The sequence below is a fragment of the Micromonospora sp. SL4-19 genome (genome assembly GCF_047921475.1).
In the GTDB taxonomy this organism is placed as follows: domain Bacteria; phylum Actinomycetota; class Actinomycetes; order Mycobacteriales; family Micromonosporaceae; genus Micromonospora.
The window spans coordinates 1-112,885 of the sequence record NZ_JBLROB010000010.1 but is presented as its reverse complement, the minus strand read 5'-3'; the positions used below and the strand labels follow the sequence as shown (position 1 = coordinate 112,885).

The window sequence follows — 112,885 nt, the reverse complement described above, 5'->3', positions numbered from 1 at the left end:
CCTCCCGGTCGTCTCTGGAGGCTTCGCTGACCGCTCGTCCGCCCGTCCGATCCGGACGGTCACCGGCACACGGGGAGAACAATTCAGTGATACGTCATGGCGCGCTGCGCCGCTCCGCACTGGCGGGGATCGCCCTCGTCTCCGTGACGTCCATCGTCTGCGCCGCCACCGGCGGCACCGCGATGGCCGATCCGTCCGATCCGCCCCGGGTAAAGGTCCGCGGCGCGGACAGCGCTGCTGCCGTGCCCGACCGGTACATCGTGGTCCTGAAGGACCGCAAGGCCAGCCCCAGCAAGGTGCGGGCCAGCGCGACCGCGCTCGCCGGCGCGCACGGCGGCTCGGTCCGCCGGGTGTTCGGCAAGGCACTCAACGGCTACTCCGCCGCGATGAGCAAGCGGCAGGCCGAGCGGCTGGCGGCCGACCCCGACGTGGCCTACGTCGAGCAGGTCCAGCGCTACACGGCCACCGGCACCCAGAGCAGCGCGCCGTGGGGCCTGGACCGGATCGACCAGACCACGGCCAAGCTCAACGGCTCCTACACCTACCCGACCACCGGCGCCGGGGTCACCGCGTACATCGTGGACACCGGCATCGACATCAACCACCAGGACTTCGGCGGGCGGGCCAGCAACGGTTACGACTTCGTCGAGAACGACACGGTGGCACAGGACTGCGACGGCCACGGCACCCACGTCGCCGGCACCGTCGGCGGCACGAAGTACGGCGTCGCGAAGAACGTCAAGCTCGTGGCGGTGCGGGTGCTCGACTGCACCGGCAGCGGCACCAGCGAGCAGGTCATCGCCGGCATCGACTGGGTCACCGCGAACGCGGTCAAGCCCGCCGTGGCCAACCTGAGCCTCGGCTTCAACGGCACCAACCTGGCAGTCGACGACGCGCTCAACCGCTCGATCTCCTCCGGCATCACGTACGCCGTCGCGGCCGGGAACAGCTCGCGGAACGCGTGCGGTGTATCGCCGGCGAACGTGCCGGCGGCCATCACCGTCGGCGCCACGGACCAGGTGGACTTCCGCGCCTGGTTCTCCAACTACGGCAGCTGCCTGGACGTGTTCGCCCCCGGGACCAGCATCGTCTCCGCGGCGGCGAACACCACCAGCGGTTCCGCGGTGATGAGCGGTACCTCGATGGCCTCGCCGCACGTGGCGGGTGCCGCGGCGTTGCTGCTCGAGGCGAACCCGACGTGGAGCCCGCAGCAGGTTCGCAACAGCATCGTCACCACCGGCATCGGCGGCGCGGTGCACGACACCATGGGGTCGATGGACCGGCTCCTGCACGTCGGCGCGGTCCAGCCCGCCCGCAGCTCGTACGGCCTGAAGGCGCGGACCAACGGCAAGTTCGTGACGGCCGAGAGCGGCGGCACCAAGCCGCTGATCGCCCGGGGGACCGCCCTCGGGGCGTGGGAGAAGTACGACGTCGTCGACGCCGGCGGAGGCCTCGTCGGCCTGCGGGCGAAGATCAACGGCAAGTACGTGACCGCGGAGAGCGCGGGCGCCAAGCCGCTGATCGCCCGGGGCACGGCGATCGGCGCCTGGGAGAAGTTCCAGATCATCAACAACAACGACGGCACGGTGAGCCTGAAGGCGAACGCCAACGGCCGGTACGTCACCGCGCCGAGCGCCACCTCCCCGCTGATCGCCAGCAAGACGACGATCGGCACCACGGAGAAGTTCGACTTCGACGCGCCGGCCCCCGTGATCAGCATCAAGTCGCAGGCCAACGGCAAGTTCGTGACCGCGGAGAGTGCGGGCGGCAAGCCGCTGATCGCCCGGGGCACGGCGGTCGGCGCCTGGGAGAAGTTCGAGATCGTCAACGTCGGGAACGGCGTCTACGGCCTGCGGGCACTGGTCAACGGCAAGTTCGTGACCGCGGAGAGCGCGGGCGGCAAGCCGCTGATCGCCCGGGGCACGGCGGTCGGCGCCTGGGAGAAGTTCGACATCCTGGACTACAACCCGGACGGGTCCGTCTACCTGCGGGCGTACGCCAACGACAAGGCGGTCACCGCCGGCAGCACCGGCACCAGCCAGCTGATCGCCAGCCGGACCATCAACTGGAACAGCGCGACCCTGGGTCTGGGCGTCGGCGAGAAGTTCGTCCTCGCCGTCATCTAGGTCCGATCACGACGGCGCCCGCCGGAGTTCCCCGAGCAGGGGACCCGGCGGGCGCCGTCGTTTCGTCCGGTGGTGGTCAGTGCTCCACGGTGCTGCCGTCCACGGCCGCCTTGCCGTTGCCGGCGATGTGCGCGCCACCGAGCCTGGCGAGCAGCCCGGCCAGGTCGATGCCGGTGAGGTCGCTGCCGAGCTGCAGGCCCTGCGCCACGTTGCCGGCCACCGACTTGGTCAGCGACGACGCGCCGTCGGTGGAGATGACGGTCATCTTGTCGATCGCGCCGATCGGCGCGCTGGCCGCCTCGACCACCTGCGGCAGCACCTTGACCAGCAGGTCCAGCACCGCGGCCTCGCCGTACGCGGCGAACGCGTCCGCCTTGCGGGCCATCGCGTCGGCCTCGGCCTGGCCCTTGGCCAGGATGGCCGCGGCCTCGGCCTGACCCTCCCGCTCGATCGCTTCGGCGATCGCCGAGCGCCGGCGCTGCTCCGCCTCACCCTCCTTGGCGCCCTCGATCGCGTTCGCCTCGGCCAGCGCGGCCCGGCGGGCCCGCTCACCCTCACCGATCAGCCGGGCCTGCTCGGCCGCGGCCTGGGCGGCGGCGATGGTGGCCTGCCGCTGCGCGTCCGCGCTGAGCACCGCGGCGTTGCGGGCGGCCTCGGCCTCCTGCTCCACCTTGTAGCGGGCCGCGTCGGCCGGCTTGCGCACCTCGGTGTCGAGCTGGCGCTGCTTCAGCTCGGCGTTCCGCTCGGCCACCTTCTGCTGCTCGGAGAGGATCGCCTGGTCCCGTTCGGCCTGGGCGAGCGGGCCGGCCGCCGCCGACTTCGCCTTGGCCGCGTCGATCTCGGCCTGGATGGCGGCCTGCTTGAGCGACAGGTTCCGGTTCGCCTCGGCGATCGCCTCCTCGGCGAGCAGCCGCTCCTGCTCGGCCTGCTGCCGGGCCCGCGCCTCGGCGATGGCGGCGTCCTTGAGCACCCGGGCGGCCTCCGGCCGGCCCAGGTCCGCCAGGTAGGAGCCCTCGGCCAGGATGTCCTGGAGCTGGAAGGTGTCCAGCACCAGGCCCTGGTTGGTCATCGAGTGCTCGGCCTCCTCGGCGACCGCGCTGGCGAACGCCGCCCGGTCCCGGATGACCTCCTCGACGGTGAGCCGGCCGACGATCGAGCGCAACGCGCCGGCGAGCACCTCCCGGGTGAAGTTGTCGATCTCGTCCTGCTGGTGGAGGAAGCGCTGGGCGGCGGCGCGGATCGCGTCCTCGGTGCCGCCGACCTTGACGATCGCGACGCCGTGCAGGTCGGCGCGGATGCCCTGCTTGCTCACCGCGCCCCGGATGCCGACGTCGATCCGACGGCTGGACAGGTCGAGCGACTGGAGCTTCTGCACCACCGGCAGGACGAACACCGACGCGCCGAGGACGACCTTCTGCCCGGACATGTCGGTGGAGCGGCCACCGTCGGCGGTCTGGGTGGTCCGGCCCTTGCGGCCGGTGACGATGAACGCTTCGTTCGGGCCGGCCACCTTGATTCTGGAGAGCACGAAGAGGATGAGGACGACGGCGAGGAGGACCGCGCCGCCGATGGCGACGAGCAGGGGCATGGGATTTCCGTCTCTGCGAAAGGGGTTCAGTAGGTCTCGACGTGCACGCTGGTCTCGCTGAGCGCTTCGACCACGAAGATCCGGGCGCCGAGCGGGATCGGCTGGTCGGCGCGGGCGTTGAGCTTGACCGGCTGGCCGGCGACCCGTACCCGGACCTCGCCGTAGCCGGTGGTGGGGACCGGGGTCACCACCAGGCCGACCGCGCCGATCAGGTCGTTGCGGGTGGGGGTGGCGTCGGTGCGCATGTCCCGCGCCGCCCGGCTGAGCCGGGTCGCCAGCCACGCGGTGGGCACCGCGGCGAGCGCGCCGCCGGCCACCGCCGCTGCGATCATCCAGGCGGTACGACCGCCCAGCAGCTCGTTGACAATCGCGGCACCGAAGCCGAACGCTCCGATGAAGCCGGCGACCGCCTCCACCGACACCGGACCGTCGGCGTCCGGGTGACCGAAGGTGAGCAGTTCGGCGCCGAGCAGGGCGAGCGCCAGCACGCCGACCCCCACCCCGCCGATGATGAGGAAGATGAGCGTTCCCGTGGCCACGACCTGCACGATATCGATGCCGCGCAAGGCCGCCGGCTGAGCGGGCGCTCAGCGCGGCGCCACCGTCACCGCCAGGTCGACGAGCTGCTTCGGCAACGGCTGACGGACCAGTTCCCGGCCAGACAGATCGGCGAGCACGAAGTCCCCGGAGCCGTACGGCCGCCGGTAGAGCAGCCGGTCGTCGGCGACCCAGGCGACGTCGGCGGCGGGCAGTGGGTTCACCACCCGACCGGTCGCTGTCTCGACCAGCAGCGGTTCGTCCTGCCCCTGGACGACCGCGAGCTTCCCGTCCGGTGACCAGGCATCCGGGCCGGCCGGCGCGCCCGGCATGGTGACGAAGCGGGTGGGGCGGCCGTCGTCGGCCGAGAAGACCTGCACGCCCTTCGCGAGATCCCGCGGCGAACTCTCGGGCGCGTGGCGGGCGGTCAGCGTGAGCCCCACCTCCCGGCCGTTCCGCAACCAGGTGAAGTCGCAGAAGTCGGTGCAGGACCAGCCCAGCGGGCCGATCACGTAGGTCTGTTTCGTGCCGTCCGTGCCCAGCACGATGAAGCCGAAGTGGTCGAGCTGGTGGGTGGTGAAGAGCACTCGCCGGCCGTCCGGGGACCAGCGCGGCTCGGAGAGCGCCCGGCCCACCTCGTACCAGCGGGTCTTTCCGGTGGTCAGGTCGAACAGGCCGACGTCCCTGGGCCGGTCGTCGTCGTGGACCGCGACAAGCGAGCCGGTAGGCGCCGGGAAGATGCCGTCGTAGCGGTCGGTGGTGAAGTAGCGGCTCCGTTTGCGGTCGAGCAGGTAGCCGTAGCCGGACCCGCCGGTGCCCTGCGCCCGGGTAACCACCCAGTCGCCGGGCAGCACCAGCGGCTTCGCTGCCCAGTCCGGCCCCGGTGTGGGCAGCATGGTCGGTGAGGGGGTGGCCGTCGGGGGCGGCGTGGCGGGTTGCGCGGCCGGCTTTGGCCGCAGCAGCACGAACGGCAGGGTCACGGCGACGACCGCCAGCACGGCGGCGCCGGCCGCGGTGACCCGCCGCCGGCGCCGCAGCCGGCGCCCTCGGCCGAGCGCCCGGGCGGCCAGGTCGGGTGCCGGCCCTGCCCCACCGGCGAGGTCGTGCACCGCAGCCCGCAGCGTCTCGTCCAGCGCCCTGGTCATCGGGTCACCTCCGCGCGGCTCGTCAGCTCGTCCAGCCCCGGCACCAGTTGCCGCAGCCTGGCCAGCGCCTTGGCGGTCTGGCTGGCCACCGTGCCGGCCCGGCAGCCGAGGAGTGCCGCGGTCTGCTCGACGCTCAGGTCCTCCAGGTAGCGCAGGGTCAGCACGGCCCGCTGCCGGGGCGGCAGCGCCCGCAGCGCATCCCGCAGCAGCAGCCGCAGATCGGTGTCGTGGCTGCTGTCGCCGACCGCAACCCGTTCCGGCAGCTCCGCGACCGGCACCTCGGTCCGCCGCGAGCGGCGCCGCCAGCCGGAGACCTGGTCGTGGTAGAGGATCCGTTTCACGTACGGCTCGGCGTCGCCCCGGATCCGCGGCCAGCGCGCGTACGCCTTGGCCAGCGCGTTCTGCAGCAGGTCCTCCGCCGCGTGCTGGTTGCCGGCGAGCGCGTACGCGACCCGCAGCAGGGCGGCACCCCGTTCGTTGACGAACGCGGTGAACTCCCCGTCGACGCCCTCAGCCACCGCCCACCTCCGTACCTCAGACGCACGGGGCCGGTGAGACTTTGCCTCATCGGGGGCGAAGAATGGGGGCATGCGCTGGACCGTGCTCGACTCACCGATCGGGGAGTTCTCCGTCGCCACCGACGGTGAGGCCGTCCGCGGGGCGCACTTCGGCCGGGTGGAGTCGGCGACCGACCAGCCCGGCGACGAGGTCGCCGCCCGGGCGCTGGCGGAGCTGCGCGCGTACTTCGCCGGTGAGCTGACCGAGTTCACCGTTCCGGTGGTGACGACCCGGGGATCAGAGTTCGAGCGTGCGGTGTGGCGGGAGATGACCCGCATCCCGTACGGGGAGACGAAGACCTACGGCGAGGTGGCGAAGGCGGTCGGGGATCCGGGGGCGGCCCGGGCGGTCGGGGTGGCCTGCAACCGCAACCCGGTCCCGGTGATCGTGCCGTGTCACCGGATCGTCGGCGCGGGCGGCAAGCTGGTCGGCTTCGGCGGTGGGCTGCCGCGCAAGGTGACACTGCTGGAGCTGGAAGCCCGCGTGGCGCTGCAGCGCGACTGGTCCTGACGTACGCCCGGGGCAAGGCCCGGAACGCGCGGAGGGCCAGGTCCGTGCGGACCCGGCCCTCGGTGGTGCTGTGGTCAGCGCGTCAGCGCTCGATCTCGCCCTTGATGAACGCCTCGACGGCGGCGTGCGCCTCGTGGTCGGCGTACTGCACCGGCGGCGACTTCATGAAGTAGGAGGAGGCGGAGAGGATCGGGCCACCGATCTTCCGGTCCAGCGCGATCTTCGCGGCCCGGACGGCGTCGATGATGACACCGGCCGAGTTCGGCGAGTCCCACACCTCGAGCTTGAGCTCGGCGTTGAGCGGGGTGTCACCGAAGGAGCGGCCCTCCAGGCGGATGTAGGCCCACTTGCGGTCGTCGAGCCACGGCACGTGGTCCGACGGGCCGATGTGCACGTCGCTCTTGGCCATCTCGTGCGGGATCTGGGAGGTGACCGACTGGGTCTTCGAGATCTTCTTCGAGACCAGGCGGTTGCGCTCCAGCATGTTCATGAAGTCCATGTTGCCGCCGAAGTTGAGCTGGTACGTGCGCAGCAGCTCGACCCCGCGGTCCTCGAAGAGCTTGGCGAGGGCGCGGTGCACGATGGTGGCGCCCACCTGGCTCTTGATGTCGTCACCGACGATCGGCAGGCCCGCGTCCTCGAACTTCTTCGCCCAGACCGGGTCGGAGGCGATGAAGACCGGCAGGGCGTTCACGAACGCGCAACCCGCGTCGATCGCGGCCTGGGCGTAGAACTTGTCGGCCTCCTCGGAGCCCACCGGCAGGTAGGAGACGACCACGTCGACCTGGGCGTCGCGCAGCGTCTGGGCCACGTCGACCGGCTCGACGTCCGACTCCTCGATGATCTCGCGGTAGTACTGGCCGAGACCGTCGAAGGTCGGGCCGCGCTGCACGGTCACGCCGGTCGGCGGCACGTCGCACAGCTTGATGGTGTTGTTCTCGCTGGCGACGATCGCCTCGGCGAGGTCCATGCCCACCTTCTTGGCGTCCACGTCGAACGCCGCGACGAACTTCACGTCCGAGACGTGGTAGTCGCCGAAGGTGACGTGCATGAGACCCGGGACGCGGTCGGTCGGGTCGGCGTTCCGGTAGTACTCCACGCCCTGTACCAGGGACGAGGCGCAGTTACCCACACCGACGATGGCGACGCGGACGGAGCCCATAGCGTCTGCCTCCTTCTTCTTCATCACGGCCGCTCTTTCCTGGACTCTCCAGGCGGAGGCGGGCTGTCGTTATCTCGTCGGCCGCCGGCCGTCCCGGGTTCCGGGACTGTCGGGGCTCGGCCGGAGCGCTCGTTGGCGATGAGCTCCTCCAGCCAGCGGACCTCGCGCTCACAGGCGTCGAGCCCGTGGCGTTGCAGTTCCAGGGTGTACGCGTCGAGTCGCTCGGCTGCCCGGCCGAGCACGTCGCGAAGGCCTTCGCGACGCTCCTCGATCTTTCGACGACGACCTTCCAGGATCCGGAGCCGGGTGGCCTGGTCGGTCCGGGCGAAGAACGCGAAGTGCACGCCGAAGCCCGTGTCGTCGTACGTCTCGGGCCCAGCCTGCGCTATCAGCTGAGCGAAGCGTTCCTTGCCCTCCGCGGTAATGGTGTAGACCACCCGACCACGCCGGCTGGTCAGCGCCGGAACCTCCTCGGCGGTCGTGGGTGCCTCGGCGGCTTCGGTGATCCATCCCGCCGCCTGCAACCGGCGCAGGGTCGGATAGAGCGAGCCGTAGCTGATGGCCGCCCGGATGGCGCCGAGTTTGGCGGTCAACTCCTTGCGCAGCTCGTAGCCGTGCATCGGCGCCTCCTGCAGGAGGCCGAGGATGGCGAGCTCGAGCACGGGCCACCCCTTCTTACCCCCGGCGCGGAACGGTAACCACCGCGATGTATCGGACCGATACATCGCACGTTAGCGGAGACGCATGATCAGGGCAAACCCTTCGCGTCTACGCGGTCCTGCTGTCACGGATCGTGACGGTGGTCGCCTCGTCCGGCCGGACCGCGTACCCTTTGCCGCATGCGTACGCAGCGCCAGGTCGTCGACTACTCGCTTCAGAAGCGAGCGGTGCTGCGCGAGCTTCTCGCCGCCCGGGTCGGCACGTACGACGTCTGCGACGCCTCGCCGTACCTGAAGAACGCGGCCCGCTTCCACGGCGAACCCACCGAGGAGCGCTGCCCGATCTGCCGCAGCGAGAACCTCATCCACGTCCACTACATCTACGGAGACGAACTCAAGCAGTCCGCCGGTCAGGCGCGCACCCGGGCCGAGTTGTCGGTCCTGGCGATGACGCTGCGTGAGTTCCAGGTCTACGTGGTGGAGGTGTGCCCCGGCTGTGACTGGAACCATCTCGTCGAGCAGTTCCTGCTCGGCCGGGACGGGCTGGCCGGTGGCGCGGAGGACGGGTTGGAGCGGGAGGCGGTGAGCGGTTCGTCCGCGCCGGCCGGCTCCACCTCTCGTCGAAGGCGAGAGGCGCAACGGTGAAGTTGGCTGTCCCGGTCGATCCCGACCCGACCCCCGGGTGGGGCGACCGACAGCAATTAGGTCTGATTGATCCGACTAGGTCGGATTTGACGGCTGCGCCCCGGCACGCCCGGGGAGTAACGTCTCGTGTTCCAGCTCACGGCAACCCGGTGGCGGCGCCCCCGCGCCCCACCGCGACCGGCAGGGTGTGAGGAATGAACTACGGCGATCCCAGTTCTTCGCATGGGCGGGCCCAGATCCCGGGCCCGAACGGCGACCCCGGTTCCGGAGGGAGCCCGCGCGTGGACCGTTGGTCATCCGGGCGGGATGACGCCGCCTCGGCTCGGGCCTCCGCGACTCCCCGGGGCTCCGCGTCCGGTGGACGTGCCTCGGTCGGCGGTGCGGCCCCGGCGCCGCGCGGTGCGTCGGGCTCGGCCTCGGTGGGCCGGGCCGGCGCGGGGCGGGCCTCGGTGCCGGTGTCCCCGGCACCCGGCGCTCCGGCCGGGCGTGCCTCGGTCGGCGCGGCCGGCGTGGGTACGGCCGGGCGGGCGAGCGTCGGCTCGGCGGCCGTGGGTGGCCGGGCCACCGTGGCCCGGGCCGGCGTCCCCGGCATGGCAGGCGGCGGTCCGGGCGGACCGGGTGGCCCGAGCGGCCCCGGGCGCGGTGGTAGCCGCGGTCGCGGGGACGACCCGGCCGCGCGGGCCCGGGCGAAGAAGCGGCGGCGGATCAACATGCTGATCGCCGGCTTCGCCGTCTTCATCATGCTCGCCGGCATCGGCGTCGTCGGCTTCACCTACTACTCCCAGAAGGTGTACCTGCCCGAGGACACCACCCCGCCGCTGTCCACCACCATCTACGCACGGGACGGCAAGACCCCGATCGCCAAGGTCGGTGAGGAGAACCGGCAGTTCGTCGCCATCGGCCAGATCCCGGAGTTCGTGCAGCACGCGGTGGCCGCCGCCGAGGACCGGAACTTCTACCGGCACTCCGGTGTGGACTACAAGGGCATCGCGCGGGCCGCGTGGAACAACTTCACCGGTGGCGACAAGCAGGGCGCCTCGACCATCACCCAGCAGTACGCCCGCAACGCGTTCGACAACCTCGACCAGGACACGTACGGCCGCAAGGTGAAGGAGGCGATCCTCGCCTCCAAGCTGAACGACCGGTACGACAAGCCGACGATCATGCAGCACTACCTGAACGTGATCTACTTCGGCCGCGGCGCGTACGGCATCCAGGCGGCGGCGCAGACGTACTTCAAGAAGGACGTGTCGAAGCTGGACGTGGCGGAGGCCGCAGTGCTCGCCGCGCTGATCAAGCAACCCGAGCCGAGCGCCAGCCACAAGGGCTACGACCCCGCGATCAACCAGCCGGCCGCGCTGGACCGATGGAACTACGTCATCCAGGGCATGATCACCGAGAAGTGGCTCGACGCGCCCAACATGCCCGCGCACCCCACCACGTACCCGACCAAGACGCTCCAGAAGCCCTCCAAGGGCAACGCGGCCGGCTTCGGCATCGACACGCCGTACGGCAACGTGGTCAACTACGTCTCGCAGGAGCTGCGGGAGATGAAGCTCTGCACCGACGACGAGGCGGCGGCCACCCCGGACAGGCCGCTCTGCTCGAAGGCGCTGAGCCGGGGCGGCTACCGGATCACCACCACCATCGACAAAAGGCTGCAGGAGGCGGCGCTCGACGCGGCCCAGGCGTCGCGCAAGGGCTCCGAGCTCTACGGGCAGCCGAAGAACCTGATGGCGGCCGTGGTGTCGATCGACCCGACCAACGGTGAGGTGCGCGCCTACTACGGCGGCGACAACGGCACCGGCACCGACTACGCCGGCAAGAACGTGGACAACGGCGTCGTCAGCGGCGGCCACTCACCGGGTTCGAGCTTCAAGATCTACACCCTCGCGGCGGCCCTCAAGGCCGACATCTCCATCAAGACGCGGTGGAAGGGCTCGGCGTTCACCCCGAAGGGGGTGGAGTTCAAGGTCAGTAACGCCGGCGCCGACAAGGTCTCCTGCGGCGACTCCTGCACGCTCGAGCAGTCGACGCTGAAGTCGCTGAACGTGCCGTTCTACTACATCACCGAGGAGATCGGCCCGGACAAGGTCCTCGACATGGCCAAGAGAGCCGGCGTCACGACGATGTGGCGGACCGACACCAACCCGGCCAAGGCGTACGACCTCACCAAGGCGGACCCGAAGGAGCTGGCTCCGGATCCCTTCTTCCACGTCATCGGTTACGGCCAGTACCCGATCACGGTGCTCGACCACGCCAACGGCGTCGCCACCTTCGCCAACGAGGGCGTCTACCACAAGGCGCACTTTGTGAAGAAGGTCGAGAAGCAGGACATCTCCACCGGAAAGTGGAAGATCGTCGGTGGGCAGTCCACCAAGGGTGCGCAGCGCATCGACAAGAGCATCGTGGCGGACGTGACCTCGGTGCTGGAGCAGTACCCGGGCCAGGTGAACCGCCGGCTCGACAACGGGCGAAAGGTGGCCGAGAAGACCGGCACCTGGGAGCTCGGTGACAAGAGCACGCAGAACGGCGACGCTTGGATGATCGGGTACACGCCGCAGCTCGCCACCGCGGTGTGGGTCGGCAACAAGGGTGCCCGCAAGGCGATCAAAACCAGCAATGGCCAGATGATCAGTGGCGCCAGGATGCCCGGTGCCATCTTCCAGCGCTTCATGAACGACGCGCTCAAGGGCATGGAGCAGAAGGACTTCCCGCCCGCCGCGCACGTCGGCAAGGACGACAAGGGCAACGGCACGCCGCCGCCGGAGGAAGGGCCTCAGGGCTGCGACCCGTTCGGTCTCTTCTGCCCGCCGGGCGGCGACAACGGCGGTGGCAACAACGGCGGTGGCAACAACGGTGGTGGCAACCCCGGGCCGGGTGGCCCCGGGCCCGGCGGCGGCCGTTGGCCGGGAGGCGGTGGTGGCGGAGGCGGGCTGCTACCGAGCACGCCACCACGGCAGACGTACTGACGGGCATGGCCCACGACGGCGGCCGGACCACTGGTCCGGCCGCCGTCGCCGTGTTCGGGTACCGGATTTCTGTGGTCGAGGCGGGACGCGGACCCCCGACGTACGGCAGGATGCCTGTCCATGAGTACCCAGTCGACGGCAGGCATCGACGCGAGCGGGACCCTGGACCACCCGTCCCGCTCGGACGGCTTCGTCCGCGGCGCCTCGGAGCTGATCGGCGGCCCGCTGGGCGACCACGCCGTCGCACTGGACCGGCCGGCGGGTCGGGAAGGCCGGTTCTGGACCGCCGCCCGGATCGTGCTGGCCCTGGTCTGCCTGACGCTCGCCCTGCACTGGGTGCAGAAGTCGCCCTGCCAGGACGGAGCCTGGCAGAACAACGTCCAGTACACCCGGATGTGCTACACCGACGTGCTGGCGCTCTACTACGCCGAGGGGCTCAACGAGGGCAAGGTGCCCTACGCCGACCACCCGGTGGAGTACCCGGTGCTGACCGGCTACTTCATGGGCGCGCTCGGCCTGCCGGTGCACGCCGTCGGTGTGGAGAACCCGAGCATCAACCAGGGCCAGTGGTTCTACAACCTGAACGCGCTGGTCCTCAGCGCGCTCGCCGTCGCCACCGTGGCGGTCATCCTCAACCTGCGCCGCCGACGACCGTGGGACGCGGCGCTGTTCGCGCTCGCGCCGGCCCTGCTGCTCACCGCCACCGTCAACTGGGACCTGCTCGCCGTCGGGCTGGCCGCGTTCGGGCTGCTGGCCTGGGCACGCACCGGGTCGGGCCGGGCTTTGCGAATTCGCCTGCCTGAACCATGGCTGCCGCAGCGCTGGCGCGAACGCGCCGGTCGCTTTTCCTTCGGCCGAGTGAGCACCGGGATGTTGCTGGCTGCCCTGGCCGGGGTGCTGCTGGGCCTCGGCGGCGCGGCGAAGCTGTGGCCGCTGTTCATCCTCGGGCCGATCCTGGTGCTCGCCGTCCGCGCCGGCCGGGTCTGGCCCGCCCTCCTGTCCACCATCACGGCCGCCGTGACGGTGGTGTTGGTGAACCTGCCGGTGGCGATTCCCTACCGGGAGAACTGGGGGCGGTTCTTCGAGCTGAACACCACCCGGCCGATCGACTGGGGCACCCTCTGGTACATCGGCCGCTACCTCGACGGCAAGATCAGCCCGTCCGGTCCGGGTGACCTCGGGCCGTTCGAGTGGCTGAACGCCCACATCCCCACCCTCAACTGGGTGTCGTATCTGCTCTTCGGGATGGCGTGCGTCGGCGTGGCCGCGCTGGCGCTGCTCGCTCCGCGCCGGCCCCGGCTCGCGCAGCTCGCCTTCCTGGTGGTCGCCGCCTTCCTGATCTTCAGCAAGGTCTGGTCCCAGCAGTTCGTGCTCTGGCTGCTCCCGCTCGCCGTGCTCGCCCGGCCACGCTGGGGCGCCTTCCTGGCCTGGCAGATCGCCGAGGTCTGCTACTTCGCCGCCTTCTATGGCGAACTGCTCGGCGCGGCCACCAGCAAGCCCGTCTTCCCCGAGGGCGTATTCGTGCTGGCGGCCAGCCTGCGGCTGGTCACCGTCGCGGTGCTCTGCGGCTTCGTGATCCGGGACATCGTGCGCCCCGAGCGCGACGCGGTCCGCACCACGTACGCGGACGATCCGGACGGCGGCGTCCTCGACGGGGCCGATGACGCCCCCTGGCACGTCCGCTGGCGCCACCGCTCCACCGCCACCGAGCGCCCCGCCGAACCGGTCACCGCCTGACCCGAAACTCCCGCGATCCCCTCACAGACGGAAGACGACCGCGTCGTCGATTTCCTCACGCGTGATGCCCAGCCCGTCGGCTGGCCGGTCGAGGATCCCCTCCCAGGGGGTGCCGGGGAGTTGGCCGCGCAGCACGACCACGGTCTTCACGCCGAGCTGGCGCAGGTATTCGACGCTGGGCTGGTCGGGGAAGCCGACGCTGACGTCGCGTACCCGGGTCTGGCTCTCCGGGGTGAAGCCGCTGCCACCGTTGACCATCTCCTGGAACCGGCTGGTCGACCAGAGCATCACCGGCTGGTCCAGGTTCTGGCTGCTGGGCAGGACCAGCATCGGGCCGTCGACCGTCCGCATCACCGCCGGCTGCTGGGGCACCACCGGGTGCGGGGTGGTGTTCAACCCCTCCACGGCGACCAGGAGCAACGGCAGCAGGGTGGCCAGCCGCAGCCACGGCCCGGGCCACGGCGGTACCCGTTCGGCGGCGAGTTCGCGTACCCGGGCGCAGAACGCGGTGACCGCGCCCGCGGCGAGCAGGCCGAGCAGCAGGGTCGTCCAGAGCATCATCCGGCCCGGGGTGCGCAGCCCGTTCCAGCCCGGCAGGTACTCGAAGAGCGGCACGTAGGTGAACCGGCCGCCCAAGAACCGGGTGCCCATGGCCAGGGCCATCGTCACCAGCACCCCGGCGAGCAGGAAGATCCGGTGGCGGACCCGCCAGACCGAGAAGAAGAGCCCACCGGCCGCGAGGGCGTAGAGCACGAAGCCCGGCAGCAGCGTCATCTCCGGGTGCCAGGGCAGCACGGCCCGCGCCCCCTCGTGCAGCGGACCCCAGATCCGCGACTCCGCCGGGGCGGTGAGGAACCCGCTGGCCGGCGGCGAGAAGAGTTCGATCTCGCCGAGCGTCCGCGCCGCGTTCGGGTGCAGCTCCGCCACCTTGAAGTACGGCACCGCGAGCAGCGCGCCCACCGCGGCGAAGAGCACGCCGCCGAGCACGTCGGCGAGGAGCAGCCGGCCGCCGAACGGACGCTTCCCCGAGCGCACCACCCAGCGCCGGGTGAACCAGATGACGGCCGAGACCAGCACGATGCCGGCCAGCAGGTACGCGAACGGCAGCCCGATCCCGAAGCCGAGGCTGAGCTGCCACGCCGCCACCGCCCAGCCGGCGAACGCCCAACCGGCGTGGCGACGCCGGGGGCGGTAGCCGTGCCGGAGGGACCAGCCGTGGCCCCGGGCGAGCATCGCCAGCGCCAGCGGGATGCCGCCGTTGGACAGGATGTGCAGGTGCCCGGCCTGGGCCAGCACCCACGGGGCGTACGCGTAGCCGGCCCCGGCCACCGCGGCCCCGATCCGCCCCGCGCCCAGCTGCCGCGCCAGCGCGTACGCCCCGAGCGTGGCGAGCGCGTGCGCCAGCACGAAGATGATGTTGTAGCGCAGCAGGGCGGCCTCGGGGCCGTGGCCGAGCATGCCGGCCGGTGCGTAACCGAGCAGGGTGTCGGAGAAGGCGAAGCTCCACGCGTCGGGGAAGAAGGTGTTCGACTGCCACAGCTGCGCCGGGTTGGTCAGCAGGATGTGCCCGGACCAGGCCATCTGCCAGGACTGGAGGCTCGGGTCCCAGTAGTCCTGCGGCAGCGTGTAGAGCGGGTAGCGCAGCGTGGGCCAGGTCATCAGGACGGCCAGCACCAGCGAGGCGACGGTGGCCAGGGTCCACTCGTGGACCAGGAACCGGCCCACCGCGCGGGCCGCCCGGCGCGGCCGGGTGAGCACGCGATCCGGGGCGGGGCCGAAGGCGGACCACGGGTCGGCCGACGCCGTACCCTCGGCGGCCTTGTCCTTCGCCGTGGCCTCGCCGGCGGCGGTGGCCCTGCCCTCGTCGGTCTTGTCGTGCGCACCGGCACCGGGGTTGTCCCCGCCGGCCTTCGCGGCGAGCGTGTCCGTGTCGGCCGCACCGGTGCCGCTCGGGCCGGTCCTGGTGGCGGTCGGGTCCGGGCCGGCCCCACCGGTGTCACCGGCGGTGGCCCGGTCGGCGCCGGCGGCCCCGGCCGGGTCGGTCGTCCCGGCCCGGGCGCTGCCGGCGCGGTCCGAAGCCGGCCGCCCGGTGGCCCGTTCCCCCGCCGCGTCGGCGGCTGCCTTCCGGTCAGTGCCGCCGGCGGACGGCTGCGAGCCGCGGTCGACCGAGGGCCCGGCGGGACGCGGGCCGCCGGTGGCGTCGGACTGCTCGGTGGTCATGCCGCCGACGCCCCGATACCCAGCTGCGAGCGCAGGAGGGCGATGTCCGCCGCCTGGCCCTCGACGCCCCCCGGAGTCTCCACGATGACCGGTGCGCCGGCGGCCCGGATCACCGCCACCACCAGCTCCGGGTCGATGGTCCCGCCGTCGAGGTTGTCGTGTCGGTCCTGCCCCGAGTTGAAGGCGCCCTTGGAGTTGTTCGCGTGGATCAGGTCGATCCGGCCGGTGATCGCCTTGATCCGGTCAACCAGACCCAGCAGCTCCTCGCCCCCGGCGTGCGCGTGGCAGGTGTCGAGGCAGAAACCCACCTCGTAGTCGCCGAGCGCGTCCCAGAGCCGGGCCAGCGCGTCGAGGCGACGGGCGCAGGCGTTGTCACCGCCGGCGGTGTTCTCGATCAGGACGGGGAGTGGGAAGCCGCCGGAGTCTGCCGCGTAGGCGAAGGTCTTCCGCCAGTTGTCGAAGCCGATTGCGACGTCGTCCCCGGCGTTGACGTGGCCGCCGTGCACGATCAGCCCCTTGGCCCCGACGGCCGCCGCCGCGGCCGCATGGCCGAGGAGCAGTTTGCGGCTGGGGATGCGGATCCGGTTGTTCAGCGTGGCCACGTTGATGACGTACGGGGCGTGCACGTAGAGGTCGACGTCCGCGTCGCGCAGCCGCTCGGCGTCCTCCCGAGGCTTCGGGGCCTTCCACCCCTGTGGATCGGCGAGGAAGAACTGCACGGCCTCGGCGTCCCGGGCGGCCGCCTCGGCCAGCGGGTCGGTCGGATCGACGTGGGCTCCGATTCGCATGCAGGGCAGCCTACGTCGCGCCTCCGACGAGCGGGGAGACCGCGAGCGCGTCGATCCCGGCGTCCGTGCCGCCGCCACCGGTACGGGCGGCGGCGCGGGTGGCGTCACCAGCGGGCCGGGCCGGTCGTTGTCCGAGGTGGGATCGATGGTCGACGCTTCGCCCGGACGCGGTCCACAGGCATCCGGAGCGAAGGGGAGACCCCCGGGAACGGGACGCCCCGCCGTGCGGCCCGGCACGGCGGGGCGGGATCCGACTCGTCAACTGGCGGCCAGACGGTAGGACAGTCCGGCAAATTCCTCCATTTCCCCATACAGGTGACGAGAGCGGTTGTATGGTCGGACCAGGTAACAACACGATAAAGCTCCGCGGGGCGTCCTCGATCCAACCTCATCGGTGTGGTCGTTCCTCCCCAGGTCCCACCCAAGGAATGCGGACGGGACGCCCCGCGGCCTTGTGGACAGGGGTCCACCCACCGGTGCGCGACGCCGGGGGTGGACCCCTGTCGCCGCACCGGCGACCGCGTACGACCGGCCCGAACATGATCGTCCGGACCGGGTATCCTGGTCCGGTTGTCCGCGTCCGGCCGGGTCCCCCCGGGTCCGGGCCGGGCCACGACGCACGACCTCCTGCCACGGAAGGACCGTGGCCGCTTAGCCCACAGGAGGTGAGCACGTCTTGCGTCATTACGAGATCATGGTGATCCTCGACCCCAGCCTCGAGGAGCGCACCGTCGCCCCGTCGCTCGACACGTACCTGAACGTGATCCGGACCGCGGGTGGCTCGGTGGAGAAGACCGACGTGTGGGGCCGCCGGCGCCTCGCGTACGAGATCAACAAGAAGGCCGAGGGCATCTACGCCGTCGTCGACCTCCAGGCGACGCCGGAGGCGGTGGCCGAGCTGGACCGTCAGCTCCGACTCAACGAGTCGGTGCTGCGCACCAAGGTCATCCGTCCGGAGATGCGCTGAGCATCCGACCCGGCACGTCCGGATCAAGCCTCATCGACGGTGTCGGAGGGCTCTGAGAGCCTGTAGGGCACAAAGATGAGTGCGCGAGGAGATGGTCATGGCAGGAGACACCACCATCACGGTCATCGGCAACCTGACCGATGACCCCGAGTTGCGGTTCACCCCCTCCGGGGCTGCGGTCGCCAAGTTCCGGGTCGCCTCGACGCCCCGCTTCATGGACAAGGCGTCCGGCGAGTGGAAGGACGGCGAGCCGCTGTTCCTCTCGTGCACGGTCTGGCGGCAGGCCGCCGAGAACGTCGCCGAGTCGCTGCAGCGCGGCGCCCGGGTGATCGTGTCCGGCCGGCTGCGTCAGCGGTCGTACGAGACCCGCGAGGGTGAGAAGCGCACCGTCATCGAGCTGGAGGTCGACGAGATCGGCCCGTCGCTGCGCTACGCCACGGCGAAGGTGCAGAAGATGTCCCGGTCCGGTGGCGGTGGCGGCTTCGGCGGTGGTGGTGGCCAGGGCGGCGGAGGCAACTTCGACGACCCCTGGGCCTCGGCTGCCCCGGCTCCCTCGCGCGGTGGTTCGGGCGGCGGAAACTTCGACGAGGAGCCCCCGTTCTAATGGCGCCGAGCGCCCGCGATCGCAAACCAGGAGCAAGAGCAATGGCCAAGGCTGCGGCACTTCGCAAGCCGAAGAAGAAGGTGAACCCGCTCGACAAGGACGGGATCACCTACATCGACTACAAGGACACCGCGCTGCTGCGCAAGTTCATCTCCGACCGCGGCAAGATCCGCGCTCGGCGGGTGACCGGCGTGACCTCGCAGCAGCAGCGGCAGATCGCCCGTGCGGTCAAGAACGCCCGCGAGATGGCGCTCCTGCCGTACACGGCCACGACCCGCTGAGAGGAGGCACCGACATGAAGATCATCCTGACTCAGGAGGTGTCCGGCCTCGGTGCCCCGGGCGACATCGTCGAGGTGAAGGACGGCTACGGCCGTAACTACCTGCTGCCGCAGGGCTTCGCGATCGCCTGGACCAAGGGTGCGGAGAAGCAGGTCACGGTCATCAAGCGGGCCCGCGCGGCCCGGGAGATCCGCGACCTCGGCCACGCCAACGAGGTCAAGGCCCAGATCGAGGGCCTGAAGGTCAGCCTGAAGGCCCGCGCCGGCGACGGCGGCCGGCTCTTCGGCTCGGTCACCCCGGCCGAGGTCGTCGACGCCGTCAAGGCGGCCGGCGGTCCGGCTCTGGACCGTCGTCGGCTGGAGCTGCCCGGTCACATCAAGTCGACCGGCGCCTACCCGGTGAGCATCAAGCTGCACCCCGAGGTGACCGCCAAGTTCAACCTGAACGTCATCCCGAGCTGACGTTCGACAGCACGACGGAGGGGCTCGCGCCGGACTTCGGTGCGAGCCCCTTCGCCTGTCCCGGCTCCGACGGCTTCAGCTCGGCCGGCGGCCACAATTCGGCGTCCGCGCCGCTGGGCGGCGCTGGGAACAAAGGCCGGTCTGCCGCCGCACGGCGACCTGAAAGCGCCGGTCAGCCGATCGACTGACCGGTCACCGCGCTGATCATCACCGTGGAGAGGCCGCCCCCGACCACCGCCGCGGCCAGCGCCACCGTGACCGAACGCCACGTCGTCCCGATCCGGCGCAGCACCAGCGCGACGGCGAGACTGCTCACCAGCGCCAGCCCGAACCGCGGCGCGCCCGCGACCAACGAGGCGAAGGCGTGCGTGCGCGGCGAGTCACAGCCTCCGCCGGTGATGTCGGTGACGCACTCCGCCGGGACCCGCCCGTCGAGGAAGAGCAGCCCGACGAAGAGCAGCAGCGCCGGAACCAGGTAGCAGGCGGCGGTGTAGGCCAAGGCCCGGATCCGGCCGCCCGGATCCGGGTCGAGCAGATCGTCCGCAAGCGGGCGCGAGTGCGGCGCCGACGACGAGGTCTCCGTCCGGCGGGGATCCTCACCCCCGAGCTGGGTCCCCGACCAGAACGCCTCCGCCTGCTCCGCCGACGCCCAGCCTTCGCGGACCGGCGCCGGCGGCACCGTCCGGTCCCACTGGTCGACCTCGGTGTACCGCTCCCACTGGCCGGTGTCGGCGCACCGGTCCCACTGGCCCGGGTCGGTCACCCGATCCCACTCACCGGTGTGCTCGGTCCCGTCCCAGCGGCCGGTGTCCTCCGCCTGGCCCCTTCGACCGGTGGTGGAACGACCCCACGCATGCACCCCCGAGGCGTCCCACCGGTCGCCCTCCCCATCCGAGGTGGTGGTGCCCTCCGGGCCCGACCAGGTCGCCTGCGGCCGCCGGGGCTGCGCGCGGCGCGGCCAACCCTCCCGGGCCGGCTCGACCCCGGTGGGCTCGGCCCGCCGGCGCCCGACGTACCCCTGCTTCTGCGGGGTGTCCAGGGTCCACTCGGCGGTGTGCTCCCCGGCCGGGCCGGCACCGACGCCGTGCAGGTCGCGCCGGTCGCTCTCCCCACGCCCTCCGGTGTCCGCCCGCCACCCGCCGCCCGAGTACGGCGGCGGCACCTCGTCATCGTCGTCGGGGGCGGCGTGCCGGCCCCCGCCGTCCGCCCGGCGGACACCCGACTCCAACGCCCACCAGGGGAGGTAGGGGTCGACCGGCTCCTGCTGCCCGCGTTCACGGGCGCGGCGGCGGCTCGGGGTGCGGTAGCGCTCAGGCGGGTGCGCGTCGGCCGGACGGGGCTCGGCGGGGCCGTCCCAGGCGGCGGTCGGCCGGCGCTCGTGCGGGCTGCCCTCCCCGCCTTCCCAGTCCCGGTAACTCACGGCCGGAGCGTGACCCTTCTCAACCGAATTGGCAATCCGCTGTCCAGGTGTAGCCGTTCGCTGAGATCGTACGGGACGATCGGTGCCAGAATCCGACCCGAAATTTGCCGTCCACAGGGTGGGGATTGCGTTGTCGCAGGTCAGAGCCGGTGTGATCAGAAATCCCCACCGCTTGTCCACATGCCTGTGCACAACCTGCACACATCCTGTCCACCGGCGTCCACAGGTTGTCCCGAGGCTCGTCCACCGGCGTTGTTGAGGGCCTGACCTCGGGTTCCGTATCGTGGTCCCCCGACCGTCCGGGCGAGCCCCCGATCGATCGGAGGGCCGCCGGAGATGTCAGACCCCGGCGGTAGAGCTGGATTCGATCCGACGCAGCGAGGGGGGACCGTGTCGGTCACCGACGACACGCGTATGGAGCGGACCGGTGGGCAACCGCCCGCGCCGGCGCAGCGGGACGCGCAGTTCGAGAAGAACCCACCCCAGGACGTGGCCGCCGAGCAGTGCGTCCTCGGCGGCATGCTGCTCTCCAAGGACGCCATCGCCGACGTCGTGGAGATCCTGAAGTCCAACGACTTCTACCGTCCGGTGCACGCCACCATCTTCGACGCGATCCTCGACATCTACGGCCGCGGCGAACCGGCTGACCCGATCACCGTCGCGGCCGCACTCGCCGACTCCGGCGACCTGGCCCGGATCGGCGGAGCGCCCTACCTGCACACGCTGATCGCCAGCGTCCCCACCGCAGCCAACGCCGCCTACTACGCCCGCATCGTCGGCGAGCGGGCGGTGCTGCGCCGGCTGGTCGAGGCCGGCACCAGGATCGTCCAGCTCGGGTACGGCACCGGCCAGGGCGGCAGCCGGGACGTCGACGACATCGTCGACCTCGCCCAGCAGGCCGTCTACGACGTGACCGAGCGCCGGGTCAGTGAGGACTTCGCCGTCCTCGCCGACATGCTCCAGCCGACCCTCGACGAGATCGAGGCGGTTGGTGCCCAGGGCGGGGTGATGACCGGCGTGCCGACCGGCTTCAGCGACCTCGACCGGCTGTTGAACGGCCTGCATCCGGGGCAACTCGTAATCGTTGCAGGCCGGCCCGGTCTGGGCAAGAGCACGGCAAGTATGGACTTTGCCCGAAATGCCGCTATCCGCGCCAACCAGGCGGCGGCGATCTTCTCGCTGGAAATGAGCAAGGTCGAGATCGTCATGCGACTGCTCTCGGCCGAGGCCCGCGTACCGCTGCACGTGCTGCGCAGCGGCCAGCTCTCCGACGACGACTGGACCAAGCTGGCGCGCTGCATGGGCGAGATCAGCGAGGCACCGCTCTTCGTCGACGACACGCCGAGCATGAATCTGATGGAGATCCGGGCGAAGGCGCGGCGGCTGAAGCAGAAGCACGACCTCAAACTGATCGTGGTCGACTACCTCCAGCTCATGACCTCGCCGAAGCGCACCGAGAGCCGGCAGCAGGAGGTCGCCGACCTCTCTCGTGGCCTCAAGCTGCTGGCCAAGGAGGTCGAGTGCCCGGTGATCGCGGTGAGCCAGCTGAACCGTGGCCCGGAGCAGCGCACCGACAAGCGACCCCAACTGTCCGATTTGCGCGAGTCTGGCTCAATTGAGCAGGATGCCGACGTTGTCATCCTTCTTCACCGCGACGACTACTACGACAAGGAGTCGCCGCGAGCCGGGGAAGCGGACCTGATCGTTGCTAAACACAGGAATGGACCCACGGATACAATTACCGTAGCAGCCCAGTTGCATCTATCGCGATTCGTGGACATGGCTATCGTGTGACGTATGACGACGTTGAATGTGCGGCTGTCCGACGTGCAGAAGGAAGAGCTCGTGGAGCGGGCGGTCAGGGGGGAGGGCCTCACTAAGTTGGGTGAGGCGTATGGCATCAGTCGGCAGGCAGTGCGGGGAATTCTTCGTCGTCGAGGAGTGCCGCCCCGAATTGTCGGAAAGCTTACGGAGGCTCAACGGGATGAAGTCGTTCAGCGGTACCTGAACGGCTCTTCCATGGCGGATCTTGCACGGGCTTTTGGCGTGACAGAACCTTCTGTGCGTGGGCTCCTGGTCCGTCGTGGCGTAGCCCTACGCCGAGTCAACCACATGCTCCGGCATGATGCTTTTGACCACCTGACCCCTGATGCCTGCTACTGGGCTGGCTTCCTCTTTGCTGACGGATCGGTGGGATACCGTCCGGGCCACCTGCCACACGTCTCGGTTGGCCTGGCGCAATGTGATCGCGAGCAGTTGGTTGCTCTGCGTAGCTTTCTAGGTTCAACCGGCAGTATCTCTGCCCCGAGTGCGACCCACGGATCATGTCAGTTCTCTGTGCGCTCGGTCCAATTGGCTGATCGGCTTGTGGAGCTTGGCAGGTATCAAGGAAATGTTGATCAACGACTAGCCGTGTCCCGCGACTTCTGGCGTGGTGTGGTTGACGGCGACGGTTCGATTGGGATGTATCGGACCAAGCAGAACCCTCGGCCGTTTGCTCAATTTCGACTGGTCGGATCTCGCCGGATACTCGAGCCCTTCACGGAATTCCTCGTCGCGGCGGGATTGAGCCGCCTCTCCGTGCGGCCGCACAAGACGATTTACAATGTAGGCACGACTCGCAGGTCGGCTGAAAAGATAATTTACCTGCTGTACAACGATGCAGCAGTCGCTTTGCGCCGTAAGGCAGAGATGGCTGCCCGGATACTGAACCACGCGGATGCTGGATAGCCTGCCTTCCTGACAGAAAAACAGACACGACCACGGCGTTTCTGGCAGTCGACCGGCGAGCGGGGTGATCCGCACGGTGGCCGACGCCAGCGGGAGTGCGCTGGCTCACGGTCAGCCGAGCAGCGGGAACCAGCCGGCGGCCTCGCCCAAGTCCCGCCGGTCGCCGGCGGTGAGCGGGATCCGGCCGGTGGCCTTGAGCAGGAACTCCCGGTCGTCCCAGCCATTCGGCCGGACCGCGTGTCCGCTGAGCAGACCAGCCAGCGTGGCCACCGCGACGTCGGTGGCGACGGCGCCGGGCACGGGCGCATCCGGCAGGTCGACCACCAGGTCGAGGTGGTGCACCACGGCCTCGGTGGTGAGGGTGGCCAGCAGATCCGGTACGCCGATGATGCGGCCCTGGGTGGTGACGTAGCCCTGCGGATCGGCGTTGTGTACGGCTGCGCCGGCCGCGCGGACGGCGGCCGGGGCGGTGTCGCACCACAGCCTTACCACCCCGCTGGGCCGCTCGAAGGCGGCGGCCGACCGTCGGACCCACCAGGCGTTCCCGCCGCCCGCACGTCCACCCGGCGGGAAGGACCGCCAGTAGCTGACGCTGTTGACGTCCGGCGGGCCGTCGGCGGGGCTGGCGAGCGTGACCAGGGCCCGCTGGGCGTCGCACAGGACGTGGAAGAGCAGGTCGGCGACGAGCCAGCCCTGGCAGCGGGTCGGCCGTTGCAGGTCGACGTCGTCGAGATCGGCGACCACCCGGGTGATGCCGTCGTAGGCCTGCGCCAGGGCGATGTGCTGCCCACCGGGCTTCATGGGGTGAGCGTCGCACACGGGACGCCGCTCGGCACCTCGGCCGAGGTGCCGAGCGGGCGGGCCGGGGCATTGCCCGGGCCCGGCTGGGTACCGGTCAGTCGAAGAGTTCGCCGAGGAATCCGTGCTTCTTCTTGCGGCGGTAGTGGCCGTGGTAGCCGTAGTGCTGGCCGTGGCCGTACGCGGGCTGCGCATAGCCGTGGCCAGGCGGCGGCGGAGGGGGCGGCGGGACGGCACCGTAACCAGGCTGGTGCGGGGCGGCGGTGGTCGGCGGTGGGGGCGGCGGGGTGTAGCCGCCGGCGGCCGGGGCGGCCGGCTGCGGGGCGTGCTGCTGGTTCCAGTTCGCCTCGGCCTCGAACAGCTTCTCGAGTTCGCCACGGTCGAGGAAGATGCCCCGGCACTCGCCGCACTGGTCGATGATCACTCCGCTGCGCTCGTACTGGCGCATGTCGCCATGACACTTGGGACAGGTGAGCTGCATGGCATCGACGGTACCCGGTGAACTCACGCGGTCGCCTTCAGCGTTTCCGTCACCTCGTCGTCGGAGACCTCGTGGAAATCCTCGTAGTAGGCGCCGACCGCCATGAAGTCGGGCGGCGTCTCCAGAATGACCACCTGGTCGGCCTCGGCGGCCAGCATCTCGTATGCCTGGTCGGAGCCGACCGGCACGGCCACGACGACCCGGGCCGCACCCAGGTGGCGGGCGACCTGCACGGCGGCGCGGGCGGTGGCGCCGGTGGCCAGCCCGTCGTCGGCGATGACCGCGGTCCGCCCGGTGAGGTCGAGCGGCGGCCTGCCCGCTCGGTAGAGGCGCTCGCGGCGCTCCAGTTCGGCCTGCTCCCGCTGCCGTACCTCCGCCTTGTCGGACTCGCCGAGCCGGTTCGCGACCATCTCGTTGAGCACCTGCACCCCACCGGGGCCGAGCGCCCCGTACGCCACCTCAGGTGCGTACGGCACACCGAGCTTGCGGACCACCAGCACGTCGAGGGGCACGCCGAGCGTTTCGGCGATCACCCGGGCGACCTCCACGCCGCCGCGTACCAGCCCGAGCACGATGACGTCCGGCCGCCCGGCGAGGTCGGTGAGCTTGTCGGCGAGCGCGCGGCCCGCCTCGGCCCGGTCGCGATAGGTGGTCATGTTTCTAGGTCTACGCCCTGGTGGCGGGTCGCGTCACGGAGTTGCCGGAAGCCGCCCCGGCGGCGGGTGCTCGCCCTGCCCCGGCCTCCGGGAACGCCAGGGCGGGGGCCCAGACCAGCAGGGCGATCGGGTAGAGCAGGTAGCCGAAGCGGGTCGAGGGCATCAGCAGGATCGCGGCGAGCAGCCCGTACCCGCAGATCAGCGCGGTGGCGGCGGCGGTGCGCGGCGGGCGGCGGAGGAGCCGGACGGCGATTGCGACCCCCGCCGCGACCAGGAGCGCGGCGGCGACGATCCGGCCGGCGGGCAGCGCGGTGGCGATCAGGTGGCCGGGGAACGGGGACTGCGCGGGGCTGGTCACCAGGCCGTGCCCGAGCGGGAAGCGCAGCACGTTCTCCACCAGGGCGTCCCGGTCGACCAGCAGGGCGGGGACCAACGCGAGCACCGGCAGCCCGAGTGCGCCGAGTGCGGTGCGGACGCCGGCCCGGCGGGTGGCGGCCCAGCAGATCAGCACGACCGCCACCGGCCAGGCGAAGAGTTTCAGCGCGCCGGCCGCGCCGACCGCCAGGCCGGCCCGACCGGGCCGGTCGGCGGCGGCGAGGGCCAGCGCGAGCAGGCAGAGCGCGAGTACGGGCAGGTCGTCGCCGCCGGTCGCCAGGGTGAGCGCGCAGACCGGCAGCACGGTGGCCGCCTGTACGCCCCGAAGCAGCGCGGCACCCCGGCGGGTCCCGGTGGGGCTGGGCGCCGACCCCAACGTGGCCACGGCGAGGGCCAGCACCCCGGCGGTGACCAGGGCGAACCAGACTCGCGCGTCGGCCCACCAGGCGTCGGTGGCGGCCCGGGGCAGCCCGAACAGCGCCATCCCAGGCTGGTACGGGGTGTAGCCGAGCAGTTGTTCCGCCGGTGGCAGCGCGGCGATCGCGTCGTGGCCCAGGTAGGGGGTGCCGTGTTCGACCAGTCGGGCACCGGCGTGCTCGACCACCACCACCTCCTCCTGTGCCCGGTCGGTACGACCCGCCGCGCGTTGGACGCTCTGCGCCGCGACCGGCAGCAGCGCCGTGGTGGCCCAGGCGAAGCCGGCCACCGCCCAGCGGGCGCCCAGCCCGGCGAGCGGTGTGTCGGTGCGGCGACGCCGGGCGAGGAACTGGCCGGCCGCGGCGAGCGCCGCCAGCAGGTACCCGGCGGTGGCGAGCGCCCCCCACGCCCGGTGCGGGACCAGGGTGGAGGTGGCGGCGGTGATTCCGGCGAAGACCGCCGCGACGGCGTAGAGGCCCAGGTCGAGGGCGAGGCCGTCGGCGGCGGATTCCACTGCCTGCCAGCGCCGACAGGTGCGGCCGGTGCGGTCGGGGTCGGCGGTCACGCCGGCCAGTCTGGCAGACCCCGGCCCGCCTGGTCAGTACCGGCGGGGCTCGTCGGCGGTGGACGCCGCGGTGGCTGCCCGGCCGCGCCCGCCGGAGCGGCGGCCGGGCAGGCGGATCACCGCACCCGCGTCGTGCAGCGGGGCCGCGAGGGCACCCGGTCGCCCACCGGCGCCCCGCTGGAGGGCGGCGAGCAGCGAGCCCGCCGGCAGTGGCCGGGCGAAGAGGTGGCCCTGCCCGGCGGCGCAGCCCAGCTCCCAGAGCGCCCGCCGCTGCGGTTCGCTCTCCACGCCTTCGGCCACCACGATCAGGTCGAGGCTGCGGCCCAGGTCCAGGGTGGAACGGATCACGGCGGCGGATTCGGCTGCGCTCTCCATCGCGGTGACGAAGCTGCGGTCGATCTTCAGCTCGTGCACGGGGATGCGGGAGAGCAGGGAAAGCGACGAGTAGCCGGTGCCGAAGTCGTCGAGGGCCAGCCGCACCCCGGAGTCGCGCAGCCGGCTGAGCACCCGGTCGACCACGTCGAGCTGGCTGAGCGTCAGGGTCTCGGTCAGCTCCAGCATCAGCCGGTCCGGCGGCAGGTCGTGCGCCCGCAGGCGGGCCAGCACCGCGCCGGGGAATCGTGCGTCGAGGAGGCTGCGGGGCGACACGTTGACCGAGACCGGCAGGTCGAAGCCGGCGTCCCGCCAGGTGCCGGCCGCGATCAGCGCCTGGTCGAGGATCGCCTCGGCAAACGCGGGCAGCAGCCCGGAGCGTTCCACCGCCTCCAGGAAGCGCAGCGGGTCGATCATGCCGTGCGTCGGGTGGTGCCAGCGGGCCAGCGCCTCCGCGCCGATCACCTCGCCGCTGCCCAGGTCGACGATCGGCTGGAAGTTGACGGTGAACTCGTGGTCGGCGACCGCGCGGGGCAACTCGCCGCCGAGGGTGAGCCGGCCCAGGTCGGCGGTGTCGCGGGTCGGGGCGTACGTGGAGATCCGCTGGCCGGCCCGCTTCGCCTGGTACATCGCCACGTCGGCGCGGCGCAGCAGCTCGGGCATCCCGCCGCCGGCCGGCGCGACGGCGATGCCGCCGCTGGCCTCGATGCTGATCCGCATGCCGTCCAGGTCGAGCGGCTCGTGCAGGGCGGCGAGCAGCTTGTCGGCCCGGTGCGCGGCCACCGCCGGGGCGGGCAGGCCGCGCAGCAGGACGGCGAACTCGTCGCCACCGAGCCGGGCCACCAGGTCGTCCGGGCGGGCCGCGCCGCGCAGCCGGTCGGCGACCTGCATCAGTACGCGGTCCCCGGCACCGTGTCCGAGGGTGTCGTTGACCTCCTTGAAGTGGTTGAGGTCGATCAGCACCAGGGCGGTGACGCCTTCCGCGTGCCGGGTGGTCAACTGTTCGGTGCCCTCGTCCAGCAGGTGACGCCGGTTGGAGAGCCCGGTCAGAGCGTCGTGGGTCGCGGCGTACGCGTGCTCCTCGGCGATCCGCGCCAGCTCGGCGTACGCCTGGGCGTTGCGGATCGAGGTGCAGAGCGCGGAGGCGAAGGTACACAGGGTGTACTGCTCCCGCTCCGACAGCCGTACGGCACCGGCGAAACGAAGCCGGAGCACACCGAGGTCGTCCGCGTGGTCGTGGCCCTCCAGCGCGACCGGGATGACCACCCCGTCGACCGCGCTGGGCTCGGGGGCCGTGCCGTCGTACGTGATGCCGCCGGTGCCGCCGCGGACCGTGCGATCGCCCTTGCCCAGCTCGATCTCGACTTCATCGGCGGAGAACAGTTCGGCGGCCTGGGTGATGGCGGTGGTCAGCACCTGGCCGAGGTCGACCACGTTGAGCGCGTCAGTGGTCCGAGCCAGCCGTTGCCAGGCCTGCTGCTCTGTGCGCCGGCGGATCCTGGCGGAGTACGCCAGGTGCAGGCTGAGCACCAGCGGTGGTACGGCGAGCAGGAGCCGCGGGTCGGCCCGGAGGATGAGCAGGATGCAGGCCGCCACCACGAACCGGACCCCGAAGCCGGCTATCCGGAGGTCGAGGTTGTTCCGGAACTGGCGGGAGATGGGTGTTCCGGAGGCGAGTGCGATAACCGGGATCGCGAGCACGTCATCGAGGAGCGCCGCGACCAAGTAGACGATGGCGAGCAGCACCACGATGCTCAACGGCTCCCTGGGCGGCCATCGGTGTCCCATCAGGGCGATGACGGCCGCGGCGCCTCCGGCGACCAGAGTGTGCTTCGCGATGCCGAATGCGGTCTTGATGGCGGGCAGTCGGGTCACCGAACCGCACGCCACACCGAGTCCCGTCGCGAGGATCACCCGGGGCGAGGGGGCGACGGCGAGTCCGACCACGATCGCCGTCTCCACCCAGGCTGTAGCGAGGGTGGTCGACCGGATGCGAACGGGGGTTTTGATGACGGCGGCCAGCGCGACCATCACGACGACGGTCGCCGTCGTCACGACGTCGCCGACCGAGGCCGGAGGCCGGTGCAGGGCCGAGATGAGGGCAACGAGCGCGACCACCGCCGCGCACGCGACCAGCGTGTAGACGACTGCGTGCAGACGCGGTTCGACAGCCTGCGGACGTTCGGTCGCTCGGCTCAACCGGCATCACCTGTCGCTCACCGTCTCAGCCCGATGACGGGCAGCGTACCCCGGGGTGATGGCTTGGGGTATTGCTCAGTTCCACTCGGTGCTGCGCATCATCGCTCCGCCCTCCTCCGAAATCTCCATGGCGCCTAACGGCATCCATGCTCTCTGAGGGGCAGGTTAGGGGGAAGATGGGGGATATCAAAGATTAAATGTCGGTATGCGCAAGATAAGGAACCCTGTTGCGCTATATGACGTTCTGTCCATCAATGCTGTGCGGAGCGGAGTGGTTCGCGTCCTGCGCGTAGGCACCTGCTCGCCGAGAGCAATCCCAACGAGGTGGGACATGCATCCTTGCCTGCCAGCCTGGCCGCTGTCCGGGCGCAATTCAACCGTGCTTCGGGTGCCTCAGTGCGTCGATACGGAGGAACCTCTGCGGGATGATCAGCGGTTCAATGGCGTCGCGTCGGCTCCCCTCCCGCTGCGATCATCGGTAGGATCTCGAGCGATTGGTTGCGGCCAGCTAAACCGGAGTCGGCTCTTGTGGAAATTCGAGTCCTGGGTGGCCTAACGGTATGGGTTCAAGGGCGGAGTCCCCGTCTCGGGACACCGAAGCAGCAACTAGTCTTGGCCATGCTCGCCGTGCACAGCGGGCGCATCGTCACTGTCGAGTCGCTTGTCGACGAGCTGTGGCCAGAAGAGCCCCCGCGTTCGGCCGTGGCGAACGTGCGTACGTACGCCGCCAACCTCCGGCGAACCTTCGATAAGCACCAAGGTCCTACCCTCTCTCGATCATCTGGTGGTTATCAGCTGGACCTGAGCAACGAATCGGCTCATATAGGGCTATTTGAGTATCTCGTCGACGCCGCCGCAAGTGCGTGGGCGGGCGGGGATGTGGAAGCCGCCGACAGACTGCTGGCGCAGAGCGAACACTTGTGGCGAGGCCCACTGGTGGCCGGTGCTGTCTGGACTCGCTGCGGCACCTCGAGGCGGCAGTGTCCATCTCTCGCGAACTCGGCGACCACCTCAACGAACACCGGTACCGGGCAAACCTCACCGTCGTCCACTGGCTGGCGGGCAACCTGTCCCAGTCGGTCGATCTCGGCCGGCAGCTTATGCGGGAGCGCCCGGGTGGCGTGGCCGTGGAATCGACTCTCGCGCTGGCGAACTTCGGTATCGCGCTCGCCAGTATGGGGCGCTACGAGGAGGCGATCCAGGCCCACCGGATGCACCTGTTCATGGCTCGGTGCCGTGGCAGTCAGTACGACATCTCGAACGCCCTCGGCCATATCGCAGCCGTCGAGAACCGGCTCGGTCATTTCTCCAAGGCCGTCCGGCTCATCGCCGCGTCCCTGCGGCTCCGCGACCGGACCGGGCACCGGTCCGGAGAGCCGGAGGCCCGCAACGACCTGGGGATCGCGTATCGACACCTGGGTCGGATCGACACCGCACGTGAGCAGCACGAAATGGCGCTCGAACTGGCGGTCGACTCGGGGGAACGTCACGTGCAGGCAGCTGTGTGGAATGACTTTGGTGTGACGTTGGCGTTCAGCGGCAGTATCGATGAGGCGATGGCCGCACACCGGCATGCCCTTGAGCTCGCGACCCGCATCGGGCATCCGTATCAGCAGGGTCGGGCCCTCGTCGCTCTGGCCGATCACCTCGGCGATGACGAATGGGAGCAGGCCCGCCGGTACCGGCAGCGCGCCTTAGCGATCTTCCGTCGTATGGGTGCACCCGAGCGAACTGATCTCGAACGGCGCCTCGCCGCCGTCGACGCTGTGGACGGGGCCGGGTCGAGGCTGTCCCATAACAGGTGAGGAACTTATCGATTTCTTATCGCGTGGCTCGCTACCGTCCCCCGCGTGTCGGCCGAACAGGGGCGGTCCAGCCATCGGGGCGGGACCGGGTCGCCGAGACGCCCGCCGTCAGCTTCCCCCCAGCGACTGGACTGCGGGTGGCTGAGGGAGGAGCGCCGCACGGGTCGGCACCTGCAGCGCGGCGCTCCTCCCCACCGACGGGTACGACGCGGGCGGCACGTCGTATCCGGGATAGGCTCGCGGCCGTGACCGATTCCGCGCAGCTCACCCACGTCGACGCGGCCGGCGCGGCCCGGATGGTCGACGTCTCCGCCAAGCCCGTCTCCGGCCGGCTCGCGGTCGCCGCCGGCCGGCTCCGCACCACCGCCGAGGTGGTGGAGCTGCTGCGCCGCGACGGTCTGCCCAAGGGTGACGCGCTCGCGGTCGGCCGGCTCGCCGGGATCATGGGGGCCAAGCGGACCCCCGACCTGATCCCGCTCTGCCACCCGATCGCCCTGCACGGCGTCACCGTCGACCTACGGCTCACCACCGACACCGTCGAGATCACCGCGACCGCGCGGACCGCCGACCGGACCGGCGTCGAGATGGAGGCGCTCACCGCGGTGGCCGTTGCCGGGCTCGCCCTGGTCGACATGGTCAAGGCCGTCGACCCGGCAGCCTCGGTGGACGCGGTGCGGGTGCTCCGGAAGGAGGGCGGCAAGACCGGCGAGTGGGTCCGGCCGGAGGACCGGCCGTGATCCGGGGCCGGGTGATCGTCGCCTCCAACCGGGCCGCCGCCGGCGTGTACGCGGACACCAGTGGCCCGCTGCTCGTCGCCGGCCTGCGCGAGCTGGGCTGCGAGGTCGACGAGCCGGTGGTGGTGCCGGACGGCGAGCCGGTCGGCGTGGCGCTGAGGGCCGCCCGCGACGAAGGTGTCGACGTGGTGCTGACCAGCGGCGGCACGGGCATCACCCCGACCGACCGGACGCCCGACGTGACCCGCGCCCTGCTCGACTACGAGATCCCCGGCATCGCCGAGGCGATCCGGGCCCACAGCCGCGACACGGTTCCCGCCGCCGCCCTGTCCCGGGGGCTGGCCGGCGTGGCCGGCCGGACGCTGGTGGTCAACCTGCCCGGTTCGCGGGGCGGGGCGAAGGACGGCCTTGCCGTGCTCGGGCCGATCCTCCGTCACGCCGTCGATCAGCTCCGCGGCGGCGACCACTGATGGCACCCGGCCGCCGCACCGGCGATAGGCTCGCCGGATGAGCACGGAAACCGCAGCCGCCGCGGCACAGGTCGCCGCGCCGCCGGCCGGGTGGGAGGAGGCCCGTTCCCGGGTGTACGCGGTCGGCCTCGCCGCCGCGCTCCCCGCGATCGACCGCCCGCTCGCCGACGCCGACGGCCACACCCTCGCCGAGCCGCTGACCACCCGGACCGACCTGCCGGCGTTCCCCACCTCCAGCGTGGACGGCTGGGCGGTGCGCGGTGACGGCCCGTGGCAGGTTGTCGGACGAGTGCTCGCCGGGCAATCCTCACCCCCGCTGACCACCGACGGCACCACCGCCGAGATCGCCACCGGCGCGATGGTCCCGGAGGGCACCACCGCCGTGCTGCGGATCGAGGAGTCGACCCGGACCGCCGACGGCCGGGTCGACGGCACGCCGCGCCCGATGCCCGAGTGGCGGCAGCCGGGCGAGGAAGCGTACGCCGGGGAGGAGTTGCTGCCTGCCGGTACGCCGGTCGACCCGGCGTTGATCGGCCTGGCCGCCTCCTGCGGTCACGACACGCTGCGGGTCCGACGACAGCCACGCGCCGCGCTGCTGGTCTTCGGCGACGAGCTGCTGACCTCCGGCCCGCCGGGCGCCGGCCGGGTTCGCGACGCGCTCGGCCCGACGGTGCCCGCCTGGTTGCGCCGTTACGGCTGCCAGGTGCGCCCGGCCGACGTCGTGGGCCCGGTGGCCGACACGCTTCCCGCCCACGTGGCGGCCCTGCGTGGCGCGCTCGCCGACGCCGACCTGGTCTGCACCACCGGCGGCACCATGCACGGCCCGGTCGACCACCTGCACCCGGCACTGCAGGCCCTCGGCGCGGAGTACGTGGTCAACACCGTGGCGGTCCGTCCGGGCTTCCCGATGCTGCTGGCCCGGCTGGTGGACGGCGACGGCCGGGTCCGCTTCGTGGCCGGCCTGCCGGGCAACCCGCAGTCGGCCGTCGTCGCTCTGGTCTCGCTCGTCGCGCCCCTGCTTGCCGGCCTGGCGGGTCGGCCGATGCCGGTGCTGCCGCAGGCCACCCTCGCCGAGCCGGTCCCCGGTCGGGGCGACTTCACGCATCTCGCCCTGGTCCGGCTGGACCGGGTCGCCAGCACCGCCCACCCGGTGCGTCACGTCGGCTCGGCGATGCTGCGCGGCCTGGCCGGCGCGGACGGCTTCGCGGTGATCCGGCCCGGCACCAGCGGTGAGGCCGGGGACCGGGTGCCGGTCGTACCGGTTCCGCTGCTTCCCGGAGAGCGGGCTTGGTGAGCGCGAGGAGTGAGCCGGGGTTGCGAACCCCGCGGTCGCGAACGAAGGAGGAACAGTGAGCCAGGCCGAGGCCGTCGTGATCGGCGCGGTGACCGACCGGCTGCTCGACCTGGCCGCGCACGAGGCGGCGGTCGCCGACCGCCGGGCCGGCGCGGTGGTCTCGTTCCAGGGCGTGGTCCGCGACCACGACCACGGTCGCGCGGTCACCCTGCTGGAGTACGAGGGCCACCCCACCGCCGAGGCCGTGCTGCGGGAGGTGGCGGCGGAGATCGCCGCCGACCCGGAGGTGCACGCGGTGGCCGTGTCGCACCGGATCGGCCGGCTGGAGATCGGCGACGTTGCCCTGGTCGCCGCGGTCAGCACCGCCCACCGGGCAGCGGCCTTCGCGGCCTGCGCCCGGCTGGTCGACGAGGTGAAGGCGCGGCTGCCGGTCTGGAAGCGGCAGGTCTTCGCCGACGGTACCGAGGAGTGGGTGAACTGCCCCTGACCGGCCCGCCCCCGGTGCCGGCAGTGCCCTGGCGGGACCGGCGGCGGCCGGGCCGGACGGTCAGCGGCGGGCGGTGAGCTGGGCGGCGCGGATCAGCCGGTCGTGGTAGAACGCAGGCTCGGCGCCCGGCCGCCAGGGCAGCGCCGCGACCAGCACGATCAGGGCGATCGCCAGGGAGTTCTCCATCAGCGCGCCGAACAGCCCGTCCTGGTAGTGGGACACCTCGGGAAGCTGGTGCTCGTACGGCCAGATCGGCGAGACCAGGAAGAGCAGGTAGAACGCGAGCGCGCCGGCCCCATGCCGACCGCCGGTGAGCGTCGGGTACCAGATCGGCGGACGCAGCGCGGGCACCCCGCCGGTGGGGGGCGCCGCGGTGACCCGGGGCGGCAGTCCGCGGCTCGCCTCGTGGCGGCGTACCGCGGCGTCGGCCAGCACGATGATCGCCGGGATCACCCAGACCAGGTGGTGCGACCAGGAGATCGGGCTGATCACGTTGGCGGTCAGTCCGACGAGGGTGAACGCGGTCAGCTCGTCGCCGTCGGCGCGGGCGCTGGCCGCCCGGGACAGCCCCAGTGCCAGCACCAGCACCGAGAAGGCCAGCCAGAGCAGGCCAGGCGTCTGGATGGAGTCGTAGAGCCGGGCCAGCAGGCCGGCGAGCGACTGGTTGGCGGTCATGTCCGCTGCGCCGACCCGCTCGGTCTGCCAGAGCACGCCGGTGAAGTACGCCCGTGACTCCTGCCCGACCAGCGCGAACGTTCCGAGGGTCACGCCGATCGTGGTGCCGACGGCGATCATCGCCGCCCGCCACTGCCGAGTGATCATCAGGTACGCGATGAACAGCGCCGGAGTGAGCTTGACCGCGGTGGCCAGGCCGATGCCGACCCCGGCCCAGCTGCCGCTGTAGACGAACCGGGCCAGTGCCGAGTCGGCGGTGTCGTGGTGGGTGCCCCGCTTCGCCCGCCAGCGCAGGCCGACCAGGTCCGCCATGACCAGCGCGAAGAGCAGCAGATTGACCTGGCCGTACCCGAGGGTCTCCCGGGACGGTTCGATCGCGAGGGCCATCGGCGTGGCGATGGCGACGGTGAACCAGAGCGGCCAGCCCAGCCGGTCGACGATCGGGCGCAGCAGCGCGGCCAGCACGACGGCGAGCGCGGCGATGCTGGCCAGCGCGTTCAGCCAGCCGGCGGCCTCGACCGGCAGCCAGGACATCGGCAGCATGACCAGCCCGGCGAAGGGCGGATAGGTGAAGCCCAGGTTCGTCGAGGGTGCGATGAAGTCGTACAGCTCGTTGCCGTTCGCCCACCACACCACGGCACCGTGGTAGATCTTCATGTCGAAGAAGTTGTACGGCCGACCGAACGCGCCGATGGCGAGCCAGGCGGCGTAGGCGACAGCGGCGACGATGCCGGTCCGTACGACCGTCCACCGATCGAGCCCGCGCGGTCCGTAACGGACTGGAGCGGGTCGGTCCGTCCGTCTCCCGACGGTCGCCGGCATGGTGTGGCCACCCCCGTACCAAGATCGTCCTGCCCGTCCAGGTCCAGCACGGAGCCTAGAACGGTGGTTCACGTTGCTCCCTCCCGCGTTATGCGACCGTGTCCGATCCCACACATGTTCTTGACATTTCCACCGCGTTAACGGGTGTCGGACGGTTCAGGTGATTGATGGGCTTGCGGGGGGTGATGGCCGTATTGATGCAGGTCAGCCGGGGAATCGGCGTCCGGTGGCCGCCGAGCGCACGGCGATCTTCGCCTCCCGGCGGGCGGTCCGGACCGCGCGTTGCACCGAGCGTCGCGAGTGGTCGATCCGGTGGCCCGCGCGCCAGCGCAGCCCGGGCTTTCCTCCGGTGTCCGCGGCGGCGAGGAGCAGGCCACCGACGAGCCCGAGGTTCTTCAGGAAGTGGATCTGGTTGTTGTTCCGCGCCACCGGGTCGTCGGTGTCCCAGAAGGGATGACCGGCGACGGTGGTCGGCACCAGGGTGCTGGCGAGGACGAGCGCGGCGGGCCGGGCGAACCGGCCGGTCGCCAGCATCAAACCGCCGGCGACCTGGGCGGCCGCGTTGGCCCGGATCAGCGCTTCGGTGTCGGTCGGGATCCGGGGATGCAGGTTCTGGATCAGCGGGGCGACCCGGTCGGTGACCGGTTTCGCGGCGGGGACCAGGCGGCCGGGGTTCTTGAAATTGCGGGCACCGCTGACCACGAAGATGCCGCTCAGCATGACGCGGGCGAGGGAACGCACGGGCTTCATGGCTCAGTCATACCCCGTCGCGACGGTCGCCACCCCGGCAACGCCCGAAAGGGATCGGCCGACGTGGACGTCCGGACCGGCTGCTGAGCGTAACGATTTCAGCGACCGTCGCGGATGGACCGGACACGCGCGGTAAGGTCGCGCGGGTGACGACGCTGCGGCTGCGACCCGAGGATCCGGCGGACGAGGGACCGGTCGGCCGGGTGCTGGCCGCCGCCTTCGCCCGCCCCGACGTCGCCGCGCCGCCCGAGGTGGGCCTGGTCGACGAGCTTCGGCACAGCGGCGCCTGGATCCCGGAGTTGGCCATGGTCGCCGAATACGGGGGCGAGGTGGTCGGCTACGCGTTGCTGACCCGGGTCCGGGTGTGCTCCGACGGCGGCTCGTTTCCGGCCCTGGCGCTCGGCCCGGTGGCGGTCGCGCCGCATCGGCAGCGGATCGGGCACGGCACGGCGGTGGTGCAGGCGGCCCTGGACGCCGCCGCCGAGCTGGACGAGCGGCTGGTGGTGGTGCTCGGGGACCCGGCGTTCTACCGTCGCTTCGGGTTCAGCCGGGCGGACCGGATGGGGTTGACCAGCCCGTGGTCCGGGCTGGGGGAGCCGTGGCAGGCGATGGAGCTGCCGCCGTCCACCGGCGAGGAGGCCCCGCCGCCGCCGGGCGAGGTCGTCTTCCCGCCGCCCTGGTCGAAGGTCTGACGGTCGGCTTCCGGTCGCCGTTCCCCGTGCCGGCCGCGATCGTCAGGCCGGCTGGGTACGCAGGTAGCGGCCGAAATGCGGGACGGTGAAGGCGACCGTGCCCCGCTCGCCGGAGTAGATCAGCCCCTTCTTGATCAGCGCGTCCCGGGCCGGCGAGAGGCTGGCCGGCTTCCGGCCCAGCGCGCGGGCGATCTCCGCGGTGGGCACCGCCGCGTCCATGTCGTCGCGGCCGCTCTCCTCCCCCTCGACCAGCGAGAGGGAGGCCATGGCCCGCATGTACTCGCGCTCGGCCGGGGTGGCCCGTTCGAACCGGGAGCCGAAGAAGCCGACGGCCAGTTCGGCCTCCGCCTCTGGTGCGGCGACCCGGACGTCGGCGGCGGTGATCGGCGAGCGGGGAGCGTGGTCCCAGGTGGCCTTCCCGTACGCCTGGACGAAGTAGGGATAGCCGCCGGACTTCTCGTAGAGCAGGTCGAGGGCCTTCTGCTCGTACTCGACCTCCTCGCGCTCGGCCGGCGCGCAGAGCGCCTGGTCGGCGGCGATCCGGTCGAGCCGGTCGATGCGCTGGTAGCGGAAGAGCCGCTCGGAGTACGACTTCGCCGCGCTCAGCACCGCGGGCAGGTGCGGCAGCCCCGCCCCGACGACGATCAGTGGCGCGCCGAGCTGGGACAGCTCGTGGCAGGCGGCGCAGAGCCCGGAGACGTCGTCCGCGCCGAGGTCCTGCATCTCGTCGATGAAGATCGCGATGCCGGTGCCCACGTCGGTGGCGACCGCCGCGGCGTCGGTGAGCAGCTCGACCAGGTCGATCTCGATGTCCCCGGAGTCGGCCCGGCCGCTGCTGGCCGGCACGTCGATGCCGGGCTGCCAGCGATCACGCAGCTTCGGCGCCGCCCCGCCGCGCCCGGCGGGTGCGGTGCGTTGGGCGAACGCCTTGAGCACGCCGAGGAATCCGTCGATCCGATCCGGGGCGCGGTGCCGGGGCGCCAGCTCGCGGACCGCCATGTGCAGCGCGGCGGCGATCGGCCGGCGCAGCGACTGGTCGGGCCGGGCCTCGATCTTGCCGGTGCCCCAGAGGTGGCTGATCGCCTCCGAGCGGAGGGTGTTGAGCAGGACGGTCTTGCCGACCCCGCGCAGGCCGGTGAGCATCAGGCTGCGTTCGGGACGGCCCCGGGCGATGCGCTCCAACACCACGTCGAAGACGTCCAGCTCCCGTCCCCGCCCGGCGAGCTCGGGCGGACGCTGGCCGGCGCCGGGGGCGTACGGGTTGCGGACCGGATCCACGAATCGCACAGTATCGGGCCGTCTAGCTGCGAGGCTAGACATCCGTAGATGAGGCTACCGGCGTGTCGGAGCCGTCGAGGCAAAACTAGGGCTGTCTAGCATGGATGCTAGACAGCCCTAGTTTTGGTTACGGTCGGCTGGCGCGGCTGGTCAGCGCCGCTTGAGGCAGAGCACGAAGTCGAGGGTGTCCAGCTCGCTGTCGAAGAAGTACCAGTCGGTGTAGCCCTCGACCTTGGCGCACTTCGCCTCGGCGTCCTTCTTGCCGCTGGTCTCGCCGTCGATCCGGCGAAGCACCTGGTACGTCTTCGCTCCGCACTCGGTGATCACCAGCTTCGGCTGAGCGGCCGCGCCCTCGTTGCGCAGGCACTGGCCCGCCTTCACGAAGCGCGCATCGGTCGTGGCCGCCGGCGCCGGCGTCGTGGCCGCCGGCTCGTCCGGCTCAGTTGCCTGCGCCGTCGGGTCGGTGGCCGGCGAGGCGGGTGCACCGGTCCCGCTCGCCGGGCCCGGCTTGTCCCGGCCGAGAAACCAGAACGCCCCGGCTCCGCCGAGCGCGAGCAGCGCGAGCACGGCCAGCACCGCGACCAGCGGGCCCTTGCCGCGCCTCGGCGGCGTCGGTTCGGCGTACGGCGCCTGCCCGCCGTATCCGGAGTCCGCCGCCGGGTATCCCTGGTATGGCCCGGTCGGCTGCCCGGCGTCCCAGGGGGCTGCCGGCTCGTACCGCTGGGCTGGTGGTTCGTACCGTTGGGTGGGTGGCCCGTACCGCTCGGTCGGCGGCTCGTACCGCTCGGTCGGCGGCCCGTACCGGTGGGCCGGTGGCTCGTCCCAGCCGCCCGGCTGTGGGGAGTACCCCGGGTCGTAGCGAGGGTCCGCCTGCGGACCGTACCCGTCCTCCGGCCGCCGACCACCCCACGGCTCCGGCGAGCCGCCGCCCGGTGGTCCGAAGTTCGCCATGAACGCCCTCCTGGGTACGTCGTTGCTGAGAGGCCGGCCACCAACGCGGGACACCGACGCCGTGGCCACCGTAGCGTGATCGACCGATGAGCTCACGCCCCCTGAGTGCGACATCGCCCGTCGCCCACGCCCCCACCGCCGCCCGTCCCGCCCTGGTCTGGACCGCCCTGGTCATCGTCTACGTGCTCTGGGGCTCGACCTACCTGGGCATCCGGGTCGCGGTCGAGTCGCTGCCGCCGCTCACCTCCGCGGCGGCGCGGTTCGCCGCGGCGGCCGGTGTGCTCGCCCTGGTGCTGCGGTTCCGTCGGGGACCGGGGGCCCTCCGCGTCGACCGGCGGCAACTCGGGTCCGCCGCCCTGGTCGGCGTGCTGCTGCTCGCCGGCGGCAACGGGCTCGTGGTGCTCGCCGAGTCCGGCCCGGCCGGGGTGGCCGTACCCTCCGGCATCGCGGCGCTGCTGGTGGCCACCGTCCCGCTCCTCGTCGTGGTGCTGCGTACGCTCGGCGGCGACCGCCCCCGGCTGTGGACCTTCGCCGGGGTGACGCTCGGCTTCGTCGGCCTCGTCCTGCTCGTCCTCCCCACCGGCGGGCCGGGAACCGTGCCGGTGGCCGGCGCGCTCACCGTGGTCGTCGGGGCCACCTGCTGGTCGGTCGGCTCCTTCCTCTCCGGGCGGATCCGGATGCCGGCCGATCCGTTCGTGGCCACCGTCTACGAGATGGCCGCGGGCGCGCTGGTGCTCGCCGTGATCGCCACGGTCCGGGGCGAGCTGCACGGCTTCTCCCCCGCCGAGGTGACCGGTCGCTCGTGGGCGGCGCTGGCGTACCTGATGGTGGCTGGTTCGCTGATCGCCTTCACCGCGTACGTCTGGCTGCTGCACCACGCTCCGATCTCCCTGGTCGCCACCTACGCGTACGTGAACCCGGTGGTTGCGGTGGCGCTCGGCGCGTTGCTCCTCGGCGAGCCGGTCACCACCCAGGTGCTGCTCGGCGGGGCGGTGATCGTCGCCGGGGTGGCGGTGGTGGTGAGCACCGAGCGTCCCCGCAAACCAGCGAGCGGCCCGGCCGACGGGGCGACCCTGGAGGCGGCCCGCCGGTAACATCTCGGCCCGTGTCTGCCGGGTTGGTGTCGGTTGCCGCGCTGCTCGGCGCGCTGGCCGGCTGGGCCGCCATCCCGTTCGCCGGCCGCTTCACGGATGCGGAGCGAGGCGAGGCTCCGGCCGGGGTGCTGGCGGCGGCCGGCTCCGACCCGGGCGACAAAGGCCGACGGGTCGGCCGGCTCGCGGTGGCCGCCGTCGGCGCGGTGGTGTTCGGCGGGCTCGCGCTGGTCCGGGAGGCGGACCCGGCGCTGCCGGTGTTTCTGCTGGTCGCGGCGGTAGGGCTGGTGCTTGCGCTGGTGGACCTGGCCTGCCTGCGGCTGCCCGATCCGCTGGTGGCTCTCGCCGTCGGGTGCGGCGGGCTCGGTCTGGTTGCCGTCGCGCTGATCACCGGCACCCCCGATCGGCTGTTCCCCGCGCTGGCCGGCGCGGCCGCCTCCTTCGCCGGGTACGTCCTCCTCGCGCTGCTGCCCGGGTCCCGGCTCGGCTTCGGCGACGTGAAGCTCGCCGTCGCGCTCGGCCTCCCGCTCGGCTGGCTGGGCTGGCCGACCCTGGCGCTCGGCCTGCTCCTGCCGCATCTGCTCAACGGTGTTGTGGTGCTCGCCCTGCTGGCCACCCGCAAGGTACGCCGGGACACCGCCCTGCCGTTCGGCCCCGCGATCCTCGCCGGTGCCTGGCTGGCGGTCCTGTTCGCCTGAGCCGCGTGGCCGGCGCGCAGGCCACCACTGTCAGATCAGGCGGAGCTGGCGGTCCTTGGGCCGGCGGGGCGCGGTCTCACCGAAGCGCTCGAAGAGCCCCGGGTCGATCACGTCGAGGAACGGCGACGGGCGGCACTCGCGTTCCGTGCCGTGGCGGGTGCGACGGGCGGCGTGGCTGACGTACAGCCGGTCCTGGGCCCGCGTGAGGCCGACGAAGAAGAGCCGCCGCTCCTCGGCGACCGCGTCGTTGTCCGGCTCCGATCCTGGCCAGCGCAGCGGCAGCAGCCCGTCCTCCGCGCCGACCAGGAAGACCACCGGGAACTCCAGCCCCTTGGCCGCGTGCAGGGTGAGCAGGGTGACCGCCTCGGCCCGGGGATCCAGGGCGTCCACCTCCGCGCCGGTCGCGAGCTGGGAGAGGAAGAGCCCGAGGTCGTCGCCGCAGCGCCGGGCCAACGGGGTGAGCAGGTCCACCGCCGCACGCACGTCCTCGGGGCGGACCGCGCCGGAGCCGTCCAGGGTGGGGGTGGCGAAACGCTCGGCGAGCACCTGGCCGGCGAGGCGTACCCGGGAGGGCAGCCCACCGCCGAGGTCGTCGGCGTGCCTCAGCTCGCGGGCGATGGCCGTCACCCCGGGCCGGTCGCGGAGTCGGTCGTGCGAGCGCTTCTGCACCGGGATGTTGGCCCGGGCCAGGGCGTCCAGGATGGTCGAAGCCTGCGAGTCGGTGCGGTAGAGCACCGCGATGTCGGAGAACGACGACGAGGTCGACCGGCCGTCGATCCGGCCGGAGTCGAGCGAGCGGTGGGAGAGGCCGCCGACCAGCTCGTCGATGGTGCGTACCACGAAGTCGGCCTCGTCGGCGGCGGAGGTCGCGGCGTAGCGACCGACCAGCGGGGCCTCCGGGTCGAGCCGGGCCGGGTCGAGCCGGCGGCCGCGGACCAGCGACGACGGCGCGATGGCCTGCACCGCGGCGGCGAGGATCGGTGCCGCGGAGCGGTAGTTGCGGTTCAGCCGGACCAGCCGGGCGTCGGCGAAGTCCTGGGAGAAGCGGAGGAAGTAGCCGACGTCGGCGCCCCGGAACGAGTAGATCGCCTGATCCGGGTCGCCGATCGCGCAGAGGTTGCCGTCGGCCGGGCTGAGCAGCCGCAGCAGCTCGTACTGGACGGCGTCGACGTCCTGGTACTCGTCAACGAAGATCCACTTCCAGCGCTCCCGGTACTCGCGGACCAGCTTCGGGTCCGCCGACAGCAGCGCCACCGGCAGGGTGAGCAGCTCGTCCAGGTCGACCAGGTCCCGCTTGCGCAGCAACGACGTGTACCGGTCGTCGTCGTCACCGGCCTCGGCGCGGGCGGCCCCCCGGTCGGCGTCGTCGGCGATGCGGAAGTCCGCCGGCAGCCCGGCGGCCCCCGCGTTCTCCCGCAGGATGGTCAGCCCCAGCGAGTGGAAGGTGCCGACGGTGACGTCCTCGGCCACCGGGCCGAGCAGCCCGTCCAGGCGGTGCCGCAGCTCCTCGGCCGCCCGGCGGGTGAAGGTGATCGCCAGGCACTGCTCCGGGAAGACGTTCAGCTCCGCGCAGAGGTATGCGATCCGGTGGGTCAGCGTGCGGGTCTTGCCGGTGCCCGGCCCGGCCACGATGAGCAGCGGGCCCCCCGGCGCGGAGGCGGCCACCCGCTGCATCGCGTCGAGCCGGTCCAGCAGGCCGGTGCCGACCTCCTCCATGCCGGCGAGCATCGGCTCGAACGGCTCGTGCGGGGAGGGCACCGGCGCGATCGGTGGCGGAGGCGGCGGGGCTTGTCTGCGCTTCGACTCCGCCCTGGCCGCCGGCGGTCGCGCGGCCTTCGACTTCGGCGCCGGCTCCGCGGGCTTGCGCCGCGCCGGCACGGGTACGTCGAAGAGCGTCTCCTGCGCGGTGGCCGCGCCGACGCCCAGCTCGGCCGGGTCGAAGAGGGTGATGACGCCGTACTCGCCGTCGTAGCCCGGCACCCGGCGCACCTCGCCCCGGCGCAGCCGGCCGATGCCCTCGGCGAGCAGCTCGCCGCCGACCCGGCCGATCTCGTCGAGCGGAGTGCTGGTGAGGATGTCCAGCTCCGGGCCGAGCGCGGCGACCAGCTCGTTGAGCTTCCCCTCGACCCGCTTCGAGCGGGCGCCCACCTTGTTGAGCTCGCCGAGAATCTCCGCCAGCGGCACCAGGTGGGTCACCTCGCGGGCGTGCGCCGGCCGGTGCCCCTCCGGTCGGTCGGCCAGCTCCTCGATCCGGCTCAAGACGCCCACCGTCAGCGGCTTGCCACACTCCGGGCAGCGCCCGCCGGCCGCCCGGGTCTGGTCCGGCGACCAGTTGACGCCGCAGAGCCGGTGCCCGTCGGCGTGGTACTTGCCCTCTTCCGGGAAGAACTCGAGGGTGCCGGCCAGCCCGTCGCCCGTCCGCAGCGCCTCCCGGATCGCGAAGTAGTCGCGGGCCGAGGTGAAGACCGTGGCCTCGCGGGCCAGCGCCGGCGGGGAGTGCGCGTCGGAGTTGGACACCAGTTGGTAGCGGTCCAGGCTGCCGACCCGCCAGTTCATCTCGGGGTCGGAGGACAGCCCGGTCTCCACGGCGAAGACGTGTTCGGCCAGGTCGGCATAGCAGTCGGCGATCGCGTCGAAGCCGGACTTCGAGCCCAGCGCGGAGAACCACGGGGTCCAGATGTGCGCCGGCACCAGGTAGCCGTCCGGGCTGGCCTCCAGGGTGATCTCCAGCAGGTCCCGGGAGTCCAACCCCAGGATCGGCCGGCCGTCCGAGCCGAGGTTGCCGATCCGCCCCAGCGCGGCGTTGAACCGGGCCACCGCGTCCAGGTCGGGCAGGTAGATCAGGTGGTGCACCTTCCGGGTCCGATCGTCCCGCTTGTAGATCGTCGAGATCTCCACGCTGAGCATGAACCGGACCGGGTCCGCCTCCGCCTCGCTGGCCAGCCGGGGCGGCAGCCGGCGGGCGATGTCCAGCTCCGCCTCCGGGCTGAGCCGGAACAGGCCGGGCTCGGCCGGGTGCAGCGTCTCGCGGAGGTGGTCGTACCAGGCGGGATGGGTGAAGTCGCCGGTGCCGAGTACGCCGATGCCCTTGCGACGGGCCCACCAGCCCAGGTTCGGCAGGGTCAGGTCGCGGCTGCACGCGCGCGAGTACTTCGAGTGGATGTGCAGATCCGCGACGAACGGCGAAAGGCCACCGGGGGGTGCGGCGCTGAACGGAGGCACGCCGCATCCTGTCACGCCCGGTCCCCCGTACGCCCGCCGCCACGCGTACTCGTGACCTGAGCAATCCGGTGCTGGACTGGGCGGCCCGGGCGCGCTATGGGGCGCGCAGCTCGACCAGGGTCACCTGCGGCGGCACGCCGACCCGGACCGGCGGGCCCCAGAAGCCGGCGCCGTTGGTCACGTAGACCTGGGTGCCGTCCACCTTGCCGAGGCCGGAGACCACCGGCTGCTGGAGCTTCACCAGCAAATTGAACGGCACCATCTGGCCGCCGTGGGTGTGCCCGGAGAGTTGCAGGTCCACGCCGAACTTCGCCGCCTCGTGCGCGGCCACCGGCTGGTGGGCCAGCAGCACCACCGGGCGGCTCGGGTCCCGGTCGCCGAGGGCGGCGGCGTAGTCGGCGGGGGCGGCCAGCCCGGTGCCGGCGGCGCTCACGTCGTTCACCCCGGCCAGGTCGAGGACGCCACCCCGGGCGCGGATCTCCTGGCGTTCGTTCTGGAGCACCCGCAGGCCGAGCCGGTCCACCTCGCGGACCCACTCCTCGACTCCGGAGTAGTACTCGTGGTTTCCGGTGACGAAGAAGCTGCCGTACCGGGCTCGCAGGTCGCGCAGGGGTTCCGCCGCCTCGCCCAGCTCGGCCACCGAGCCGTCGACCAGGTCGCCGACCACCGCCACCAGGTCGGCGTCGAGCCGGTTGATCATCGCCACGATCCGCTCGGTGTGCGAGCGTCCGCGCAGCGGCCCGAGGTGGATGTCGGAGACGGTGGCGATCCGCAGGCCGTCCATGCTGCGGGGGAGCTTGGCCAACGCGATCTGCACCCGGTCCAGCTGGGGCGGGCCCATCGCGGTGCGGACGCCGTATCCGGTGACGCCGGCGGCGGTGAGCCCCGCGAAGATCGCGGCACCTCGGGCGAGCAGCAGCCGTCGGGACGGGTCGTGGTCCGGCTGCCCGGCCGCCGGAGCGACCGGCGGGGCGACCGGCGGGGCGACCGGCGGGTCGGCGGGGTGCTCGGCCGGCGGCTCGTCGGTGCCGGCAGGGTCGCCGGCACCGACGAGGGCCGGCTCCGGCGCGGCAATGGTGGGCTCGGCGATCGTCGCCCGGCGACGCAGCACCAGCTTCGCCACCGCCATCGGCACTTCCAGCACCAGCAGCAGCACCAGCAGGTAGAACATCACGGCCACCCAGACGAAGCCGGGCCAGGCCAGGAAGTCGATGCCGGCGCGGCTGGTGCCCAACGTGGCCGGCACCAGTAGCGCCAACAGCAGTACGACGATGCCGCCGACCCTGCGCCGGCGCCCCGGGAGGGTGGTGTCCAGGACCAGGCGTTTCCACAGGTAGAGGTGGATCAGGACGAGGGTGAGCAGGACGAAGCCGATGAATATCACCAACGCAGGGCCTCCCTCAGCCGCCCGCGAAGGGTGGCAGCACGTCGACGGTCACCTCGGCCGGCAGCGGTGCCTGACGATCGTGGCAGGCCACGCCGTCGACCAGGAAGCTTGCCACCTTCAGCACGGCGACCAGCCGATCGCCGTGCCGCGCGGCCAGCTCGTCCACGAGTTCGTCCAGGGACCGGCCCGCGGGCGCGGTCTCCTCCGACCGGCCGGCGGCGGCGCGCGCGGCGGCGAAGTAGCGGACGGTGAGCTGCACCCCTCAGCCTCCGATCGCCGACATCGGGCGAGCGGGCTGGAGGAACGCCGGGTCGTCGATGCCGTGCCCGGCCCGCTTGCCCCACATCGCGGCACGCCAGCGTCGCGCCAGCTCGGCATCGTCCGCCCCGGCGCGCAGCGCGCCGCGCAGGTCGGACTCCTCGGTGGCGAAGAGGCAGGCGCGGACCTGGCCGTCGGCCGTGAGTCGGGTCCGGTCGCAGTCGCCGCAGAACGGCCGGGTCACGCTGCCGATCACTCCGACCCGTGCCGGCCCGCCACCCACCAGCCAGGTCTCGGCCGGCGCCGCGCCCCGCTCGGCCGGGTCGGCGCTCAGCTCGAACTCGGCGCGCAGGGCGGTGAGGATCTCCTCGGCGGTGACCATCGTCGCGCGGTCCCAGCCGTGCTGGGCGTCCAGCGGCATCTGCTCGATGAAGCGCAGCTCGTAGCCGTGGGCCAGGGCGAACCGGAGCAGCGCGGGTGCCTCGTCCTCGTTGACCCCGCGCATCAGCACCGCGTTGACCTTCACCGGGGTCAGCCCGGCGGCCGCCGCGCCGGCCAGCCCGGCGAGGACGTCATCGAGCCGGTCCCGCCGGGTCAGCTCGGCGAACCGGGCCCGGTCCAGGGTGTCCAGCGAGACGTTCACCCGGTCCAGGCCGGCGGCGCGCAGGGCGGGCGCGAGGCGGTCCAGGCCGATGCCGTTGGTGGTCAGCGAGATCCGGGGCCGGGGCTCCAGCGCCGCCACCGCCGACACGATGCCGACCAGCCCGGGTCGGATCAGCGGCTCCCCGCCGGTGAAGCGGACCTCGGTGACGCCGAGGCGGTGCACCGCGACCCGGACCAGGCGGACGATCTCGTCGTCGGTGAGCAGCTGTGGCCCGGCCAGCCAGGGCAACCCCTCGGCCGGCATGCAGTACGTGCAACGCAGGTTGCACTTGTCGGTCAGCGAGACCCGCAGGTCCCGGGCGACCCGGCCGTACCGGTCGACGAGGACCCCGTCGTTCGTGGTCGGGGCGGCGGTCACCCGTCGACCGTAGCGCGTCCGGCGTTTCGCAGTGCGGAGCGGGTTGCGGAGTCCACCGCGTCACGGTAGGCCGCGCCGAACAGAGCGGTGTGCACCAGCAACAGGTGGAGCTGGTGCAGCGGCACCCGCGCCCGCCAGCCGTCGGCCAGCGGCCACGCCTCCTGGTAGGCCGCCAGGACCCGGTCCAGGTGCGGTGCGCCGCCGAAGAGCGCCAGCTGGGCCAGATCCGTCTCCCGGTGGCCGCCGTGCGCGGCCGGGTCGACCAGCCACACCCGGTCGTCGGCCCCCCAGAGCAGGTTGCCGGGCCAGAGGTCGCCGTGGATCCGCGCCGGCGGCTCGTCGCCGCCGAACTCGCCGATCCGGTCGATCAGCTCCTCGACCAGGCGGGCCTCCGCACCGCTCAGCGCGCCGTTGTCGACCGACCCTTTCAGGTAGGGCAGCAACCGGCGGCGGGCGAACCACTCCGACCACGGGCCGGGGTCCGGGGTGTTGTCCTGCGGCAGCGCGCCGATGAAGCCGGGCCACTCGGCGCCGAAGGCCGACGCCCCGGCCCGGTGCAGCCCGGCCAGCTCGCGGCCGAACCGCTCGGCCGCCTCCGGCGTCGGCTCGTCGGGCTCCACCCAGTCGAGCGCCAGCAGCTCCGGCAGCGCCACCAGCACCTCCGGTACGGCCACCGCACCCGGCTCGCGCAGCCAGCCCAGCCCGGCCGCCTCGGTGGCGAAGAAGCCCTCGGGCACCGGCCGCCCGGCGTGCTCCGGCCAGGTCTTGGCGAAGACCGAGTGCCCGTCGTCGAGGGTGAGCCGGGACGCCGCGCAGACGTCCCCGCCGGACACCGGCGTCTCGCGGATCCGCTGGTGGGTCAGGAAGGTCGGCAGATGTTCCGGGTGCGCCCGCAGGTACGCCAGGTCCATGAGCGCAAGGTAGCCGGTCCGGCCGATTCCCGCGGGGTCGTGCGCCGTTCCGGCGCCTGCCGTATCGCGGTTCACCTGCGCCGATACGCTCCGTATCTGTGGACAACCCGCGTGTCGTCCACAGGGCCTGTCGGGCCTGCGGCCCTCCGCCGGAGGCTGCCGGCATGACTCCGACCGACCGTCCCCGGCTCGTCGTCCGCTCACCCGCCGACCTGATCGCCGCCGTGCCGTACCTGCTCGGCTTCCATCCCGCCGAGAGCGTGGTGGTGGTGGCGCTGCGCGGCCGGCGGGTCGTCTTCGCCGCCCGGGGCGACCTGCCCGACCCGGGTTCCGACCCGCGTCCGGCCGCCCGGCACCTCGCGGGGGTCGTCGCCCGGCAGGGCACCGAGTCCGCCACCGTGATCGGATACGGTCCGGCCGCCCGGGTGACCGGGGCGGTCGACGCGGTCGGCGCGGCGCTGGACGCGTCCGGGCTGCTCGTCCTCGACACGCTTCGGGTGACCGACGGACGGTGGTGGTCATACCTGTGCACCGAGGCGGAGTGCTGCCCGCCCGACGGCACCCCGTACGACCCGGGGGCCAGCGAGGTCAGCGCGGCGGCCGTCTTCGCCGGCCAGGTCGCCCTGCCCGACCGGGCCGCGCTGATCGCGCAGGTGTCCCCGCTCGACGGGCCGGTCCGGGTCGCCATGCGCCGGGCCACCGCCCGGGCCCGGCGCCGGCTGGCGAGGCTGACCGAGGAGGCCGCCGAGACCGCCCTGGTCGGCGGCCGGTCCGTGCGCTCGGCCGGCGTGGTGGCGGTGCGTGGCGCGTTCCGCCGACACCGGCGCGGCGAGCGACTGGGCGACGACGAGGTGGCCTGGCTGAGCGTGCTCCTCACCCACCTCCCGGTACGCGACCACGCCTGGGAGCGGACCGACGGGCGGGACGCCGACATCAGCCTCTGGACGGACGTGCTGCGCCGGGCCGAGCCGGAGCTGACCGCCGCTCCCGGCAGCCTGCTGGCTTTCGCGGCCTGGCGCGCCGGGCACGGTGCCCTGGCGGCGGTGGCCGTGGAACGGGTGCTCGCCGCCCGCCCCGACTACTCGCTCGCCCAACTCCTGGACGACATGCTCCGCCGCGGGTTGCCGCCGTCCGAGCTGGACGGCTGGCCCACGGTCGGCGCCCCCGGGGTGGTACGCCGGCGCATCCCCCGCCGGAGCATCTGACCCGCTCCCGGCCCGCGCTCAGCCGGCGGTCACGGCCAGGCGATGGGCGCCGGTGTAGACGTTCATGGTCCGTCCGCGCAGGAAGCCGACCAGGGTCATCCCGGCCTCCTCGGCCAGGTCGGCGGCGAGGGTGCTGGGCGCCGAGACCGCCGCGAGCAGCGGCACTCCCGCCATCCACGCCTTCTGGGTCAGCTCGAAGCTGGCCCGGCCGGAGACCAGCAGCACGTGCCCGGCGAGCGGCAGCCGGCGTTCCCGGGCCGCCCAGCCGACCACCTTGTCCACCGCGTTGTGCCGGCCGACGTCCTCGCGCAGCACCACCAGCTCACCGTCAGCGGTGAAGAGCCCGGCCGCGTGCAGGCCCCCGGTCCGGTCGAAGGCGCGCTGCGCCGCGCGCAGCCGGTCGGGCAGGGCGGCCAGCACCTCGGCGGGCACGCGGAGCGGATCGTCGCGCACGGCGAACCGCGACCGGGTGCGTACCGATTCGATGCTCGCCTTGCCGCACACCCCGCACGAGCTGGTCGTGTAGAAGTTGCGGGACGGGTCGGTGGCGGGCTCCGGTACGCCCGGAGCGAGCACCACGTCGACCACGTTGTAGGTGTTCGGCGTTTCCGCGCCGGCGCAGAGCTGCGCGGTGTGCACGTCGTCGGCTGACCGGATCAGCCCCTCGCCGAGCAGGAAACCGATCGCCAGGTCCAGGTCGTCGCCGGGGGTCCGCATGGTCACCGCGAGCGGCTTCCGCCGGCCCGGGCCCGCCGGGCCGACCCGGAGCTCCAGTGGCTCCTCCACCGCCAGGGTGTCCGGCCGCCGTACCTGGGTGCGCCCGTCGGCCTCCGCGTCGAGGTCGATCCGGAGCACGCCCCGCCGGTCAGTCGCCCGTCCCATCCCGCCATCCTGCCCCGCCCGGTCGGCCACCCGCACGGCGACGCCCGCCCGTCGCCGGCCGACCCCCGCCGGCCCGTCCCGGCGAGGCTGCGTCGACCTGGTTACCGTGGCACGGTGACGTACGCGGCGGTGGTGCTCTCGGGTGGCAGGGCCCGCCGGATGGGCGGGATCGACAAGCCCGCGCGCCCGGTCGGCGGCCGGCCGATGCTGCACCGGGTGCTGGCGGCGGTCACCGACGCGGCGCCGCGGATCGTGGTCGGTCCGGCCGGCCCGCTCCCGGACGGTGTACGGGTGACCCGCGAGGAGCCGGCCGGCGGTGGCCCGGTCGCCGCCATCGCCGCCGGGCTGGCCCTGCTCGACCCCGGCACGACCATCGTCGCCCTGCTCGCCGGTGACCTGCCGTTGCTCACCCCGGAGGCGGTGGCCGACCTGTTGCGCGCGCTCGACGGGTCGGCGGCCGACGCCGCCTGCTACGTCGACGGCGAGGGCCGCCGGCAGCAGCTCTGCGGGGTGTGGCGGGTCGCTGGGCTGCGGGCCGCGGTCGACCGGCTGGCCGCCGAGCGGGGCGGCACGGTCGACGGGGCGCCGGTGCGCGGGCTGCTGGCCGGGACGGCCGTCCGGGAGGTGTCCTGGCCCGGCTCCGGGCCGCCGCCCTGGTTCGACTGCGACACTGACGAGGACGTACGTCGGGCCGAGGAGTGGACGCGATGACGGTGATGGACGAGTGGGTCACGGCGGCCTGCGCCGAGCTGGGACTGGACCCGGGTGAGGTGCCGGTGCCGGTGGTGCTCGATCTTGCCAGGGACGTCGCCCACCAGGTGCTGCGCCCGGGCGCGCCGGTCACCGCGTACCTGTTGGGGGTGGCCGTGGGGCGGGGGGCCGACCCTGCCGCGACGGCCGCCAGGCTCAGTGAACTGGCCGGCTCCTGGCCGGTCGAGCTGGACGGAACCGTGCCGGCCGAATAGTCCGCTCCGGGGGTTCACCGACCCGCTGTCCGATCCCGGTCCCGGCGTGATTCGACCCCCACCGTCCGTGGGTAGGGTGGCGATGACGGACGGAGGCGATCATGACGGCAGACCACCCCTCGGTGCCGACCGATGAGCCCGCCGGCGGAACGCCGGAGCAGTACGAGTCGATCCTGCTGGACGAGCCGACCACGGCCGACCTCCGGTCCAAGGTGACCGAGGCCTGGCGGGAGTTCGCCCGTGCGCTGGCCGACCGGCTGCGCGTCCTGCCCGCCGGTGCGCACCTGGAGCTGACCCTCGACCCCACCGCCTCCGGCACCGGGGACGCCGTCTACTCGATCGGCGTGGACGTCGGCGAGGGGGGCCGGCTGTCGGCACGGGCGGTCGGCAACGCCACGCTGCCGCCGGGCTACCGGCTGGACCGGGCGGCGGTGGCCGACATGATCGCGCTGGGCTGGTCCCCGCCTGGGGTGGTGGAGGGCTCCGGCGACCAGTTCGGCCTGGACGGCGCGGTCGCCGAGGTGACCCGGCTGGCGGCCGTGCTGTCCCGGACCCTCCGGGACGTCTACGGCGCCCCGCATCCCGCCTTCCTGGTCTACCTGGCGTACGACGCCGAGGAGGAGCCGCTGCCGGTCGAGCCGCTGGGCACCGCCCGCAGCGAGTTCGGCCCGGACCACCACGTGGAGGCCGACCTCGACGAGGCGCTGGCCGCCGCCGCCACCCGCCAGGAGGTCGACAACGACGTGCTCGCCCTGGAGGAGCGGGTCCGCACGGTCGTCTCCACGATGCTCAAGTCGAAGTCCGACCAGTTGCAGGTCGACTCGGACGGGGACATCAACATCCGCGCCGGCTCGGCGATGGTCTTCGTCCGGGTGCGCGACAACCCGCCCCTGGTCGACGTCTTCTCCCCGGTGCTCACCGAGGTCGAGCCGACCGAGCGCCTCTACGTCAAGCTGTCCGAGTTGACCAACCGGATGCCGATCGGCCGCCTCTACTGCGCGGACGACACGGTGTGGGCCTCGATCCCGGTCTTCGGCCGCAACTTCCAGCCGACCCACCTGATGCTCGCCGTGCAGGTGATGACCGGCCTGGCCGACGAGCTGGACGACCGGCTGCACGGTGAGTTCGGTGGCAAGCGCTTCTTCGGCGAGGGCGACAAGGCGTCCCGCTCCCAGCCGGAACACCGCACCGGTATGTACCTCTGACCGGGCACCCGCCGGCCGCGTCGCCGTGGCCGTGGCCGTGGCCGGAGAGCTCACGGGGACGGGCGTCGGGTCAGCGGACGTCGAGGAGGGTCTTGCCGATCGTGGCGCGGGACTCCATGTCGGCGTGTGCCTGGGCCGCCCGCTCCAGGGGAAAGCGCTGCCCGATCAGCGGCCGGAGCCGCCCGGCCGCCCCCTCCGCCAGCGCCTGCTCGGTGAGGGCACGCAGCTCGGCCGGTGAGGCGCCCGGGCGGAGCAGGGCCACGCCCCGGGCGGCGGCCAGGTCGGCGGGCAGTTCCGCCCAGGCCCCGCTGGCCAGCCCGTAGCTGAGCATCCGCCCGCCCGTGCCGAGCAGGTCGAACGCCGCCCGGGCCAGCGACCCGCCCACCCCGTCGAAGACCACGTCCACCCCGCCGGTGGCCGCCCGTACCCGGTCGGTCCAGTTCGGCTCCCGGTAGTCGACCACCACGCCCACGCCGCGCTCGCGCAGCAGGGCGACCTTGCGGGGACCACCGGCGGCGGCCACCACCCGCGCGCCGGCCGCCGCGACGAGCTGCGTCAGCAGGCTGCCCACCCCACCCGCCGCCGCCTCGACCAGCACCCGCTCGCCGGCCCGCAGCCCGGCCGCCCGCACCAGCATGAGGGCGGTGCGGCCGTCGGCGAGGAGCGCGACGGCCTCGTCCAGCGGCAACCCGTCCGGCACCGGGACCGGCGCGTCGCGGTCCACCACCACGCGTTCGGCGTACCCGCCGGCGCCGCCGGTGCCGCTGACCACGCGTCGCCCCACCAGCTCCGGGTCGACGCCGTGGCCGACACCGGTGACGGTCCCGCCGACGCCGTTGCCGGGGATCAGCGGCAGGGACCGGGCGAACGGGCCGAATCCGCTTGCCCGGAACATCGTCTCGACGAAGGTGAGGTTGGCGTGTGCCACCTCGATCAGCACCTGCCCCGGACCGGGCACCGGGTCCGGTGCCGGCCCGGGGGCCAGCACCTCCGGACCGCCGAATTCCCGCAACCACACCGCTCGCATGTCGCCCCCGTCCCGGAGCACCCCGTGGCGTCCCGGCTCCGAGTGCACAACGTCAAGCGGGGTTGAGGTCAAGGCCCGGCGCTCAGCCGGTGGAGGGGCCGACGCCGGGCGACTCGACCAGGCGGGAGAGCACGATGGTGCTGCGGGACGAGGTGACGAAGGATTCGGCCCGCAGCCGCTCCAGCGCCTCCTCCAGGTGGGCGATGTCGGCGGCCCGCAGGTGCACGAGCGCGTCCGCCTCCCCGGAGACGGTGTAGGCGCCGACCACCTCGGGGTGCCGGCGCGCGGCGGCCCCGATCTGCGCCGGAGTGGTCCGGCCGGCGCAGAAGAGCTCGACGAACGCCTCCGTGGTCCAGCCGACGGCGGCCGGGTCGACGACCGCGGTGAATCCCCGGATGACCCCCGCCGATCGGAGCCGGTCGACCCGTCGCTTGACCGCCGGGGCGGAGAGTGACACCCGGGCGCCGATGTCCGCGTACGAAGCGCGGGCATCCGCCACGAGCAACGCAATGATTCGCTGGTCGACCGCGTCTATCTGCAACGTTCCGCCTCAGGGAAGCAATGGTTGTGGCTGTTACCAAAGTTGTACCGTACCTACTCTTGGTGACCGTGAACCAGCAGCGAGTCCCGCGAAAGCGGACATATCTCATGTGCTCGCCCGAGCACTTCGCGGTCGAGTACGCGATCAACCCGTGGATGGACGTGACCGCGCCGGTCGACGCGGAGCTGGCGGTCAAGCAGTGGGACCGCCTGCGGGAGGCGCTCGTGACCCTCGGCCATGAGGTGCACCTGCTCGCTCCCGAGCGCGGGCTGCCGGACATGGTCTTCGCGGCCAACGGCGCGTTCGTGGTGGACGGCACGGTCTACGGCGCCCAGTTCAAGCACGAGCAGCGGGCTGCCGAGGCCGCCGCGCACCGGGCGTTCTACGAGGAGAACGGCTGGCGGTTCATCGCGCCGAGCGAGACCAACGAGGGCGAGGGCGACTTCGCGTACCTGCCGGAGGCGCACGGCGGCCTGATCCTCGCCGGCCACGGCTTCCGTACCGAGCTGGCGGCGCACGCCGAGGCGCAGGAGGCGCTCGGCCGGCCGGTGGTCTCGCTGCGCCTGGTCGACCCGCGCTTCTACCACCTGGACGTGGCGCTTGCCTCGATCGACGACGAGAACGTCGTCTACTACCCGGGCGCCTTCTCGGCGGCCAGCCAGAAGGTGCTCGCCCAGCTGTTCCCGGACGCGGTGCTCGCCGACGACGAGGACGCCCTGGCATTCGGCCTGAACCTGGTCAGCGACGGGCTCAACGTCGTGCTGAACAGCGAGGCGACCCGGCTGGCCGGCAAGCTCAAGGCGGCCGGATACCACCCGGTCCCGGTCGAACTGGCCGAGCTGAAGAAGGGCGGCGGCAGCGTGAAGTGCTGCATCGCCGAACTGCGCCACTGACGCGCGTCCCGCGCCGAGCACACAACGGGCGGCCTCCCGGTGGGGAGGCCGCCCGTTGCGCGTACGAAGGGGGTCAGCCGAGCGTCGCCAGCTCGCTGACCACGATGTTCGACAGCATCCGGCCGTCGAGCTGGACCTTGCGCAGGTACCACTTCTGCTGCGGGGTGCGCGACTGGTTGAACTGCCAGGCCCCGCGCGGGCTGTCGACCTGGCCGATCTTGCCGAGCGCCAGGTTGACCTGCTGCGGGGTCGGGTGCTCCCCGGCCAGCCGGATCGCCTTGTCCAGGACCTGCCCGGCATCGTACGAAGCCATCGCGTAGGTGGTCGGGCTGGTGTTGTGCGTCTTCCGGTACGCCGAGGCGAACACCTGGTTGGCCGAGTTGTTCAGGTCGGCCGAGTAGTTCAGGGTGGTGATGATCCGGTTCTTCTGGATCTCCGCCCGCCCCTCGCCTCCCTCGCCGTCGTCGAGCTGGCTCAGCACGGCACCCTCGGTGAGGAACCCGGGCGCATAGATCGGGCCGCGGTAGCCCTCGCTGTAGAGCTGCTTGATGAACTGCACGGCGGCCGTGCCGGCGTAGTGGCAGAAGACCGCGTCGGGCTTTCCGGCCAGCCCCTTCCTGATCGCGGTGGAGTACGCGGCCTTGCCCAGATTGGGGAGATCGGGGGTGTAGATCGGGTCCCTGAGCCGGCCCCTCTGCTCGTAGGCGTTCTTGAAGCCGGTGATGACATCCCGGCTGCTCGTGTTGTCCGGCGCGAAGATGGCGATCTTCTCGGGCGCGTATTCCGCGGCCGCGTTCTCCCTGGCCGCCTTCCCCTTGGGCGCATCTGGCAGCTGCGGCAGGTACTGGCCGAGGGCCTGGCCCGGCTCGCTGAGAACGTACGAGGTCCGCCAGATGTAGACGACGCTCTGGAGGCTGGTCGGCGAGGCGTTGGAGCCGATCAGCGGAACCCGGGCCTGCTCGACGGCGTCGCGGATGCCGAACATGACGGTGGGGCTGACCACGCCGGTGAGCGCGAGCACGCCCTCCTTGAGGAGCCGGTCGACGGCGGCCTGGCCGCTCTTGGCGTCGTCGCCCTCCTCGGCCGTCACCAGCGTCACCGGGTGCCCGCCGAGTTGCTGGTCGTTGAGGCTGAGGAAGAGCTGGAACCCGTTGGCGATCTCGTCCCCGACGGCCTTGTTCGGGCCGCTGCCCGGCACGATGAGACCGATCTTGATCGGGCTGCCGGGCGTGGTGGTGTCCTCGGAATCGGAGCCGCAGCCGGCCACCAGTCCGGTGGTACCCAGTGCGGCCAGCAGCCGTAGCGCCTGCCGGCGGTTCATCTGCGACACAGATTTCCTTCCCCATGGGCCTTCGAGGGCCGCACACCCCTTCGGCGTTCTACCGGCTCCGCGACGCTGCGTCAATGCCCGAAAGATCATCGTGCAGGGAACGCAATGCTTCGACAACCCGGGGCCACGCTGCCGAGTCGGGGGCGATGAGCCCGAAATGCTCGCATTCCGGCAGCTCAACGAGGGTGGCGGGGGCGCCGGCGGCGCGGGCCGCGGTGACCCAGGAGCGGCTGATCTCCACCGGAACCTGGCGGTCGAGAGTGCCGTGCACGACTACTGTGCGCGCCTGAATGGGCACCAAAGACGATGGATCCGCTGCCGCGTAGCGGTCGGGAACCTCCGCCGGGCCGCCGCCGAGCAGCGCGGCCACCGCGCCCCCGTCCAGGTCCAGCCGGTACGCCTCGGCGAGGTCGGCGACCGGCGCCAGCGCGAGCACGCCGCCGACCGCGGCCGGAGCGTGCGCGGCCACGTAGAGCGCCAGGTGCCCGCCCGCCGAGTGCCCGACCAGGATCGGGGGGGCGGGTGCCACCAGACCGGGCAGCGCGGCGGCGGCCAGCCCGGGCAGTGCGGCGACCCCCTCCAGCGCGTCGGTGAGAGTGTTGGGCCACCCCCCGTCGGGCTGGCCGGTGCGCCGGTACTCGACCTGGGCGACCGGATGGCCGAGCGCTGCCAGCGCGGCGGCCATCGGGCCGGTGTGGGTGCGGTCGTACTCGGCCCGCCAGAAGCCGCCGTGGACCACGACCACCAGGCGCCGGGGTGGCCCGCCGCCGGCAGGTCGGCGCAGATCGGCAAGCTGCTCCGGGCGATCGCCGTACGCGACCGTGACGTCCGGCGGCGGGGCCGGCCGGGTCAGCACGGCGCGTGGGTCTGCGGGCATGACGGCGACGGTAGCGCGCCCGGCCGGGTGGTTCGGGCCCGGGAGCCGATCCCGGCGCGCGCCGGTGGGCGGCGTTGGGCGAAGATGGGTGCCATGACCGATGCGCGTTCCGCCGGACAGTATGACGAACAGGACAACGACGGCATCCCCGGCACGGTGGTGGTGGTCGGGCCGGACGGTCGGCCGGTCGGCACGGTGCAGACCGAGGAGGGGCAGGGCGAGGACCCGACCCGCCTGGTCGAGCAGCCGGCCAAGGTGATGCGGATCGGCAGCATGATCAAGCAGCTGCTGGAGGAGGTCAAGGCGGCCCCCCTCGACGACGCCAGCCGGCACCGGATGCGCGAGATCCACGAGCGGTCGATCGTCGAGCTGAAGGAGGGTCTCGCCCCCGAGCTGCGCGAGGAGCTGGAACGCATCTCGCTGCCCTTCACCGAGGACAAGGCGCCCAGCGAGAGCGAGCTGCGGATCGCCCACGCCCAACTGGTCGGTTGGTTGGAGGGGCTGTTCCACGGCATCCAGGCAGCCCTGGTCGCCCAGCAGATGGCTGCCCGCGTCCAGCTCGAGCAGATGCGTTCCGGCCGGGCCGCGCTGCCCAGCGGCCCCGGCGGGATGGCCCCCGGCATGCCCGGCATGCCGGGGACCAACGAGGGGCACGCCCCCGGCCAGTACCTCTGACGGCCGGGGCGCACTCGCGCCCCGGCACACGCCGGTCTGTCGCCGAGCCGCTACGACGGCTTCAGGTCGGCGCGTCTGACGCCGCGCGGCGACCTGAAGCCGTCGCTGGAGCCGTCGTGCTCAGCCCACCCCGAAGACCTGCTCCAGGTACGTCGCCACGCCGTCCTCGGCGTTCGACCCGGCCACCTCGTCGGCGATCTCCAGGACGGCCGGGTGTGCGTTGGCGACCGCCACCGCCCGGCCGGCCCAGGTCAGCATCGGCACGTCGTTCGGCATGTCTCCGAACGCCAGCACCTCCTGCTCGTCGATTCCGAGCCGGGCGGCGTACCAGGCCAGGCCGGCCGCCTTGGTCACCCCCGCGGCGGAGATCTCCACCAGCCCGCTGTACGAGGAGTGGGTCGCCTCGGCCAGCCCCTCCAGCGCCCCGGCCACCACCCGTACGAACACGTCCGGGTCCTGCTCGCCGGCCCGGGCCAGCAGCTTCACCGCCGGGACGGCCAGCAGCTCCTCCGGCGACTCGATCGCCCGGATCGCGTCGGTGTCGGCGTCCCACCGCAGCGGGTAGTGCGTCTCGTGCCGCATCTGCCGGCTGTCCCCGATCTCCACCGCGAAGCTCACCCCGGGCACCTGGGCCCGCAGCCGCCGGGCCACCTCGGCGAGCAGTTCGGGGGCCAGCGGGTCGGCCCGGAGCACCTCGTCGGCGAACGGGTCGTACACCACCGCCCCGTTGGCGCAGATCGCCGGCAGTGGCTCGGCGAGCTGGTCGTACACGAGCTGGAGCCAGCGGATGGGACGGCCGGTGACCAGCACGACCGGCGTGCCCGCCGCGGAGATCCGGGCCAGGACGCCGGCGGTGCGCGGGCTGAGCGTCCGGTCGTCCCGGAGCAGTGTGCCGTCGATGTCGGTCGCGATCAGCCGAGGTGCCTCTCCCATCACCGGGAGAGTAGTCGGTCCAGGTAGACCGCGACTCCGTCGTCGTCGTTGCGCAGGGTGATCTCGTCCGCCGCCGCCCGGACCTCCGGGTGGGCGTTGGCGACCGCCACCCGCGCCCAGCCGGCCCAGCCGAACATCGGCAGGTCGTTCGGCTGGTCCCCGAAGACCAGCACCTCCGCCGGATCGACGCCGAGCCGCTCGGCCACCACGCTGAGCCCGGTGGACTTGTCCACTCCCGGTGGGCAGATCTCGATGAAGCCGAGCCCGGCCTGGGTGAGCGTGGCCAGCTCCGGCGGAACGATCCGGCGGGCCGCCGCCAGCAGTTCGTCCACGTGGTGGTCGGCGGTCCGCGCGAACGCCTTGATCACGTCGCAGGAGAGGCACTCCTCGCGGCTGCGCGCCTCGAACCGGTCCTGGTAGGGCCAGCTGGGGTGGTAGTCGCCCCAGAGCGGCGCGTCGTGCTCGTCCGACGCCTCCACCATGACGGTCAGCGGGCCGACCGCGCCCTCCAGGTCGGCGAGGATTCGGGCGAGCACCGCGCCCGAGAGACGTTCGTCCCGCAGCACCAGCGGCCCCTCCGGGTCGCTCTGGTCGACCACCCGCCCTCCGCCGGCCATCACCAGGAAGTCGGCGGCGCGGATGTCGTTGCGGGTCAGCTCGGTCAGTCGCGGTCCGCGGCCGGTCGCGCCGACCACCGGGATCCCCGCGGCCCGCACCCGGTCGAGCACCTGATGGGTGTACGCGGAGACGGTGTCGTCGCTGCGGACGAGCGTGCCGTCGAGGTCGGTGGCGATCAGCTTGGGCAGTCCCGGGCGGGTCATGGTTCCTCCTTCGCCCGCCGCCGTCGCGCCGGCCGTCCTGGTCCTCGGTGCCGTGGCCGCTGGACGGCGGGCAGCAACCGTATCTCGCGGAACAGGCCGCAACCATGGCTTTTCGGCGAATCGGGCACCAACCCGCGACGGACGTCAGGTGTCCGACCCTCGGCCGCGCTCGGCGTGCCGGTCCCCTCAGGGCAGCGCGGCGGCCCGGAACGACCGCGCCGGTTCGGGCCGGGTCAGTGCGGCAGTTCGGGGCGGGCGAACGGGGTGGTGGGCTGGACGGTCAGGTCGGCCGGCACGGGCAGTTCGTCGCCGGTCGCCCGGCGCCGCCCCCGCTCCGGCCGTCCGCGATCCGCCGGCAGTGCCCCGTCACCGGGCTCGTCCTTCCGGTCCGGTGCCTCGGCGACGACCCGGCCGGACAGGTACAGGGCGGCGGCGAACAGCACGGTGGACACGAAGGCGGTGACCAGGCCTCGCCCGTACTCGGCCCGGAACCCTTCCTCCTGCTGTGCGTAGAAGAAGGTGCGTTGACCCGAGTCATCCAAGGCGAAGGCCGCACCGGTCAACATGGCCAGCACGGCCGCTGCAAGGCCCAGACCGGCCACCCGGACGTTCTGCCGTATCGCACCGGTGCCACGCAACGCGAGCGCCACCGCGCTGGACAGGCCGAGCAGCCCGATCAGGTAGCCCACCCCGAAACCGCCCACGTCCCCCACCCCGCTGGGCAGTCGGATGGTGGAGGCTGGCCCGCCTTCGCCGTTCGGGATGTGCATCACCAGCCATTCCCCGGCCAGCGAGGCGACCGCGGCCACCGCGCCGAGCCCGGCGAGCACCAGCGGCAGGCGGGGGTCGCGCCCCAGGCCGGCCAGGGAGCGGCCGACCCGGCCGGGCGGCGCGCTCTCGTCGGCACCCCACTCCACGACGGTCGTGCCGTCGGACCGGTCGTCCTGCCTGGGGATGGGGAGATCCTGGGACATCGATTCACCCTTCCGCGCGGGGGCCTGCGTCGAATCATGACACAGCCGGCACCCGGCGACAGGCCCGGCGAGTCCGGCCTCCGGCTCTCCGCTGCCCGGTGCGGGGCCGCCCGGTTTGGGCTAGCGTCGGCACCATGCCTATTCGTACCGCTTCCGCACGTTGGCAGGGCAACCTCACCGAGGGCGCCGGCACGGTCCGCACCGGCAAGGGCGGCCTGACCGGCAACTACTCCTTCAAGTCACGCTTCGAGGAGGGCGAGGGGACCAACCCTGAGGAGCTGATCGGCGCCGCGCACGCCGGCTGCTTCTCGATGGCCCTCTCCAAGCAGCTCGCCGACGCGGGCGCGACCGACGCCGCGGTGGAGACCACCGCCAAGGTGCACTTCGACAAGACCGACGCGGGCATGACCGTGACGCGGATCGACCTGGAGACCGTCGGTCAGGTCCCGGGCATGGACGAGGCCCAGTTCACCAAGCTGGCCGAGGCGGCCAAGGAGAACTGCCCGATCTCGCGGCTGCTCTCCCCGGGGGCACAGATCACCCTGAACGCCCGCCTCGGCTGACACGCCACCCGTCGCGCGGCCGCACCGCCACGGAAGGAGTGCCCGACGGAGCGGCGGTGGCCGCTCCTTCCGTGAACCTGTGCCGATCTTGGAGGCCGGGCGGCGGTCGGGGAGGATGGGGGTGTGGCCGTGGAGATGAGCCGGGAGCGATTCGAGGAACTCGTCGGCGAGGCCCTCGACGAGGTGCCCGAGGAGCTGCTCGGGTTGATGAGCAACGTGGTCATCCTGGTCGAGGACGACCCACCCCCGGGCGAGGACCTGCTCGGGCTCTACGAGGGGCACGCCCTCACCGACCGGGGCTGGGACTACTCCGGCGTCCTGCCGGACCGGATCCTCATCTACCGCCGCCCGATCCTGCAGATCTGCGACACGGAAGAGGACGTCGTCGACGAGGTCGCGGTGACCGTGGTGCACGAGATCGCCCACCACTTCGGCATCGACGACGAGCGGCTGCACGCCCTCGGCTGGGGCTGACCGGGCTCGTCTGCGCCCCGCGCGGCCGATCCTCGGCGTTGCGCGGTTCCCCTAATCTGCGGGTGCAGGCACACCCCGTCGCAGGAGGGAAACCCATGCGCAGCGCGCTGTTCTCCGCCGAGAACCTTGAGAAGGAGTCCCACCAGCCGGGTATGCGGCTGCAGAACTCAAAGATGCTGAAGATCGAGCTCAACGGCGAGGCGATGGCCCGCGTGGGGGCCATGGTGGCGTACCAGGGGCAGGTGCAGTTCCAGGCGCTCGGCTCCGGAGGCATCGGCAAGTTCATCAAGCAACGGCTCACCGGTGAGGGTGTCCCGCTGATGAAGCTCACCGGCCAGGGTGACGTCTTCCTCGCCGACTTCGCCAAGGACGTGCACATCATCGACCTGGAGCCCGGCGACGCCCTGTCGATCAACGGCTCCAGCGTGCTCGCCTTCGACTCCACCCTGACCTACGACATCAAGATGGTCAGCGGCGTGGGGTTCGCCGCCTCCGGGCTGTTCAACTGCGTGTTCACCGGCCACGGCCGGATCGCCATCACCACCGAGGGCACCCCGGTGGTGCTCAACGTGGACGCCCCGACGTACGTCGATCCGCAGGCCGCGGTCTGCTGGTCGGCCAACCTGCAGACCGGCTACCACCGGGCCGAGCAGCTCGGCCTCGGCACGCTGATCGGCCGGACCACCGGTGAGGCGTTCACGATGAGCTTCGCCGGCCAGGGCTTCGTCGTGGTTCAGCCGTCCGAGGAGCGGCCGGGGCACGGCAGCGGCGCCCAGCAGCAGCAACAGGGCGGGTTGCTCGGCGGCCTGTTGCAGTGACCCGCCCGGCACGCGGGGCGTCCGGTCCGGGTATCCCCGCCCGGTCAGCTCAACTCGCCGACGCGTAGTCGGGCCAGCCAGGCCGCCGCGTCGGCGTAGTCGGCGTCGGAGAGACCGGCCGGAGCGGGGACCGGCCGGTCGCTCGCGGTCGGGCTCCAGCGGTGCCGGGGGTACGACCCGAGGAAGCGAACGTTCGCGCAGATCCGGCGCAGCCCCTGCAACGCCTCGCCGAGTCGGGCGTCGGCGACGTGCCCGGTGCAGTCCAGGACGAAGACGTACCGGCCGAGTGCCTCACCAGTCGGGCGGGACTCGATCCGGGTCAGGTTCACCCCGCGTACGGCCAGCTCCGTCAGCACCGAGAGCAGCGCGCCCACCCGGTCGTGGGCGATGTAGACCGCCAGCGATGTGACGTCGTCGCCGGTGGGGGGCGGCGGCGGGCCCGGGCGGGACACCAGCGCGAAGCGGGTAACCGCGTCCGGATGGTCGGCGATCTTGTCGGCGAGCACGGTCAGCCGGTGCCGCGCCGCGCCGATCGGGGCGCAGATGGCCGCGTCGTACTCGCCGCCGGCCGCGCCCGCGGCGGCCGCACCGTTGGACAGGACGTCGACCACGCTCGCGTCGGGCAGATGCTCGCGGAGCCAGCTCCGGCACTGGGTCGACGCCTGCGGGTGCGCAGCCACGCTCCGCACCTCGGCCAGCGGGGTGCCCGCGCGGGCCGCGAGCACGAACTCCACCGGCAGGATCACCTCTCGGGTGATCACCAGCGGCTCACCCTCGGCCAGCTCGTCGAGGGTCACCCCGACCGCACCGCCGATCGAGTTCTCCAGCGGCACCATGGCCGCGTCCGCCTCGCCGGCCCGTACGGCGTCCAGGGCCTCGCCGACGCTGCGGGCCGGCGTGCGGCTGCCCCGCTCCGCAGCGGGCACGGTACGCAGCGCCTGCTCGGCGAAGGTGCCCTCGGGACCGAGGTAGACGAAGCGGGTCGGTGGTGTTCCCGGCATGGCGACCAGCCTACGCACCTGGGGTGCCGTCGCAGGCCAGGGTGCGGATGCCGGGTGGTCCCGCGGCGCGTACCTCGGCGGAGCAGACATCCGTCCCGGCGGTCACCAGCTCCAGGGCGGCCGGCTTTCCCCGGGTGACCGCCTGGAGTTCCTCGTGCCCGGAAACCTCCAGGACCGTGTACTGCCAGTCCCCGGCGCAGAGTGGCCCCGTCCGGACCTTGACCCGTACGCCGCGGGGCAGCACCCGGGCGGGCCCGCGCAGCAGCGAGACCACCCGGTCGCCGGACGGGCCGGACCGGCAGGGCTGGGCGACCGCATCGCCGGCGGTGGGCGTGGGGGTGGGTACGGCCGGCCGGGTCGGGGTGTCCGGCGTCGGCGTCACCGGCGTGGGTGTGCCGGTGGCGGCCGGCGCGGTGGCCGTCGGGGCGGCCGACTGCCGCAGCTCGGGCGGAGTGCCGCAGGAGGCAATGGCCAGTAGCGCGATCAGTGCCGCCGGGACGACCAGCGGCCGGTGGAGGGCGAGGCGGGGTGGGGTGGGTGGCACGTCCGATCCTCAATATCGGCGGACATCGTTGTGGCCTGCGGGCCGAGCCCATCGTAGGAGGATCCCCTGATCGGGTGAAGGTCACCCGTGAGGCACCTTCGCGGCCACCCGTTGCGAAGGTCAGACTGCTGAGAAGAAGGTGAGGGAGCCGGCCACCTCGCCGTGGGCGAGCACCGGGGTGGAGATGGCGTCGACGGTGGTGCCGGCGTCGGTGCCGGCCCCCTGGACCCGCAGCAGCCCCCGCGCCAGCCGCTCGGAGTGCAGGGCGAGCAGCGGCGGAATCTTGTCGGTCTCCTGCTCGGTCAGCTCGCTGGGCTTGGCGGTGAAGTCGACCAGCCGCAGCCCGCCCTCCAGCAGCGGACGCCCGATCACGTCCTCCGGCGCGCCGAGGCAGAGCAGCTCGCAGCCCGACGAGGAGATCGCCACCACCGTCGTTTCCGCGTCGATCAGCAGGCACGGCTCGGCGGCTCGGGAGACCGTGTCCGACCACTGCCCGAAGTTGCCGGACCCCTGCTCGGTCGGTGTCCCCGGCGCGGGCACGAACGCTTCCGAGAGCGAGAGTTCGACGTGGGCCACCGCGCCTCCTATGTACACCGACGGTCTGTCCACGCTAGCCGGTCGTCACGCCGACCGTGCGACCGCGCTGGATCAACCGGCCGCCGGTGCTGCGCAGGGGTTTCCTGGGGCGTCGGCGGGCCGTGGGACAGGTGTCGGTGCGACGGGTGCCCGGTGTCGGGTGACCGGCGACGGCGCGGGCCGACGGAACCACCGAAGGCGGAGCCGTGGACCGTGGCGTCGCCGCAGACGTTACCGGCGGGCGGCCCGCTTGTCAGCGGCCGTTCGGCCGTCCTCGTACCACCGGTAGTCGGCTGCTGGACGGTACGTGCCGTTGAGCCAGGTGGACGGGTGCTGGGCGACCTGGGAGAGCTTCTCGGCGGTGGCCGGGCTGATTCGGTTGCCGCCCGCCACGAGCAGGCGGTCCAGTTCCCGATGGGTGGCCATGAGGCAGTCCTTCGGCAGGCCGTACACGCTGATGACCCCGGACCCGACGAAGGTCAGCACCGGGGTGATCGGGATCGGCAGGCCGACTGCTTCGGAGAGGGCCTGACCGGCCCGCTTGGCGTCCCGACGCGCGTCGGCCACATAGGACGGACGCTTACCGTTGATCTGCACCACGTCGCCGGCGACGAGCACCCGCGCGCGGCCGTGGTCGGCGATGGTGATCGCGAAGAGTCCGCTCGGCCCGATGGCGAGGAACCCGGCCCGCTCGTCCTGGCTGCGGTCGAGGAGGACGTCCGAGGCGTCCGTCCGGGGCCACTCGATGACGTGCCAGGCGGGACCGAGGTGGTCGAGTTGGCCGAGCGCCCGGGCTCCCGCCGCCTCCAACCGGCGGGCGCCCCGCTCGGCCCGGCGGCGGCGGGCCCACTCCAGCGGGGTTGGTCGGGCCGGTTCGAGCACCGAGGTGGACTCGGCCCGGGGCTGAGGCACCGCGACCGGCGGCAGTGCCCGGGTCGGCACGGCTCGGCGAGCGGGAAAGACAGTCATCGCGACCTCCGGCAAAAGGTCTCTCGAAGTTATGCCTCCACTACCCTACGTTGTGCACCCCCTTGTTGGGCAAGTTGGAGCTCCGGAATGAGTGTGGATGAATGCCGCATTCATTCACACTTCTTTTCCCGGATGGTGCGGAGTCCTGTCCTACGCTGCGAAGGTGACCCACTATGTGGACAGCGAGGTCGGTCGGCTCGGCACCGTGCTGCTGCACCGGCCCGGGCCGGAGCTGGCCCGGCTCACCCCACGCAACAACGACGCCTTGCTCTTCGACGCTATCCCCTGGGTGGGCCGGGCGCAGGAGGAGCACGACGCCTTTGCCGCCGCCCTGCGCTCCCGCGGGGTGGAGGTGCTCTACCTGGCCACGCTGCTGGCCGAGACGCTCGCCGTGCCGGACGCCCGCGCGGAGCTGACCGAACTCGTGCTGCGCTCGCCCCGGCTGGGCGACACGCTGCGCCAGCGCGTCGCCGACCACCTCACGTACCTCGATCCGTCCGCCCTGGCCGACGTGTTCATCGCCGGGCTCGCCCACGAGGAGCTGCGGGTCGGCAAGGACCGACCGGGTGGCCTGGTCTGGGCCCTGATGGACCGGCACGACTTCGTCATCGACCCGCTGCCCAACCTGCTGTTCACCCGGGACTCCTCGATCTGGATCGGGGACCGGGTCGGGGTGACCAGCCTGGCCATGCCGGCCCGGCGGCGGGAGACCACGCTGACCGACGCCATCTACCGCCACCACCCGCGTTTCGCCGGCACGGAGTTCGTCTACCACCCCGAGCTGGAGCACCTGGAGGGCGGTGACGTGCTGCTGCTCGCGCCCGGGGTGCTCGCCGTCGGGGTGGGCGAGCGGACCACGCCGGCCGGGGCGGAACGCCTCGCCCGGCAGGTCTTCGCCGCAGGTCTGGCGCACACCATCCTCGTGGTGCCGATCGCCCAGGAGCGGGCCACCATGCACCTGGACACGGTCTGCACCATGGTCGACGTGGACGCCGTGCTCATGTATCCGAACATCGCCAGCTCGCTGTCGGCGTACACCGTGATCGGCGGGGTGGACGGCGAGGAGCCGCGCGTCGACGGTCCGGCGCCGTTCCTGCGCGCCGCCGCCGACGCGATGGACCTCGACCAGCTCCGGGTGATCGACACCGGGCTCGACCCGGTCACCGCCGAACGGGAGCAGTGGGACGACGGCAACAACACCCTCGCCCTCGCGCCCCGGCTCTGCGTGGGCTACGAGCGGAACGTGGAGACCAACGCACAGCTGGAACGGGCCGGCATCGAGGTGATCGCCGTCGCCGGCTCGGAGCTGGGCTCCGGGCGGGGCGGCCCGCGCTGCATGTCCTGCCCCCTGGTCCGGGAGCCGTTGCACCGCTGAAAGGCCGGGGCCCCTGGTCAACGCGAGGCGTCGACATGGGGCCCCGGGTCCTGCCTCGTCAGCGCAGGGTGAGCTGGCGGCCGAGGAGGCCCTGACGGGCCCGGCGGCCGGCGGCATCCAGCGGTTCCTTCTCCGCCAGCGCCTCGGCGTACCGCTTGGCGAACTCGGTCACCGGCTCCTCCCAGTCGGTGGCCGGGACGTCCTCGGGCAGGTCCCAGACCGGCACCAGGCGGCCGTGCGCCCGGAACATGCCGGCGAAGCGGGTGTTGTCGCCGAGGGACAGCGTGCCGGCCACGCTCAGCCGGGACAGCGCGTCGAGCGCCGCGTCCTCGTCGTCCGGCAGCACCCAGCGCACGTGCGCCTTCTCCGGCACCTGGCACCAGTACGCGGCCCGCGCCGCCGCCAGCTTCACGGTCGGGTAGACCGCCGCGTTGGCCCGCTCCAGCGACGCCTGCACGTTCGGGTCGTCGGCGGCACCCGGGTCGAGCCAGAACTCGAACCCGTCGTGCATGCTGATCTCCAGCGGGCCGTCCACCAGGATGTCCTGCAGGCGGGGCCCCGGGCCGGGCAGCGGCGGCACCGCCACCTGGCCGCCCGGCTCGGTACGCAGGGCGCAGAGCAGTGCGTCGGCCAGGTCCCGGGAGACGTCGCCGGACTGCTGGTGCCGCTGCAGGCCGATGAAGATCCGCCCGTCCGGCTTGGTCATCGCCGGGGCGGCCATCGGCAGCACGGTGGCCAGGATGACCGGACGCTCGCCGTACTCCTCGACCAGCTCGGGGGTCAGCCGCAGCGGCGCGGAGGCGGCCGGGACCAGCTCGCGCAGCGCGATCCACTCCGGCTCGTCGACCAACCCCTCGAACGGTCGGGGCACGAAGACGTCGCGCACCTTCTCCCGCTTCGGAGTGGCTTCGGCGGCCCGCTGGCTCTTTCGACGCTTGCTCACGGCGACACAGCCTAGATGCCGTGCCGTGCCGGCGTCAGGAGGACCCGCCTCTCGGACCGGTCAGCCCGCCGCGATCAGGTCCGGTCGGGGCGAGGCGACCGGTTCGAACTCGGCCCAGACGCTCTGGCCGAGGCCGTCACGGTCGACCCCCCAGCGGCTGGCCAGGCCGGAGACGATGTGCAGGCCGCGGCCGTCGACCGAGTCCGGGGTGGCCGCCCGCAGCAGCGGGCCCGAGGCGGAGCCGCCGTCGGTCACCCGGAGCTGGACGCGCTGCCCGCGGGCCGCCGGGTGCAGCCGCCAGGCCACCCGGACCACACCGCCGGGCAGCGGATCGGCGTGACGTACGGCGTTGCCCACCAGCTCGGCGAGGACCGCGACCAGGTCCGCCAGCAGGGCCGCGGGTACGACGTCCGCCAGTTCGTCGGCGAGCCGGTGCCGGGCCAGGCGCGCGCCGGTCGCGTGGTGGGGCACCACCACGCACCACGATCGCTCAGCCGAACCCGTCGACACCGTCGTCCCCCCGCCTGCGGGAATGCCCTGGTCAGCCCCGGGGCAGCCGCACCTCTGCGACCGTACCCCCACCGGCCCTCGGCCGGAGGGATACCCATCCATTCTGCTGTTCAACGATCTGGCGGACCAGATAGAGGCCCAGTCCGGCCCCGGGGTAGCGCCGGCGGTCGCCGGACTCGCCCTGCCAGAACCGGTCGAACGCCCGTTCCACGTGCTCCGGCGGGATGCCGATGCCCCGGTCGGCGACGCGGAAGGAGACGGTCCGCTCGTTCGCCTCGGCGCTGACCTCGACGGGGGTGTCGGGCAGGGAGTATTTTCCGGCGTTGGTGCTCAGCTCGGTGAGCACGGTCGCCAGGCTGTGCCGGTCGCCGAGCGCCTTGGGCAGGTCGGCCGGCAGGTCGAGGACGATCCGGTGCCGGACGTCCGCCGGCAGGTCGATCACCGCGGCCCGCAGCGCGTCGGCGAGGTCGAAGGGGGCGGACGGCTCCCCGCCGGGTCGGTTCTCGGGCGCGGCGGTGAGCAGCCGGTCGACCAGCCGGGCCAGGTCGTTGGCGCGCTGCCCGATGATCCGGGCGGCGTGCCGCCGGTCGTCGTCGCTGAGCGACTCCCAATGGTCGGTGAGGGTGTTGGCGTACCCCTTGATCACGGTGACCGGGGTACGCAGCTCGTGGCTGGTCACCGCGACGAAGAGGTCCCGGTCGCGGTCGCGGCGCTGCTGATCGGTGACGTCCCGGAAGGTGACCACCCGCAGCGTGCCCGGGCCGGGCAGCTCCCCGGCGGTGATCCGCAGCCAGCGGCCGTCCGGCATCCGGTGGTCGAGCACCTGCCCGGACGGGGGCAGCGGGAACGGGAGCGGGCGGTTCAGTGCCTCGCCGGACGGGCGGCCGGTCACCTGCGCGGCGGCCGGGTTCCAGAGTCGTACGTGGTGCTCGCGGTCCACCACCGCGAGGCCGTCGGCGAGTGCCGCCACCACCGGGCCGTCGCCGTGCACCGGCAGGCCGGTCTGGTCGCCGTACATGTGGGCGATGCAGGCGGCGACGTACCGGATGACGGCGTGCTGGGAGTCGTCGAGCGGCTCGCCCTCGGGATAGAGCGCGTGCAGGCTGCCCACGGTGAGGCCGGCGATCTCGGCGCGCGCCGCGATCATCCGGCGTAGCCCTCGCCCGGCCACCTCGTCGGCGAGCGCACCGGGGATGCGGTCCACGCGAACCTCGCGGACCGGGGGGCCGGAGAGCAGGCAGACGGTGGCCGGGTCGCTGGCCGGCAGCGGACGGCCGACGATGAACTCGGCACCGCCGGTCGCCGCGATCACCCGCCCCCCGCTCGGGGCGAACTCCACGAACACCAGGCCGGCCGCGTCCACGGCGCACTGCACCACCCGGAGCAGACGGGTGAGCACGGGCAGTCCGGAGCCCCCGAAGTTGATCATCGTGATCACCCGGGTGTGCCCGGCGATGAGGGCGCGATAGTCGGTTCGCTCCGGCATGTCCCGAGTCTGCCCCGCCGACCGGTCCGCGGGACACCCCCGGCCGGGCGGGCGGGACCGGCCGCCGGGCGGATCGACCGGGCTCAACGGCCCAGCCGGGCCAGCGCCCGGGCGGGCCGGTCGGTGATCACGGCGTCCACCCCGGCGGTCAGCACCAGTTCCAGGTCCTCCGGCTCGTTCACCGTCCAGACGTAGACCTGGTTCCCGGCGGCCCGCAGCGCGGGAACGAGCCGCGGCCGGGCTCGCACCAGGCCGATCCCCGGCCCGGCGATCCGGGTACCGAACGGCAGCCGGCCCAGCCGCAGCCAGCGGGGTAGCACCTCCAGCAGCAGCGCCGTGGGCAGGGCGGGCGCGAGATCGTGGATCCGGCGTACGGCGAGCGGGGAGAAGGACATCACGGTCACCCGGACCGGATCATCCGGGCGGGGGTCGGCGAGCCCGTACCGGCGCAGCAGGGCGACCAGGCGACGTTCCACGTCCCGGCCGTACCGGGAGGGGTGCTTGGTCTCGACCAGCAGCCGGACCGGCCGGCCGGCGGCCAGCACGGCGTCGAGCAGTCGTTCCAGGGTGAGCAGCCGGGTGTGCGACTCGTCGAGCGGTTCGTCCCCCTCGGCCGGCACTCCGCCGGGGTGCCACGAGCCGAAGTCCAGCATCTCCAGCTCGGCGAGGGTACGCGCGCTGACCAGCCCCTGACCGTTGCTGGTCCGGTCCAGCCGGCGGTCGTGCACGCAGACCAGGTGCCCGTCCCGGGTCAGCCGGACGTCGCATTCCAGCCCGTCGGCGCCCTCGTCGAGGGCGCGCAGGTACGCGGCGAGGGTGTGCTCGGGCAGGTCGTACGAGGAGCCGCGGTGCGCGAAGACCAGGGGCGTGGCCATGCCGCTCGCCGGCCTCAGGCGACCCGGCCCGGCTGCCCGTCGTCGGTCACCACCGGGCGGCCGGCGGCGGCCCAGTCGCCCATCCCGCCCTCGACGTTGCGCACCTGGTCCCACCCGTTGCGCATGAGGTACGCGACGACCTGCGCGGACCGCCCGCCGGAGCGGCAGATGACGGCCACCTCGCGGTCGTCGGGCACCTCGGCCAGCCGGGCGGGCAGCTCGGTCATCGGCAGGTGGATGGCGGCCGGCGCGTGGCCGGCGGCCCACTCGTCGTCCTCCCGGACGTCGAGCAGGTAGGTGTCGTCGGGCACGGCCGACGCGGGCACGCTGGGAACCTGGGGTCCGAACACGGGTATCAAGCCTAGACCGTCATTGCGGTCACAACTGGTTGACCCAGCGGGGATTCGCCCCGGCCCACTCCGGCACGCGGGTGGCCCGCAGCGCATCGAAGAGGCCGCTGCCCCCGTTGTCCAGCACCACGTACGAAACCTCGTCGATGATCTGCGGATACGAGGGGACCTGCACTCCGCGTAGGGCGTCCGCCGGCAGCGACCGGAACGCGAGGAGCAGCTCGTCCAGCGGTATGCCGTTGGTGTCCACGGTCAGCGCGGCACCGGCGGCCCGGAGCACCTGGTCGAGCTTCACCGGGTCGTCGCGCAGGTGCGTCTCGCCGGCCTTGTCGAGCACCGCGCGGAGCATCTGCTGCTGGTGTCGCTGCCGGTCGTAGTCGCCGCCGGGCAGGTTGTAGCGCTGGCGGATGTAGTCCAGGGTCCGGGCGCCGTCCATCTGCTGGCAGCCGGGGGTGAACAGGGTCTTCGTGTGGATCGACTGGACCTCGGCGTCGACGCACATCCGGATGCCGCCGAGCAGGTCGATGACCTCCTTGAAGCCGGAGAAGTCGACCAGCGCGGCACCGTCGAAGCGTACCCCGGTGAGCTTGGTCAGGGTGGCGGAGAGCAGCCGGGTTCCGGCCTCACCGCCACCGCCGTGCTCGATTGCCGCGTTGATCTTGTCCCGGCCACCGCCGTACCCCGGTGCCGCCGGGATGGTGACCAGCAGGTCGCGCGGGATCGAGATCAGGTACGCCTGCCGCACGCCGGCCGGCACGTGCACGATCATGATGCTGTCCGAGCGCTCGTCCTCGGGGTGGGCGCCGGGCCGGTGGTCCGAGCCGACCAGTAGGTAGTTGAGCGCGTGGGACAGGTCGGTACGCGGTTGCCGGGCCGCCCGGTCGAGCAGTTGCTCCTTGGCCACCGTGCGGTCGTACCGGTGGGTGAGCCAGTGCATCCCCGCGAAGCCGAGGACGGCGAGCAAAACCAGGGCGAGGCCGGCACCGAGGAGGAACCGGGGCCAGCGGGCGGGTCGCCCCCGCCCGCGTCTGGTCCGTGCTGCCCTGATCGTGACACCCCTCCCGCAGCCGTGACGTGAGAGCCACTCACGTCAGGCTACGGTCCGGACACCCGGCGGTGCTGGCTTTCGCCGCTGTTGCCGCCAGGTCACGGTCACTTTCTGGTGGAGAGGACCTCCGGGTTCGCGATCACGAAGTCGTCGAGCTTGTCGTCCTTGACCGCCTTGAACATCTGCATGCTCAGGTCGTTGAGCGTTTCCCGGCCGTTGCCGTTGGAGGCGAAATTGCCACCGTTGGTGCGCAGGGTGATCAGGTCGTTGCCGGTGACGCCCTTGAGGGTGAACATGTAGTCCGCGATCGGCACGCCGCCGGTGTCCAGGACGAGGGCCTTGCCGGCCGCCTGGGTCAGCTTGTTCAGCTTGATCGGGTTGCTCAGCATGCCGTTCGCGGTGGCCTTCTTCGCCATCGCCTTGATCAGCTGCTGCTGGTTCTGCTGGCGGTCGTAGTCGCCGCGGGGCAGGCCGTAGCGCTGGCGGGCGAAGTCGAGGGCCTCCCAGCCCTCCATCTCCTTGCAGCCCTTCTCGTGCACCACCGGCTTCATCGGCTTGCCGGTCTTCTTGGCGTCCGCGTTCCACATCGGCTTACCGTCGACCATCTTCATGTGGTGCGAGGTGACCTCGTGGCTCACGCAGATCCGCACGGTGCCGAGGGCGTCGATGACGTTCTTGAAGCCGCCGAAGTTGATGATCGCGGCGCCGTCGAAGCTGATTCCGGTCATCTTCTTGATGGTCTTGGCCATCAACTGGGCGCCGCCCTCCCAGCCGCCACCGTTCTGCGCGCCGTGGAAGAAGGCCGCATTGATCTTGTCGGTGCCGTGCCCCGGGATCTCCGCCTCGGTGTCCCGGGGGATCGAGATGAGGTACGCCTGGTCGTGGCTGGCCGGGATGTGCAGGATGATGATGGTGTCCGAGCGGACGTCGTCGGCGGCCCAGCGCGCCCGGGCGTCGACGCCGAGCAGCAGCATGTCGATCGGGCCGTCGAGGTTCTTGCCGCCCTCGGCCTCGGTCTTGCCGGCGTCGCCGAGCAGGTTGCGCTCTTCGATGTTCTTGGTGGCCTGGCCGATCACCGCCTTGCTGCCGACGATCGCGACGCCGCTGGTCATCATCAGCACCGCGCCGAAGATCACCGTGAGTCGGGCCCAGAGGGGGTCCTTGCGCTTGGTCCGCTTCTTCGCCCCGCCGGCACCGCGACCGCCCGGGCCGGCCTGGGATGGAATTTTCGGCGGCACCCGCCCGGGTGCTCCGGGCTCCGGTGACTGAGGGCGACGGCTGGTCTGAACCGGCATGCGTGCTCCAGCTCTATGGTCGGGGGCGGGACAACTGTACGTACCAGGTCCCGTTCTCGCGACCCGTCCGCTGACCATTCCCGCACAACCCAGCGCTTGTCCTGACGAATTGACCGAACGGTCAATCAAGAGCAACTGGTCGGCGGTTGGCCAGCCGCGGGACGACCTTGACCGCCGACCAGGCGGGATGCTTCCGGGAGGGCGTCAGCCGCCGCTGCTTTTCGGCTGGTTGGCCTTCACCCAGTCGGCCATCGTGTCCGAGGCGATGGCCTGGTACATCGCCAGCGCCTTCTCCCGGTCGGACACCACCACCGACTGGCCGTCGACGTTCTGGCCGCCCAGGTTGGGGCTGGTGATGAAGGTCAGGTTCTCGCCGCGCAGGCTCCGAAACTCCAGGGCCATGTCGGTGAGCGAGAAGTCCTTGTCGACCGTGATCGCCTTGGTGACCGCCTTGAGAAAACTGTTCAACTTCCGGGGGTTGGTCAATGTGCCGGTGCTCGTCGCCTTGTCCATCAGCGCCTTGAGAAACTCCTGCTGGTGGCGCATCCGGGCGAAGTCTCCCTCGGGGAACTGGTAGCGCTGCCGCACCCAGTCGAGGGCCTCGGCGCCGTCCATGTGGTTCACCCCCTTGGTGAACTTCCGGTGCGGCTTGTGGATCGAGGTGATGGTGCGGTCCACCTTGAGGTCGACGCCGCCGAGCGCGTCGGTGACCTCCTTGAACCCGGCGAAGTCGATCGCCACGACATGGTCGATCCGGACGTCGGTGAAGCACTCCACGGTCTTCACCGCCAACGGCAGGCCACCGAACGCGAAGGCTGCGTTGATCTTGTTGCGCTGGCCGGAGTCGCACGGGGCACCGGCGTTCTGCGGGATCGGCACGTACAGGTCACGCGGAATGGAGACCAGGTAGGCCTCCTTGTGGTCGGCCGGGATGTGCATGACGATCAGCGTGTCCGCCCGCCACTTCCCGGCGGTGTCCATCGGGGCGTCCGGGTCGCGGGAGTCGGTTCCGGCCAGCAGGATGTTCAGCGCACCGTCGACCTTCTTGGCCGGCCGCCCGCCGGTGATCTCCGAGAAGGGGTCGGTTCGGGCCAGATCATCGTCGAGGTTACGGGCGTAGAACCACGCTCCCACGCCAACGAGCAGGGCGAGCACCAGCACCGCCACGCCGGCCACCAGGCCGATCCGCCCCCAGCGCGGGCGGGGACCACGCCGTCCGGGGCCACCGGCGCCGCCCGGTCCACCGGGGCCGCCAGGTCCGGTTGGTCCGCCCGGGCCGCCGGGGCGCGGCTCTCCGTCGTACGACGGGTACCGGCGGGCGTCGGTGACGCGGGCGCGCCCGGCGGTGCCCCGGCCGGGGCCGGGAACCTGGGCGCGGCCCGCGCTCCTCAGGTACGGGAGGGGAAAGCCGGCAGACGTGGTCGCTGACATAGAACCGAGGGTAGGTCGCTCGGACCAGTCCCACCCTCAGGCCGGACCGGATGTCAGGCTCCTTCCAGCCGGGTTCAGTACCCTAGCCGCTCGCGGAAGTACTCGATCGTGCGTCGCAGGCCGTCTTCGGGCGAAACGGCCGGCTCGTATCCGAGCCGCTCGCGGGCGAGCGTGAGGTCGGGGCGGCGCATCTCCGGGTCGTCGGCCGACCGGGTGATGAAGGCCACCTCGGACGGGCTTCCGGTGAGCGACACGATCGTCTCGGCCAGCTGCCGCATCGACATCTCGTGCTCGGTGCCGCAGTTGATCGGGCCGGTCTCGGTCGAGTCGAGCAGCAGCAGAATGCCCCGGACCAGGTCGTCGACGTAGCAGATCGAACGGGTCTGGTTGCCGGTGCCGTGCACCGTGATCGGCTCGCCGCGCAGGGCCTGGGAGATGAAGGTCGGGATGGCGCGGCCGTCGTCCGGGCGCATCCGCGGCCCGTACGTGTTGAAGATCCGGACGATCGCGGTGTCGGTGGCCCGGCTGCGGTGGTAGGCCATGGTGGCCGCCTCCGAGAAGCGCTTCGCCTCGTCGTAGACGCTCCGGATGCCGATCGGGTTGACGTTGCCCCAGTACGTCTCGCGCTGCGGGTGCTCCTTCGGGTCCCCGTACGCCTCGGACGTGGAGGCCATCAGGAACCGGGCGCCGTCGGCGGTGGCCCGCTCCAGCAGGTGCAGGGTGGCGACCGAGCCGACCCGCAGGATCTCCACCGGCAACTTCTCGAAGTCGGTGGGGCTGGCCGGAGATGCCATGTGCAGGATCGCGTCGAACCGGTCGGTCATGGCCGGGTGGTCGGTCGGCAGGCCCTCGGAGATGTCCGCCTCGATCAGCGTGAAGGTCGGCTTCTCCAGCAGGTGGGAGATGTTGTCCTTGGTGCCGGTGATGAAGTTGTCCAGCACCACGACCGTGCAGCCACGTTCGATGAGCCGGTCGACCAGGTGTGATGGCACGAAGCCGGCGCCGCCGGTGACGAGGATGCGGTGCCCGGGGCCGAAACGAGGAGCAACGTTCATACCGGCAAGCCTACTCAAGCGGATGGGCCGGAGCTGTCGTCGGCTCCGGCCCACCGCCACCGCATGATCAGTGGGCGCCCGCGCCGGTGAGCGCGCGCACCTCCAGTTCGGCGTACTTCTCCTCGTCGTGCTCCTTCGACAGCAGGGTGCCGATCCAGCCGCAGAGGAAGCCGATCGGGATCGAGATGATGCCCGGGTTCGACAGCGGGAACCAGTGCCAGTCGTGCTCGGGGAACATGGCCGTCGGCGCCCCGGAGACGACCGGGGAGAAGAAGACCAGCACCACGGCGGCGAGCAGGCCGCCGTAGATCGCCCAGACCGCGCCCGAGGTGTTGAACCGCTTCCAGAACAGGCTGTAGAGGATCGCCGGCAGGTTGCCCGAGGCGGCCACCGCGAAGGCCAGCGCCACCAGGAACGCGACGTTCAGGCTTTGCGCGAAGATCGACAGTACGATGGCGACCGCGCCGATCACCAGGGCGGAGATCCGGGCGACGCCCACCTCCTGCCGCTCCGACGCCTGCCCGTTCTTGATCACGTTGTTGTAGAAGTCGTGCGCCAGGCTGGACGACGAGGCCAGGGTCAACCCGGCGACCACCGCCAGGATGGTGGCGAAGGCGACCGCCGCGATGATCGCCAGCAGTGTCGCGCCGCCCAGGCTGCCGCCGAGGAAGTCCTTGCCGAGCGCCTCGGCGAGCAGTGGCGCGGCAATGTTGCCGGCCTTGTCCTGCTCCGTGATGGCCTTCCCGCCGACCAACGCCGCCGCACCGAAGCCGAGGGCGAGGGTGAGCAGGTAGAACAGCCCGATGATGCCGATCGCCCAGAGCACGCTCTTGCGGGCCGTCTTCGCGGTCGGCACGGTGTAGAAGCGGATCAGGATGTGCGGCAGGCCGGCCGTGCCGAGCACCAGGGCGATGCCGAGCGAGAGCAGGTCCATCTTGCTGTAGAAGGTCTTCAACGCGTCGCCGGGTGTCTCCACGCCGTAGCGGAGCCCGGGTTCGAGGAAGGCGGCCCCCTTGCCGGAGGCGTGCGCCGCGTCGCCGAGCAGCGACGACAGGTTGAACTCGTACTTCGCCAGCACCAACAGAGTCATCACGATGGCGCCGCTCATGAGCAGGAACGCCTTGACGATCTGCACGTAGGTGGTGCCCTTCATGCCGCCCACGGTGACGTAGATGATCATCAGGGCGCCGACCAGGATGATGGTGGCGACCTTCGCGGTGTCGGCGTCCATGCCGAGGAAGGTGGTGCCCGGCTTGATGCCGAGCAGCAGGGCGACCAGCGCGCCCGCACCGACCATCTGGGCCAGCAGGTAGAAGATCGACACGGTGATCGTGGAGACCGCCGCCGCGGTCCGGACCGGACGCTGGCGCATCCGGAACGCCAGCACGTCGGCCATCGTGTACCGGCCGGAGTTGCGCAGCAGTTCGGCGACGAGCAGCAGCGCGACCAGCCAGGCGACCAGGAAGCCGATCGAATAGAGGAAGCCGTCGTAGCCGTACAGGGCGATGATGCCGGCGATGCCGAGGAAGGACGCGGCCGACATGTAGTCGCCGCCGATCGCCATGCCGTTCTGGAAGCCGGAGAAGGACCGGCCGCCGGCGTAGAAGTCGGTGGCGGTCTTGGTCTGCCGGCTGGCCCAGACGGTGATGGCGAGCGTGATCGCCACGAAGACCAGGAAGAGGGTGATGGTGAGGTTACGGGCGGTGGTGCTGTGCGGATCAGCCGCGAGGACGATGCTCATCGGTCATCTCCCTCGAGCTCGGCGCGGATCCGGTCGGCGACCGGGTCGATCCGCCGGTCGGCGAACCGGGCGTAGAGCCAGGCGATGAGGAACGTCGAGACGAACTGGAGCAGGCCGAAGACCAGGGCGACGTTGATGTTCCCGACGAGCTTTGTGCCCATGAAGCCCCGCGCGTACGCGGAGAGGATGACGTAGAGCGCGTACCACAGGAAGAACGCGACGGTCATCGGGAAGACGAAGCCGCGCAGCGCGCGCCGCAACCCGGCGAACTCGTCCGACCGCTGTACGGCGAGATACCGCTCCGCGGCGGATTCGGCCGGCGCGGACGCGGGTGTGTCCGTGGACATCTGTGGATCACCACCTTCGCAGTCGTGGGGGAGTTTCGCGCACGGTAAAGAGCGCGCTCCCCGCCCGGGAAGGTGCAGATCGACCTCGGTCACCCCCTGCGCCGAGCGGTCGCCCTCCTGCGCCGAGTGACCCAGGTCACTCCGGTCACCGGCTGTCCAGTTCGTGATACCGACCGCGGTAATGGAGGAGGGGGGCGGTCTCCTCGGCCAGCTCGACCGCCTCGATGGTGGCCTCGACCAGCAGGCCCCAGCCGTACTCCCGGGCGGCGTCGAGCCGGCAGCCGGCCCACCCGCCCGCGTCCGACGGGACCGGCCCGTACGGGGTGTCGGTCCATGAACCGATGGCGAAGAGGCCACCGGGGGACGGGAAGATGCCGGCGAAGCGGTCGGCGAGCTGCCGGTGCGGCGGGCCCAGCGGCGCGACCGCGAACCGCCCCGCCTCCTCGACGGCCGCCCACAGGTCCGACTCCGGGTCGATCAGCCCGAGCAGCCGGTCCGGCTCCCCCTCGGCGACCAGGGTGGACGAGACGGTCAGCCCCGCCGGTCCGGGCGCCGCCCAGAGCGTGACCGGGGCGGCCAGCCGACCCCGCAGTCGGCGTACCGGCGACCGCTGCCCGGTCGGCACGGCGAACGGGTCGGTGTGGTGGATCTCGGCGCCCGGCTCATGATTCACGTGAAACATTGTGCCGCCCGGGGCTCGCGCCCAGCCGAGGAAGCGCCCGCACCGCTCCCCGGGCCGTCCTGCTGCCTGGTGCTCTCATTCAGCGGCGGGGTGTGACGGCCTCCAGCAGTTCCGGCTGGCGGCGGTCCAGCACGTCCCCGGCCAGGTAGGTGCCGAGCAGCGCGGCGCCCAGCCCGTATGCCAGGCCGACCGGCAGGGCCAGCCAGAGCCAGACGTCCCCGAGCAGCGCCGCGGCGACCACCATCGGCACCGCCGCGGTCGCCGAGGCGACCATGGACAGCAGGGAGAGCAGGCTCTTCGCCACCCCGGCGCCGGTGTTCATGGCGAACGGGTTGCTCGTCTCCGGCAGCGAGTACGCGCCGAGCACCGAGATGAAGGCGTTGATCGCCAACCCGGTGCCGTACGAGGCGAGCAGCGCGCCGGCCATCACCCCCAGCCACTCGGGGTGTCGCAGCACCGCGGCGAGGATGACCGCGACCGCGGCGAGCAGCGGCAGCACGTAGATCGAGAACGCGGTCATCCGGGCGCGCAGCTCCAACCGCCCCGGTACGCCCGCGACCACGTTGGCCGCGTACGCGCTGCCGTCGAAGCCGAACTGGTTGGCCAGGGTGAGCGACGCGAGCACCCCGACGAAGATCAGCGAGAGGCTGACCAGCACCGGCGACGGGTCACCACTGAGGGAAAAGCCCTCCTTGCCGTCGGCGTTGAAGCCGGAGCCACCCAGGTTGACCATCACCGGCACGAAGATCCCGACCACCGCGATGGTGATCAGGTTGGCCCTCCGACGGGCGTCCCGCCACCAGTAGCGGCCCTCCCGGGCCACCAGCGCGCCGAAGCGATCCTGCCGCGCCCAGCCGACCGCCCAGGGGAAGAGCTGGGCGATCGCCCCGCCGGCCGCCCTGCCGGCCGCCCCGCGCCGGTTCCGGGCCGGGCCGGCGCTCGCCGCACCCACCATTGCCGACTCCAGCGAGCGCGACCACCAGAACATCAGTGCTCCGATGGCCAGCACGGTGATCAGCAGCTTGAGTACGCCGGCCCAGGCCCGACCCTCGGCCACATCGATCCCGGCGGTCCACGGCGCGCCGAACGGAGTCCAGCCGACGACCCGGGCGGCGCCGGTCAGCCGGTCCCAGTCGGCCTGGCGGACGGCGGCGAGCACCGCGATCTGCAACGGCCCGAGCAGGGCGGCGAGCACCGCGAGCAGCACGGCTGCCAGGTCGCGTACCCGGCGGGAGCGGAGCATGGTGGCGAAGGCGCTGGTCACCGCGCGGGCGGCGGCCACGCAGAGCAGCAGCCCGGCGACCACCCCGACGGCTGCGACCAGCGCGGCCGGCCAGCCGCCCAGCACACCGGCCGTGACGACCAGCCCGGTGACCGCAATCAGCGTCGCCAGCACCGGGACGCTGACCAGGGCGGCGGCGTACAGGCCGGTGACCAGGGTGCGGCGGGAGAGCGGGAGCAGCGCGAAGCGGGCCGGGTCCAGGGTCTCGTCCACGCCGAAGAAGACCAGCGGCATCAGCAGCCAGCCCAGCACCAGCACGCCCCCGCCGAAGGCCGCGACCATGAGCGCGTACCGGGGCTGGTCGGCCAGGCCGGGCGCGGCCAGGCCGACGAAGCCGCCGGACGCGAACCAGAGCCCGACCACGACGCCCACCACGAAGAGCGCGATGCGCCACCGCTGTCCACGGAAGTTGTTGCCCAGCACCCGCAGCTTGAGTCGGACGAAGTGCCGGGCGGAGACCCTCCGGGCCGGCCGCTCGGACGCGGTCACCGGGACAGCCACGACAGCTCCTCGCCGGTCGCGGTCCGCCCGCCGACCACCTCGACGAAGACCTCCTCCAGGGACCGGTCGCCGCGTACCTGCTCGAGCGTGCCGACCTGCTTGATCCGTCCGTCGGCGAGGATCGCCACGTGGGAGCAGATCCGCTCGACCACCTCCATGACGTGGCTGGAGAAGACGACCGTGCCGCCACCGAGGACGTACCGGTGCAGGATGTCGCGGATCAGCGCCGCCGAGACCGGGTCGACCGCCTCGAACGGCTCGTCGAGCACCAGCAGCCGGGGGCCGTGCAGCAGTGCGCAGGCCAGGCCGATCTTCTTCTTCATGCCCGCCGAGTAGTCGACCACCAGGGTGCGGCCGGCGTCGGTCAACGCCAGCACGTCCAGCAGCTCCGCCGCGCGCTGGTCGACCACCGCCGGGTCCATGCCGCGCAGCAGGCCGTGGTAGGCCAGCAGCTCCGCCCCGCTGAGCCGGTCGAAGAGCCGTACGCCGTCCGGCATCACGCCGAGCAGGCCCTTGGCGTGCACCGGGTCGGTCCAGACGTCGTGTCCGAGCACCCGGGCCTGCCCGGCGTCGGGCCGCAGCAGGCCGACGGCCATCGACAGGGTGGTGGTCTTGCCGGCTCCGTTCGGGCCGAGCAGCCCGTAGAACGAGCCGGTCGGCACGTCCAGGTCGACCCCAGCGACCGCGACCTTGGTGTCGAACCGCTTGGCCAGGCCACGGAGGGACAGCGCGGGATACTCATCGGTCATGCATCAGACCGTATCTCTCCGTCGCTGATGATCTCTCCCGCCCTGGGACGACCTCGGCCTCCTACCCGAGCAGGAGGCGCGGCCGCTCACAGCCGCAGCGCCTCCGGCGCATGCAGGCGGAGCATCGTCACCCCGACGTCGGTGGGCAGGCGACGCCGGGTGGCCATCGACACCGCCACCATCACCGTGAACGCCAGCGGCACCGTCCAGGCGGCCGGCTGGGCGGTCAACGTGGCCGGCCAGCCGGTCAGCGGCGGGCCCAGCACCGTGAGCAGCACCGCACCGATCGCGGCGCCGCCGCCGACCAGCACCCCGGCCGCGGCGCCCAGGTCGGTCAGGCCGCGCCACCAGATGCCCAGCACCAGCAGCGGGCAGAAGCTCGACGCGGCCACCGCGAAGGCCAGCCCGACCACCTCGGAGACGTCCAGCCCGGAGACGTTCAGCGCGAGCACCGCCGGCACCCCGCCGGCGAGCACCGTGGCCAGCCGGAAGCCGCGTACGGAGCCGCGGCCGAACACGTCGGTGGAGATCACTCCGGCCACGCTGGTGAGCAGGCCGGACGAGGTGGACAGGAACGCGGCGAACGCCCCGGCGGCGACCAGCGCGGCGAGCAGCCGGCCGGTCGCGCCGTCGCCGAGCGCCGCCTCGGGCAGCAGCACCACCACCGCGTCGGTCTGGCCGGTGACCAGCAGTTGCGGGGTGTAGATCCGGCCCAGCACGCCGTAGATGGTGGGCAGCAGGTAGAAGACGCCGACCAGGGCGAGCACCACCAGGGTGGTGCGGCGGGCGGCGGCCCCGTCCGGGTTGGTGTAGAAGCGGACCAGCACGTGCGGCAGCCCCATGGTGCCGAGGAAGGTGGCCAGGATCAGCGAGTACGTCGCGAACAGCCCTCGATCGTCGTCCTCGGCGGTGTCCGGCAGCAGCCAGTCCGTGGCGCCGATGGCCGTGCCGGAGACCTCCGGCACCGGGTCGCCGGCGGCGAACTCGATGTGGTCGCCGGGGCGTACCTCCCGGACGTCCCCGTCGGCGAAGGTGAGCCTCGCGCGGTGCTCGACCACGACGGTGGTCGCGGTCCGGAACGCCGGCCCGTCGGGCGGGGTCACCGCAGGGCGGGCGTCGGCCTGCCACTGCAACGCCAGGAAGATCGCCGGTACGGCCAGTGCGGTCAGCTTCAGCCAGTACTGGAACGCCTGGACGAAGGTGATCGCCCGCATCCCACCCAGCGCCACGTTCCCGGTCACCACCACGGCGACCAGCAGCGCCCCCACCGGGTACGGCGAGCCGGCGAGGGTGGCCAGGGTCAGCCCGGCACCCTGGAGCTGCGGCACCAGATAGAGCCAGCCGATGAAGATCACGAAGACCGTGGCCAGTTTCCGCAGCCGCCGCGAACCGAGCCGCACCTCGCAGAAGTCCGGCAGGGTGAACGCCCCGGAGCGGCGCAGCGGGGCGGCCACGAAGAGCAGCAGCGCCAGGTAGCCGGCGGCGAAGCCGACCGGGTACCAGAGCACGTCCACGCCGTACTTGAGGATCAGGCCGGCCACGCCCAGGAAGCTGGCCGCCGACAGGTACTCCCCGCCGATCGCGGCGGCGTTCCAGGTCGGGCTGACCGTCCGGGAGGCGACCAGGAAGTCGGAGGTGGTCCGGGCCAGCCGCAGCCCGTAGAAGCCGATCCCGACCGTGACCAGCGTGACCGCCACGATCGCCGGGACGACGTACGCGTTGTTCACCTCAGTGCTCCGGCCGGTGGACCAGGTCGGTGAAGTCCTGCTCGTTCCGCTCCGCCAGCCGCACGTACGCCCAGCCGACGGCGATCAGGAACGGGAAGGCGGCCACCCCGAGCAGGAGCCACGGCAGGTTGACCCCGAGTACGGTGACCCGACCGACCGAGGGTGCGATCGCGAAGAGCCAGGGCAGGCCGCCGAGCCCGATCAGCACCAGCAGGCTCAGCCGCAGCGCCAGCGCGAGTTGGGCCCGTACCAGCCCCTGGACCAGCGCCTCGCCGACCCGGGTCTGCTGGGTCAGTTCGGAGCGGGTGCGGTCCGCCCGGCTGCCCGCGCGGGACACCTCGGCCAGCACGATCCGGGTACGCCGGCGCGACTCGGCCACGCGCGGGGCCGGCACCGGAGCGGCCTCGGCCGGCCGCCCCGGAACGCCCCGCTCATCCGCTCCGGTCATCCCCGGCAGTCTCGCCTGATCACCGTAAATGTCAAGGGTGCCGGTACGGGCACCCCGTGGCGTCCGCCTCGACCCGACCGAGCACGGCGCGGGCCTGTGCCCGGCCCACGTTCGCGGCCCGCCAGCCGTCCTCGGGGAGCTGCGCGGCGATCTCCCGCAGCGCGCAGGAGCGCATCGGCTCCGGCAGCCGGTCCAGCGCCGGTACGGCGTCCGCCGAGAGCCGGGACAGGTACTCCACGTCCAGCCGGTCGATCCGCTGCCAGCGGTCGACGTTCCGGTCGGCGATCAGCCGGTCCGGATTGACCACGGCGAGACCGAGCAGGGCGACCACCCCGGCGCCCAGCACCAGCCGGGGCAGCCAGGCGCCCCGCAGCCGCACCGTGGCCACCCCGACCAGCACGAAGAGCAGGCCCAGCCAGAGCTCCACGGTCGCCACCACCAGGCGCAGCCGGGTCACCCCGTAGGCGTCGGTGTAGACCCGCATCCGGTAGAGCGCCGAGGCCACGACCACCAGGCTCAGCACGGTCAGCCCGCCGATCAGCACCCGGATCAGCGCCCGGTCCGCCCCCGTGCCCCGGGGCGCCCAGCGCATCGCCCCGGCGATCACCAGCAGGGTCAGCGCGGAGACCGCGAGCAGCTGCCAGAATCCGCCGCGGGCGTATTCGGCGTAGGTCAGTCCGGCCGTACCCAGCACGTGGTCCGAGCCGCCGAAGAGCACGGTGAGCTGCACCAGCACGAAGGCGGCGAAGAGCACGTCGAGCAGGGCCAGCGGCAGCACCCATTCCAGCCGCCGGACCGCCCGGGCCGGCCCGGTGCGCAGCTCCAGGTCGGGCGGCGCCGCCAGCAGGTACGCCCCACCGAGCAGCACCGCGCCCACCAGCAGCAGGCGGAGGAGCCAACCGGACACGCCCACCGTGGAGACGTCGGGCAGCGCGTCGGCCACCAGGCCGGCGAAGACCGCGTCGGCCGAGGAGAAGAGCAGCCCGAACAGGAGCAGCAGCACGGCGGTGACCCCGAGGCTGACCAGACTCCGGCCCACGCTCGGGCCGTCCGGCCGGGTCCGGGGCCGGGGCAGCCCCCGGACCGCCCAGGGCAGCGCCCGCACGCCGGCGATCGGTGGCAGCACCCCGGCCGTCAGCAGGCCCAGCGGCGTACGCCCGCCCGCCACGGCGAGCGAGGCGGTGCCGACGGCGGCGAGGAGGCAGAGCGCGAAGAGCCAGCCGGCGGCGCGTACCGTGCCGACCCCGACCAGGGCGACGGTGGCGACCGCCCAGGCCAGCCGCGCCGCCCGGCCCGACGCCCCCGTGGCGCCGGGACGGGCGACCGCGCCGGCCCCCGCGGTGGTGCCGCTCTCATCGGGTACGCCGACCTGCGGCGACCCGGCCGTGCCGAGGGCGGTGGCCCCGGCGACGGTGGCGACCAGCCAGCCCAGCCCGGGCCGGTCCATCGGCACCACGGAGGCGCTCACCCCGGCGGCCACTGCCACCGCACCGAGCACCACCGGCCGGGCGGCTCCCGTGGCTCCCGGCCAGCGCCGCTCCCACACGGACGGCTGCGCTGCCGGCCGGGCGACGGACTGCGGGGCGAGCTGGGAGTGCGGGCCCGCTGGGCGGGGCAGCGCCGGCCGGGGATCGACGGGCGGTCGCGGTGGGGGTGCGGTGGTCATGCGGCCTCTCCTCGGGCGGATTCGGTATGCGGCAGGGTGACCTCGATGCGGCAGCCGGCGCGGGCACCGGGCGCGGCGGGGTGCGGGTCGGCGACACGGATGGTTCCGCCGTGCATTTCGATCACCCAGTGGGCGATGGCCAGGCCGAGCCCGGTGCCACCGCCGGCGGTCCGCTCGCCCCGGGTGAAGCGTTCGAACACCCGGGACCGTTCGGCCGGCGGGATGCCCTCACCCTCGTCGCTCACCTCGACGTGCAGCTGGCCGGCCCGCTCTTCGGCGGCGACCAGCACCGTCCCGCCGGGCGGGCTGTGCCGGGCGGCGTTGTCGAGCAGGTTGGCGAAGACCTGGTGCAGCCGCCACGGGTCGGCGTGCACGGTCAGCGGGGCGGGCAGCGGCCGGAGTCGGAAGCGGACGTCCCGGCCCGTCCCGGCGGCGGTGGCGGCGGCCTGTTCCACCGCCTCGTCGAGGAAGTCGGCGACGTCGATCCGGACCCGCCGCAGCGGGACCACACCGGCGTCCAGCCGGGACAGGTCGAGCAGGTCGGCGACCAGGTGCCCGAGGCGCTCGGTCTGGGTGAGCGCGGCGCGCAGCGCCGCCGGCTCCGGGGTGGCCACCCCGTCGACCAGGTTCTCCAGCACGCCCTGCAGCGCGCTGATCGGCGTACGCAGCTCGTGCGAGACGTTCGCGATCAGCTCGCGCCGGCGCTGGTCGGCGACGGCCAGGTCGGCGGCCATCTTGTTGAACGCGTGGGCCAGCTCGCCCACCTCGTCGCGGGAGGTGGCCCGGACCCGACGGGTGTAGTCGCCCCGGGCCATCGCCCCGGCCGCGGCGGTCATCTCCCTCAGCGGCGAGGTCATGCCGTGCGCCAGCACCTGTGCGGTCAGCAGGGCGATGGCGATCGCGGTGATCGCGGTGCCCGGCGGCAGCCAGCCGATGCCCCACCAGAAGTAGCCGACGGCGACCGCCCAGGAGGCGACCAGCAGGACGCCGAGCTTCACCTTGATCGAGCGGACCGGGTCCAGCGGGCGGGGCAGCACCCGGTTCAGCCAGTCCACCAACCGGGCAGTCACGCCGGGACCTCCAGCGCGTAACCGACGCCGTGCACCGTCCGGATCAGGTCCGCGCCGAGCTTGCGGCGGAGCGCCTTGATGTGGCTGTCGACCGTACGGGTGCCGGAGCCGTCGGCCCAGCCCCAGACGTCGGCGAGGAGCCGTTCCCGGGGCAGCACCGTACGGGGCCGGGCGGCCAGGTGCACCAGCAGGTCGAACTCGGTGGGTGTGAGGTGCACCTCGACACCGTCCTTGACCACCCGCCGCTCGTCCGGGCTGATCTCGATGTCGCCCAGCTGCAGGGTGGCCGGACCGGTGTTGGCAGCGCGTTCCACCCGGCGCAGCAGCACGTGCACCCGCGCCGCCAGCTCCCGCATCGAGAACGGCTTGGTCAGGTAGTCGTCGGCGCCGACGGCAAGCCCGATCAGCAGGTCCGTCTCGTCGTCCCGGGCGGTGAGCATCAACACCGGCACCGGACGGTCGGCCTGGATCCGCCGGCACACCTCCAGCCCGTCGAAGCCGGGCAGCATCACGTCGAGGACGACGAGGTCGTGCTGACCGGCCCGGAACTTCTCGACGGCGCTCGGGCCGTCGCCGGCGATGTCGACGGTGAAGCCCTCCGCCCGCAGGCGGGCGGCGACCGATTCGGCGATGGTCCGTTCGTCCTCGACCACCAGTACCCGGCGTTCCCTCATGACGTCCGACTCTAGGAAGCGGCCGTGGAGATCAGTGGCTCGCCTTGTGAACAACCTGTGGAGAACGCGTCACTCCTGTGGATAACCCGGTGGATGAGCGGGGGCTCGTTGTGGACGACGGGTGGGGATGTCAGGGTGGCCCAGGTCGGGATGCCGGCGCCGAGGCGACCTTCCCGCTCGCGTTCGCGGTGGCCGACATCTTCTGACCGATTCCCGGAACCTTTCTCTCTACCCGTGAGTGGAAGTGGTGGAGAGGGGAGGTGACGGTGTCGGACGAACTGATCTCCGAGGTGTACGCCGCCTGCTACCGCCGGCTGGTCGTCCAGTTGTACGCGGTGACCGGCGACCTGAACGAGGCGCAGGAGGCCGTCCAGGAGGCGTTCACCCGCGCGGTGGGCGCTCCGCGCCGCTTCGCTGGCCTGGACAACCCGGAGGCCTGGCTGCGTCGGGTAGCGCTGAACGTCGCACGCAGCCGGCACCGCCGCCGCCGGCTGCTGGACACCCTGCTGCGGCGCATCGGTCCGCCGCCCGCCGTCGCCGACCGGTCACCCGAGCACCTCGCCCTGCTGGCCGCGCTGCGCGACCTGCCCGCGGGGCAGCGCCACGCGTTGGCCCTGCACTACCTGGTCGACCTGCCGGTGGACGAGGTCGCGGCGACGCTAGGAGTCTCGGCCGGCACGGTCAAGTCCCGACTCTCCCGCGGGCGGCAGGCCCTGGCCGCGCTGCTCGCCGACACCGACACCGCCGACACGTGCAGCACCGGGAGGATCGATGTCCGATCGTGAGTTCACCGGCTTCGAGGTCGACACGGTCGCCGACGCCGTCCGGCAGCCACCCCTGGACGACCTGTGGACGGCCGCCTACGCCCGCCGTCGACGCCGTGCCGGTGGGGTGGCCCTGGCCCTCGTCATCGCCTTCGCCAGCATGGCGGCCCTGCCCCTGGCCGCCCGCACCCGCGGCGTCGAGTGGGCCGGCCCAGACCAGCCTCGGGTGAGGCAGGACCGGGGCGGCCAGCTCTTCATCACCGGCCCAGAGTCGGGCGTCCTCGTGCAACAGCGAGACGACGCCTGCGGCCTGCTGCTCTTCACCCACACCGAGGACGGCGGGCGGAACTGGACCGACTTCGACGCGGCCCGCTACGACAGCACCCGCTGCGGCAAGGACGCTGAGGGAAACCCGTTCGCCTCCGCTGACTTCACGGTGCTCGGGCAGCGCTCCTACCTGGTTCGCGACGGCGACCGGCTCCGGCTCTCGACCGACTACGGCCGCACCTGGCGGGACGCCGAACGGTCTATGGTGGCGGTCGTCGCCTTTCCCGAGAAGGCCCAGCCGGTCTTCTGCCAGAGGAACTGCGGCGCGCTGCGCGAGCCGGTGGCCGTGGACCCGTCGACGGGGACGGTGTACCGGCTCAACGGTAGGGCACCGGTGCCGTATCCGCCGTCCAGCATCTACCCGGCTGCCGACGGGACGATCTGGGTCACCTACTGGCCGGGGGAACCGAACGTCATGGTGGTCGCGCGCAGCACCGACCGAGGGGCCACCTGGGACACCTGGCGGCCGGCCGCCGGAACGGACGTGATCGCGGTGACAGGGGTCAGCGACCGGGAGGCGTACCTGTTGATCGCATCTCCACCGGTGCCCGGTGTTCAGCCGATGCGGGCCGAGGGCACGTCGCAGCTGCTGCGTACCACGGACGGTGGGCGGACCTGGGCGGACGTCGACACGGACCTGCCCGCCTCGTTGGAGGACAGGTCTCTCGTCGTCGGCTCGGACGGCTCGCTGCTGCTTGCCGAGTCGGGGCACATGCAGATGACGTCGAGCATGTCGAAAACCCTGGTCAGCCGGGACGCCGGGCGGCACTTCACCACGGCACTCGAGTACGACCGGCTGGACGGCTCGGCCGGCGGTGCCCCCGGGTATGTGTGGCTCTACGGCCGGGACGACATGACGGTTCTGGGCGCGGACCACGTGCAGCTCACCACGGACGGCAAGGACTGGACGCGGTTCCGCCTCCCGGACTGACGCCGGGCAGGAGCGTTCAGGCCGGGCCGGCCGGGGCTCGACCCCGGCCGGCCCGGCGACGGTCACTCCAGCCCCACCCGGACGGGGTGGGCGGTGGCGGATCCGAGCCAGGTGTGCGGGTTGCCGTACCAGCACCAGCCGAGCTTCGGCGCGCCCTGGCTGATCCAGAGCGCCGGCACCCGCTTGTCGCCGCAGCGGGAGCCGACCAGGGAGAAGCACCGGTTGCTCGCCAGCGCGGCCGGGAAGTGGGTGATGAACGCGATCCCCTCGTCGATGGTGAGCGGGAGCCGGCCCTGCGCGGTCATCCCCTCCATGGCCGCAGCCGGCGGCAGGTTGCGGAACTCCTCGCCCCGGTCCACGTCGAAGAGCAGGTACGCCGGCCCGGCCGGCACCTCCAGCTCCTTGATCGGGTCGAACTTCGGCAGGTCGTCGAGGGGAAAGTTCCGGTCCAGGAAGCCAGGCTTGCGCTTGCCGGCGAGCGTGGTGAGTGCCAGCCGCTCCGGCACCGACACCAGATCACGGGTGACCACCAGCAGGAACGGCACACGGGCCTCGGTTGGTGCGGCCAGTCCGTCCGCGCCCGCCGCGGCCCGGTCCCGCAGCGGGGCGACCAGATCGCGGAAGTCCTCCTCGGAGCGCCCGGCGAGGGCCGGGTAGCCCAGGCGGACCAGCCCGTCGACCTGACGGTCGAACTCGGATACGGGGTCGAATGTGATCACGGCGACCTCCCGTTGTCGTAAGCCGTACCGTACAGCGTACGCCGAAGTCGCGACGCGACCGGACGAGGGCGATTCAGCGGTTCCAGTCCTGTTTCGCCGCCCGGACCAGCTTGTCCTTCAGCTCACGGGTGTGCCGGCGGCTGACCGGCAGCTCCGTACCGTCGATCACCACCACATAGCCGGAGTTGACCAGCCGCAGCTCGGCGATCAGCTTGAGCTGCACCAGGTACGACCGGTGGATTCGCACGAAACCCGCGTCCGCCCACCGCTCGGCCAGGGTGGCCAGCGAGACCCGGACCAGGTGCGATCCGTCCGCGGCGTGCAGCCGGGCGTAGTCCCCCTGTGCCTCGACCCACCGCACCGCCGAGCGGGGCAGCATCCGGGTCGTGCCGGCAAGCTCGATCGGGATCGTCGGGTCCTCCTCTGCCCGGGCCAGCGCCGCCGGATGCGAGGGCACCACCCGGGAGCTGATCACCCGCCGCAGCGACTCGGCCAGCCGCTCGGCCCGCACCGGCTTGCGTACGTAGTCCGTCGCGCCCAGGTCGAAGGCGTCCACCGCGCCGTCGTCGTACGCGGTGACGAAGACGATCGCCGGCGGCCGGGCGAACCGCCGCAGCACCCGGGCCAGCTCCATGCCGTCCAGCCCGGGCATCCGGATGTCCAGGAAGACCACGTCCACGTCGCCGTCGCGGAGCACCCGCAGCGCCTCGGTCGCGTCGCCCGCCGTGTGCAGCCGGGCCACCCGGGGGTCGGCCCGCAGGTGATACGCCAGCTCGTCCAACGCCGGTGGCTCGTCGTCCACCGCCAGCACCCTGAGGAAACCCGATGCGTTCACAGCGCTGCCCCCGTCGTTCGCTCGCTGCGCTCACTCACGAAGCCGATGCGGTCGGTTCGCTCGCTGCGCTCGCTCACGAGTGGACCCGCACGCCGGGGTGAAACTTCGGCACCCGCATGCTCACCTTCGTACCGGAGCCCAGGCCGGTCTCGACGACCAGGCCGAACCGGTCCCCGAAGACCGACCGGAGCCGCTCGTCGACGTTCGAGAGGCCGACGTGCTGCCCCGGGTCGTCGGTCGGGTCGCTGCCGGCGCCCGCCAGCTCGGCGATCCCGGCGGCCAGCGTCGTCGGATCCATCCCCACTCCGTCGTCCTCCACCGTGATGTGGCACTCGGCGCCCGCGTCCCGGGCCTCGATGCTCACCATGCCGGTGCCCGGCTTGCGCGACAACCCGTGCCGGACCGCGTTCTCCACGAGCGGCTGGAGGCAGAGGAACGGCAGGGTCACCGGCAGCACCTCCGGGGCGATCTGCAGCCGGACCTGGAGTCGCTCGCCGAACCGGGCCCGCTCGATGGTCAGATACCGGTCGATCGACCGCAGCTCCTCGGCGAGCGTGGTGAACTCGCCGTGCGCCCGGAACGAGTAGCGGGTGAACTCGGCGAACTCCAGGATCAGCTCCCGGGCCCGCTCCGGGTCGGTCCGGACGAACGAGCCGATCGCGGTCAGCGCGTTGTAGATGAAGTGCGGGCTGATCTGGGCGCGCAGGGCGCGTACCTCGGCCCGGGCCAGGCGCTCCCGGGACGAGTCCAGCTCGGCGAGGGCGAGCTGGTCGCCGGCCCAGTGCGCGGTCTCCAGCGTCGCCTGCACCAGCCCCGGGGCGGGCTGCTCGTCGGCGACCGCCACCAGCGCCCCGACCACCCGGCCGTCCGCGCTCAGCGGCGCCACCACCGCGCCCCGCACCGGGCAGTCCACCAGGTCGCAGCGCAGCTCCGACTCGCGCAGCACCGTCGACCGGCCGGTGCCGACCGCCCGCCGGGCCGCCGCGAGCAGCTGGTTGCCGTGGTGCGCGCCTCGGCCGTCGAGGGCGAGCAGGGCCTCCCGGTCGGTCAGGGCCAGGCCGGCCGCGCCGACCAGGGCCCGCAGATGGCGTACGGCCTTCGCCGCGCCTGCCGGGTTCAGCCCGGCCCGCAGCGGCTCGGCGGCCAGCCCGGCGGTGTGCAGCACCTCGTAGGTGGCCCGCTGGGTGGCCGTGGCGATGCCCCGCCGGGCGCGCAGCCGCAACACCGCCCAGAGTGCCGCGGCGAGCGCGGTGCCGAGCGAGACGACGCCGAAGAAAGCGGACAGGTTGCCACCCACGGCCCAGATCCTGGCGGGGCAACCGCGGTTTCGCCAGCCCCCGAGGGGTCAGTACGCGCCCTTGCGGGCCAGCACCACCCCGACGGTCCGCCACAGGATGCTCAGGTCGTACGCCAACGACCAGTTGTCGACGTAGTAGAGGTCGAGCCGCACCGCCTCGTCCCAGGAGAGGTCGGAGCGGCCGGAGACCTGCCACAGCCCGGTGATGCCCGGCCGGACCAGCAGCCGGCGGCGGACGTCGCCGAGGAAGTCGCCGTCGTCGGCGGGCAGCGGGCGCGGCCCGACCAGCGACATCTCCCCCCAGAGCACGTTGATCAGCTGGGGCAGCTCGTCCAGCGAGGAGGCGCGCAGGAACCGGCCCACCGGGAAGACCCGCGGGTCCTGCTTCATCTTGAACAGCATGCCGTCGGTCTCGTTCTGGTCGACCAGGCTGGCCAGCCGCTCCTCGGCGTCGACGTACATGGTGCGGAACTTCCAGACCCGGAAGGTCCGCCCCTCGTGGCCGACCCGAGGCTGTCGGAAGAAGACCGGCCCGGGGTCGGAGATCCGGATGGCGACCGCGATCGCGACGAAGAGCGGGATCAGCAGGAGCAGGCCCAGCCCGGCGGCGACCCGGTCCATCAGGTTCTTGACCAGCAGCGCCGGACCCGACAGGGTCGGCTCCTCGACGTGCAGCAGCGGCAGGCCCTCGATGGGGCGGATGTGCACCCGGGGGCCGGCGATGTCGGTGAGCTGGGGGGCGACCACCAGGTCGACGCCGGAGCCCTCGAGCTGCCAGGCCAGCCGGCGTAGTTCGCCCGGCTCGGCGCTGGCCGAGCCGCAGACCGCGATCGTGTCCCCGCCCACCTCACGGACCAGGGCGAGCACGTCCCGGCCGGCGTAGACCGGCACCGGGGTCTCGATGCCGCGGGCGGCGGCGTAGCCGTCGGTCAGGTGGATGGCGACCGGCACCAGGCCGACGCCGGGGTTACGGGTGACCGCGGTGTAGACCTCCAGGCACTCCGGCAGCGTGCCGACGAGCACCATCCGGTGACCGGCGTGCCCGGCCCGCTGCCGGACCACGCGCAGCAGGAACCGGGCCACCATCCGGCCGAGCAGGATCAGCAGCATCGCCCCGAGCAGCGCGAAGCCGACCGTCCACCGGGAGAGCGAGTAGGTCTTCGTCGCGAAGGCGATGAAGGAGACGGTGGCGGCGACCGCCACGCCGGCCCGGATCACCCGCTTGAACTCGTCCGGGCCGAGGCCGAGATAGCGCCGGTCGTAGGCCCGGTTGCCCCACAGGATGATCAACCAGCCGAGCGGCAGCAGCACGAACGCGACCGTGTAGAACCACGACTGGGGCGCGTGCCTGAAGCCGGAGGAGGCCTGCTCGAAGATCTGGATGGCCAGGAAGCTGGCCAGAGCCGCGGCCCCGAAGTCGAGCAGGAGCAGGATCGCGATGTAGGGGCGGTGCCAGCGGGACACCCGGCGGCGGGCGCGGGCCCACGCCGACCGGGGTACGCCGTTGTGCGACGGCGGAGTCGGCGGCTGGATCTCGAAGCTGTCGACGTGCCGCACGCTCTTGCTCCGGCCTGTGTTGGTTACCGGGCGCTGGAGGCTTGTCGTCACCTCAACCCATGTCCTCCCGCATGACGCGCGCCCTCACTCGCCGTGAGGGCCCGGGTCGCCCACCGTCCCAGTCTCCCACGCGGGAACGTTCGCGACAGGCCGCCCAGGGGAGGAACCCGTCCGTTGGTCTCGCGGGGATCTGGCCGGCTCCGTGTCGGTTGTGAAGCCGGGGACCGAGCCACTATACCGATGGATGACGCCCCCGGTAGAGGTGCGGAGCGTGACCTTCGGCGATCCGAGGTCCATTCCTCTCCGTAATCGCCGAGTGTGATTACTCACCGTACGAGCCTGGACAACCGTCGGTCAGCGAGGGGCTTGCCGCCGGTCTGGCAGGTGGGGCAGTACTGGAGGCTGGAGTCGGCGAACGAGACCTCCCGCACGGCGTCGCCACAGACCGGACACGGCAGCCCGGTCCGGGCGTGCACCTTGAGGCCGGAGCGTTTCTCCGCCTTCAGCTCGGCGGCCCGCTGCCCCATCGAGCGGCGGACCGCGTCGCCGAGCACCGTCCGGGTGGCCGCGTGCAGCACGGCGAGCTGGTCGTCGGTGAGCCGGTCGGTGATCGCGAACGGGGACAGCTTCGCCGCGTGCAGGATCTCGTCCGAGTAGGCGTTACCGACCCCGGCCAGCACCGCCTGGTCGGTCAGCACCCCCTTGACCTGTCCCCGCCGGCTGCGCATCCGCCCGGCGAAGGTGGCCAGGTCGGCGTCGAGCGCGTCCGGGCCGAGCTTCGCCACCCCGGGCACCAGCGCCGGGTCGGTCACCAGGTACGCGGCGAGCTTCTTCTGCGTGCCGGCCTCGGTCAGGTCGAAGCCGGAGCCGTCGTCGAGGCGTACCCGGAGGGCGATCGGGCCCTTGCCGGGACGCAGCGGGGCGGCCGACGGGAACGCCTCCCGGTAGTGCAGCCAGCCCGCCCGGGCCAGGTGGACCACCAGATGCAGGCCGCCGTCGAACCGGACGTCCAGGAACTTGCCGTGCCGGCCCGCGCCGACCACCGCCCGGCCCGACACCGCGCTCGGCGGCGGGTCGTACGTCTTCAGGGCGCTGATCGCGGCGACCTCGACCCGCTCGACGCGCCGGCCCACCGCCCGCTCGCGCAGGTAGCCGGCGAGCGCTTCCACCTCCGGTAGTTCGGGCACGGTACAACGGTAGCCTTCTTTCCCGTGAGAATCGTGGTGGCACACAACCGGTACCGGGAAGCCCAGCCCTCCGGCGAGAACACCATCGTCGACGCGGAGATCGCCCAGCTCACCGCGGCCGGGGTGGAGGTGCTGCCGTTCCTGCGCAGCTCCGACGAGATCCCCGCGATGTCGAAGCCGGCCAAGGCGCTGCTGCCGATCTCGCCGATCTGGGCGCCGAAGGCCCAGCAGGACCTGGACCGCCTGCTCGTCGAGCACCGCCCCGACGTGCTGCACCTGCACAACCCGTACCCTCTGCTGTCGCCGTGGGTGGTGCGGACGGCGCACCGGCGCGGCGTGCCGGTGGTGCAGACGGTGCACAACTACCGGCAGGTCTGCTCCTCCGGGCTCTACTTCCGCGACGGCGTGATCTGCCAGGACTGCCGGGGCCGCGCGCTGGGCGTGCCGGCGATCGTGCACCGCTGCTACCGGGGCTCCCGGGCGCAGAGCGCGCTGATGGCGACCACCCTCGCCGTGCATCGCCCGACCTGGCGGTCGGTGGACCGGTTCATCGCGCTCACCAGCGCGGTCGCCGACCACCTCCGCGACTACGGCATCCCGGACGAGCGGATCGTGGTCAAGCCCAACGCCATCCCCGACCCGGGCACGCCGGCGCCGCTCGGCGAGGGCTTCCTCTTCCTCGGCCGACTCTCCCCCGAGAAGGGGCTGGACCTGCTGCTCGAAGCCTGGCGGCGGCACCCGGACGGCGCGCTCGGCCCGCTGCGGATCGCCGGCGACGGGGAGCTGCGCCCACTGGTCGAGGCGGCCGCCGCCGAGCGCGCCGACGTCACCTTCCTCGGCCCGCTCGACCGGGCCGGGGTGCGCGCCGCCCTGGCCGGCAGCGCCGTGGTGCTGGCGACCTCCACCTGGCACGACGTGCTGCCGACCGTGATCATCGAGGCGCTGGCCAGCGGCCGGCCGGTGCTGGGCACCGCCCTCGGCGGCATCCCGTACCTGGTCGGCGCGGACGCGCCCCGGGAGCCCGCGGGGACCGGGCCGGCCGAGGTGGCGTCAGCGCCCAGCGGGTCGGCGGGTCCGGCGCTGCCCGACGGCATCGAGCCGGGCGAGGCGGGCTGGGTGGTCGCCCCGGAGCCGGCCGCACTGGCTGCCGCCCTGCCGGTGGCCCGGGCCGGCGCGGCGGCGCTCGCCCCGGCGGCCCGCGCCCGCTACGAGCGCATCTTTCACCCCGACGTGGTCACCAAACGCCTGATCGACATTTACGCCGACGTCGCCCGGGCCCCTGCAGCCCGCTGACTCGCCGGCTCGGCCCAGCCGCCTGACCCGCTCCCGCCCTCCGTCGGGCCGGTGAAGATCGCGCTCGATCCGGGAAACAGGGCCCTCGGCGCGAGAGGGATGCCACTACTTCCAGGATTGAGCGCGATCTTGGGCGCGGGGGCGCGGGGGCGCGGGGGCGCGGAGCGGGTCAGCGGAGCGAGGCGCGGGCGGAGAAGGCGATGCTGGCGAGCAGGAAGCCGCCGTTGACGATCGTGAAGGCGACGACCACCCAGACGGTCAGCGCCGGGGCGAAGGTCAACACCAGGCCGGCCAGGAAGATCACCGCGCCGTAGTCGCGGACCAGCTTCACCAGGCGTACGGGGAGCGAGGTCGAGGTGACCATGCTGGCCGCGTTCGGGCCGGCCTGCATCACCGAGGTGACCAGGTTGACCATCCAGGTGCCGGCGAAGACCGCCACCAGCCAGGTGGGCGTCGCGGGGCGCTGCGCCACGGCGGCCGCCCCGAGGGCGGTGACCAGCGCGATCTGGGCGGCCACGTCGCAGAGCACGTCGACCCGGGCACCAGCCGCGGTGCCCTGCCCGGTGACCCGGGCGAGCTGCCCGTCCGCGCAGTCCAGCGCGTACGCGACCTGCCAGCCGACCAGGGCGACCAGCCCGACCGCCCAGGCCGGGACGTCCCCGGCGGCCACCCTGCCGGCGAGCGCGACCACGGTGACCGAAGCGGCCAGGCCGAGCACCAGGTTGGCGATGGTCAGCGCGGTGGGGCGCAGCCCGAGCCGCTGGGCGACCAGCGCGAAGACCGCCCCGATCCACTGGCTGATCGACTCGCTGAACAGCCCGCCGCCCCGGTTGACCCGGTGGAAGTCGGCGACGGTGGGGCGGGACGGCTCAGCCAAGGTGGTCGCGGAGTGCATCGGCGTAGTCTGCCAGCCGTTCCCGCGTCTCGGTAGGCGACATCGCGAGGTGTTCGAGGATGGTGTAGCGGTCCGGCCGGGTGGCCGGCGCGAACTGCACCGCCTCGACGAACCGGTCGTCGGTCAGCCCGACGTCGGCGGGGAGCCGGGGCAGGCCGTGCCGCGCCAGGCAGGCCGACATCTCGGCGAAACGCCGCTGGTCGCCCCGGAGGAAGGTGCAGAAGAGCGCCCCCAACCCGGCCAACTCCCCGTGGGAGGCGGTACCCGGGTAGAGCGAGTCGATGGCGTGCATGATCTCGTGGCAGCCGCCGCTGGCCGGACGGCTGGTGCCGCAGGCCGCCATCGCCAGGCCGGTGGAGATCAGCGCCTCGGCCAGCACGGTGACGAAAGCGTCGTCGCTCATGTCCCCCTGGTGGGCCAGCACCGCCTCGGCGCCCATCCGGGCGAGCGAGGCGGCCAGCCCGTCGACCGGCTCGCCGCGGACCTGCCGGGCCAGCTCCCAGTCGGCCAGCGCGCTGATGTTGCTGACCACGTCGCCGATGCCGGCACGGTTGTGCCGTTCCGGTCCGGCCTCCACGAAGTCCAGGTCCACGATCACCGCGATCGGGATGTGTACCCCGTAGGAACCCTTGATCCCGTCGGTGATCAGGCTGGCCACCGGGGAGGCGATGCCGTCGTTGGCCAGGCCGGTCGCCACGGTGACCATGGGCAGGCCACGCCGGGTGGCGGCGTACTTCGCCACGTCGATGGTCTTGCCGCCGCCGATGCCGACCACCGCGTCGTACGACCGGTTGCGCAGCTTTGCGCCGAGATCGTCGGCGGCGTCGAGGGTGGCCCCGGCCACGGTGAACACGTCCGCCGAACGTAGCGACGGGCGGATCAGCTCGGCGATCTGCGCACCCTGGCCCGGGCCGACCACCACCGCCACGTCGCCTCCGGCGGAGATCCGCCCGTCGACGAGGATCGCGGCGAGGTCGGCCACCGCACCGCGCCGTACGTCGATGTGCAGCGGGGTGAGGATCGTCCGGGCTAGTAGCGGCACGCGATCTCCCGGGCCCGGGCCAGGTCGGCGTGGTTGTCGACCTCGACCCAGGAGACGTCACCGATCGGCGCCGCCCGCACCTCGCCGCCCCGCTCGGCGAACTCCTGGTAGCCGTCCTCGTAGTAGAGGTTCGGGTCGCGCCGCCAGGTCGTCTCCAGCGCGTCGGCGAGCGCGTCGGCCACCTGCGGCTCGATCAGGGTCGCGCCGATGTACTCCCCGTACGCCTCGCCCGGGTCCATCAGCTTGGTGATCCGGGTGAGCTGGCCGGCCGCGTCGAAGGTGGTCTTCATCTCCTCCTCGGCCAGCGGCTTGAGGGTGTCGACGGCCAGCAGGATGGCCGGGCCGCGCTCGGCCAGCAGCGTCTTCTCCACGCTCACCGGGTGCACGGTGTCGCCGTTGACCAGCAGCACGCCCCGGGAGAAGTACTCCCGGGCCAGCCAGAGCGAGTACGCGTTGTTCCACTCCTCGGCCTTGTCGTTGTGCACCAGAGTGATCGTGACGCCGTACTTCTCGTCCAGGGCCGCCTGGCGCTGCCGGACCGCGTCCGCGGCGTAGCCGACCACGATCACGACCTCGGTCAGCCCCACCTCGGCGAGGTTGCGCAGCGCGATGTCGAGGATGGTGGTCTCCCCGTCCACCGGCACCAGGGCCTTGGGCAGGGTGTCGGTGTACGGGCGCAGCCGGCGCCCCGCACCGGCGGCGAGCACCATCCCGATCATTCCGGCACCATCCTCATCTCGACTCCGGTTCACCCGGTGGAGGATAGCGCCGAGCGCTCGGACCGCTGCCGCCAACCGGGACTCAGCCCGGCAGGGCGGACAGGTCCGCCAGCATCACCAGCCGTTCCTCGGCGGTCAGCACCGCGTACGGCCCGGCGGCCCGGCGGTCGGTCTCCTGCTCGATCGCCAGCCGTTCCGGCCCCGGCGGCAGGCCGGCGATGCTCGTCGCGGTGTGCCCTGCCGCGGCCCACGCGGCCGCGTGCGCGTCCGCCCGGTGGTAGCGCAGCGCGCTCAGTCGGTTGAGCAGCAGCACCGCGGCCGGGGCGCCCGCCGGCTCGTGCGGCGGGGCCATCGCGGCGAAGGCGCCGGGCTCGTCGGACTCGGCCAGCACCAGGGCGTACGCCAGCAGCCGGCCGAGCGTCGGCACCAGGCGGCCCACCCGGTCGTCGTGTCCGGCCCAGAGCTCCTCGGTCACCTCGGCGTGCAACTGCCAGAGCTCGGCCAGGAAGGCGAGCCCGCGCTCGGTGGCGCAGAGGCCGCCGTCGGGTACGCGCTGGAGCATCCCGTACGCGACCTGCTTGTCCAGGGTGCGCTGGCAGGTGGCCGGGTCCCGGTAGCGGGTCACCGCGGCGAAGCCCGGGCCGCTCACCGTCCCGCCGGGCGTGGCGAGCCGGGTCCGGAGCTCCACCAGGAAGCCGGTGGCGGCCGGGCCGCCGTACCGTGAACTCAGCTCCGCGCCGCCACCGTCGCGGCCGGCGAGCATGCCGGCGACGAAGACCCGGTCGATCGCCGGGGCGATCAGCCCGGCGAACCGGTGGGGCGGCAGCTCGACGCCGTCGCTCACAGACCGATCGAACGGAGGGCGGCGAAGGCGTCCTCGGCGATTCGCCGGATCAGCCCGTCGTTGACGTCGCGGTGCTCGTCGAGCAGGGCGACGTCGTGCTCCGCCAGCCAGCGGAACTCGGTGTGCTTGCCCTCCTCCAGCCGGGGGCGGCTCAGGTCACCGTCCACCCGGACCAGGAAGTCGGTCTCCACCCGGGCCAGCCCGTCGTCGGCGGTGTAGCGGTATTCACCGACCAGACCGAGCACGTGTGAGACGCTCCAGCCGGTCTCCTCGGTGACCTCGCGGCGCAGCGCCTCCGCCACCTCCTCACCCGGTTCGAGGTGGCCTCCGACGATGTCCCAGCAGTTCGGGAAGAGGCGTCGCTCGGGGGATCGGCGCTGGATGAAGATGCGGCCGTCGTCGTCCACGATCAGCGCGCCGGCGCAGCGGAGGGGCTCGGTGGGCACGTCACGACAGTAGCGAGCCCGGGCCGCCTGTGGCGATGCCCGGTCTTGTCCCGAGCCGCATCGGTGGCCCACCATGTCCGTACCGAGGCCACCGTCCCACAGGGGTGATGCGTGATGCAGGTTCGGGAAGCGATGTCCAGTGACGTACTCGTGGTCGGCCCGGAGCACACGCTCCGCCAGGCGGCCCGGATGATGTCGACCCGCGGTGTCGGGTCGGCGGTCGTGATCGACCCGGACTCCGAAGGGGTCGGGATCATGACCGAACGGGATGTGCTCAACGCGATCGGTGCCGGGCTCGATCCCGATGTCGAGCGGACGGCGGCCCACCTGACCTGGGACGTCGTCTACGCCGGCCCGGGCTGGACGGTGCAGGAGGCGGCGGCGGCCATGGCCCGCGGCGGCTTCCGGCACCTGGTGGTGCTCGACGGCGGGGAGGTTGCCGGGGTGATCTCGGTACGTGACCTGATGCGGGTCTGGGCGCGGGAGCACGCCACGACCCGGGTCTGAACCGGGCCTGGAACGGGCGATGGCCCGGCCGTTACCGGCCGGGCCATCGTCGTACGGTGCCTCAGGTCACGGTCCGACGAAGACGGCGGTCCCCCGCCAGTCCACGTTGTCGACGCCCGGACCGCTGCGCACGGTGGCGGAGCCGGTCGGCGTGCCGCCCGACCACGCCAGCGAGGAGAGGTCGCCGCTGCTCCGGGACACGACGTAGAGGTTGTCGCCGTCCAGGAAGAGGCCACCCGCGTCGGCGAACGCCGTCGTGCCGGTAACGGTCGTCCGCTCCGCCCCGACGGTGCCGGTGTCCGGCGTGAACCAGCGCCAGAACAGGGTGCTCTGGCCCGAGAGCGTGTAGTAGAGGCGGCCGCCGGTGTAGAACATGCCGGTCACGTTCGGCAGCTCCGCGTAGAAGTTGGTCGTCACGCCGACGTACGTCTGGCCCGTGGGGGCGGAGCCCGTCACGACCTTGTCCCACTTGGCGTCGTGGTACGGGTCCACCTTGGCCGGAGTGCCGAAGGTGCTGCCGTCGAACGAGCGGCGGTAGAACTCGCCGGCCATTCCGTAGAACAGGTCACCGCCGACCCAGAACGCGCCGTTGGCCGCCGACCACCGGGTGTTGTCGCCGTTCGCGACGCTGGTCGCCGAGCCCACCGTGGTCGCCCCGTCGTACGACCGCTTGGTCACGTTGTCCATCGTGGTCTCCGCCGGCACCGGCGGGATCTTGACGATCTCGATGCCCTGGACCAGCGGGTTCTCCAGCACGCGGCCGAAGTCGATGTCGACGTTGCCGTCGCTGGTGACGGCGAAGGCCCGCATCGTGCCCCGGTTGGTGGCGCCGATGGCGGCGATCGGGTCGAAGTTGCTCAGCTTCAGCACGCCGTCGATGCTGACGTTGAACTTCCGCTTGCCGACTGTGGCGGTGCCGTTGTACCGGTTGGCCAGGTAGAGCCGGACCTGGATCGGGGTGCCGGCCGGGACCGGGAAGTCCCACTGCATGTCCGGGGCGGTGGCCAGGTCCCAGCGCTCGCTGTTGAACAGCGCGACCGGCGTGCCGGCCGGCACGGTCGGGTCGAGCGTCGCGTTGGTGCCGTACGCCAGGACGTTGCTGCCGGAGTTGTGGTACTGGCTCGGCGCCGCCTCGCTGTCGGTGGCCCAGTTCGGCCCGCTGGCCGCGGGCAGCTCCTCGCCGCCGGCGTTGACCCGGTAGAGCACATCGGACGGGGTGGGCGTCGGCGCGGTCTGGACCACCTCGATGCCCTGGACGAGCGGGTTCTCCAGCACGCGACCGAAGTCGATGTCGATCACGCCGTCGCTGACCACGGAGAAGGACCGCATGGTGCCGCGGTCGGTGCCGCCGGCGGCCGCGACCGGGTCGAAGTTGTTCAGCTTCAGCACGCCGTCGATGCTGACGTTGAACTTCCGCTTGCCGACGGCGGCGGTGCCGCCGTACCGGTTGGCCAGGTAGAGCCGCACGTCGACGCGGGTGCCGGCCGCGACGGGGAAGTCCCACTGCATGTCCGGGTCGGTCGCCTGGTCCCAGCGCTCGCTGTTGAACAGCGCCACCGGTGTCGTCACCGGCACGGTCGAGTCGAACGTCGCGTTGGTGCTGTAGGTCAGGACGCTGCTGCCGGAGTTGTGCAGCGGGCTGGGCGCGGTGGCGCTGTCGCCGGCCCAGTCGGGGCCGCCATCGGTCGCGGTGAGCGCCGGACCGCCGGCGTTGACCCGGTAGAGGACCTCGGTCTTCGCCGCGCGGCCGGCCTGGTAGACGTTGCCCGGCAGGCCCTTGGTGGCGGTCGAGTGCGGGGCGTTGCCACCGGTGAGCGGGAAGAACGCGAGCCGGCCCCGCTTGTACTCGTAGTTGCCGATGTACTCCTGGTCGCTGCCCATCCAGAGGCCCTGCGGGGTCACCAGCATCTCGGTGACGCCGTAGCCGCGCGGGTGGCGGCCCGGGTTCCAGGACAAGGGCAGGCCGGTCACCGGGTCGAGGGCCGCGATGCTGGCCCGGGGGACCGCACCCGCCGCCGCGTTGTCGCGGCCCATCGGGTTGTTGGCCCAGCGGAAGTGGCCGCCGACGTAGATGGCCTCCTCGCTGACGCCGACCGACAGGAACGTGTCGCCGCCGCTGTAGCTGACCCAGGCGGGCTGCTGGCCGTCGCCGCTGGTCGAGGTGTTCCAGCGGGCCGCCGAGTCACAGAGCGTTCCCGGGTACGGCGCGCCGGTGGTCACCACCATGAAGTACTTGCCGTCCGGGGAGAACGCCACGTCCCGCATGTACGAGTCGAACGCGGTGTACTTGCAGGCCGCCGAGTAGCGGTCGGTGTTCCAGTTGGCGATCGTGGCCGAGGTGTCGCCCAGGTCGATCCGGACGATCTGGTCGTGCAGCACCCCGTCGGCCTTCTTGAAGTTGCCGATGACCACCAGGTGCTTGCCGTCCGGCGAGACGGCCAGCTTCTCGGCACCGACCCCGGCGGAGGCGCCGCCGTTGGTGGGGGTCCAGTTGTGGTGCTCGGTGAGCGACACGGTGAGGTAGTCGTCCACCGCGCCGGTGGTGGGGTTCAGCGAGGCCAACCCGGTGCGGGCCGTCGTCCCGTTGACGGTGGCGAAGATGCCACCCACCAGGAGCCGGTCACCGACGAGCGCGATGTCCTTGACCAGGCCGTCGAACGCGGGGCTCTTGAAGCCGGCGACCGGCGTGCCGTCCGCGACGTTGAGCAGAACCAGCTTGCGGAACTTCTCGGTGCCGACGGTGTTGAACTTGCCGGCCAGGTAGACCGTGCCCTCGGTCGGCCCGGCGATCACCGCGTTCACTTCGCCGTCCAGCTCCGGGACGAACGAGTTGTCGATCTTCCCGGTCGCCTTGTCGAAGGCAAGCACGTAGTTCCGGGTGACCTCCGTGGTCTGCGAGCCACGGTCCTGGGCCTTGGTGAACGAACCGCCCACGATGACCTTGGTGCCCGCGTCGTAGATGGCCACCACGTTGCCGTCGTTGATGTTCGGCGTCTTGTCGGACGGCACCTCGCCGACCATCGTGGTGTGGCCCGGCGCGGGAGCGGCGAGCGCGGGGGCGGCGAGCCCGAGGGTGGGGGTGAAGAGGACGGCGATGCCGAGGGAGGCAGCGCCGAGCGCGGACACCGAGCGGTGTCTCAGGAACGAGGAAGCCACAGGCAACTCCGGAGAAAGGTCGGAGGCGCTGCGGTCATGGCCGGAATGCGACGCGAGGTGGGGCGTACGTCCAGCCGACCGCAGACGTGAGAGCAATACCTTCTCTCATCCGGCCCGTGCCCGTCCACCCGGGGCCGGGTTTTTGACCATGAAAACGGCTCGGCTCACACGAAAAGATGAGGAACGATCACCGGGCCGGCGCGGACGGCGTCTCGGACCGGGCGGTCAGGTCGGGCGGCGTCTGAGCGAAGTAGGGGTCCGTCGCCATCTCCCGGAACACCGTGGCGCTCTCCGGATCGTTGTCGAAGGTGCTGTCGTACAACGGCTTCGTCTCCTTCCCCGCGAAGTAGAGGGCTGCCTTGATCTGCGGGTGCCTCTTCAGGTACGGCCGGACCTCGCGTAGCCAGTCGGCCCGCTGGCCGGGCCGGCCCTCTTCCGTCAGCCCGAACTCGCCGATCACCACGGGCCGGGGATGCTCCCGGGCGAAGGCCATGAAGTGGTCCATGCGGTCGCTGAAGCTCACCCATTCCGGACCCGGGTAGACGTCGGCGCAGAGCCAGTCCACCTGGTCGTCGCCCGGGTAGTAGGCCGCCGCATTCCGCTTCGGGTCGGCGAAGCCGTCCGCGTGCGGGCACCAGACCCAGGCCGCGTTGGTGGCACCGACCTCGCTGAAGATGGCCCGGATGTGCTTCCAGGCGGCGATGTAGTCCTCGGGTGAATGGACGCTGGCGGCCAGGTTGGGCCGATCCATCTCCCATCGGTAGCGCAGCAGCACCGGCACCCCGAACGCCTTGACGTCCTCGGCGCGCTGACGGATCAGCGAGTCGTAGGCGCCGCTGACCGTCGAGCGGGTGTCGGTGCCGGCCCAGGAGATCATCTGCAGCTTCCCCATGGCCTGGAACGCCCGCTCGGTCGGGCCCGGGAAGGGCTTGTTCCAGGTGTTGAACATGTGGGCGAGTGCGAGCTTGCCGCCGGCCGCCTGGTTGAACTCGTCGAGCGCGCTCGCCCGCCCGGTGGGGTTGTGGAACTCCGGTTTGACCCACGCGCCGAGCCAGGCGCCCTTCCTGGGCAGCACGGGCCCCCGCCCGGTGGTGCGCACCGGGGCCGTCCGTGGCTCCACCGTGGGCGGTGGCAGAGTCGGCGTCTGGTACGGGCGCCGGGTCGGCGCCGACTCGCAGGCCGCCACCGGCACCAGGCAGGCCAGGGCGAGCAGAGCCGCCATCGTCCGTCGTGATCCTCGAGTCACCGCAACCTCTCCCCAGGACGGTTACCCGCCCACGGCCAGCGGCCCGGCCCCACGTCAACAGGGCGCCGCACCTGGACCGGCGGACGACCTCGTGCACTCTACCCATCCGGCGGAGGTCAGGCGGTGCCCGGCGGACAGGTCACGACTGTGCGATCGGCGCCGGACCCGAACCGTTCCGGCGACCGCGCAGGGCACGCAGCGCGTCGAGGTTCAACGTGGTCCGCCAGTGCCAGGCACCCGCCGCGTAGGCCGCCACGCCGACCGCCGACACACCGGCGAGCACCGGCACCGGCGCGCCGAGCAGGCTCGCCAGCCCCAGCGGCAGCCCGAACGCGCCGGTGGCCAGCGCCATCGCGACCCGCGTGCCGCGGCCGAACGGGTGCAGCTGCAGCGACCACCAGAGCTGCGTCAGCGGCACCAGGTTGTTCACCAGGATGGCCGCGGTCCAGGCCAGGGCGGCGCCGACGATGCCGTACACCGGAATGAGGGCGACGTTGGCCAGCACGTTGATCGCCGTGGCGGCCATCGCGTTGTAGAAGGTCCAGGTCGTCCGGCCGGCCATGTTGAGCACCACGTCGACCATGCCGCAGCCGGTCGCCACCAGCATGGTCAGCGCGAGCAGCACCACCACCGGACGGGCCACGCCGTAGCCGGCGCCGAAGAGCGCCAGCATCGGCCCGGCGAAGGCGGCGAAGACCAGGTACACCGGCCAGGAGAGCAGCACCAACCAGCTGGTCGCGGCCTGGTAGAGCTCGCCGGCCCCGGCCCGGTCGTCGCGAGCAAGGGCGGCGGCCAGCCGGTGCTGCACCGAGCTGGACAGTGCCGTACCGGAGAGCTGGCCGAGCGCGAGGAAGCGGGTCGCGGCGGTGTAGAGGGCCGCGTCGGCCGGCCCGCGCAAGGCGCTGAGCAGCACGATGTCCAGGCGCTGCACGACGATGGCGGCGAGGCTGCTCAGGGCGCGCGGGCCGGTGAACCGCCAGAAGCCCACGAACTGCTCGCCCGCCGGCGTCGGCCGGGTCACGTCCCGACCGGCACGGCGAACCAGCCGGCCGAGCCAGGCCAGCGCGACCGCGGCGGCGAGCAGATACGGCACGGCCCAGGCCAGCGGCAGCGCGGTGGTGGCGGAGAGACCGAGCCAGGCCGCCACGGCCACCGCGACGAACTGCACCAGGGTGCGGCCGAGCCGTTCCACGGTCAGCAGTGGGCGCATCTGACCGAAGCCCTGGCAGGCGGCGAGGGCGTAGTCGCTGAGCGCGGCCAGCGGCACGAACGCCAGCAGGACCCGAAGCGCGGTCACCCCGCCCGGTCCGGCCTCGGGCATGGTCAGCTCGGCCAGCGCCGGGGCCGCCAGCCAGCCGACCAGGGTGAGCAGCACCCCGACGGCCAGCACCGGCAGGAGCCCGACCAGGATCGTGCCCCGGATCCGCTCGCGCTGGCCCAGCGTCCGGTAGCGGCTGACGAAGTAGATGGTCCCGACGTCGGTGCCGAGCCGGGCCGCCGACGCGCCGATCATGAAGGCGCTGGTGGCCGCGAAGAACATGCCGGCCTCGCGGACCGACCAGCCCCGGGCGACGACGATGTTCAGCCCGAAGCCGGCGATCGCGGCGAGACCGACGCCGACGAGGTTCGCGAAGCCCTGCCGGGCCGCGCCGCCCAGGCCGGCACCCGGTCCGCCGGTCGGCGCGGTCGACGCCGGGGCGTCACCGGCCTCCGTCCGGGTCACCGCCGCCACGACGGCACGCGTCCCCACCAGGTGGCCAGCCGCTCGTCGTACGGGGCGAAGTGGTCCTCCAGCCGGGCCCGCAGCTCGGCCGACATCGGCGACCGGGAGCGTGAGTTGTGCTTGCCGAAAGAGATCTCCGCCCAGCGCGGCAGGCCGAGGAAGTCGCAGACCGCGTCGAAGGCCGGGCGCGGGTCGGCGAAGAAGTCGTCGCTGTCGATGACGTGCAGCCGCTCCCGGCCGACCAGCGCCTCCAGCCGCTCCAGCTGCTCGACGTACCGCCCCCGGGCCAGGTACGCGTTGTGCTGGAGGTGATGGCTGGCGTACGTCGAGTCGGCGGTCATCCGGTCCCGCTCACCGGCGGTCCGCTCCTCCTCCAGCGCCAGCGCACGCTCGAACGACGACTCGGTCTCGTAGCCCCGGGCCAGCTCGTGCGAGTGCGCCGAGTAGGCCCGCTCCACCGGATCGCGCAGCAGCACCAGCAGCTTCACCGAGGGCAGATCCCTGGCGATCCGCTGCCCGGCGAGCGGGTGGAACATGTAGTAAGGGCTCGACTCGCCGGTGATCCCGCGTACGCCGAGCTGCTCCCGGACCGCCTCCGCCTTCGCCGTGGTGGGGAAGTGCCCGAGGTACCAGTTCATGCCGCGGTGGTAGTCCATGTCGAAGTAGTGCACGCCCTTGTGGTACGCCGGCGGCAGCACCCCCGGGTGCTGGGAGAGCGTCTTGAACAGCGAGGTGGTGCCGCAGCGCTGCGCCCCCACGATCAGGAATCCGGGCACCATCCGCGACCCGGCGGTCAACCGACCGACCGTCCGGCTCACCGACTTCACCGCACGGAGCGCCTGCTCCCTGGCCACCGTCACGTCCCCACTCCTCACTCTCACCGGGCCCGCCGGGCCAGGTGCTCCTCCACGGCGGGCAGCAGCCAGGTGTCGACCTGTCCCAGTCGCGCACCCGCCTCCGCCTGCCGATCCCGCAGATAGCGCGCCGCCAGCTCCACCAGGTAGAGCACGGCGACCAGGTCGACGTCCCGACCGTCCTGGTCGAACGGCGCCAGCGTCCGGTCCGCGCCGGCGAGCAGCGCCCGCGCGGCGTCCGTCGCGGCCACCCCGTCGTGGCCGATAGCGGTCTGCACCGCCCGGTGCAGCGCGTCGTACCCGGCCGGCACGTCCGCCTCGAACCGTTCCCAGTCCCAGACCAGCACCCGGCCGTCGGCGAGCACGGCGCTGTTGCCACCGTTCCAGTCGCCGTGCCAGGCGCCGAAGGCCACCGTCGGGTCGGTGTCCGCGACGGTCTTCAGCACCGCCCGCAGCCGCTCGGCCTCGGGGCGGGCGCCGAGCGCGTCCACCGCGTCGGCCAGCCGGGCCGCGTGGTCGCTCCCGGCCCACGACCCCCGGCGTACGCCCAGGCAGCCGGCGACCGCCACCATGGCCGCCCGCTCGGCCGCCTCGGCGGCTGTCGAGGCGGCCCGGGGCAGCCGCACCGGCAGCGCCTCCTGCACCAGCAGCGCGTGCCCGTGCCAGTCGCCGTGGTGGCGTACCCCGGCCACGGTGACCGGGCCGAGCGGCAGGTCGGCCAGCCGGCGCAGCGCCGCGGACTCCGCCTCGACCAGAGCGCGGGTCAGCGGGTCGACGCCGAGCTTGGCGTACCCGAGCGCCCGCCCGTCCGGGGCGAGCAGTTGCAGCACCGGCTTGCGGTTCGCCCGGGCCGGCCCGATGTGCATGCTGACCAGGGCCGGCGTGCCCAGCACCTCGGCCAGGTACGCGTCGAGCCCGGCACCTGCCACGACCAGCCGGTCGCGGAACACCAGCGGCCCCAGCCCGAGCCGGAACGCGGTGGCCAGCCCCTGCCGGACCAGCTTCGCCTTCCGCCCGACCGCCTCGGTGGAGTGCCGCACGGCGCTCGCCGCGGCCCGGCCGGAGCCGGTCGGCACCAGCAGCCGCGGCCGGGACGCCGACGGCACCACCACCCAGCCCCGGCCACCCTTGCGCAGGGCCGGTCCGGCCGGATCGGGCCAGATCAGCCCGGCCAGCTCACCCAGGTACGCGGCGCGGCCGTCGCCGTCGGGGGGTACGCGGAACACCATCAGCGCTCACCGGCTGCTTCCAGTCGGGCCCGCAACCCGGACACGGTGCCCGGGGGCGCCGGCGCGACGGCCCGGCGCAGCCGGTCGTTGCGGGCGAGCAGGGCGACCGAGATCAGGCCGTAGGCGAGGGTGGCTTCCATCGCACCATAGGTGAATTGGAAGAAGAGCATCAGGATCAGGACCAGGCTGCCGGCGATCCCGATCGCACTGTGGTCGCGGCGGTAGCGCCAGAGGCCGTAGAGGAAGAAGCCGTTGTAGCAGAGCGCGCCCACGTAGCCCTGGCCGATCAGCAGCGCCCAGAGTTGGCCGTTGCTGCCCAGCTTCCGGTTGCCGCACTGCTTGCAGTCGTCGGACTTGCCGATGGCGATCGAGCGATTGCTGCCGATCAGCGCCCGGTTGCCCCCGTAGCCGAGGACCGGCGAGTGGTTGGCCGCCGTGATCGCGCCCTGAGAGAGGGTGGCCCGGATGTCGTCGCTGTGCCCGTTCTGCAGGCGCTCGTCGAAGGTCCGCCCGAGCGGGGTGGCGATGATCAGGATGCCGACCATTCCGATCGCGAGGGCCAGCCCGCCGAGCACCACCATCCGGCCCCGCAGCGCCAGCCGGACCGCCACGTAGGCCGCGGCGATGCCCAGGCCGATCCAGACGCCCCGGTTGAGCGAGTACACGATCGGGAACACCGCCGCCACCGCGATGGCGACACCGAGCACCCGCCGCACCGGGCCGCCCAGAATCACCCAGCCGACCAGCAGCCAGATGAGCAGGATCGCGATGTTCTCGCCCCAGGAGTTGGTGTATTCGAAGGGGGCGGAGGGGCGCGGTGAGCTGGCCTCGCCGACCAGCACCTGCTGGACCTGGGCGAACCGGACGTCCATCAGGGACGCGACGTAGGGATCGCTGGCGATGGAGTGCGGCAGCAGGTATCGCAGCGGCGCGACGAAGCTGAAGTTGGGCAGGAGCCAGCCAAGGTAGCCGCCGATCACCACGACGACCGCCATGAACCCGAAGAGCCGGACCGCCCGCCGCTGGGGCATCTCCCGTTCGCCGAGGTTGAGCACGTAGAGCATGACGACGGTCAGGCCGACGTAGTTGGCGAACCAGGTGGCCCAGCCGACGTACCGGCCGGCACCTGACGGGGGGAGGGTGTTCGGCGCCCTGAGGTCGAGCATCAGGGCGGAGAGCAGCACCCAGAGCAGCAGCACGAGCCAGATCCCGAAGCCGGGCGGCACCCGTACCGGCCTGCGCCGATACAGCTGCACCGCCATCGGCACCGCCATGATGACGAAGATGAAGGTCGACACCCCGAGCGCCCACCAGAGCGGGTAGAGCACGAACAGCGCGGTCAGCGGCCACGTCCGGGACAGCCGCGGCAACAGGCTTGGCGGCCGGATCGGAGGCCGGATCGGCGCCGGCGCCGGTACCGATGCCACGGGGTGGACCTCGACGACGGGGGCAGAGCCGCGGGCGGGGTGGTTCGGGGCGACCGAAGTCATCTGACGGTGACCTTGGCGGTGGGCGGCACGTAGATCAGCCAGGTGTTCCCGGGCAGGGGGTGCAGCAGCTCCCCGTCGAGGTCGATCACGTTGCAGACCATCTCCTGGCCGGGCTTGCGCCACTTCCCCTTGGCGCTGGACGGCCCGGAAACGGCCACCGCGGCACCCTCGCCGAAGACCTTCGCCGCCGGCAGCGATCGGGGCGACGGGTGGCGTACGGTCACGGTCCGGTACTCCGTCGTCAGCACCATCACCGAGGTCGCGGTGACCGCGACGGTGCCTACCCGGGCCACCCAGACCGACTTCTGCGGATCGTAGCGCCAGACCATCGGCGGTCCACCGGGGACCGTGACGACGAGCTCCTTGGCCGGGGCGATGTCCCGGCCGGCCAGGGCCGTGCCGGGACTCGCGTGGTCGAGGAAGGCGCTCGGCGGCTGGGCCCCCTTGGGCGCCGCCTTCCAGAGCGCCGCCGTGGAGGTGTAGCCCGAGTCGAAGACCTTGCCGCCGTTGTCGGCCGGGGTGATCCCGGCCAGGCCGGACTCGTCGAACTGGGAGCGGAAGCCCTTCGGGCCGCCGGCGTAGCCGACGAAGGGGCGGAGCACGCCGACCGATCGGATGTCGACCGGGCGGATCTCGGTGACCGGGCCGACCTTGGCGGCGTCCCGGGAGTGGAACACCGCCGTGAGGTGCAGCGTGTCGGACTCGGCGAACTCGGCGTATACCAGGTCGGCGGCGTCCAGGCCGGCCGGGGCCGTCGACGGGCTGACCCGCAGCGGTACGGCGACCGCCTGCCGGTCGGCCACCGGTGCGGCGCTCACCGGCAGCCCGGTCAGGGGCGCCGCCGGCAGGCTCGGGGTCGGGCTCGGGTCGGCCGTCGCGGGCGTGCCCGGGTCGACCACGTCGATGTCGACGGGGGCCTGCGGCTCGCTGCACGCCGTGGCGAGGGCGACCACGAGGGCCGGGGCGAGGGCGGTGCGGAGCATCTGCCGGCGGTTCACCCCAGGTCCTCGCCGGCCTCGAGCGCGTAGCCGCGCCCCGGGCCGTCGGTGCCCGTACCGTCACCGCGCGACCGGTACGTGCCGGAGGTGCCGTTCACCGGCACCGGCTTGCCCGGGACCGTCGGCTTTCCCGGCGGCACCGGCTTGGCCGAACCGGTGGCGGAACCCGGGTCGGACGGCTTCATCCGGGGCAGCACCAACGTCGACTCGGCGGACGGGCCGGGGCTCGGTCGGGGCTTGGGCCGGTTGACCGGGGCGGCCGGACGACTCGTCCCGCCGGCCGCGGCGGGCATGCGCGGTGCCAGCACCGCACCGATCACCGGGGCGTTGACCTGCTCGAACTGCTGGCGCGCGGTGTTGATCTCGCCGCTGTGGGTCTGGCCGGTCTGGGCCACCAGGATCACCGCGTCGACGTGCCGGCCCAGCGCTTGGGCCTCCACGGCGACGGTCGGCTGGGCGGTCTCGATCAGCACGTGGTCGAAGCGCGCGGTCAGCTCGTGGAGGATCTCCAGCAGGCCGCCGATCGGCAGCTCGACCTCGGCGTCCAGGTCGCCGGGAACCAGCACCCGGAGCTGGCCGAGGCCGGGCACCGGGGCCAGCGCCTTGAGCGCCGGTACGTCCCGACGGAGCACCGAGGCGAGGCTGTGCCGTCCCTCGGCGACTCCGGTCATGGCGCTCACCACCGAGTCCGGCTTGGTGGTCAGCAGCGCGACCTGCTGGCCGGTCCGGGCGTACGCGGCGGCCAGGTTGGTGGCGACGAATCCGGCGGCGTTACCGGCCGAGGCGTCGCAGAGCAGAAGCTGGCGTCCCCGGCCGGCCTCCCGCGGCTGGGGCACCGCGGAGAGCAGCACGTTGCGCAGCCGGCCCAGCTCACGGGAGATCTGGTGGGTGGCCGGCAGCATCGCCAGCGAGGAGGCCTGCGCCGGCAGCTCCACCAGCAGTGGCAGGCCGAGCCGGTCGGAGATGTCCCGACCGCGGCGCACCCGGGTGTCGAGCCGGTCCAGCACCAGGGCCAGCACGATGCCCAGGAGCAGGCCGACGCCCATGCCGCTGGCCAGGTTCAGGGTGCGGTTCGGCGAGCTGGGGCTCTCCGGCAGCCGGGCGTCCGAGATGATCTCGCCGGGGTCGGTGTCGGTGGAGAGCAGCGGGCTGAGCCGGTTGTTCAGCGACGCGAGCTGGTTGGTCAGCACGCTCCGGTCGGCCTCGGCCCGTTCCTTCTCCACGGAGTTGTTCGGTGCCGCCGCGATTCGCCCGGCGACCGCGTTGAGCTGCTTGTTGACGTCCGCGATCTGCTGCTTCAGCGCGGTCGTCGACGTCTCCAGCGCCTTCTGCGCGGTGGCCTTGCGCAGGTCCAGGTACGCCTGGGCGAAGGCGTGGGAGCCGTCCCGGGCCTCGGCGGGGCTGTCCGCCTCGTATGCCACCTGAAGGACCTGGCTGTTCGGCGGCACAGTGACGGTCACCGACTTGACGAGCTGGTCGGCCGCGGTGCCGCTCTTCATCAGGTCCTTGGCGCGCTCCGCCACGATGAGCGAGCGGACCACCTGCGCCTCGGTGTCAAGGTTGACCTTGGCGTTGGCGTTGTTGTCCGAGCCGGTCCCCAGCGCGCGCACCAGCAGCGAGGTGCTTGACGTGTATCGGGCGTGCTGGAGCTGACTCGCGGCCAGCCCGCCGCCCGCGCCGAGAACGGCGGCGAGGAGCAGAATCCACCAGCGGCGGCGCAGCCAGCCCAGGTAGGCCGTCAGGACAAGTCCGTCGGAATCGCTCTCGGCCAGGTGGGGTGAGGGCATCAGAGTCTGTCGCTCCCTTTCGACCGAGCCGGGCAGTCCACGGCGCAGCTGGACCTGACCGTGACCGTGATTGTCCCCGATCCGAACGTTGAGGGAAAGTCTGCTCACGTTCCGGTAAGCCTGCCCAGGTGTAGGCAGCCCGCGTAGGTATGGCCGGGCTTCGCTGGCCAATCGGCGGGGTTCCGGTTTCGGGCCCGACCTGCCCCCGGAGGTCGGCGTCGCCGTCGACCCCTCGTCCGGAGCGGTGACGGAAATCCTGACACACGCCCGACCGAGCCGGGTGGCCCGGCCCGTGCGGTGCCACTGCGGCGTCGGCTGAGGTGGCCGGTCGCCGGGAAAGGAGGCTGCCGTGGTGGGATGTCCGGACCGGGCCTTACCACTGGGACGAGATCGTTCCAAGGGCCCCTTCAGTTGTCCACCTCCGCGCCGATAGGTTGTCATGACGCGTCCGAACGTCATTCACGAAACTTGGGCGTGGCCGTGGCGTATGGGGAGGAACGTCTGGTGAGCGGGTCAACCGAGGGCTCGGGACAGGTCCTGTTGGTGGGTTCCAGCGGCGGGCATCTCGCCCAACTGCTGGCCTTGGAACCCTGGTACCGGGGCCGCCGCCGGGCGTGGGTCACCTTCGACACCCCCGACGCCCGTTCCTTGCTCGACGGCGAGGACGTGGTGTGGGCCCACCACCCCACCACTCGCAACATGAAGAACCTGATCCGCAACGCCTTCCTCGCGCTCAAGGTGATGCGCCGCCGCCGGGTGGCCGCGGTGGTCACCACCGGCGCCGGGGTCGCCGTGCCGTTCGTGGTCGCGGCCCGACTGCGCCGGATCCCGACGGTCTACATCGAGGTGTACGACCGGATCGACAGCGCGACGCTGACCGCCCGGCTCTGCCGTCCCTTCCTCTCTGCGATGCTCGTGCAGTGGGAGGAGCAGCGCCGCATGTACCCGGAGGCGACCGTCGTGGGGAACCTCCTGTGAGCGCGAGGAGTGAG

The 112,885-nt window shown here is 72.4% G+C and carries 104 protein-coding genes and 3 pseudogenes; 35 read left to right on the top strand and 72 right to left on the bottom strand.

The window, feature by feature from the left end; translation table 11 throughout:
* Positions 1 to 86: 86 nt before the first annotated feature.
* Entirely contained in the window at positions 87 to 2,126 is a 2,040-nt protein-coding gene (locus ACNAVT_RS15885) for a S8 family serine peptidase (RefSeq protein ID WP_416296981.1), read from the top strand.
* Between the two features lie 76 nt (positions 2,127 to 2,202).
* On the opposite strand, the gene ACNAVT_RS15880 is transcribed toward ACNAVT_RS15885, so the two are convergent.
* The 4 genes from ACNAVT_RS15880 to ACNAVT_RS15865 are packed head-to-tail and all read right to left on the bottom strand — an operon-like array spanning position 2,203 to position 5,914.
* The gene (locus ACNAVT_RS15880; protein WP_416296979.1) at positions 2,203 to 3,714 is read right to left on the bottom strand and encodes a flotillin family protein; all 1,512 of its coding nucleotides are present in this window, start codon (positions 3,712 to 3,714) and stop codon (positions 2,203 to 2,205) included.
* A gap of 26 nt (positions 3,715 to 3,740) precedes the next feature.
* Positions 3,741 to 4,262, bottom strand: coding sequence for a hypothetical protein (locus tag ACNAVT_RS15875; protein WP_416297054.1), 522 nt, complete (start codon positions 4,260 to 4,262; stop codon positions 3,741 to 3,743).
* 39 nt (positions 4,263 to 4,301) lie between these two features.
* Complete coding sequence (locus ACNAVT_RS15870) at positions 4,302 to 5,396, bottom strand: hypothetical protein (RefSeq protein ID WP_416296977.1); 1,095 nt, start codon at positions 5,394 to 5,396, stop codon at positions 4,302 to 4,304.
* Entirely contained in the window at positions 5,393 to 5,914 is a 522-nt protein-coding gene (locus tag ACNAVT_RS15865; RefSeq protein ID WP_416296975.1) for a SigE family RNA polymerase sigma factor, read from the bottom strand. Before ACNAVT_RS15865 ends, ACNAVT_RS15870 begins: the two co-directional genes overlap by 4 nt.
* A 70-nt stretch (positions 5,915 to 5,984) precedes the next feature.
* Here ACNAVT_RS15865 and ACNAVT_RS15860 point away from each other — a divergent pair, with 70 nt between their 5' ends.
* Positions 5,985 to 6,464 (top strand): methylated-DNA--[protein]-cysteine S-methyltransferase, encoded by a 480-nt coding sequence (locus ACNAVT_RS15860; protein ID WP_416296973.1) that lies wholly within the window; start codon positions 5,985 to 5,987, stop codon positions 6,462 to 6,464.
* 82 nt (positions 6,465 to 6,546) lie between these two features.
* Here the strand turns inward: ACNAVT_RS15860 and ACNAVT_RS15855 are convergent, their stop codons facing one another.
* The gene (locus tag ACNAVT_RS15855) at positions 6,547 to 7,626 is read right to left on the bottom strand and encodes an inositol-3-phosphate synthase (protein WP_416296971.1); all 1,080 of its coding nucleotides are present in this window, start codon (positions 7,624 to 7,626) and stop codon (positions 6,547 to 6,549) included.
* 23 nt (positions 7,627 to 7,649) lie between these two features.
* Positions 7,650 to 8,288: a PadR family transcriptional regulator gene (locus ACNAVT_RS15850; protein WP_416296969.1), complete on the bottom strand. Its 639-nt coding sequence runs from the start codon at positions 8,286 to 8,288 to the stop codon at positions 7,650 to 7,652.
* Between the two features lie 177 nt (positions 8,289 to 8,465).
* Between ACNAVT_RS15850 and ACNAVT_RS15845 the strand changes: the two genes are divergently transcribed.
* The 3 genes from ACNAVT_RS15845 to ACNAVT_RS15835 all read left to right on the top strand — a co-directional run bounded on the left by ACNAVT_RS15845 (position 8,466) and on the right by ACNAVT_RS15835 (position 13,639).
* Positions 8,466 to 8,930, top strand: a complete 465-nt coding sequence (locus ACNAVT_RS15845; protein WP_416296967.1) for a DUF5318 domain-containing protein — start codon at positions 8,466 to 8,468, stop codon at positions 8,928 to 8,930.
* 194 nt (positions 8,931 to 9,124) lie between these two features.
* Entirely contained in the window at positions 9,125 to 11,902 is a 2,778-nt protein-coding gene (locus tag ACNAVT_RS15840) for a transglycosylase domain-containing protein (protein WP_416296965.1), read from the top strand.
* Between the two features lie 120 nt (positions 11,903 to 12,022).
* Entirely contained in the window at positions 12,023 to 13,639 is a 1,617-nt protein-coding gene (locus ACNAVT_RS15835; RefSeq protein ID WP_416296964.1) for a glycosyltransferase family 87 protein, read from the top strand.
* 21 nt (positions 13,640 to 13,660) lie between these two features.
* Here the strand turns inward: ACNAVT_RS15835 and ACNAVT_RS15830 are convergent, their stop codons facing one another.
* Positions 13,661 to 15,859 carry a hypothetical protein gene (locus tag ACNAVT_RS15830; protein WP_416296962.1) on the bottom strand — a complete coding sequence of 733 codons (2,199 nt, stop codon included), beginning with the start codon at positions 15,857 to 15,859 and terminating at the stop codon, positions 13,661 to 13,663.
* Positions 15,856 to 16,647 (bottom strand): deoxyribonuclease IV, encoded by a 792-nt coding sequence (locus ACNAVT_RS15825; protein WP_416296960.1) that lies wholly within the window; start codon positions 16,645 to 16,647, stop codon positions 15,856 to 15,858. The genes ACNAVT_RS15830 and ACNAVT_RS15825 overlap by 4 nt, the downstream gene beginning before the upstream one ends.
* Before the next feature lie 676 nt (positions 16,648 to 17,323).
* Here ACNAVT_RS15825 and rpsF point away from each other — a divergent pair.
* From rpsF to rplI, 4 genes are all read left to right on the top strand, one after another.
* Positions 17,324 to 17,614 carry a 30S ribosomal protein S6 gene (gene rpsF, locus ACNAVT_RS15820; protein WP_013736576.1) on the top strand — a complete coding sequence of 97 codons (291 nt, stop codon included), beginning with the start codon at positions 17,324 to 17,326 and terminating at the stop codon, positions 17,612 to 17,614.
* 79 nt (positions 17,615 to 17,693) lie between these two features.
* Positions 17,694 to 18,218 carry a single-stranded DNA-binding protein gene (locus ACNAVT_RS15815; RefSeq protein ID WP_416296958.1) on the top strand — a complete coding sequence of 175 codons (525 nt, stop codon included), beginning with the start codon at positions 17,694 to 17,696 and terminating at the stop codon, positions 18,216 to 18,218.
* A 41-nt stretch (positions 18,219 to 18,259) separates the two neighbouring features.
* On the top strand, positions 18,260 to 18,499 hold the full coding sequence (rpsR, locus tag ACNAVT_RS15810; RefSeq protein WP_013289355.1) for a 30S ribosomal protein S18: 240 nt from the start codon (positions 18,260 to 18,262) through the stop codon (positions 18,497 to 18,499).
* Positions 18,500 to 18,513: 14 nt separating this feature from the next.
* Positions 18,514 to 18,960, top strand: a complete 447-nt coding sequence (gene rplI, locus ACNAVT_RS15805) for a 50S ribosomal protein L9 (protein WP_416296955.1) — start codon at positions 18,514 to 18,516, stop codon at positions 18,958 to 18,960.
* A 172-nt stretch (positions 18,961 to 19,132) separates the two neighbouring features.
* Here rplI and ACNAVT_RS15800 read toward each other — a convergent pair whose 3' ends face one another.
* Positions 19,133 to 20,380, bottom strand: a complete 1,248-nt coding sequence (locus ACNAVT_RS15800) for a hypothetical protein (RefSeq protein WP_416296954.1) — start codon at positions 20,378 to 20,380, stop codon at positions 19,133 to 19,135.
* Between the two features lie 414 nt (positions 20,381 to 20,794).
* Here ACNAVT_RS15800 and dnaB point away from each other — a divergent pair, with 414 nt between their 5' ends.
* The gene (gene dnaB, locus ACNAVT_RS15795; RefSeq protein ID WP_416297052.1) at positions 20,795 to 22,174 is read left to right on the top strand and encodes a replicative DNA helicase; all 1,380 of its coding nucleotides are present in this window, start codon (positions 20,795 to 20,797) and stop codon (positions 22,172 to 22,174) included.
* A gap of 3 nt (positions 22,175 to 22,177) precedes the next feature.
* Positions 22,178 to 23,110 (top strand): hypothetical protein, encoded by a 933-nt coding sequence (locus ACNAVT_RS15790; RefSeq protein WP_416296952.1) that lies wholly within the window; start codon positions 22,178 to 22,180, stop codon positions 23,108 to 23,110.
* Between the two features lie 111 nt (positions 23,111 to 23,221).
* Here the strand turns inward: ACNAVT_RS15790 and ACNAVT_RS15785 are convergent, their stop codons facing one another.
* The 5 genes from ACNAVT_RS15785 to ACNAVT_RS15765 all read right to left on the bottom strand — a co-directional run bounded on the left by ACNAVT_RS15785 (position 23,222) and on the right by ACNAVT_RS15765 (position 28,973).
* The gene (locus ACNAVT_RS15785) at positions 23,222 to 23,911 is read right to left on the bottom strand and encodes a maleylpyruvate isomerase N-terminal domain-containing protein (RefSeq protein ID WP_416296951.1); all 690 of its coding nucleotides are present in this window, start codon (positions 23,909 to 23,911) and stop codon (positions 23,222 to 23,224) included.
* Between the two features lie 94 nt (positions 23,912 to 24,005).
* Positions 24,006 to 24,389 (bottom strand): zf-TFIIB domain-containing protein, encoded by a 384-nt coding sequence (locus tag ACNAVT_RS15780; RefSeq protein WP_416296949.1) that lies wholly within the window; start codon positions 24,387 to 24,389, stop codon positions 24,006 to 24,008.
* Positions 24,390 to 24,412: 23 nt separating this feature from the next.
* Positions 24,413 to 25,045: a phosphoribosyltransferase gene (locus ACNAVT_RS15775; protein WP_416296947.1), complete on the bottom strand. Its 633-nt coding sequence runs from the start codon at positions 25,043 to 25,045 to the stop codon at positions 24,413 to 24,415.
* Positions 25,046 to 25,055: 10 nt separating this feature from the next.
* A complete protein-coding gene (locus ACNAVT_RS15770) occupies positions 25,056 to 26,402 on the bottom strand; it encodes a glycosyltransferase 87 family protein (protein WP_416296944.1) in 1,347 nt (448 codons plus the stop codon).
* Positions 26,403 to 26,435: 33 nt separating this feature from the next.
* Positions 26,436 to 28,973 carry a putative bifunctional diguanylate cyclase/phosphodiesterase gene (locus ACNAVT_RS15765; protein WP_416296942.1) on the bottom strand — a complete coding sequence of 846 codons (2,538 nt, stop codon included), beginning with the start codon at positions 28,971 to 28,973 and terminating at the stop codon, positions 26,436 to 26,438.
* Between the two features lie 528 nt (positions 28,974 to 29,501).
* On the opposite strand from ACNAVT_RS15765, the pseudogene ACNAVT_RS15760 reads away from it, so the two are divergent.
* The 6 genes and pseudogenes from ACNAVT_RS15760 to ACNAVT_RS15735 all read left to right on the top strand — a co-directional run.
* Positions 29,502 to 29,720 (top strand): annotated as a pseudogene (locus ACNAVT_RS15760) (AfsR/SARP family transcriptional regulator); the annotation flags it as partial.
* A 233-nt stretch (positions 29,721 to 29,953) separates the two neighbouring features.
* Positions 29,954 to 30,778, top strand: a complete 825-nt coding sequence (locus tag ACNAVT_RS15755; protein ID WP_416296940.1) for a tetratricopeptide repeat protein — start codon at positions 29,954 to 29,956, stop codon at positions 30,776 to 30,778.
* A gap of 245 nt (positions 30,779 to 31,023) precedes the next feature.
* On the top strand, positions 31,024 to 31,515 hold the full coding sequence (moaC, locus tag ACNAVT_RS15750; protein WP_416296938.1) for a cyclic pyranopterin monophosphate synthase MoaC: 492 nt from the start codon (positions 31,024 to 31,026) through the stop codon (positions 31,513 to 31,515).
* A complete protein-coding gene (locus ACNAVT_RS15745; protein ID WP_416296937.1) occupies positions 31,512 to 31,982 on the top strand; it encodes a MogA/MoaB family molybdenum cofactor biosynthesis protein in 471 nt (156 codons plus the stop codon). Before moaC ends, ACNAVT_RS15745 begins: the two co-directional genes overlap by 4 nt.
* 37 nt (positions 31,983 to 32,019) lie before the next feature.
* Entirely contained in the window at positions 32,020 to 33,276 is a 1,257-nt protein-coding gene (locus ACNAVT_RS15740; protein WP_416296935.1) for a molybdopterin molybdotransferase MoeA, read from the top strand.
* 55 nt (positions 33,277 to 33,331) lie between these two features.
* Positions 33,332 to 33,763, top strand: coding sequence for a molybdenum cofactor biosynthesis protein MoaE (locus tag ACNAVT_RS15735; RefSeq protein ID WP_416296933.1), 432 nt, complete (start codon positions 33,332 to 33,334; stop codon positions 33,761 to 33,763).
* A gap of 60 nt (positions 33,764 to 33,823) precedes the next feature.
* On the opposite strand, the gene ACNAVT_RS15730 is transcribed toward ACNAVT_RS15735, so the two are convergent.
* Together ACNAVT_RS15730 and ACNAVT_RS15725 are read right to left on the bottom strand one after the other, a co-directional pair.
* Positions 33,824 to 35,260, bottom strand: coding sequence for a glycosyltransferase 87 family protein (locus tag ACNAVT_RS15730; protein ID WP_416296931.1), 1,437 nt, complete (start codon positions 35,258 to 35,260; stop codon positions 33,824 to 33,826).
* Between the two features lie 204 nt (positions 35,261 to 35,464).
* A complete protein-coding gene (locus ACNAVT_RS15725; protein WP_416296929.1) occupies positions 35,465 to 36,010 on the bottom strand; it encodes a DoxX family protein in 546 nt (181 codons plus the stop codon).
* Between the two features lie 146 nt (positions 36,011 to 36,156).
* Between ACNAVT_RS15725 and ACNAVT_RS15720 the strand changes: the two genes are divergently transcribed.
* Positions 36,157 to 36,702, top strand: coding sequence for a GNAT family N-acetyltransferase (locus tag ACNAVT_RS15720; RefSeq protein ID WP_416296927.1), 546 nt, complete (start codon positions 36,157 to 36,159; stop codon positions 36,700 to 36,702).
* Between the two features lie 42 nt (positions 36,703 to 36,744).
* On the opposite strand, the gene ACNAVT_RS15715 is transcribed toward ACNAVT_RS15720, so the two are convergent.
* Positions 36,745 to 37,980, bottom strand: coding sequence for an AAA family ATPase (locus ACNAVT_RS15715; RefSeq protein ID WP_416296925.1), 1,236 nt, complete (start codon positions 37,978 to 37,980; stop codon positions 36,745 to 36,747).
* Between the two features lie 150 nt (positions 37,981 to 38,130).
* Complete coding sequence (locus ACNAVT_RS15710; RefSeq protein WP_416296923.1) at positions 38,131 to 38,931, bottom strand: flagellar basal body protein FliL; 801 nt, start codon at positions 38,929 to 38,931, stop codon at positions 38,131 to 38,133.
* An 86-nt stretch (positions 38,932 to 39,017) separates the two neighbouring features.
* On the opposite strand from ACNAVT_RS15710, the gene ACNAVT_RS15705 reads away from it, so the two are divergent.
* Both ACNAVT_RS15705 and ACNAVT_RS15700 read left to right on the top strand, forming a co-directional pair.
* Positions 39,018 to 40,025 (top strand): EamA family transporter, encoded by a 1,008-nt coding sequence (locus tag ACNAVT_RS15705; RefSeq protein WP_416296921.1) that lies wholly within the window; start codon positions 39,018 to 39,020, stop codon positions 40,023 to 40,025.
* A gap of 11 nt (positions 40,026 to 40,036) precedes the next feature.
* Complete coding sequence (locus ACNAVT_RS15700) at positions 40,037 to 40,720, top strand: prepilin peptidase (RefSeq protein ID WP_416296919.1); 684 nt, start codon at positions 40,037 to 40,039, stop codon at positions 40,718 to 40,720.
* Positions 40,721 to 40,750: 30 nt separating this feature from the next.
* Here ACNAVT_RS15700 and ACNAVT_RS15695 read toward each other — a convergent pair whose 3' ends face one another.
* The 5 genes from ACNAVT_RS15695 to ACNAVT_RS15675 form a co-directional block, all read right to left on the bottom strand.
* A complete protein-coding gene (locus ACNAVT_RS15695; RefSeq protein WP_416296917.1) occupies positions 40,751 to 43,942 on the bottom strand; it encodes a UvrD-helicase domain-containing protein in 3,192 nt (1,063 codons plus the stop codon).
* A gap of 94 nt (positions 43,943 to 44,036) precedes the next feature.
* Positions 44,037 to 45,329 carry a metallophosphoesterase gene (locus tag ACNAVT_RS15690; protein ID WP_416296915.1) on the bottom strand — a complete coding sequence of 431 codons (1,293 nt, stop codon included), beginning with the start codon at positions 45,327 to 45,329 and terminating at the stop codon, positions 44,037 to 44,039.
* Positions 45,330 to 45,342: 13 nt separating this feature from the next.
* On the bottom strand, positions 45,343 to 45,588 hold the full coding sequence (locus ACNAVT_RS15685) for a MoaD/ThiS family protein (RefSeq protein WP_416296913.1): 246 nt from the start codon (positions 45,586 to 45,588) through the stop codon (positions 45,343 to 45,345).
* A gap of 3 nt (positions 45,589 to 45,591) precedes the next feature.
* Entirely contained in the window at positions 45,592 to 46,608 is a 1,017-nt protein-coding gene (moaA, locus tag ACNAVT_RS15680; RefSeq protein WP_416296912.1) for a GTP 3',8-cyclase MoaA, read from the bottom strand.
* Entirely contained in the window at positions 46,605 to 47,519 is a 915-nt protein-coding gene (locus ACNAVT_RS15675; protein WP_416296910.1) for a fructosamine kinase family protein, read from the bottom strand. The genes moaA and ACNAVT_RS15675 overlap by 4 nt, the downstream gene beginning before the upstream one ends.
* 164 nt (positions 47,520 to 47,683) lie before the next feature.
* On the opposite strand from ACNAVT_RS15675, the gene ACNAVT_RS15670 reads away from it, so the two are divergent.
* Positions 47,684 to 48,724 (top strand): DUF4192 domain-containing protein, encoded by a 1,041-nt coding sequence (locus ACNAVT_RS15670; RefSeq protein ID WP_416296908.1) that lies wholly within the window; start codon positions 47,684 to 47,686, stop codon positions 48,722 to 48,724.
* Positions 48,725 to 48,742: 18 nt separating this feature from the next.
* Here ACNAVT_RS15670 and fdhD read toward each other — a convergent pair whose 3' ends face one another.
* Positions 48,743 to 49,606: a formate dehydrogenase accessory sulfurtransferase FdhD gene (gene fdhD, locus ACNAVT_RS15665; RefSeq protein WP_416296906.1), complete on the bottom strand. Its 864-nt coding sequence runs from the start codon at positions 49,604 to 49,606 to the stop codon at positions 48,743 to 48,745.
* A 159-nt stretch (positions 49,607 to 49,765) separates the two neighbouring features.
* On the opposite strand from fdhD, the gene mobA reads away from it, so the two are divergent.
* The 3 genes from mobA to ACNAVT_RS15650 all read left to right on the top strand — a co-directional run bounded on the left by mobA (position 49,766) and on the right by ACNAVT_RS15650 (position 51,776).
* The gene (gene mobA, locus ACNAVT_RS15660) at positions 49,766 to 50,317 is read left to right on the top strand and encodes a molybdenum cofactor guanylyltransferase (protein WP_416297050.1); all 552 of its coding nucleotides are present in this window, start codon (positions 49,766 to 49,768) and stop codon (positions 50,315 to 50,317) included.
* Positions 50,314 to 50,571 carry a DUF6457 domain-containing protein gene (locus ACNAVT_RS15655; RefSeq protein ID WP_416296903.1) on the top strand — a complete coding sequence of 86 codons (258 nt, stop codon included), beginning with the start codon at positions 50,314 to 50,316 and terminating at the stop codon, positions 50,569 to 50,571. Before mobA ends, ACNAVT_RS15655 begins: the two co-directional genes overlap by 4 nt.
* Before the next feature lie 101 nt (positions 50,572 to 50,672).
* Complete coding sequence (locus ACNAVT_RS15650; protein WP_416296901.1) at positions 50,673 to 51,776, top strand: T3SS (YopN, CesT) and YbjN peptide-binding chaperone 1; 1,104 nt, start codon at positions 50,673 to 50,675, stop codon at positions 51,774 to 51,776.
* Between the two features lie 70 nt (positions 51,777 to 51,846).
* Here ACNAVT_RS15650 and ACNAVT_RS15645 read toward each other — a convergent pair whose 3' ends face one another.
* On the bottom strand, positions 51,847 to 52,803 hold the full coding sequence (locus ACNAVT_RS15645; RefSeq protein WP_416296899.1) for a zinc-binding dehydrogenase: 957 nt from the start codon (positions 52,801 to 52,803) through the stop codon (positions 51,847 to 51,849).
* 82 nt (positions 52,804 to 52,885) lie between these two features.
* Positions 52,886 to 53,344: an Lrp/AsnC family transcriptional regulator gene (locus ACNAVT_RS15640; RefSeq protein WP_387421597.1), complete on the bottom strand. Its 459-nt coding sequence runs from the start codon at positions 53,342 to 53,344 to the stop codon at positions 52,886 to 52,888.
* 59 nt (positions 53,345 to 53,403) lie between these two features.
* On the opposite strand from ACNAVT_RS15640, the gene ddaH reads away from it, so the two are divergent.
* A complete protein-coding gene (ddaH, locus tag ACNAVT_RS15635) occupies positions 53,404 to 54,237 on the top strand; it encodes a dimethylargininase (protein ID WP_416296896.1) in 834 nt (277 codons plus the stop codon).
* Between the two features lie 73 nt (positions 54,238 to 54,310).
* Here the strand turns inward: ddaH and ACNAVT_RS15630 are convergent, their stop codons facing one another.
* Together ACNAVT_RS15630 and ACNAVT_RS15625 are read right to left on the bottom strand one after the other, a co-directional pair.
* Positions 54,311 to 55,567, bottom strand: a complete 1,257-nt coding sequence (locus ACNAVT_RS15630; RefSeq protein ID WP_416296895.1) for an ABC transporter substrate-binding protein — start codon at positions 55,565 to 55,567, stop codon at positions 54,311 to 54,313.
* 49 nt (positions 55,568 to 55,616) lie between these two features.
* On the bottom strand, positions 55,617 to 56,444 hold the full coding sequence (locus ACNAVT_RS15625) for an alpha/beta hydrolase family protein (RefSeq protein WP_416296892.1): 828 nt from the start codon (positions 56,442 to 56,444) through the stop codon (positions 55,617 to 55,619).
* Between the two features lie 84 nt (positions 56,445 to 56,528).
* On the opposite strand from ACNAVT_RS15625, the gene ACNAVT_RS15620 reads away from it, so the two are divergent.
* Positions 56,529 to 57,119 (top strand): bacterial proteasome activator family protein, encoded by a 591-nt coding sequence (locus ACNAVT_RS15620; protein ID WP_416296890.1) that lies wholly within the window; start codon positions 56,529 to 56,531, stop codon positions 57,117 to 57,119.
* Between the two features lie 120 nt (positions 57,120 to 57,239).
* Here ACNAVT_RS15620 and ACNAVT_RS15615 read toward each other — a convergent pair whose 3' ends face one another.
* From ACNAVT_RS15615 to ACNAVT_RS15605, 3 genes are all read right to left on the bottom strand, one after another.
* The gene (locus tag ACNAVT_RS15615) at positions 57,240 to 58,052 is read right to left on the bottom strand and encodes an HAD family hydrolase (protein WP_416296888.1); all 813 of its coding nucleotides are present in this window, start codon (positions 58,050 to 58,052) and stop codon (positions 57,240 to 57,242) included.
* The gene (locus ACNAVT_RS15610; protein WP_416296886.1) at positions 58,052 to 58,873 is read right to left on the bottom strand and encodes an HAD family hydrolase; all 822 of its coding nucleotides are present in this window, start codon (positions 58,871 to 58,873) and stop codon (positions 58,052 to 58,054) included. Before ACNAVT_RS15610 ends, ACNAVT_RS15615 begins: the two co-directional genes overlap by 1 nt.
* A gap of 233 nt (positions 58,874 to 59,106) precedes the next feature.
* Entirely contained in the window at positions 59,107 to 59,847 is a 741-nt protein-coding gene (locus tag ACNAVT_RS15605) for a hypothetical protein (protein ID WP_416296884.1), read from the bottom strand.
* Positions 59,848 to 59,981: 134 nt separating this feature from the next.
* On the opposite strand from ACNAVT_RS15605, the gene ACNAVT_RS15600 reads away from it, so the two are divergent.
* The 3 genes from ACNAVT_RS15600 to ACNAVT_RS15590 all read left to right on the top strand — a co-directional run bounded on the left by ACNAVT_RS15600 (position 59,982) and on the right by ACNAVT_RS15590 (position 61,702).
* Positions 59,982 to 60,410 carry an OsmC family protein gene (locus tag ACNAVT_RS15600; protein ID WP_416296882.1) on the top strand — a complete coding sequence of 143 codons (429 nt, stop codon included), beginning with the start codon at positions 59,982 to 59,984 and terminating at the stop codon, positions 60,408 to 60,410.
* Positions 60,411 to 60,539: 129 nt separating this feature from the next.
* Positions 60,540 to 60,884, top strand: a complete 345-nt coding sequence (locus ACNAVT_RS15595) for a metallopeptidase family protein (RefSeq protein WP_416297048.1) — start codon at positions 60,540 to 60,542, stop codon at positions 60,882 to 60,884.
* Positions 60,885 to 60,979: 95 nt separating this feature from the next.
* Positions 60,980 to 61,702 (top strand): AIM24 family protein, encoded by a 723-nt coding sequence (locus ACNAVT_RS15590; protein WP_416296880.1) that lies wholly within the window; start codon positions 60,980 to 60,982, stop codon positions 61,700 to 61,702.
* A gap of 44 nt (positions 61,703 to 61,746) precedes the next feature.
* On the opposite strand, the gene pheA is transcribed toward ACNAVT_RS15590, so the two are convergent.
* The 4 genes from pheA to ACNAVT_RS15570 all read right to left on the bottom strand — a co-directional run bounded on the left by pheA (position 61,747) and on the right by ACNAVT_RS15570 (position 64,792).
* A complete protein-coding gene (gene pheA, locus ACNAVT_RS15585) occupies positions 61,747 to 62,703 on the bottom strand; it encodes a prephenate dehydratase (protein WP_416296878.1) in 957 nt (318 codons plus the stop codon).
* 10 nt (positions 62,704 to 62,713) lie between these two features.
* Positions 62,714 to 63,247, bottom strand: coding sequence for a hypothetical protein (locus ACNAVT_RS15580; RefSeq protein WP_416296876.1), 534 nt, complete (start codon positions 63,245 to 63,247; stop codon positions 62,714 to 62,716).
* A gap of 120 nt (positions 63,248 to 63,367) precedes the next feature.
* Positions 63,368 to 63,823, bottom strand: coding sequence for a hypothetical protein (locus ACNAVT_RS15575; protein WP_416296873.1), 456 nt, complete (start codon positions 63,821 to 63,823; stop codon positions 63,368 to 63,370).
* Positions 63,824 to 64,054: 231 nt separating this feature from the next.
* On the bottom strand, positions 64,055 to 64,792 hold the full coding sequence (locus ACNAVT_RS15570) for a hypothetical protein (RefSeq protein WP_416296871.1): 738 nt from the start codon (positions 64,790 to 64,792) through the stop codon (positions 64,055 to 64,057).
* A 163-nt stretch (positions 64,793 to 64,955) separates the two neighbouring features.
* Between ACNAVT_RS15570 and ACNAVT_RS15565 the strand changes: the two genes are divergently transcribed.
* The gene (locus ACNAVT_RS15565) at positions 64,956 to 66,167 is read left to right on the top strand and encodes an arginine deiminase (RefSeq protein ID WP_416296869.1); all 1,212 of its coding nucleotides are present in this window, start codon (positions 64,956 to 64,958) and stop codon (positions 66,165 to 66,167) included.
* A 58-nt stretch (positions 66,168 to 66,225) separates the two neighbouring features.
* Here the strand turns inward: ACNAVT_RS15565 and ACNAVT_RS15560 are convergent, their stop codons facing one another.
* The 19 genes and pseudogenes from ACNAVT_RS15560 to ACNAVT_RS15470 form a co-directional block, all read right to left on the bottom strand.
* The gene (locus tag ACNAVT_RS15560) at positions 66,226 to 67,110 is read right to left on the bottom strand and encodes a DUF5926 family protein (protein WP_416296868.1); all 885 of its coding nucleotides are present in this window, start codon (positions 67,108 to 67,110) and stop codon (positions 66,226 to 66,228) included.
* A gap of 60 nt (positions 67,111 to 67,170) precedes the next feature.
* Complete coding sequence (locus tag ACNAVT_RS15555; RefSeq protein WP_416296866.1) at positions 67,171 to 67,587, bottom strand: ATP-binding protein; 417 nt, start codon at positions 67,585 to 67,587, stop codon at positions 67,171 to 67,173.
* Between the two features lie 64 nt (positions 67,588 to 67,651).
* Positions 67,652 to 69,106 (bottom strand): ATP-binding protein, encoded by a 1,455-nt coding sequence (locus ACNAVT_RS15550; RefSeq protein ID WP_416296864.1) that lies wholly within the window; start codon positions 69,104 to 69,106, stop codon positions 67,652 to 67,654.
* Positions 69,107 to 69,189: 83 nt separating this feature from the next.
* Positions 69,190 to 69,981: a glycerophosphodiester phosphodiesterase gene (locus tag ACNAVT_RS15545; protein WP_416296862.1), complete on the bottom strand. Its 792-nt coding sequence runs from the start codon at positions 69,979 to 69,981 to the stop codon at positions 69,190 to 69,192.
* 14 nt (positions 69,982 to 69,995) lie between these two features.
* The gene (locus ACNAVT_RS15540; protein WP_416296860.1) at positions 69,996 to 70,331 is read right to left on the bottom strand and encodes a rhodanese-like domain-containing protein; all 336 of its coding nucleotides are present in this window, start codon (positions 70,329 to 70,331) and stop codon (positions 69,996 to 69,998) included.
* Between the two features lie 28 nt (positions 70,332 to 70,359).
* Positions 70,360 to 71,268 (bottom strand): LCP family protein, encoded by a 909-nt coding sequence (locus tag ACNAVT_RS15535; protein ID WP_416296858.1) that lies wholly within the window; start codon positions 71,266 to 71,268, stop codon positions 70,360 to 70,362.
* A 215-nt stretch (positions 71,269 to 71,483) separates the two neighbouring features.
* Positions 71,484 to 72,674, bottom strand: a complete 1,191-nt coding sequence (locus ACNAVT_RS15530) for an LCP family protein (protein WP_416296855.1) — start codon at positions 72,672 to 72,674, stop codon at positions 71,484 to 71,486.
* A gap of 204 nt (positions 72,675 to 72,878) precedes the next feature.
* Positions 72,879 to 74,105 carry an LCP family protein gene (locus ACNAVT_RS15525; protein ID WP_416296853.1) on the bottom strand — a complete coding sequence of 409 codons (1,227 nt, stop codon included), beginning with the start codon at positions 74,103 to 74,105 and terminating at the stop codon, positions 72,879 to 72,881.
* 74 nt (positions 74,106 to 74,179) lie between these two features.
* The gene (locus ACNAVT_RS15520) at positions 74,180 to 75,160 is read right to left on the bottom strand and encodes an NAD-dependent epimerase/dehydratase family protein (protein WP_416296851.1); all 981 of its coding nucleotides are present in this window, start codon (positions 75,158 to 75,160) and stop codon (positions 74,180 to 74,182) included.
* 67 nt (positions 75,161 to 75,227) lie between these two features.
* Complete coding sequence (locus tag ACNAVT_RS15515) at positions 75,228 to 76,901, bottom strand: cation acetate symporter (protein ID WP_416296850.1); 1,674 nt, start codon at positions 76,899 to 76,901, stop codon at positions 75,228 to 75,230.
* Positions 76,879 to 77,248 (bottom strand): annotated as a pseudogene (locus tag ACNAVT_RS15510) (DUF485 domain-containing protein). Before ACNAVT_RS15510 ends, ACNAVT_RS15515 begins: the two are co-directional and overlap by 23 nt.
* Positions 77,249 to 77,393: 145 nt before the next feature.
* A pseudogene (locus ACNAVT_RS15505) lies at positions 77,394 to 77,966 on the bottom strand (flavin reductase family protein); the annotation flags it as partial.
* 43 nt (positions 77,967 to 78,009) lie between these two features.
* On the bottom strand, positions 78,010 to 79,713 hold the full coding sequence (locus tag ACNAVT_RS15500; RefSeq protein ID WP_416296848.1) for an ABC transporter permease: 1,704 nt from the start codon (positions 79,711 to 79,713) through the stop codon (positions 78,010 to 78,012).
* Positions 79,698 to 80,462, bottom strand: coding sequence for an ABC transporter ATP-binding protein (locus ACNAVT_RS15495; protein ID WP_416296846.1), 765 nt, complete (start codon positions 80,460 to 80,462; stop codon positions 79,698 to 79,700). The genes ACNAVT_RS15500 and ACNAVT_RS15495 overlap by 16 nt, the downstream gene beginning before the upstream one ends.
* An 86-nt stretch (positions 80,463 to 80,548) precedes the next feature.
* Entirely contained in the window at positions 80,549 to 82,189 is a 1,641-nt protein-coding gene (locus ACNAVT_RS15490) for a cation acetate symporter (RefSeq protein ID WP_416296844.1), read from the bottom strand.
* A 1-nt stretch (position 82,190) separates the two neighbouring features.
* Positions 82,191 to 82,637, bottom strand: a complete 447-nt coding sequence (locus ACNAVT_RS15485) for a hypothetical protein (RefSeq protein ID WP_416296842.1) — start codon at positions 82,635 to 82,637, stop codon at positions 82,191 to 82,193.
* 31 nt (positions 82,638 to 82,668) lie between these two features.
* Positions 82,669 to 84,303, bottom strand: coding sequence for a DUF4153 domain-containing protein (locus tag ACNAVT_RS15480; protein WP_416296840.1), 1,635 nt, complete (start codon positions 84,301 to 84,303; stop codon positions 82,669 to 82,671).
* Positions 84,300 to 85,373: an ATP-binding protein gene (locus ACNAVT_RS15475; protein WP_416296838.1), complete on the bottom strand. Its 1,074-nt coding sequence runs from the start codon at positions 85,371 to 85,373 to the stop codon at positions 84,300 to 84,302. The genes ACNAVT_RS15480 and ACNAVT_RS15475 overlap by 4 nt, the downstream gene beginning before the upstream one ends.
* On the bottom strand, positions 85,370 to 86,047 hold the full coding sequence (locus tag ACNAVT_RS15470; RefSeq protein WP_416296836.1) for a response regulator transcription factor: 678 nt from the start codon (positions 86,045 to 86,047) through the stop codon (positions 85,370 to 85,372). Before ACNAVT_RS15470 ends, ACNAVT_RS15475 begins: the two co-directional genes overlap by 4 nt.
* A 266-nt stretch (positions 86,048 to 86,313) precedes the next feature.
* Here ACNAVT_RS15470 and ACNAVT_RS15465 point away from each other — a divergent pair, with 266 nt between their 5' ends.
* Entirely contained in the window at positions 86,314 to 86,832 is a 519-nt protein-coding gene (locus tag ACNAVT_RS15465) for an RNA polymerase sigma factor (RefSeq protein WP_416296834.1), read from the top strand.
* The gene (locus tag ACNAVT_RS15460) at positions 86,819 to 88,069 is read left to right on the top strand and encodes a WD40/YVTN/BNR-like repeat-containing protein (RefSeq protein ID WP_416296833.1); all 1,251 of its coding nucleotides are present in this window, start codon (positions 86,819 to 86,821) and stop codon (positions 88,067 to 88,069) included. The genes ACNAVT_RS15465 and ACNAVT_RS15460 overlap by 14 nt, the downstream gene beginning before the upstream one ends.
* 62 nt (positions 88,070 to 88,131) lie before the next feature.
* Here the strand turns inward: ACNAVT_RS15460 and ACNAVT_RS15455 are convergent, their stop codons facing one another.
* From ACNAVT_RS15455 to ACNAVT_RS15435, 5 genes are all read right to left on the bottom strand, one after another.
* The gene (locus tag ACNAVT_RS15455; RefSeq protein ID WP_416296831.1) at positions 88,132 to 88,788 is read right to left on the bottom strand and encodes a DUF5701 family protein; all 657 of its coding nucleotides are present in this window, start codon (positions 88,786 to 88,788) and stop codon (positions 88,132 to 88,134) included.
* A 73-nt stretch (positions 88,789 to 88,861) separates the two neighbouring features.
* A complete protein-coding gene (locus tag ACNAVT_RS15450; RefSeq protein WP_416296829.1) occupies positions 88,862 to 89,623 on the bottom strand; it encodes a LytR/AlgR family response regulator transcription factor in 762 nt (253 codons plus the stop codon).
* Between the two features lie 73 nt (positions 89,624 to 89,696).
* Positions 89,697 to 90,920 carry a sensor histidine kinase gene (locus ACNAVT_RS15445; protein WP_416296827.1) on the bottom strand — a complete coding sequence of 408 codons (1,224 nt, stop codon included), beginning with the start codon at positions 90,918 to 90,920 and terminating at the stop codon, positions 89,697 to 89,699.
* A 48-nt stretch (positions 90,921 to 90,968) separates the two neighbouring features.
* Positions 90,969 to 92,477 carry a sugar transferase gene (locus tag ACNAVT_RS15440; protein ID WP_416296825.1) on the bottom strand — a complete coding sequence of 503 codons (1,509 nt, stop codon included), beginning with the start codon at positions 92,475 to 92,477 and terminating at the stop codon, positions 90,969 to 90,971.
* A gap of 326 nt (positions 92,478 to 92,803) precedes the next feature.
* Positions 92,804 to 93,664: an Fpg/Nei family DNA glycosylase gene (locus ACNAVT_RS15435; protein ID WP_416296823.1), complete on the bottom strand. Its 861-nt coding sequence runs from the start codon at positions 93,662 to 93,664 to the stop codon at positions 92,804 to 92,806.
* Positions 93,665 to 93,688: 24 nt separating this feature from the next.
* On the opposite strand from ACNAVT_RS15435, the gene ACNAVT_RS15430 reads away from it, so the two are divergent.
* Positions 93,689 to 94,957, top strand: a complete 1,269-nt coding sequence (locus ACNAVT_RS15430) for a glycosyltransferase (protein ID WP_416296821.1) — start codon at positions 93,689 to 93,691, stop codon at positions 94,955 to 94,957.
* Positions 94,958 to 95,126: 169 nt separating this feature from the next.
* On the opposite strand, the gene ACNAVT_RS15425 is transcribed toward ACNAVT_RS15430, so the two are convergent.
* The 5 genes from ACNAVT_RS15425 to ACNAVT_RS15405 all read right to left on the bottom strand — a co-directional run bounded on the left by ACNAVT_RS15425 (position 95,127) and on the right by ACNAVT_RS15405 (position 98,903).
* Positions 95,127 to 95,852, bottom strand: coding sequence for a CDP-alcohol phosphatidyltransferase family protein (locus ACNAVT_RS15425; RefSeq protein WP_416296819.1), 726 nt, complete (start codon positions 95,850 to 95,852; stop codon positions 95,127 to 95,129).
* Complete coding sequence (locus ACNAVT_RS15420; protein WP_416296817.1) at positions 95,827 to 96,894, bottom strand: iron-containing alcohol dehydrogenase family protein; 1,068 nt, start codon at positions 96,892 to 96,894, stop codon at positions 95,827 to 95,829. Before ACNAVT_RS15420 ends, ACNAVT_RS15425 begins: the two co-directional genes overlap by 26 nt.
* A complete protein-coding gene (locus ACNAVT_RS15415; protein WP_416296815.1) occupies positions 96,882 to 97,613 on the bottom strand; it encodes a sugar phosphate nucleotidyltransferase in 732 nt (243 codons plus the stop codon). The genes ACNAVT_RS15420 and ACNAVT_RS15415 overlap by 13 nt, the downstream gene beginning before the upstream one ends.
* 82 nt (positions 97,614 to 97,695) lie before the next feature.
* Positions 97,696 to 98,457, bottom strand: a complete 762-nt coding sequence (locus ACNAVT_RS15410) for a hypothetical protein (protein ID WP_416296812.1) — start codon at positions 98,455 to 98,457, stop codon at positions 97,696 to 97,698.
* Complete coding sequence (locus tag ACNAVT_RS15405) at positions 98,454 to 98,903, bottom strand: NUDIX domain-containing protein (RefSeq protein ID WP_416296810.1); 450 nt, start codon at positions 98,901 to 98,903, stop codon at positions 98,454 to 98,456. The genes ACNAVT_RS15410 and ACNAVT_RS15405 overlap by 4 nt, the downstream gene beginning before the upstream one ends.
* Before the next feature lie 114 nt (positions 98,904 to 99,017).
* Here ACNAVT_RS15405 and ACNAVT_RS15400 point away from each other — a divergent pair, with 114 nt between their 5' ends.
* Positions 99,018 to 99,410, top strand: a complete 393-nt coding sequence (locus tag ACNAVT_RS15400) for a cyclic nucleotide-binding/CBS domain-containing protein (protein WP_416296808.1) — start codon at positions 99,018 to 99,020, stop codon at positions 99,408 to 99,410.
* 66 nt (positions 99,411 to 99,476) lie between these two features.
* Here ACNAVT_RS15400 and ACNAVT_RS15395 read toward each other — a convergent pair whose 3' ends face one another.
* From ACNAVT_RS15395 to ACNAVT_RS15360, 8 genes are all read right to left on the bottom strand, one after another.
* Positions 99,477 to 102,566 (bottom strand): malectin domain-containing carbohydrate-binding protein, encoded by a 3,090-nt coding sequence (locus ACNAVT_RS15395; RefSeq protein WP_416296807.1) that lies wholly within the window; start codon positions 102,564 to 102,566, stop codon positions 99,477 to 99,479.
* Positions 102,567 to 102,753: 187 nt separating this feature from the next.
* Positions 102,754 to 103,788, bottom strand: a complete 1,035-nt coding sequence (locus ACNAVT_RS15390; protein ID WP_416296804.1) for a glycoside hydrolase family 26 protein — start codon at positions 103,786 to 103,788, stop codon at positions 102,754 to 102,756.
* Between the two features lie 163 nt (positions 103,789 to 103,951).
* A complete protein-coding gene (locus tag ACNAVT_RS15385) occupies positions 103,952 to 105,535 on the bottom strand; it encodes a lipopolysaccharide biosynthesis protein (RefSeq protein WP_416296802.1) in 1,584 nt (527 codons plus the stop codon).
* Positions 105,532 to 106,395 carry a sulfotransferase family protein gene (locus tag ACNAVT_RS15380; protein WP_416296800.1) on the bottom strand — a complete coding sequence of 288 codons (864 nt, stop codon included), beginning with the start codon at positions 106,393 to 106,395 and terminating at the stop codon, positions 105,532 to 105,534. Before ACNAVT_RS15380 ends, ACNAVT_RS15385 begins: the two co-directional genes overlap by 4 nt.
* 17 nt (positions 106,396 to 106,412) lie before the next feature.
* Positions 106,413 to 107,618: a hypothetical protein gene (locus tag ACNAVT_RS15375; protein WP_416296799.1), complete on the bottom strand. Its 1,206-nt coding sequence runs from the start codon at positions 107,616 to 107,618 to the stop codon at positions 106,413 to 106,415.
* Positions 107,618 to 109,045 (bottom strand): O-antigen ligase family protein, encoded by a 1,428-nt coding sequence (locus tag ACNAVT_RS15370; protein WP_416296797.1) that lies wholly within the window; start codon positions 109,043 to 109,045, stop codon positions 107,618 to 107,620. The genes ACNAVT_RS15375 and ACNAVT_RS15370 overlap by 1 nt, the downstream gene beginning before the upstream one ends.
* Before the next feature lie 59 nt (positions 109,046 to 109,104).
* Positions 109,105 to 110,106, bottom strand: a complete 1,002-nt coding sequence (locus ACNAVT_RS15365) for a DUF3048 domain-containing protein (RefSeq protein WP_416296794.1) — start codon at positions 110,104 to 110,106, stop codon at positions 109,105 to 109,107.
* A complete protein-coding gene (locus tag ACNAVT_RS15360) occupies positions 110,103 to 111,893 on the bottom strand; it encodes a Wzz/FepE/Etk N-terminal domain-containing protein (protein WP_416296792.1) in 1,791 nt (596 codons plus the stop codon). Before ACNAVT_RS15360 ends, ACNAVT_RS15365 begins: the two co-directional genes overlap by 4 nt.
* 501 nt (positions 111,894 to 112,394) lie before the next feature.
* Here ACNAVT_RS15360 and ACNAVT_RS15355 point away from each other — a divergent pair.
* Positions 112,395 to 112,871, top strand: coding sequence for a UDP-N-acetylglucosamine--LPS N-acetylglucosamine transferase (locus tag ACNAVT_RS15355; RefSeq protein WP_416297047.1), 477 nt, complete (start codon positions 112,395 to 112,397; stop codon positions 112,869 to 112,871).
* Positions 112,872 to 112,885 lie beyond the last annotated feature (14 nt).

Excerpts from the sequence above, each read along its gene's own strand:
- ACNAVT_RS15375 (WP_416296799.1), bottom strand. The coding sequence starts at position 107,618 with ATGGTGTTCCGCGTACCCCCCGACGGCGACGGCCGCGCCGCGTACCTG.
- ACNAVT_RS15550 (WP_416296864.1), bottom strand. The coding sequence starts at position 69,106 with ATGCCGGAGCGAACCGACTATCGCGCCCTCATCGCCGGGCACACCCGG.
- ACNAVT_RS15620 (WP_416296890.1), top strand. The coding sequence starts at position 56,529 with ATGGGTGCCATGACCGATGCGCGTTCCGCCGGACAGTATGACGAACAG.
- ACNAVT_RS15840 (WP_416296965.1), top strand. The coding sequence starts at position 9,125 with ATGAACTACGGCGATCCCAGTTCTTCGCATGGGCGGGCCCAGATCCCG.
- rplI (WP_416296955.1), top strand. The coding sequence starts at position 18,514 with ATGAAGATCATCCTGACTCAGGAGGTGTCCGGCCTCGGTGCCCCGGGC.
- ACNAVT_RS15825 (WP_416296960.1), bottom strand. The coding sequence starts at position 16,647 with ATGCGAATCGGAGCCCACGTCGATCCGACCGACCCGCTGGCCGAGGCG.
- ACNAVT_RS15845 (WP_416296967.1), top strand. The coding sequence starts at position 8,466 with ATGCGTACGCAGCGCCAGGTCGTCGACTACTCGCTTCAGAAGCGAGCG.
- ACNAVT_RS15725 (WP_416296929.1), bottom strand. The coding sequence starts at position 36,010 with ATGAAGCCCGTGCGTTCCCTCGCCCGCGTCATGCTGAGCGGCATCTTC.
- fdhD (WP_416296906.1), bottom strand. The coding sequence starts at position 49,606 with ATGGGACGGGCGACTGACCGGCGGGGCGTGCTCCGGATCGACCTCGAC.
- ACNAVT_RS15570 (WP_416296871.1), bottom strand. The coding sequence starts at position 64,792 with ATGACTGTCTTTCCCGCTCGCCGAGCCGTGCCGACCCGGGCACTGCCG.
- ACNAVT_RS15675 (WP_416296910.1), bottom strand. The coding sequence starts at position 47,519 with ATGGACCTGGCGTACCTGCGGGCGCACCCGGAACATCTGCCGACCTTC.
- ACNAVT_RS15870 (WP_416296977.1), bottom strand. The coding sequence starts at position 5,396 with ATGACCAGGGCGCTGGACGAGACGCTGCGGGCTGCGGTGCACGACCTC.
- ACNAVT_RS15525 (WP_416296853.1), bottom strand. The coding sequence starts at position 74,105 with ATGTCAGCGACCACGTCTGCCGGCTTTCCCCTCCCGTACCTGAGGAGC.
- ACNAVT_RS15650 (WP_416296901.1), top strand. The coding sequence starts at position 50,673 with ATGACGGCAGACCACCCCTCGGTGCCGACCGATGAGCCCGCCGGCGGA.
- pheA (WP_416296878.1), bottom strand. The coding sequence starts at position 62,703 with ATGCCGGGAACACCACCGACCCGCTTCGTCTACCTCGGTCCCGAGGGC.
- ACNAVT_RS15785 (WP_416296951.1), bottom strand. The coding sequence starts at position 23,911 with ATGAAGCCCGGTGGGCAGCACATCGCCCTGGCGCAGGCCTACGACGGC.
- ACNAVT_RS15830 (WP_416296962.1), bottom strand. The coding sequence starts at position 15,859 with ATGACCACCGAGCAGTCCGACGCCACCGGCGGCCCGCGTCCCGCCGGG.
- ACNAVT_RS15415 (WP_416296815.1), bottom strand. The coding sequence starts at position 97,613 with ATGATCGGGATGGTGCTCGCCGCCGGTGCGGGGCGCCGGCTGCGCCCG.
- ACNAVT_RS15835 (WP_416296964.1), top strand. The coding sequence starts at position 12,023 with ATGAGTACCCAGTCGACGGCAGGCATCGACGCGAGCGGGACCCTGGAC.
- ACNAVT_RS15520 (WP_416296851.1), bottom strand. The coding sequence starts at position 75,160 with ATGAACGTTGCTCCTCGTTTCGGCCCCGGGCACCGCATCCTCGTCACC.
- dnaB (WP_416297052.1), top strand. The coding sequence starts at position 20,795 with ATGGAGCGGACCGGTGGGCAACCGCCCGCGCCGGCGCAGCGGGACGCG.
- ACNAVT_RS15480 (WP_416296840.1), bottom strand. The coding sequence starts at position 84,303 with ATGACCACCGCACCCCCACCGCGACCGCCCGTCGATCCCCGGCCGGCG.
- ACNAVT_RS15670 (WP_416296908.1), top strand. The coding sequence starts at position 47,684 with ATGACTCCGACCGACCGTCCCCGGCTCGTCGTCCGCTCACCCGCCGAC.
- ACNAVT_RS15790 (WP_416296952.1), top strand. The coding sequence starts at position 22,178 with ATGACGACGTTGAATGTGCGGCTGTCCGACGTGCAGAAGGAAGAGCTC.
- ACNAVT_RS15600 (WP_416296882.1), top strand. The coding sequence starts at position 59,982 with ATGCCTATTCGTACCGCTTCCGCACGTTGGCAGGGCAACCTCACCGAG.
- ACNAVT_RS15780 (WP_416296949.1), bottom strand. The coding sequence starts at position 24,389 with ATGCAGCTCACCTGTCCCAAGTGTCATGGCGACATGCGCCAGTACGAG.
- ACNAVT_RS15460 (WP_416296833.1), top strand. The coding sequence starts at position 86,819 with ATGTCCGATCGTGAGTTCACCGGCTTCGAGGTCGACACGGTCGCCGAC.
- rpsR (WP_013289355.1), top strand. The coding sequence starts at position 18,260 with ATGGCCAAGGCTGCGGCACTTCGCAAGCCGAAGAAGAAGGTGAACCCG.
- ACNAVT_RS15880 (WP_416296979.1), bottom strand. The coding sequence starts at position 3,714 with ATGCCCCTGCTCGTCGCCATCGGCGGCGCGGTCCTCCTCGCCGTCGTC.
- ACNAVT_RS15710 (WP_416296923.1), bottom strand. The coding sequence starts at position 38,931 with ATGGCGAACTTCGGACCACCGGGCGGCGGCTCGCCGGAGCCGTGGGGT.
- mobA (WP_416297050.1), top strand. The coding sequence starts at position 49,766 with ATGGGCGGGATCGACAAGCCCGCGCGCCCGGTCGGCGGCCGGCCGATG.
- ACNAVT_RS15545 (WP_416296862.1), bottom strand. The coding sequence starts at position 69,981 with ATGGCCACGCCCCTGGTCTTCGCGCACCGCGGCTCCTCGTACGACCTG.
- ACNAVT_RS15615 (WP_416296888.1), bottom strand. The coding sequence starts at position 58,052 with ATGGGAGAGGCACCTCGGCTGATCGCGACCGACATCGACGGCACACTG.
- ACNAVT_RS15535 (WP_416296858.1), bottom strand. The coding sequence starts at position 71,268 with ATGCACTGGCTCACCCACCGGTACGACCGCACGGTGGCCAAGGAGCAA.
- ACNAVT_RS15515 (WP_416296850.1), bottom strand. The coding sequence starts at position 76,901 with ATGAGCATCGTCCTCGCGGCTGATCCGCACAGCACCACCGCCCGTAAC.
- ACNAVT_RS15390 (WP_416296804.1), bottom strand. The coding sequence starts at position 103,788 with ATGGCGGCTCTGCTCGCCCTGGCCTGCCTGGTGCCGGTGGCGGCCTGC.
- ACNAVT_RS15610 (WP_416296886.1), bottom strand. The coding sequence starts at position 58,873 with ATGACCCGCCCGGGACTGCCCAAGCTGATCGCCACCGACCTCGACGGC.
- ACNAVT_RS15860 (WP_416296973.1), top strand. The coding sequence starts at position 5,985 with ATGCGCTGGACCGTGCTCGACTCACCGATCGGGGAGTTCTCCGTCGCC.
- ACNAVT_RS15360 (WP_416296792.1), bottom strand. The coding sequence starts at position 111,893 with ATGCCCTCACCCCACCTGGCCGAGAGCGATTCCGACGGACTTGTCCTG.
- ACNAVT_RS15485 (WP_416296842.1), bottom strand. The coding sequence starts at position 82,637 with ATGACCGGAGCGGATGAGCGGGGCGTTCCGGGGCGGCCGGCCGAGGCC.
- ACNAVT_RS15625 (WP_416296892.1), bottom strand. The coding sequence starts at position 56,444 with ATGCCCGCAGACCCACGCGCCGTGCTGACCCGGCCGGCCCCGCCGCCG.
- ACNAVT_RS15400 (WP_416296808.1), top strand. The coding sequence starts at position 99,018 with ATGCAGGTTCGGGAAGCGATGTCCAGTGACGTACTCGTGGTCGGCCCG.
- ACNAVT_RS15645 (WP_416296899.1), bottom strand. The coding sequence starts at position 52,803 with ATGCGAGCGGTGTGGTTGCGGGAATTCGGCGGTCCGGAGGTGCTGGCC.
- ACNAVT_RS15740 (WP_416296935.1), top strand. The coding sequence starts at position 32,020 with ATGAGCACGGAAACCGCAGCCGCCGCGGCACAGGTCGCCGCGCCGCCG.
- ACNAVT_RS15470 (WP_416296836.1), bottom strand. The coding sequence starts at position 86,047 with ATGAGGGAACGCCGGGTACTGGTGGTCGAGGACGAACGGACCATCGCC.
- ACNAVT_RS15530 (WP_416296855.1), bottom strand. The coding sequence starts at position 72,674 with ATGCCGGTTCAGACCAGCCGTCGCCCTCAGTCACCGGAGCCCGGAGCA.
- ACNAVT_RS15605 (WP_416296884.1), bottom strand. The coding sequence starts at position 59,847 with ATGTCCCAGGATCTCCCCATCCCCAGGCAGGACGACCGGTCCGACGGC.
- ACNAVT_RS15855 (WP_416296971.1), bottom strand. The coding sequence starts at position 7,626 with ATGGGCTCCGTCCGCGTCGCCATCGTCGGTGTGGGTAACTGCGCCTCG.
- ACNAVT_RS15705 (WP_416296921.1), top strand. The coding sequence starts at position 39,018 with ATGAGCTCACGCCCCCTGAGTGCGACATCGCCCGTCGCCCACGCCCCC.
- ACNAVT_RS15495 (WP_416296846.1), bottom strand. The coding sequence starts at position 80,462 with ATGACCGATGAGTATCCCGCGCTGTCCCTCCGTGGCCTGGCCAAGCGG.
- ACNAVT_RS15730 (WP_416296931.1), bottom strand. The coding sequence starts at position 35,260 with ATGCCGGCGACCGTCGGGAGACGGACGGACCGACCCGCTCCAGTCCGT.
- ACNAVT_RS15425 (WP_416296819.1), bottom strand. The coding sequence starts at position 95,852 with ATGCACTCCGCGACCACCTTGGCTGAGCCGTCCCGCCCCACCGTCGCC.
- ACNAVT_RS15655 (WP_416296903.1), top strand. The coding sequence starts at position 50,314 with ATGACGGTGATGGACGAGTGGGTCACGGCGGCCTGCGCCGAGCTGGGA.
- ACNAVT_RS15775 (WP_416296947.1), bottom strand. The coding sequence starts at position 25,045 with ATGACCACCTATCGCGACCGGGCCGAGGCGGGCCGCGCGCTCGCCGAC.
- ACNAVT_RS15590 (WP_416296880.1), top strand. The coding sequence starts at position 60,980 with ATGCGCAGCGCGCTGTTCTCCGCCGAGAACCTTGAGAAGGAGTCCCAC.